The organism is Flavobacterium jumunjinense (genome assembly GCF_021650975.2).
GTDB lineage: Bacteria > Bacteroidota > Bacteroidia > Flavobacteriales > Flavobacteriaceae > Flavobacterium > Flavobacterium jumunjinense.
The window spans coordinates 4,265,676-4,381,018 of the sequence record NZ_CP091285.1; the positions used below are offsets into that span (position 1 = coordinate 4,265,676).

The 115,343-nt window shown below is 30.4% G+C and carries 117 protein-coding genes (2 of these 117 cut by a window edge); 55 read left to right on the forward strand and 62 right to left on the reverse strand.

Annotated features, from left to right (window positions below; genetic code table 11):
• Positions 1-456, reverse strand: partial view of a DUF6923 family protein gene (locus L2Z92_RS19310; protein WP_236456347.1) — the 5' end (the start) only. 2,139 nt of this gene lie to the left of the window's left edge; only the first 456 of its 2,595 coding nucleotides appear in the window; it begins with the start codon at positions 454-456; the stop codon falls past the left edge of the window.
• Positions 457-889: 433 nt separating this feature from the next.
• Here L2Z92_RS19310 and L2Z92_RS19315 point away from each other — a divergent pair, with 433 nt between their 5' ends.
• Complete coding sequence (locus tag L2Z92_RS19315; protein WP_236456348.1) at positions 890-3,910, forward strand: amidohydrolase family protein; 3,021 nt, start codon at positions 890-892, stop codon at positions 3,908-3,910.
• Between the two features lie 18 nt (positions 3,911-3,928).
• Positions 3,929-5,218, forward strand: coding sequence for an amidohydrolase family protein (locus tag L2Z92_RS19320; RefSeq protein WP_236456349.1), 1,290 nt, complete (start codon positions 3,929-3,931; stop codon positions 5,216-5,218).
• Between the two features lie 75 nt (positions 5,219-5,293).
• Here the strand turns inward: L2Z92_RS19320 and L2Z92_RS19325 are convergent, their stop codons facing one another.
• Positions 5,294-5,503 carry a hypothetical protein gene (locus L2Z92_RS19325; RefSeq protein WP_236456350.1) on the reverse strand — a complete coding sequence of 70 codons (210 nt, stop codon included), beginning with the start codon at positions 5,501-5,503 and terminating at the stop codon, positions 5,294-5,296.
• A 240-nt stretch (positions 5,504-5,743) separates the two neighbouring features.
• Here L2Z92_RS19325 and L2Z92_RS19330 point away from each other — a divergent pair, with 240 nt between their 5' ends.
• Positions 5,744-6,532 carry a TrmH family RNA methyltransferase gene (locus L2Z92_RS19330; RefSeq protein ID WP_236456351.1) on the forward strand — a complete coding sequence of 263 codons (789 nt, stop codon included), beginning with the start codon at positions 5,744-5,746 and terminating at the stop codon, positions 6,530-6,532.
• Between the two features lie 79 nt (positions 6,533-6,611).
• On the opposite strand, the gene L2Z92_RS19335 is transcribed toward L2Z92_RS19330, so the two are convergent.
• Positions 6,612-7,127 (reverse strand): hypothetical protein, encoded by a 516-nt coding sequence (locus L2Z92_RS19335; RefSeq protein WP_236456352.1) that lies wholly within the window; start codon positions 7,125-7,127, stop codon positions 6,612-6,614.
• 115 nt (positions 7,128-7,242) lie between these two features.
• Between L2Z92_RS19335 and L2Z92_RS19340 the strand changes: the two genes are divergently transcribed.
• From L2Z92_RS19340 to L2Z92_RS19390, 11 genes are all read left to right on the forward strand, one after another.
• On the forward strand, positions 7,243-9,462 hold the full coding sequence (locus L2Z92_RS19340; RefSeq protein ID WP_236456353.1) for a RelA/SpoT family protein: 2,220 nt from the start codon (positions 7,243-7,245) through the stop codon (positions 9,460-9,462).
• Positions 9,463-9,592: 130 nt separating this feature from the next.
• Positions 9,593-10,033: a Fur family transcriptional regulator gene (locus L2Z92_RS19345; RefSeq protein ID WP_236456354.1), complete on the forward strand. Its 441-nt coding sequence runs from the start codon at positions 9,593-9,595 to the stop codon at positions 10,031-10,033.
• A gap of 40 nt (positions 10,034-10,073) precedes the next feature.
• Positions 10,074-11,345 (forward strand): adenylosuccinate synthase, encoded by a 1,272-nt coding sequence (locus tag L2Z92_RS19350; protein ID WP_236456355.1) that lies wholly within the window; start codon positions 10,074-10,076, stop codon positions 11,343-11,345.
• Between the two features lie 106 nt (positions 11,346-11,451).
• Complete coding sequence (locus L2Z92_RS19355) at positions 11,452-13,146, forward strand: OstA-like protein (protein WP_262912994.1); 1,695 nt, start codon at positions 11,452-11,454, stop codon at positions 13,144-13,146.
• 53 nt (positions 13,147-13,199) lie between these two features.
• Positions 13,200-14,381: an aspartate aminotransferase family protein gene (locus L2Z92_RS19360; RefSeq protein ID WP_236456356.1), complete on the forward strand. Its 1,182-nt coding sequence runs from the start codon at positions 13,200-13,202 to the stop codon at positions 14,379-14,381.
• A gap of 159 nt (positions 14,382-14,540) precedes the next feature.
• Positions 14,541-15,935: a tetratricopeptide repeat protein gene (locus L2Z92_RS19365; RefSeq protein ID WP_236456357.1), complete on the forward strand. Its 1,395-nt coding sequence runs from the start codon at positions 14,541-14,543 to the stop codon at positions 15,933-15,935.
• Positions 15,936-16,003: 68 nt separating this feature from the next.
• Entirely contained in the window at positions 16,004-16,972 is a 969-nt protein-coding gene (locus L2Z92_RS19370) for a DUF368 domain-containing protein (RefSeq protein ID WP_236456359.1), read from the forward strand.
• A 5-nt stretch (positions 16,973-16,977) separates the two neighbouring features.
• Entirely contained in the window at positions 16,978-17,742 is a 765-nt protein-coding gene (locus L2Z92_RS19375; RefSeq protein WP_236456360.1) for a shikimate dehydrogenase family protein, read from the forward strand.
• Positions 17,743-18,058: 316 nt separating this feature from the next.
• Positions 18,059-19,948 (forward strand): DUF349 domain-containing protein, encoded by a 1,890-nt coding sequence (locus L2Z92_RS19380; RefSeq protein ID WP_236456361.1) that lies wholly within the window; start codon positions 18,059-18,061, stop codon positions 19,946-19,948.
• A gap of 303 nt (positions 19,949-20,251) precedes the next feature.
• Entirely contained in the window at positions 20,252-20,671 is a 420-nt protein-coding gene (locus tag L2Z92_RS19385) for a hypothetical protein (protein WP_236456362.1), read from the forward strand.
• Between the two features lie 431 nt (positions 20,672-21,102).
• Positions 21,103-21,510 (forward strand): hypothetical protein, encoded by a 408-nt coding sequence (locus L2Z92_RS19390; RefSeq protein ID WP_236456363.1) that lies wholly within the window; start codon positions 21,103-21,105, stop codon positions 21,508-21,510.
• 89 nt (positions 21,511-21,599) lie between these two features.
• On the opposite strand, the gene L2Z92_RS19395 is transcribed toward L2Z92_RS19390, so the two are convergent.
• From L2Z92_RS19395 to truA, 14 genes are all read right to left on the reverse strand, one after another.
• The gene (locus L2Z92_RS19395; RefSeq protein WP_236456364.1) at positions 21,600-22,184 is read right to left on the reverse strand and encodes a hypothetical protein; all 585 of its coding nucleotides are present in this window, start codon (positions 22,182-22,184) and stop codon (positions 21,600-21,602) included.
• Positions 22,184-22,873 carry a hypothetical protein gene (locus tag L2Z92_RS19400; RefSeq protein WP_236456365.1) on the reverse strand — a complete coding sequence of 230 codons (690 nt, stop codon included), beginning with the start codon at positions 22,871-22,873 and terminating at the stop codon, positions 22,184-22,186. The genes L2Z92_RS19395 and L2Z92_RS19400 overlap by 1 nt, the downstream gene beginning before the upstream one ends.
• Positions 22,874-22,894: 21 nt before the next feature.
• Positions 22,895-23,326, reverse strand: a complete 432-nt coding sequence (locus L2Z92_RS19405; RefSeq protein ID WP_236456366.1) for a hypothetical protein — start codon at positions 23,324-23,326, stop codon at positions 22,895-22,897.
• Between the two features lie 117 nt (positions 23,327-23,443).
• On the reverse strand, positions 23,444-24,073 hold the full coding sequence (locus tag L2Z92_RS19410) for a hypothetical protein (RefSeq protein ID WP_236456367.1): 630 nt from the start codon (positions 24,071-24,073) through the stop codon (positions 23,444-23,446).
• A complete protein-coding gene (locus L2Z92_RS19415) occupies positions 24,063-24,413 on the reverse strand; it encodes a hypothetical protein (RefSeq protein ID WP_236456369.1) in 351 nt (116 codons plus the stop codon). The genes L2Z92_RS19410 and L2Z92_RS19415 overlap by 11 nt, the downstream gene beginning before the upstream one ends.
• A gap of 6 nt (positions 24,414-24,419) precedes the next feature.
• Positions 24,420-24,650: a hypothetical protein gene (locus tag L2Z92_RS19420; protein WP_236456371.1), complete on the reverse strand. Its 231-nt coding sequence runs from the start codon at positions 24,648-24,650 to the stop codon at positions 24,420-24,422.
• Positions 24,651-24,801: 151 nt separating this feature from the next.
• Entirely contained in the window at positions 24,802-25,257 is a 456-nt protein-coding gene (locus L2Z92_RS19425; protein ID WP_236456373.1) for an STM3941 family protein, read from the reverse strand.
• A 322-nt stretch (positions 25,258-25,579) separates the two neighbouring features.
• On the reverse strand, positions 25,580-26,095 hold the full coding sequence (locus L2Z92_RS19430) for a hypothetical protein (protein ID WP_236456375.1): 516 nt from the start codon (positions 26,093-26,095) through the stop codon (positions 25,580-25,582).
• Positions 26,096-26,589: 494 nt separating this feature from the next.
• Positions 26,590-26,991 carry a GFA family protein gene (locus L2Z92_RS19435; RefSeq protein WP_236456377.1) on the reverse strand — a complete coding sequence of 134 codons (402 nt, stop codon included), beginning with the start codon at positions 26,989-26,991 and terminating at the stop codon, positions 26,590-26,592.
• 355 nt (positions 26,992-27,346) lie between these two features.
• Positions 27,347-27,784, reverse strand: coding sequence for a hypothetical protein (locus L2Z92_RS19440; RefSeq protein ID WP_236456378.1), 438 nt, complete (start codon positions 27,782-27,784; stop codon positions 27,347-27,349).
• Between the two features lie 959 nt (positions 27,785-28,743).
• Complete coding sequence (gene lpdA, locus L2Z92_RS19445) at positions 28,744-30,132, reverse strand: dihydrolipoyl dehydrogenase (protein ID WP_236456379.1); 1,389 nt, start codon at positions 30,130-30,132, stop codon at positions 28,744-28,746.
• A 127-nt stretch (positions 30,133-30,259) separates the two neighbouring features.
• Complete coding sequence (locus tag L2Z92_RS19450) at positions 30,260-32,089, reverse strand: BamA/TamA family outer membrane protein (protein ID WP_236456380.1); 1,830 nt, start codon at positions 32,087-32,089, stop codon at positions 30,260-30,262.
• An 11-nt stretch (positions 32,090-32,100) separates the two neighbouring features.
• A complete protein-coding gene (locus L2Z92_RS19455; protein WP_236456381.1) occupies positions 32,101-33,846 on the reverse strand; it encodes an ABC transporter ATP-binding protein in 1,746 nt (581 codons plus the stop codon).
• 39 nt (positions 33,847-33,885) lie between these two features.
• Complete coding sequence (truA, locus tag L2Z92_RS19460; protein WP_236456382.1) at positions 33,886-34,626, reverse strand: tRNA pseudouridine(38-40) synthase TruA; 741 nt, start codon at positions 34,624-34,626, stop codon at positions 33,886-33,888.
• Positions 34,627-34,755: 129 nt separating this feature from the next.
• On the opposite strand from truA, the gene L2Z92_RS19465 reads away from it, so the two are divergent.
• Positions 34,756-35,262, forward strand: coding sequence for a metallophosphoesterase family protein (locus L2Z92_RS19465; protein ID WP_236456383.1), 507 nt, complete (start codon positions 34,756-34,758; stop codon positions 35,260-35,262).
• A 94-nt stretch (positions 35,263-35,356) separates the two neighbouring features.
• Positions 35,357-35,620: a hypothetical protein gene (locus tag L2Z92_RS19470; protein WP_236456384.1), complete on the forward strand. Its 264-nt coding sequence runs from the start codon at positions 35,357-35,359 to the stop codon at positions 35,618-35,620.
• 282 nt (positions 35,621-35,902) lie between these two features.
• Here L2Z92_RS19470 and L2Z92_RS19475 read toward each other — a convergent pair whose 3' ends face one another.
• Positions 35,903-36,316 carry a DUF4293 domain-containing protein gene (locus L2Z92_RS19475; RefSeq protein ID WP_236456385.1) on the reverse strand — a complete coding sequence of 138 codons (414 nt, stop codon included), beginning with the start codon at positions 36,314-36,316 and terminating at the stop codon, positions 35,903-35,905.
• Between the two features lie 188 nt (positions 36,317-36,504).
• Between L2Z92_RS19475 and rho the strand changes: the two genes are divergently transcribed.
• Positions 36,505-38,244 carry a transcription termination factor Rho gene (gene rho, locus L2Z92_RS19480; protein ID WP_236456386.1) on the forward strand — a complete coding sequence of 580 codons (1,740 nt, stop codon included), beginning with the start codon at positions 36,505-36,507 and terminating at the stop codon, positions 38,242-38,244.
• 72 nt (positions 38,245-38,316) lie between these two features.
• Here the strand turns inward: rho and L2Z92_RS19485 are convergent, their stop codons facing one another.
• The 9 genes from L2Z92_RS19485 to L2Z92_RS19525 form a co-directional block, all read right to left on the reverse strand.
• Positions 38,317-39,033: a GYF domain-containing protein gene (locus tag L2Z92_RS19485; RefSeq protein ID WP_236456388.1), complete on the reverse strand. Its 717-nt coding sequence runs from the start codon at positions 39,031-39,033 to the stop codon at positions 38,317-38,319.
• Between the two features lie 197 nt (positions 39,034-39,230).
• A complete protein-coding gene (locus L2Z92_RS19490; protein ID WP_236456390.1) occupies positions 39,231-40,019 on the reverse strand; it encodes a hypothetical protein in 789 nt (262 codons plus the stop codon).
• A 159-nt stretch (positions 40,020-40,178) separates the two neighbouring features.
• Positions 40,179-41,369: a hypothetical protein gene (locus L2Z92_RS19495; RefSeq protein WP_236456391.1), complete on the reverse strand. Its 1,191-nt coding sequence runs from the start codon at positions 41,367-41,369 to the stop codon at positions 40,179-40,181.
• Between the two features lie 150 nt (positions 41,370-41,519).
• Positions 41,520-42,869 carry a hypothetical protein gene (locus tag L2Z92_RS19500; protein ID WP_236456392.1) on the reverse strand — a complete coding sequence of 450 codons (1,350 nt, stop codon included), beginning with the start codon at positions 42,867-42,869 and terminating at the stop codon, positions 41,520-41,522.
• A gap of 5 nt (positions 42,870-42,874) precedes the next feature.
• A complete protein-coding gene (locus L2Z92_RS19505; protein WP_236456393.1) occupies positions 42,875-43,366 on the reverse strand; it encodes a T9SS type A sorting domain-containing protein in 492 nt (163 codons plus the stop codon).
• Positions 43,367-43,819: 453 nt separating this feature from the next.
• Positions 43,820-44,407 carry an alpha-ketoglutarate-dependent dioxygenase AlkB gene (locus L2Z92_RS19510; RefSeq protein WP_236456394.1) on the reverse strand — a complete coding sequence of 196 codons (588 nt, stop codon included), beginning with the start codon at positions 44,405-44,407 and terminating at the stop codon, positions 43,820-43,822.
• 186 nt (positions 44,408-44,593) lie between these two features.
• Positions 44,594-45,541, reverse strand: a complete 948-nt coding sequence (locus L2Z92_RS19515) for a tRNA dihydrouridine synthase (protein ID WP_236456395.1) — start codon at positions 45,539-45,541, stop codon at positions 44,594-44,596.
• 69 nt (positions 45,542-45,610) lie between these two features.
• The gene (locus L2Z92_RS19520; protein ID WP_236456396.1) at positions 45,611-45,859 is read right to left on the reverse strand and encodes a hypothetical protein; all 249 of its coding nucleotides are present in this window, start codon (positions 45,857-45,859) and stop codon (positions 45,611-45,613) included.
• 325 nt (positions 45,860-46,184) lie between these two features.
• Entirely contained in the window at positions 46,185-46,436 is a 252-nt protein-coding gene (locus L2Z92_RS19525) for an Imm17 family immunity protein (protein ID WP_236456397.1), read from the reverse strand.
• Between the two features lie 420 nt (positions 46,437-46,856).
• Between L2Z92_RS19525 and L2Z92_RS19530 the strand changes: the two genes are divergently transcribed.
• The 9 genes from L2Z92_RS19530 (at position 46,857) to L2Z92_RS19570 (ending at position 53,935) form a co-directional block, all read left to right on the forward strand.
• Positions 46,857-47,171 carry an HPF/RaiA family ribosome-associated protein gene (locus L2Z92_RS19530; RefSeq protein ID WP_236456398.1) on the forward strand — a complete coding sequence of 105 codons (315 nt, stop codon included), beginning with the start codon at positions 46,857-46,859 and terminating at the stop codon, positions 47,169-47,171.
• 160 nt (positions 47,172-47,331) lie between these two features.
• Positions 47,332-47,760, forward strand: a complete 429-nt coding sequence (locus L2Z92_RS19535) for a hypothetical protein (protein ID WP_236456399.1) — start codon at positions 47,332-47,334, stop codon at positions 47,758-47,760.
• A 124-nt stretch (positions 47,761-47,884) separates the two neighbouring features.
• Entirely contained in the window at positions 47,885-48,559 is a 675-nt protein-coding gene (locus L2Z92_RS19540) for a YggS family pyridoxal phosphate-dependent enzyme (RefSeq protein ID WP_236456400.1), read from the forward strand.
• A gap of 49 nt (positions 48,560-48,608) precedes the next feature.
• Complete coding sequence (locus L2Z92_RS19545) at positions 48,609-49,970, forward strand: exonuclease domain-containing protein (protein WP_236456401.1); 1,362 nt, start codon at positions 48,609-48,611, stop codon at positions 49,968-49,970.
• 19 nt (positions 49,971-49,989) lie between these two features.
• The gene (locus L2Z92_RS19550) at positions 49,990-50,838 is read left to right on the forward strand and encodes an ion transporter (RefSeq protein WP_236456402.1); all 849 of its coding nucleotides are present in this window, start codon (positions 49,990-49,992) and stop codon (positions 50,836-50,838) included.
• An 82-nt stretch (positions 50,839-50,920) separates the two neighbouring features.
• Entirely contained in the window at positions 50,921-51,892 is a 972-nt protein-coding gene (miaA, locus tag L2Z92_RS19555; protein WP_236456403.1) for a tRNA (adenosine(37)-N6)-dimethylallyltransferase MiaA, read from the forward strand.
• A 43-nt stretch (positions 51,893-51,935) separates the two neighbouring features.
• The gene (locus L2Z92_RS19560) at positions 51,936-52,607 is read left to right on the forward strand and encodes a hypothetical protein (protein WP_236456404.1); all 672 of its coding nucleotides are present in this window, start codon (positions 51,936-51,938) and stop codon (positions 52,605-52,607) included.
• Between the two features lie 2 nt (positions 52,608-52,609).
• Positions 52,610-53,185 (forward strand): hypothetical protein, encoded by a 576-nt coding sequence (locus L2Z92_RS19565; RefSeq protein WP_236456405.1) that lies wholly within the window; start codon positions 52,610-52,612, stop codon positions 53,183-53,185.
• 12 nt (positions 53,186-53,197) lie between these two features.
• A complete protein-coding gene (locus L2Z92_RS19570) occupies positions 53,198-53,935 on the forward strand; it encodes an acyl-[acyl-carrier-protein] thioesterase (RefSeq protein WP_236456406.1) in 738 nt (245 codons plus the stop codon).
• A 127-nt stretch (positions 53,936-54,062) separates the two neighbouring features.
• Here L2Z92_RS19570 and L2Z92_RS19575 read toward each other — a convergent pair whose 3' ends face one another.
• The 5 genes from L2Z92_RS19575 to glmM form a co-directional block, all read right to left on the reverse strand.
• Positions 54,063-54,761: a response regulator transcription factor gene (locus tag L2Z92_RS19575; RefSeq protein WP_236456407.1), complete on the reverse strand. Its 699-nt coding sequence runs from the start codon at positions 54,759-54,761 to the stop codon at positions 54,063-54,065.
• A gap of 5 nt (positions 54,762-54,766) precedes the next feature.
• Positions 54,767-56,350: a sensor histidine kinase gene (locus tag L2Z92_RS19580; RefSeq protein ID WP_236456408.1), complete on the reverse strand. Its 1,584-nt coding sequence runs from the start codon at positions 56,348-56,350 to the stop codon at positions 54,767-54,769.
• 71 nt (positions 56,351-56,421) lie between these two features.
• Positions 56,422-57,009, reverse strand: a complete 588-nt coding sequence (gene coaE, locus L2Z92_RS19585; protein ID WP_236456409.1) for a dephospho-CoA kinase — start codon at positions 57,007-57,009, stop codon at positions 56,422-56,424.
• A 1-nt stretch (position 57,010) separates the two neighbouring features.
• Entirely contained in the window at positions 57,011-58,009 is a 999-nt protein-coding gene (locus L2Z92_RS19590) for a glycosyltransferase (RefSeq protein WP_236456410.1), read from the reverse strand.
• Between the two features lie 160 nt (positions 58,010-58,169).
• Entirely contained in the window at positions 58,170-59,558 is a 1,389-nt protein-coding gene (gene glmM, locus L2Z92_RS19595; protein ID WP_236456411.1) for a phosphoglucosamine mutase, read from the reverse strand.
• Between the two features lie 151 nt (positions 59,559-59,709).
• On the opposite strand from glmM, the gene L2Z92_RS19600 reads away from it, so the two are divergent.
• From L2Z92_RS19600 to L2Z92_RS19610, 3 genes are read left to right on the forward strand one after another with little or no spacing between them, the layout of a single operon-like run.
• Entirely contained in the window at positions 59,710-60,294 is a 585-nt protein-coding gene (locus L2Z92_RS19600) for an acyl carrier protein phosphodiesterase (RefSeq protein ID WP_236456412.1), read from the forward strand.
• 48 nt (positions 60,295-60,342) lie between these two features.
• Complete coding sequence (locus tag L2Z92_RS19605) at positions 60,343-62,163, forward strand: chloride channel protein (protein WP_236456413.1); 1,821 nt, start codon at positions 60,343-60,345, stop codon at positions 62,161-62,163.
• Positions 62,164-62,208: 45 nt separating this feature from the next.
• Positions 62,209-63,189: a tetratricopeptide repeat protein gene (locus L2Z92_RS19610; protein ID WP_236456414.1), complete on the forward strand. Its 981-nt coding sequence runs from the start codon at positions 62,209-62,211 to the stop codon at positions 63,187-63,189.
• Between the two features lie 56 nt (positions 63,190-63,245).
• On the opposite strand, the gene L2Z92_RS19615 is transcribed toward L2Z92_RS19610, so the two are convergent.
• The gene (locus L2Z92_RS19615) at positions 63,246-63,767 is read right to left on the reverse strand and encodes a hypothetical protein (protein ID WP_236456415.1); all 522 of its coding nucleotides are present in this window, start codon (positions 63,765-63,767) and stop codon (positions 63,246-63,248) included.
• A gap of 55 nt (positions 63,768-63,822) precedes the next feature.
• On the opposite strand from L2Z92_RS19615, the gene L2Z92_RS19620 reads away from it, so the two are divergent.
• From L2Z92_RS19620 to L2Z92_RS19635, 4 genes are all read left to right on the forward strand, one after another.
• Entirely contained in the window at positions 63,823-64,272 is a 450-nt protein-coding gene (locus L2Z92_RS19620; protein ID WP_236456416.1) for an acyl-CoA thioesterase, read from the forward strand.
• Positions 64,273-64,409: 137 nt separating this feature from the next.
• Positions 64,410-67,247 carry an excinuclease ABC subunit UvrA gene (uvrA, locus tag L2Z92_RS19625; protein WP_236456417.1) on the forward strand — a complete coding sequence of 946 codons (2,838 nt, stop codon included), beginning with the start codon at positions 64,410-64,412 and terminating at the stop codon, positions 67,245-67,247.
• Positions 67,247-67,633, forward strand: a complete 387-nt coding sequence (locus tag L2Z92_RS19630) for a nuclear transport factor 2 family protein (protein ID WP_236456418.1) — start codon at positions 67,247-67,249, stop codon at positions 67,631-67,633. Before uvrA ends, L2Z92_RS19630 begins: the two co-directional genes overlap by 1 nt.
• Positions 67,634-67,712: 79 nt before the next feature.
• Complete coding sequence (locus L2Z92_RS19635; RefSeq protein ID WP_236456419.1) at positions 67,713-68,438, forward strand: LOG family protein; 726 nt, start codon at positions 67,713-67,715, stop codon at positions 68,436-68,438.
• Positions 68,439-68,473: 35 nt separating this feature from the next.
• On the opposite strand, the gene L2Z92_RS19640 is transcribed toward L2Z92_RS19635, so the two are convergent.
• Genes L2Z92_RS19640 through trxA form a run of 3 tightly spaced genes read right to left on the reverse strand, consistent with a single transcriptional unit; the run spans position 68,474 to position 69,461 of the window.
• A complete protein-coding gene (locus L2Z92_RS19640) occupies positions 68,474-68,683 on the reverse strand; it encodes a YgaP family membrane protein (protein ID WP_236456420.1) in 210 nt (69 codons plus the stop codon).
• A gap of 52 nt (positions 68,684-68,735) precedes the next feature.
• Entirely contained in the window at positions 68,736-69,125 is a 390-nt protein-coding gene (locus L2Z92_RS19645) for a rhodanese-like domain-containing protein (protein ID WP_236456421.1), read from the reverse strand.
• A 33-nt stretch (positions 69,126-69,158) separates the two neighbouring features.
• Positions 69,159-69,461 carry a thioredoxin gene (gene trxA, locus L2Z92_RS19650; RefSeq protein ID WP_236456422.1) on the reverse strand — a complete coding sequence of 101 codons (303 nt, stop codon included), beginning with the start codon at positions 69,459-69,461 and terminating at the stop codon, positions 69,159-69,161.
• A 120-nt stretch (positions 69,462-69,581) separates the two neighbouring features.
• Between trxA and L2Z92_RS19655 the strand changes: the two genes are divergently transcribed.
• Both L2Z92_RS19655 and L2Z92_RS19660 read left to right on the forward strand, forming a co-directional pair.
• On the forward strand, positions 69,582-70,931 hold the full coding sequence (locus L2Z92_RS19655; protein WP_236456424.1) for a DEAD/DEAH box helicase: 1,350 nt from the start codon (positions 69,582-69,584) through the stop codon (positions 70,929-70,931).
• Between the two features lie 17 nt (positions 70,932-70,948).
• The gene (locus L2Z92_RS19660; RefSeq protein ID WP_236456425.1) at positions 70,949-71,521 is read left to right on the forward strand and encodes a pentapeptide repeat-containing protein; all 573 of its coding nucleotides are present in this window, start codon (positions 70,949-70,951) and stop codon (positions 71,519-71,521) included.
• Between the two features lie 161 nt (positions 71,522-71,682).
• On the opposite strand, the gene L2Z92_RS19665 is transcribed toward L2Z92_RS19660, so the two are convergent.
• Positions 71,683-72,048 carry a winged helix-turn-helix transcriptional regulator gene (locus tag L2Z92_RS19665; RefSeq protein ID WP_236456426.1) on the reverse strand — a complete coding sequence of 122 codons (366 nt, stop codon included), beginning with the start codon at positions 72,046-72,048 and terminating at the stop codon, positions 71,683-71,685.
• 116 nt (positions 72,049-72,164) lie between these two features.
• Here L2Z92_RS19665 and L2Z92_RS19670 point away from each other — a divergent pair, with 116 nt between their 5' ends.
• The 16 genes from L2Z92_RS19670 to L2Z92_RS19745 all read left to right on the forward strand — a co-directional run bounded on the left by L2Z92_RS19670 (position 72,165) and on the right by L2Z92_RS19745 (position 88,289).
• Complete coding sequence (locus tag L2Z92_RS19670; RefSeq protein ID WP_236456427.1) at positions 72,165-72,797, forward strand: NAD(P)H-dependent oxidoreductase; 633 nt, start codon at positions 72,165-72,167, stop codon at positions 72,795-72,797.
• A gap of 119 nt (positions 72,798-72,916) precedes the next feature.
• On the forward strand, positions 72,917-73,387 hold the full coding sequence (locus L2Z92_RS19675; RefSeq protein ID WP_236456428.1) for an OsmC family protein: 471 nt from the start codon (positions 72,917-72,919) through the stop codon (positions 73,385-73,387).
• A 17-nt stretch (positions 73,388-73,404) separates the two neighbouring features.
• Positions 73,405-73,917: a hypothetical protein gene (locus L2Z92_RS19680; protein ID WP_236456429.1), complete on the forward strand. Its 513-nt coding sequence runs from the start codon at positions 73,405-73,407 to the stop codon at positions 73,915-73,917.
• 2 nt (positions 73,918-73,919) lie between these two features.
• On the forward strand, positions 73,920-74,501 hold the full coding sequence (locus L2Z92_RS19685; protein ID WP_236456430.1) for a Crp/Fnr family transcriptional regulator: 582 nt from the start codon (positions 73,920-73,922) through the stop codon (positions 74,499-74,501).
• A gap of 89 nt (positions 74,502-74,590) precedes the next feature.
• Positions 74,591-75,061 carry a YybH family protein gene (locus L2Z92_RS19690; RefSeq protein ID WP_236456431.1) on the forward strand — a complete coding sequence of 157 codons (471 nt, stop codon included), beginning with the start codon at positions 74,591-74,593 and terminating at the stop codon, positions 75,059-75,061.
• A gap of 1 nt (position 75,062) precedes the next feature.
• Positions 75,063-75,224: a hypothetical protein gene (locus L2Z92_RS19695; RefSeq protein ID WP_236456433.1), complete on the forward strand. Its 162-nt coding sequence runs from the start codon at positions 75,063-75,065 to the stop codon at positions 75,222-75,224.
• A 525-nt stretch (positions 75,225-75,749) separates the two neighbouring features.
• Positions 75,750-76,973: a DUF4272 domain-containing protein gene (locus L2Z92_RS19700; protein WP_236456434.1), complete on the forward strand. Its 1,224-nt coding sequence runs from the start codon at positions 75,750-75,752 to the stop codon at positions 76,971-76,973.
• Positions 76,974-77,484: 511 nt separating this feature from the next.
• Positions 77,485-81,417 carry a Dyp-type peroxidase gene (locus L2Z92_RS19705; protein ID WP_236456435.1) on the forward strand — a complete coding sequence of 1,311 codons (3,933 nt, stop codon included), beginning with the start codon at positions 77,485-77,487 and terminating at the stop codon, positions 81,415-81,417.
• A gap of 231 nt (positions 81,418-81,648) precedes the next feature.
• Positions 81,649-82,332, forward strand: a complete 684-nt coding sequence (locus L2Z92_RS19710) for a hypothetical protein (RefSeq protein ID WP_236456436.1) — start codon at positions 81,649-81,651, stop codon at positions 82,330-82,332.
• A 286-nt stretch (positions 82,333-82,618) separates the two neighbouring features.
• Positions 82,619-83,455 (forward strand): LytR/AlgR family response regulator transcription factor, encoded by an 837-nt coding sequence (locus L2Z92_RS19715; RefSeq protein WP_236456437.1) that lies wholly within the window; start codon positions 82,619-82,621, stop codon positions 83,453-83,455.
• A 124-nt stretch (positions 83,456-83,579) separates the two neighbouring features.
• Positions 83,580-84,242, forward strand: a complete 663-nt coding sequence (locus L2Z92_RS19720; RefSeq protein WP_236456438.1) for a CPBP family intramembrane glutamic endopeptidase — start codon at positions 83,580-83,582, stop codon at positions 84,240-84,242.
• 497 nt (positions 84,243-84,739) lie between these two features.
• A complete protein-coding gene (locus L2Z92_RS19725) occupies positions 84,740-85,570 on the forward strand; it encodes a hypothetical protein (RefSeq protein ID WP_236456439.1) in 831 nt (276 codons plus the stop codon).
• A 141-nt stretch (positions 85,571-85,711) separates the two neighbouring features.
• A complete protein-coding gene (locus tag L2Z92_RS19730) occupies positions 85,712-86,344 on the forward strand; it encodes a hypothetical protein (RefSeq protein ID WP_236456440.1) in 633 nt (210 codons plus the stop codon).
• Positions 86,345-86,935: 591 nt separating this feature from the next.
• Complete coding sequence (locus tag L2Z92_RS19735) at positions 86,936-87,433, forward strand: hypothetical protein (RefSeq protein WP_236456442.1); 498 nt, start codon at positions 86,936-86,938, stop codon at positions 87,431-87,433.
• A 56-nt stretch (positions 87,434-87,489) separates the two neighbouring features.
• On the forward strand, positions 87,490-87,906 hold the full coding sequence (locus L2Z92_RS19740; RefSeq protein ID WP_236456443.1) for a hypothetical protein: 417 nt from the start codon (positions 87,490-87,492) through the stop codon (positions 87,904-87,906).
• A 53-nt stretch (positions 87,907-87,959) separates the two neighbouring features.
• Complete coding sequence (locus tag L2Z92_RS19745) at positions 87,960-88,289, forward strand: hypothetical protein (protein WP_236453678.1); 330 nt, start codon at positions 87,960-87,962, stop codon at positions 88,287-88,289.
• A 307-nt stretch (positions 88,290-88,596) separates the two neighbouring features.
• Here the strand turns inward: L2Z92_RS19745 and L2Z92_RS19750 are convergent, their stop codons facing one another.
• The 24 genes from L2Z92_RS19750 to L2Z92_RS19865 form a co-directional block, all read right to left on the reverse strand.
• On the reverse strand, positions 88,597-89,427 hold the full coding sequence (locus L2Z92_RS19750; RefSeq protein ID WP_236456444.1) for an outer membrane protein assembly factor BamD: 831 nt from the start codon (positions 89,425-89,427) through the stop codon (positions 88,597-88,599).
• A gap of 148 nt (positions 89,428-89,575) precedes the next feature.
• Positions 89,576-90,058 carry a hypothetical protein gene (locus tag L2Z92_RS19755; RefSeq protein ID WP_236456445.1) on the reverse strand — a complete coding sequence of 161 codons (483 nt, stop codon included), beginning with the start codon at positions 90,056-90,058 and terminating at the stop codon, positions 89,576-89,578.
• Positions 90,059-90,328: 270 nt separating this feature from the next.
• On the reverse strand, positions 90,329-91,333 hold the full coding sequence (locus L2Z92_RS19760; protein WP_236456446.1) for a hypothetical protein: 1,005 nt from the start codon (positions 91,331-91,333) through the stop codon (positions 90,329-90,331).
• Between the two features lie 115 nt (positions 91,334-91,448).
• Entirely contained in the window at positions 91,449-92,486 is a 1,038-nt protein-coding gene (locus tag L2Z92_RS19765; protein WP_236456447.1) for a TlpA disulfide reductase family protein, read from the reverse strand.
• A gap of 251 nt (positions 92,487-92,737) precedes the next feature.
• Positions 92,738-93,250: an SRPBCC family protein gene (locus L2Z92_RS19770; protein WP_236456448.1), complete on the reverse strand. Its 513-nt coding sequence runs from the start codon at positions 93,248-93,250 to the stop codon at positions 92,738-92,740.
• Positions 93,251-93,325: 75 nt separating this feature from the next.
• Positions 93,326-93,892, reverse strand: a complete 567-nt coding sequence (locus L2Z92_RS19775; protein ID WP_236456449.1) for a Crp/Fnr family transcriptional regulator — start codon at positions 93,890-93,892, stop codon at positions 93,326-93,328.
• Between the two features lie 465 nt (positions 93,893-94,357).
• Positions 94,358-96,205, reverse strand: coding sequence for a carbohydrate-binding protein (locus L2Z92_RS19780; protein ID WP_236456451.1), 1,848 nt, complete (start codon positions 96,203-96,205; stop codon positions 94,358-94,360).
• 71 nt (positions 96,206-96,276) lie between these two features.
• Positions 96,277-96,408, reverse strand: a complete 132-nt coding sequence (locus L2Z92_RS19785) for a hypothetical protein (protein WP_262912999.1) — start codon at positions 96,406-96,408, stop codon at positions 96,277-96,279.
• A 107-nt stretch (positions 96,409-96,515) separates the two neighbouring features.
• A complete protein-coding gene (locus L2Z92_RS19790) occupies positions 96,516-97,565 on the reverse strand; it encodes a serine hydrolase domain-containing protein (protein ID WP_236456452.1) in 1,050 nt (349 codons plus the stop codon).
• A gap of 109 nt (positions 97,566-97,674) precedes the next feature.
• The gene (locus L2Z92_RS19795; RefSeq protein ID WP_236456453.1) at positions 97,675-98,670 is read right to left on the reverse strand and encodes an XAC2610-related protein; all 996 of its coding nucleotides are present in this window, start codon (positions 98,668-98,670) and stop codon (positions 97,675-97,677) included.
• Positions 98,663-99,280, reverse strand: a complete 618-nt coding sequence (locus L2Z92_RS19800; RefSeq protein WP_236456454.1) for an HD domain-containing protein — start codon at positions 99,278-99,280, stop codon at positions 98,663-98,665. Before L2Z92_RS19800 ends, L2Z92_RS19795 begins: the two co-directional genes overlap by 8 nt.
• A gap of 244 nt (positions 99,281-99,524) precedes the next feature.
• Positions 99,525-100,976 (reverse strand): FAD-dependent oxidoreductase, encoded by a 1,452-nt coding sequence (locus L2Z92_RS19805; RefSeq protein WP_264554457.1) that lies wholly within the window; start codon positions 100,974-100,976, stop codon positions 99,525-99,527.
• 78 nt (positions 100,977-101,054) lie between these two features.
• Complete coding sequence (locus L2Z92_RS19810; RefSeq protein WP_236456456.1) at positions 101,055-101,573, reverse strand: GNAT family N-acetyltransferase; 519 nt, start codon at positions 101,571-101,573, stop codon at positions 101,055-101,057.
• Positions 101,574-101,608: 35 nt separating this feature from the next.
• The gene (locus tag L2Z92_RS19815) at positions 101,609-102,343 is read right to left on the reverse strand and encodes a YARHG domain-containing protein (RefSeq protein ID WP_236456457.1); all 735 of its coding nucleotides are present in this window, start codon (positions 102,341-102,343) and stop codon (positions 101,609-101,611) included.
• A 302-nt stretch (positions 102,344-102,645) separates the two neighbouring features.
• Complete coding sequence (locus tag L2Z92_RS19820) at positions 102,646-103,044, reverse strand: hypothetical protein (protein ID WP_236456458.1); 399 nt, start codon at positions 103,042-103,044, stop codon at positions 102,646-102,648.
• 3 nt (positions 103,045-103,047) lie between these two features.
• Positions 103,048-103,623, reverse strand: coding sequence for a hypothetical protein (locus L2Z92_RS19825; protein ID WP_236456460.1), 576 nt, complete (start codon positions 103,621-103,623; stop codon positions 103,048-103,050).
• Positions 103,624-103,625: 2 nt separating this feature from the next.
• Entirely contained in the window at positions 103,626-103,967 is a 342-nt protein-coding gene (locus L2Z92_RS19830) for a hypothetical protein (RefSeq protein ID WP_236456461.1), read from the reverse strand.
• 3 nt (positions 103,968-103,970) lie between these two features.
• Positions 103,971-104,711: a DUF6000 family protein gene (locus L2Z92_RS19835; protein WP_236456463.1), complete on the reverse strand. Its 741-nt coding sequence runs from the start codon at positions 104,709-104,711 to the stop codon at positions 103,971-103,973.
• Positions 104,712-104,725: 14 nt separating this feature from the next.
• Complete coding sequence (locus L2Z92_RS19840) at positions 104,726-105,367, reverse strand: hypothetical protein (RefSeq protein ID WP_236456465.1); 642 nt, start codon at positions 105,365-105,367, stop codon at positions 104,726-104,728.
• Positions 105,368-105,377: 10 nt separating this feature from the next.
• Positions 105,378-106,373: an SAM-dependent methyltransferase gene (locus L2Z92_RS19845; protein WP_236456467.1), complete on the reverse strand. Its 996-nt coding sequence runs from the start codon at positions 106,371-106,373 to the stop codon at positions 105,378-105,380.
• Between the two features lie 120 nt (positions 106,374-106,493).
• Positions 106,494-107,216, reverse strand: a complete 723-nt coding sequence (locus L2Z92_RS19850; RefSeq protein ID WP_236456468.1) for a hypothetical protein — start codon at positions 107,214-107,216, stop codon at positions 106,494-106,496.
• A gap of 74 nt (positions 107,217-107,290) precedes the next feature.
• Positions 107,291-107,869, reverse strand: coding sequence for a hypothetical protein (locus L2Z92_RS19855; protein ID WP_236456469.1), 579 nt, complete (start codon positions 107,867-107,869; stop codon positions 107,291-107,293).
• Positions 107,870-107,878: 9 nt separating this feature from the next.
• A complete protein-coding gene (locus L2Z92_RS19860) occupies positions 107,879-108,370 on the reverse strand; it encodes a hypothetical protein (RefSeq protein ID WP_236456470.1) in 492 nt (163 codons plus the stop codon).
• Positions 108,357-109,541, reverse strand: coding sequence for an erythromycin esterase family protein (locus L2Z92_RS19865; RefSeq protein WP_236456471.1), 1,185 nt, complete (start codon positions 109,539-109,541; stop codon positions 108,357-108,359). The genes L2Z92_RS19860 and L2Z92_RS19865 overlap by 14 nt, the downstream gene beginning before the upstream one ends.
• 208 nt (positions 109,542-109,749) lie before the next feature.
• Between L2Z92_RS19865 and L2Z92_RS19870 the strand changes: the two genes are divergently transcribed.
• Positions 109,750-111,627, forward strand: coding sequence for a glycosyl hydrolase family 8 (locus L2Z92_RS19870; protein ID WP_236456472.1), 1,878 nt, complete (start codon positions 109,750-109,752; stop codon positions 111,625-111,627).
• 146 nt (positions 111,628-111,773) lie between these two features.
• Positions 111,774-112,826: a YheT family hydrolase gene (locus L2Z92_RS19875; RefSeq protein ID WP_236456473.1), complete on the forward strand. Its 1,053-nt coding sequence runs from the start codon at positions 111,774-111,776 to the stop codon at positions 112,824-112,826.
• Between the two features lie 383 nt (positions 112,827-113,209).
• Here the strand turns inward: L2Z92_RS19875 and L2Z92_RS19880 are convergent, their stop codons facing one another.
• The gene (locus L2Z92_RS19880) at positions 113,210-113,833 is read right to left on the reverse strand and encodes a hypothetical protein (RefSeq protein ID WP_236456474.1); all 624 of its coding nucleotides are present in this window, start codon (positions 113,831-113,833) and stop codon (positions 113,210-113,212) included.
• A gap of 647 nt (positions 113,834-114,480) precedes the next feature.
• On the opposite strand from L2Z92_RS19880, the gene L2Z92_RS19885 reads away from it, so the two are divergent.
• A complete protein-coding gene (locus tag L2Z92_RS19885) occupies positions 114,481-114,807 on the forward strand; it encodes a hypothetical protein (protein WP_236456476.1) in 327 nt (108 codons plus the stop codon).
• 162 nt (positions 114,808-114,969) lie between these two features.
• On the forward strand, positions 114,970-115,343 hold the 5' end (the start) of the coding sequence (locus tag L2Z92_RS19890) for an acyl-CoA carboxylase subunit beta (protein ID WP_236456477.1). Its footprint extends 1,270 nt past the window's final position; the window shows 374 of its 1,644 coding nt (coding positions 1-374); the start codon lies at positions 114,970-114,972; its stop codon lies beyond the right edge, outside the window.

Below are 115,343 nucleotides of genomic sequence, written 5' to 3' on the forward strand. Positions count from 1 at the left end.
ACTTTCAGTAGAAATATAAAGTCCATAATTTGGTGACGAAGGATTTAAATCCACCTTATAATAAGTAGCTCCACCAGCTTTTAAAAAATATATTCCATTACTATCAATATCGCCTACATATTTATTTCCACTTGTTAATTCGGGAATATAATAAGTTGTAGTAGCAAAGTCTTGTCCGATGCGAACAATGGTTTTATCGGGCGAATTTAAATACCCCCAAATATATCCATCTGCAGGGTTATATGCTGCAGCATTGATATTACCAGGAGTTACATCTGTAGCTACAAGATAGGAGTTTCCAGATGCTAAATCTATGGAATAAACATCATTGTATTGAAAAAGATAGGCATTATAATCACAATTAAAAGGATTGTTCTGTGCTAATATATTAGAATTAATCAATATAAAAAGACCGATTAACCATATTTTATTTAAGTAGATAGTAGTTTTCTTCATGCTATTGATTTTAATTTGTTACATAAAATTAAGAGTAAATATCTCGCCATTTTAAAAACTTCGTTTAATACAACCTAGTCATCGATTAATTGCGCTTTTCTTTCGACGAACCTTTTTTACCTTTAAAAATTATGAATGTTTTAAAATATAGACTTTACAAAGTGTATTAATAAAACAATCTTGTAAAAAATTACAAAACCATCTTATATGTCTGATTTTCAATAAAAAACAATAATTAAAGGTACAAAAAAAATGATTCGATAAAAAAGAAAATGTTATTAATTTTTAAAGCTTACAGGTAAAATCAAATCATACTTTTGTCTACTTATAAAGTACAAACGTTAAAAAAAACTAAAAATTCAAATCGCAAGCAAAACCTAAAAAGTAATTCTCACTATATTTAGAGCTTTTAACAACCAAACCAAAACTTTCTATGAGAATTTACACACTCTTGATTGTTTTTTGTATCTCATTTTTAAGTAATGCTCAAGATTACTTTCCAAAAAATGACGGTGTAAAACAATCATTTAAAAATCATGTTGCAATAACCAATGCAACGATTTATGTTTCTGCAACACAAAAAATAGACAAAGCAACACTCCTATTTAAAGAAGGAAAAATTGTAGACGTTGGTACCAACATAACACTTCCAAAAAACGCAACTATAATTGATGCTTCTGGAAAAACAATTTACCCATCCTTTATTGATCTATATAGTGAGTTTGGTATAGACAAACCAAAACCAACAATACCTAAAGGTTTCTCAAGAGAATATGACTCAAGTAGAGAGGGTTTCTACTGGAATGACCACATCAAACCAGAATACAATGCCTATGAAAACTTAAGTTATGATACAAAAACAGCTGCATCACTAAGAAACATTGGTTTTGGAACAGTAGTAAGTCATCATAATGATGGTGTTATTGCTGGAACTGGATTACTTTGGACGCTAAATGATGAGGATAATAATGCTAAACGAATTCTAAACACAAAAATATCACAACATTTCACATTTAGTAGAAGTAAATTATCTAATCAAAGTTATCCTTCTTCATTAATGGGAAGTATGGCATTAATTCGTCAGGTTTATCATGATTCTAAATGGTATGCAGCAGGAAATTCAAAAACAAAAGACTTATCTTTAGACAGTTTTATTGCTAATAAAAATTTACTCCAAATTTTCGAAGCTGGAGATATTTTAAACAAATTAAGAGCAAATAAAATTGGGAAAGAATTTGGCGTAAATTACCTAATTAAAGGAGATGGCGATGAGTTTGTGAAAATTGAAGAAATAAAAAAAACAAGGGCGACTTATATTATCCCTTTAAACTTTCCAGAAGCATATGATGTTTCAGATCCTTATTTAGCACAACAAGTTAGCCTAAGTGATATGAAGTTCTGGAATCAGGCTCCTTTCAATTTAAAAATAGTAGCAGAAAACGATGTGAATTTTGTTTTAACTGCATCAGATAATAAAGATGCTAAAGACTTTTTATCAAATTTAAGAAAAGCAGTTCTTTATGGACTTCCGAAGGAAAAAGCTTTAGCAGCACTAACGGAAATTCCTGCCAAATTATTAAACCAATCTAGCGTAATTGGCTCTCTAAACAAAGGTTCATTAGCGAACTTCATAATTGTTTCTGGTGATATTTTTGAAGAAAAAAGTACCATTCATGAAAATTGGGTTCAAGGAAATAGAAATATTATTGATAAAATGAATATTGAAGATATTCGTGGTGATTATGATTTAACTTTCAACAATGAGACATTCGAACTAAAACTTTCTGGAGAACTAGATAAGCTTGAAGCTAAAGTATCTAAAGACAGTATTGAATATGGTACAAAAACAACATATAAAGAACCATGGATTTCATTTGTTGTAAAAACAAAAGATACTGTAAACACATCCTATTATAGATTAACAGGTGTTAAAAACAAAAATACTCTAGAAGGTAAAGCTATTTTAGAGAATGGAAAAGAAACTGTTTGGACAGCAACTAAAAAAGAAATAACTGACAAGAAAGAAGATAAAAAAGAAGACAAGAAAAACGAACCAAAAGTTCCTGAAATGATTCCTGTATCGTTTCCTAATATTGCTTTCGGTAATAGCGAAAAACCAAAACAAGAACGTATTCTTTTCAAAAATGCAACAGTTTGGACAGGAGAAAAAGAAGGTAATCTTACAGACACCGATGTACTTATTGAAAATGGAAAAATCATTCAAATTGGAAAAAACATTTCAAATTCTAATGCTAAAATAATTGATGCAACAGGAAAACACCTTACTGCAGGTATTATAGATGAGCATTCTCACATTGCAGTTTCGAAAGGGGTAAATGAAGGTGGTCAAAACTCCTCTGCGGAAGTAACAATCGAAGATGTCGTAAATTCAGATGACATTAATATTTATAGAAATCTTTCAGGTGGAGTAACTTCTGCAAATCTATTGCATGGTTCCGCAAATCCAATTGGAGGACGTGCTGCATTCATCAAACTTAAATGGGGATATACACCCGATGAAATGATAATAAAAGACGCACCAAAATACATCAAATTTGCTTTAGGGGAAAACGTAAAGCAGTCTAACTGGGGAAGTGGTCGATTTCCACAAACAAGAATGGGTGTAGAACAAGTGTATGAAGATTACTTTTCTCGTGCTTTAGAATATAAAAAAGAATGGGCAAACTTCAATAACAATAAATCTAAAAACAAAGTAACACCACGTTTTGACATTGAAATGGAAGTTTTAGTACAAATATTAGACAAAAAACGCTTTATTACTTGTCATTCCTATGTACAATCTGAAATCAATATGCTAATGAAGTTAGCAGAGCGCTACAACTTCAAAATACAAACTTTTACACATATTTTAGAAGGTTACAAAGTAGCAGATAAAATGGCAGAACACGGTGTTGGTGGTTCAACATTTGCAGATTGGTGGGGTTATAAATATGAAGTAAAAGATGCAATTCCTTATAATGCAGCATTAATGAACGGGCAAGGTGTTGTTGTTTCAATTAACTCAGACGATGCGGAAATGTCTAGACGTTTAAACCAAGAAGCAGCGAAGGCTGTAAAATATGGAAATGTATCTGAAGAAACAGCTTGGAATTTTGTAACCTTAAATCCTGCTAAATTATTACAAGTAGATGACAAAGTTGGAAGTATTAAGGTTGGAAAAGATGCAGATGTAGTCCTTTGGACAGACAACCCTTTATCTATTTACGCAAAAGCAGAAAAAACAATTATTGACGGAATTATTTTCTATGATTTAGAAAAAGAAGCTGCAACTTTAGCAAGTATTCAAAAACAGCGTAGTATACTAACGAATGATTTATTAGAAGCTAAAAACAAAGGATTAAAAACACAAGCTCCTAAGAAAAAAGAAATTGGTCATTACCATTGCGATACTGTCGGAGAAAATTGTAAAGTTGCACACTCTAAGTATCAATAATTTTAAATTTAGAAAAAAATGAAAAAATATATAGTCACATTATTAATTAGTTGTGTTGCCTTTAGCCAGCAAACTCCTGCTTCAAAACAGAAGGAAAGTATTTTAATTACTGGAGGAAAAGCACACATTGGTAATGGAAAAACAATCGAAAATAGCATAATTTCTATTGTAGATGGGAAAATTGCTTCAATTACTGATGGCACAGTAGCAAAAGTTAGTAAACACGATATTACAATCGATGCCACTGGAAAAGATATTTATCCTGGAATTATTGCTCCTAATGCAACACTGGGTCTAGTAGAAATTGATGCCGTTAAAGCTTCTAATGACGAAAACGAAATGGGACAAATGAACCCTCATATTAGAAGTATCATTGCCTATAATACAGAATCAGGATTAGTTGAAGCAGCACGCCCGAGTGGTGTTTTATTAGCACAAATTGCTCCTAGAGGAGGAAGGATTTCAGGTACTTCATCTGTTGTGCAATTAGACGCTTGGAATTGGGAAGATGCAGTAATTAAAGAAAATGATGGTATTCATCTAAACTGGCCAAGAAGTTATTCACGTTCTGGATGGTGGGCAGAACCAGGAGGAATTGAGCCAAATAAAAAATACGATGACCAAATTAGAGAAATTCAAGATTTTCTTAATGATGCGAATGCCTATCTAGGCTCTAATACTACAACTAGAGATATTCCTTACGAAGCTATGAAAGGTTTAGCTACTGGTGAAAAACAACTTTTTATACATGTAGATGGTGAAAAGGAAATTGTTGATGCTATTCTTTTTAAAAAGAAAAATAATATTCAAAAAATGACACTTGTTGGTGGTTATTATGCTTACAAAAACATCAGTCTTTTAAAGGATAATAATGTTTCTGTATTATTAAGAAGAGTACATGATTTACCTTTGTTAGAGGATGAAGATGTAAACTTACCTTATAAAAATGCAAAACTACTTTCAGACGCTGGAATTCTTGTAGGATTACAAAATGCTGGTGACATGGAACGCATGCAAATTAGAAACCTACCTTTTTATGCGGGTACTTGTGTTGCTTGGGGAATGAACAAAGAAGATGCTTTAAAACTTATCACCTCTAATACAGCAAAAATTATAGGTATAGATGGGAATTATGGTACATTGGAAACTGGTAAAAGTGCTACTCTGTTTATTTCTAAAGGAGACGCTTTAGACATGAGAACAAACAATGTAACAGAAGCTTTCATAGATGGTCGTAAAATTAGTTTAGAAAGTCATCAAACAGAGCTTTATGATAGGTATTCAGAAAAGTTTAAAGCTAAGAAATAAACTTTATACTAATAAAAAAAACACTCATAGATTTAATAACCTATGAGTGTTTTTTTTTCCATATCGTTTAGAAAATTAATCCGCAGGTATCAATTGACAACAATAACATATGTTTTTTTTATCACCTACTTCACACACGAATGAATTATAAGTATCAGAATCAGGATCAGCATCATGGTAACATATCAATCCAGCTCCCCAACAACTATTCCCTCCGTTAACTGCTTTTTGTTCATTTCTTGATAACTCTTGAATCCCTTTCAAGTTTAAAATTGATTTACTCATTGTTTATTTATTGTTTAATTAAAAATAATCTCAAACATTTAGCGTCAATTGAGATTTTGACTATTCTTGCATTCCAATTTATCTTGTTACTAATTTACAGCATTAGAGTTAATTACAAATAAATCATAAGAAAATTTTAACAAAAATGTTTTTTTTAAACACTTAAAGAATAATCATACCGATTTAAACAAGAACAAAAAGAGAAACTTTTCCTAAATTTGCTTTCTGATATTTTTAAAAATGAAACAAATAACTTCAATACAAAATCCATTTATTAAATCACTTGTTCAATTACAAGAAAAAGCAAAGATTCGAAAACAAACGGGCACTTTTTTAATAGAAGGCAAGCGAGAAATTGAATTAGCGATTAAAGGAGGTTATGAAATAGCTACTCTCCTATTTTATCCAGAATTAGTTACAAAATTGGAGTTACCTATTTATACTACAACAAATACAGAGAAAATAGAAATTTCAAAAGATGTTTTTCAAAAATTAGCTTACAGAGATACTACAGAAGGTGTTTTGGCCATTGCAAAAACAAAATCTTTACAATTATCTGATTTAAATTTATCTAAAAACCCTTTAATTCTTGTTGCTGAAGCTCCAGAAAAACCTGGAAACGTTGGAGCACTACTTCGAACTGCAGATGCCGCAAATATAGATGCAGTAATCATAGCTAATCCTAAAAGTGACATGTATAATCCCAATATTGTTCGCTCTAGTGTAGGCTGTTTATTTACAAGACAAATTGCAACCGCTACATCAGAAGAAGCAATAGCATATCTGCAAGAAAACAAGATCGCAATTTATGCTGCAACACTTCAAGACTCAACTTCATATCACACGCAAAATTATACTACTCCAACTGCTATGATTGTAGGAACTGAAGCAACTGGTTTATCTGAAATTTGGAGAAAAGAGAGCAAACAAAACATTATCATACCAATGCAAGGCGAAATTGATTCTATGAATGTTTCTGTAGCTGCAGCAATACTTTTGTTTGAAGCAAAAAGACAAAGAGGCTTCTAAAAAAAACACTTGAAACTTTTCGTTACAAGTGTTTTTTAATTTTTCAGCAAAAAAATGCCTCTTATCTTTTAAAATTAATCTATTGTACTAAATTAAAATAATACCACTGACTTGTTCCATCACAACTTGGGTTGGAAGAATCACTATAAACAAATCTATAATTGAAATGTTTGTATGGAACATTAGGCAACGAAGGTGAAAAAGTTGGGTTTTGCATCGAAATTTGACCTTCATTGGTAGTCATCATTGGAATATTTTGAGTTGGAAACGAACCTAATGGTATTGGTTCAATTTGCATATACAAACTATTAGTTGCAGTAAAAACCACATTTGCATTCCAACTAAAAATAACACTGTAATCATAAACGGGAGAATCCGATACTTTATGAGTTGTGCTAAAATTAATATCAAAACAAGGTAATGGAGCCGTTACGTTTTCAACAACCGATTCAAGCTTATTAAACTCTTCGGAATTATTATACAGAACATAATTTTTGAAACCTTCAAAAGTTTCATTTGTAACTTCATTTCCTATTTCATTATCTGAAGAACAAGACAATAAAAACAGAAAAAACAAAACTGTAATTTTTTTCATGGTAAATTTAAATTTGGGGCTGCAAAGGTAGTAAAATATTTTTAAATTTCTTACCATAGAAAAGCGCTTGCACAATCCATATCTTTGTTATAACTTTATGTTGTAAAGAAAGTATATGACAGAACTTGAATTAGAAGCAGAAAACAAAGCAATTGCGCAAGAATATAAAGAATTACTTCGCATTAGCTATCAAACCCTCACAACCGAAGACAAAAAACTTATCCGTAAAGCATTTGATGTTGCTGTTGATGCTCACAAAGAGCAAAGAAGAAAATCTGGAGAAGCATATATCTTCCACCCTATTGCTGTTGCAAAAATTGTTGCTTCAGAAATTGGTCTAGGTGCTACTTCTATAGCTGCTGCATTAATGCATGATGTTGTTGAGGATACTGATATCACTGTGGATGACATTACAAAAATGTTTAATCCAAAAATTGGTCAAATTGTAGAAGGTTTAACTAAAATATCAAAAGTAAAAACAGAACAAGATGTTTCTATGCAAGCGGAAAATTTCCGTAAAATGCTACTCACATTAAATGACGATGTTCGAGTTATACTTATTAAAATTGCAGACCGATTACACAACATGCAAACAATGGGTAGCATGGCAGAATACAAACAAGCCAAAATTGCTTCCGAAACTTTATATATCTACGCACCATTAGCACATCGTTTAGGCCTATATAATATTAAAACACAATTAGAAGATTTAGGTTTAAAATATACAGAACCCGATGTTTTCAATGAAATTGTAAGCAAAATAAAAGAAACAAAGCAAGAACAAGACGAATACATCAAATCCATTTCTAGTTTAATTTCAACGTCTTTAAACAATGAAGGTATAGAATACAGCATAAAAGGTAGACCCAAATCTATTTATTCTATACGTCGAAAAATGAAAGCTCAAGGGGTAACTTTCGATGAAGTATATGATAAATTTGCACTTCGAATTATATATAAATCAGAACCAAGTGATGAAAAATTCTTAGCTTGGAAAATATATTCTGTAGTAACCGATCATTATCGCCCAAGTCCAAGTCGCCTCCGAGATTGGATTTCTTCTCCAAAATCTACTGGTTATGAAGCACTTCATATTACTGTTATGGGGCCAAAAGGAAGATGGGTAGAAATACAAGTTCGTAGTGAACGAATGGATGAAATTGCTGAAAAAGGATATGCAGCTCATCATAAGTATAAAGGAGTAGGCTCTGAAGAACACGGATTAGAAATTTGGCTAAATCAGCTGAAAGAAGCACTAGAAAGTCAAGCAGCAAATGCCGTAGATTTTGTAGAAGACTTTAAATTGAATCTATATTCTAAAGAAATCTATATTTTTACACCAAAAGGAGATATTAAATCTTTACCAAAAGGGGCTACAACTTTAGATTTTGCCTACAGCATTCATACCGATATAGGATCAAAAACAAGAGGAACAAGAGTAAACGGAAAATTAGTTCCTTTAAATTATATTTTAAACAGTGGTGATCAAGTAGAAATCATCACATCTATAAATCAAAAGCCTACAATACAGTGGCTTGATTATGTGACTACTTCAAGAGCCAAAAACAAGATTAAAAACTCATTAAATGAGAATACTAAAAAAATTGCCGAAGACGGAAAAGAAATTTTAGTTCGAAAACTTCGTCATTTAAAAATTACATTAAACGAAACAACAACGAACGAACTTGTAAATTTTTTCAAATTACAAACCAGTTTAGATTTGTTCTATCGTGTAGGAATTGGAGCTATTGAAAATCAGAAATTGAAAGATTATGCTGCGCAAAAAAGCAACACACTTGTCAATTTCCTAAAGAAACCATTCAATCGCGCTCCAAACGTAAAACCTGAACAGATTCAAAAAAATGAAATCAGTAAAAAATACGACTTATTAGTTTTTGGAATAGAACAAGACAAATTAGACTATAAGTTATCAACTTGTTGCAACCCAATACCTGGCGACGAAGTATTCGGTTTCATAACCATTAGCGAAGGTATAAAAGTGCATCGAAAAGATTGCCCTAACGCAATTAGTCTTCAATCGAACTATGCTTATCGAATAATTCCTGCAAAATGGATAGACTCTAGTCAAGAAGAATTTAGAGCAATGCTAAACATTACTGGAATGGATAGTATTGGATTAACTAATGATTTAACAAAAGTAATTTCAAACCAAATGCATGTAAACATTCAAAACATATCATTAAACGGTGATGCAGGCATTTTTAATGGAAAAATTACAGTGATTGTACCTAATAATACCATTTTAAAACGTCTTATCGATAATATTAAAAAAGTAGATGGTATAGATAAAGTAACACGTATTTACCAAAATTAATTTATATTTACACCCAATAGAAATTTGCAAAGCATTAACACAAGTAATATTAATTGTTAAAAAAAACTTCTAAGTTATAATCTCTAACCTTTAAGTTTACTTATCTTTGCACATATTCAGTTAATCCAATATGGAAGACAATAAAAATCAAGAAATTGTAAAAAACGTATTTACCAAATACCTTGAAGAAAAAGCACATCGCAAAACCCCTGAGCGTTATGCAATTCTACAAGAAATTTATAATTCAAAAGAACATTTTGATATCGAATCTTTGTACATCAAAATGAAAAACAAAAATTATCGTGTTAGTCGAGCTACCCTTTATAATACAATTGAGTTATTATTAGAGTGTGGATTAGTTCGTCGTCATCAATTTGGGCAAAATCAAGCACATTATGAAAAGTCCTATTTCGACAAACAACACGATCATATTATCCTAACAGATAGTGGCCAAGTAATTGAATTTTGTGATCCGCGTATTCAACAAATAAAAAAAACCATGGAAGAAATGTTTGAATTAGACATTCATACACATTCTTTATATTTCTATGGTACAAAAAAAGTAAAATAACACACATACTATTATTAATAATATAAACTAACTACTAAAAATGACTGTAGATTTATTACTAGGACTTCAATGGGGAGACGAAGGTAAAGGAAAAATCGTGGATGTATTAACTTCGAATTATGATATAATTGCACGTTTTCAAGGTGGACCAAATGCTGGCCATACTTTAGAATTTGACGGAATTAAGCATGTTCTTAGAACAATACCTTCTGGAATATTTCATAAAAATGCAATCAACATTATCGGTAACGGAGTCGTTATTGATCCAGTTGTTTTTCAAAAAGAATTAGAAGGATTGGAAAAATTTAAATTGGATATTAAATCCAAATTACTTATTTCTAGAAAAGCGCATCTAATCTTACCAACTCATAGACTATTAGACGCTGCTTCGGAAGCTTCTAAAGGTAAAGCTAAAATTGGTTCTACATTAAAAGGTATTGGTCCAACTTATATGGACAAGACTGGTAGAAACGGAATAAGAGTTGGAGATATTGAATTAGAAGATTTTAAATTACGCTATAGAACATTAGCAGACAAACATGAAGCTATGATCTCGTTCTATAATGTAGACTTACAATATGATTTAAAAGAAATGGAAGAAGAATTCTTTAATTCTATCGAGGACTTAAAGAAGTTAACTTTCATCGATAGTGAAGAATACTTAAACAACGCATTAAAAAACGGAAAAACAATTTTAGCAGAAGGGGCGCAAGGTTCTTTATTAGATGTTGATTTTGGGACTTATCCATTTGTTACTTCTTCAACTACAACTGCTGCTGGAGCTTGTACCGGTTTAGGAATTGCTCCTAACAAAGTAAAAGACGTATATGGAATTTTTAAAGCCTATACTACTCGTGTTGGAAGTGGACCATTTCCTACTGAACTTTTCAATGAAGAAGGCTTAACGATGGCTAAAGTTGGAAATGAATTTGGTGCTGTAACAGGCCGCCCAAGAAGATGTGGATGGCTCGACTTAGTCGCATTAAAATATGCAGTACAAGTAAACGGTGTTACACAGTTATATATGATGAAGGGCGATGTTCTTTCTGGATTTGAAACTTTAGACATTTGTACTGGTTATAAATACAAAGGTAAAGAGATTCAACATTTACCTTATAATATTGAACCAGAAAACATTGAACCTATTTTCACAACACTAAAAGGTTGGAAAGCAGATTTAACAGGAATGACAACTTACGAAGAACTTCCTGCTGAATTAAAAGAATATATAGAGTTCATCGAAAAAGAAGTAGAAGTACCAATTAAAGTTATTTCTGTTGGACCAGATAGAAAACAAACTATTACAAAATAAATTATCAAAACGCTTTCACATAGAAAGCGTTTTTTTATTATAAAAAAATCTTAATTGAGAAGTCTTATTCTACTTTTTACTTATTTTTGACACAAAATAAATTCAGTTGAAAAAAATAGCGCATTATATAATTTGCTTTTTACTGTTTGGAGCATTAACAAATGCTCAAGAAAAAGGAAAAAAGAAAGATTTAGGAACAAAAGAACAAACAAAAAAAATCATTATTGAACATTCTGATTTTATTGACATGAACCAATATGAAATTCCCGGAGCAACGGTCTTTACAGGAAATGTTAGAGTATTACATAATGGAACAAAAATCAATTGCAACAAAGCCTATTATTTTACCGATGAAAACTATGTAAAAGCTTTTGGAAATGTTCAAATTAACCAAGGAGATTCAATTACCATGAACAGCCGTTATGCTGAATATGATGGTGTAGACGAATTTGCTTTTGCAACTGGTGAAGTTTTTCTTCGTTCTCCAGAATCAACATTAACAACAGACACCATTTTCTTTGATAAAAAAAACCAAGTTGCCTACTATAATAGTCAAGGAACTATTGTAAATAAAGAAAACACATTAAAAAGTAATTCAGGACGCTATTTTATTAATTCTAAAAAATACCAATTCACATCAGCAGTAACAGTTACAAACCCGAAGAGCACAATTAAAACAAATCATTTAGATTATTATGAAAACTCTGGACATGCATATGTTTTCGGATCTTCAACAATAACAAGTAACGATAATGTAATTTATACTGAAAACGGATTCTACGACACCAAAAACGATGTTGGAAAACTCAAGAAAAACAGTAAAATAAGTTACAACAATAAAATTATTGAAGGAGACGATTTATATTACGATCAAAAAAGAAACTTTTCAAAAGGGATCAATAATGTCAAAATTACCGATACAGTGAACAACATGGTAGCAAAAGGACATTATGCTGAAATGTATCGCAACACCAAAACAAGAAAAGATTCAATTATTTTAACAAAAAGAGCCGTTGTAATTACAAAAATGGAAAACGATTCTTTATATATGCACGGAAAAAAAATACTTGTAACTGGTCCTCCAGAAGATCGAGTTATTAAAGCCTTCAATAATGTGCGTTTCTATAAAACAGACATGAGTGGAAAATGCGATTCTATCCATTCAAGTAATAAAACTGGTATAACCCAATTAATAGGAAGACCTGTTCTTTGGAACAACGACAATCAAATGACAGGAGACGTTATGCATTTAATTGGTAATAATGAAACAGAAAAACTAGATTCCTTAAAAGTATTAAACAACGCACTTATTGTTCAAAAAGACACATTAAGTAAAAACGGATACAATCAAATAAAAGGACAGTATCTTTTTGGTAAATTTAAAGACAACAAGCTAAGTGAAGTTGATGTAGTTAAAAATGCAGAAGTCATATATTATATGTATAACGACGAAAACGAACTTGTTGGAATAGATAAAAAAGTTTGTAGCAGTATGAATTTTGAATTTGAAGACAATCAAATTGTTTCACAAACTGCCTACAACCAAGTTGAAGCCAGTACCTATCCTGAATCTGAATTTCCTGAGAATGCACGGAAATTAAAAGGTTTTATTTGGAGAGGAGACGAGCGCATAAAATCTAAAGATGATATTTTTCCTGAAGAAGAGAACATTCTACATGAAAAAATTCTAATGGAAAGCAAAAAGAAATCTATTGAAGAAGATACTCCAATGGAAACTCTAAAAGAGACATTAGAATATGACAAAAAAAATCCGAAGCCAAAAGAAAATAAGAAAAAGTAACTTATAAAGAGCTATTAACAATAAATACAAACTCTATAAATCAACAATTAAAAATGATTGAAGATTTTTTCAAATACCAAGCACAAACTTCACCACATCCTTTAGCAATGGAAATTTCTCATGCTGAAGGAAATTACATATACGACACTAATGGAAAAGCCTACCTAGATTTTGTTGCAGGAGTTTCTGCTAATACATTAGGCCATCAACCCAAAAGAGTAAATAATGCCATAAAAGCACAATTAGATAAATATTCTCATGTAATGGTCTATGGTGAGTACGCACAAAAACCTTCCGTTGAATTTTGTAAATTACTCGCTTCACTCCTACCTGAAAGCCTAAGTAAAACTTATTTAGTCAACTCTGGAACAGAAGCAATTGAAGGTGCATTAAAACTGGCACGACGCGTTACAGGCAGAAGTCAATTAATTTCATGTCATAATGCCTATCATGGAAATACTATGGGAAGTATGAGTGTAATGGGGTTTGAAGAACGCAAACAAGTTTTCAGACCTTTAATACCTGATGTTGATTTTATCACATTCAATAACGAAGCAGATCTTGAAAAAATAACCACAAAAACAGCTGGAATTATTTTAGAAACTATACAAGGTGGTGCGGGTTTCATTCAGCCTGAAAACGATTTCTTACTTAAAGTACGAAAACGCTGTGATGAAGTTGGTGCACTACTGATATTAGACGAAATTCAACCTGGATTTGGAAGAACTGGAAAACTATTTGGTTTTCAAAACTATAATATGATTCCAGATGTAGTGGTTATGGGAAAAGGAATGGCCAGTGGAATGCCTGTTGGAGCGTTCTCTGCTTCTGCAAAAATGATGGATTTATTGAGTCACGATCCAAAATTAGGACACATCACAACCTTTGGAGGACATCCGGTAATCGCTGCAGCAGCTTTAGCAACTTTACAAGAAATTACAGAAACCAATTTAATAGAACAAACACTAGAAAAAGAAAAACTTTTTAGAGAATTACTACAACATCCTTTAATTTCTGAAATTCGAGGAAAAGGTTTAATGCTAGCGGTTATGACAGAAAGTCCTGAAATAACAAATCAAGTCATTTTAGAGTGTCACAAAAGAGGAGTCATTCTTTTTTGGTTATTGTTTGAAGGTAAGGCAATACGCATAACACCTCCTTTAACAATTTCAAAAGACGAAATTAAAAAAGGTTGTGGCATTATTCTTGACGTATTGGATTCAATAAAGAATTAAAAATCAAAATATTAGGCCATATCCTATAAAATTACTACCTTAACTATAGCAAAGATGTATAACTGTTAATTAAATTGTTTAAAACAATTCATACAGAAATGAGATAGTTCGGATAAAATGTTTAATTTTAATAAAGGACAAAACCATAAAATTATTGCTATGAGATTGAGTCACGATGAAGAAGAAAATAACCTATCCTTATCAAAGTTCGAGTCAATGTTAAAAACAAATAAAGTTTTTTTCTTTGATTCTGAAGAGTTTGAAGACATTATTCTTCATTATATGGATACTGGAAGAATGAATTTAGCTAAAAAAGCATTAAAGCTTAGTTTAGAGCAACATCCAAAATCTACTGGATTAAGATTAGTTCAAGTAGAAATGTTAATCTATGAAGACCGATTAGAAGTCGCTCAAAAACTACTTAATGACCTCTATGCTATAGAGCCAACGAATGAAGAAATATACATTCAACAGGCAAACATTTACTCTAAAAAAGACCAGCACGAAAAAGCTATAGAATCGCTAAAAATAGCTCTAGAATATACCGACGATTTTATAGATGTATATTCTATGATTGGAATGGAATATTTATTCATGGATAATCTCGAAAAAGCTAAAGAATTTTTCATAAAATGTCTTGATGAAGATACTATGGATTATTCTGCTCTTTATAATGTTATTTATTGTTTTGACTTTTTGGATCAAAACAATGAAGCAATAGCATATTTAGAGAAATTCATAGATAACAATCCATATAGCGAAGTTGCTTGGCATCAATTAGGGAGACAATTTTATGCGCTAAGAAACTACGAAAAAGCAGTTTGGGCTTTTGATTATGCTACAATTATCGATGAGAATTTCCTTGGTGCTTATCTCGAAAAAGCAAAAGGCTTAGAGAAATTAAAAAAGTATAAAGAAGCGATAGAATGCTATAATATCACAATGGAACTAGACGATCCAACCTCTTTTGCCCTGCTAAGAATTGGAAAATGTCATGAAAAATTAAACCAAAAAGATTTAGCAATAAAATTCTATTTAAGAACAGTACATGAAGACCCTTTATTAGACAAAGCATGGATTGCAATTACAGACTTCTACATTCGTCAGAAAAACTTCCAAAAAGCAATCTACTATGTTAACAAAGCGATAGCAATAGATGGAGACAATAGTTTATATTGGAAACGATTTGCTGCAATTAATCAAGGAATGCAGTTCTATGAAGAAGCAGAATTAGGCTATAGAAAAGCTTTTGAAGCAGGAGATATTAACCTTGATACTTTTGTTTTATGGACAAATATGCTTCAAGAATTGGGAGAATATGAAAATGCTATTGAAATATTACTTCAAGCAACAGAAGTATTCCCAGAAGAATATGAAATTGAATATCGATTAGCTGGTTTGTATTATTTAATATCAGATACTAAAAAAGGAAATTTCCATCTTAATAATGGACTACGATTGAATTTCAGAAATCATACTATGATTGAAGAAATTTTCCCTATAATGTGGAAGAAAAAAAGAGTACAAAACATCATTGAAAAATACAGAGAATAATAAAAAGTTTCTATAAATTTGTCATTCAGAATTTGATTTTAAATTCTGAATGACATTATTTTACAACCATGAGAAAACTTTTCCCCGATTATTTATTAATTACTTTAAAAGGAATCGCAATGGGAGCAGCAGATGTTGTTCCTGGAGTTTCTGGAGGAACAATTGCTTTTATCTCTGGTATTTATCAAGAACTTATAGATAGTATTAATAGTATCAATTATTCTGCTATAAAAAATGTTAGAAAAAAAGGAATAAAAGAAACTTGGAACTCCATAAATGGAAATTTCCTTATTTCGCTTGTATTGGGAATAGCATTGAGTGTTTTAACTTTTTCAAAAATAATCACACATTTATTAGAATCAAAACCCATTTTAGTTTGGTCCTTCTTTTTTGGACTTGTTCTTGCAAGTATCGCTTTCATTTGGAAAGAAATTACACAATGGAGCATTAAAACTTATATTGCATTAATAATAGGAGTTGTAATTTCATACTACATAACTATTGCAAAACCCGCTGAATCACCTGAAAGCCTTCCTTACTTGTTTCTATCTGGTTTTCTTGCAATTATTGCAATGATTTTACCTGGTGTTTCTGGAGCTTTTATTCTGTTATTAATGGGTTCCTATCAAACAGTGATTGGTACAATTAATCAATTTAGAGAAGGGCTAACTTCTCTAAATTTTGAAATTATAGGTCAAGCGATGGTGAAACTCATGACATTCGCATTAGGTGCAATTATTGGTTTAAAACTGTTCTCTAAAATACTAACTTGGATGTTTGCCAATCATAAAAACTCAACATTAGCTGTTTTAATAGGCTTCATGATTGGTTCTTTAAACAAGATTTGGCCTTGGAAAGAAGTATTAGAAACAAGAGTAAATAGTCACGGGGAAATTGTTCCTTTTTTAGAGAAAAGTATTTTACCTCAAAATTTTAATGGAGATCCTCAAATTTTAACGGCAATTATTATGTTAGTTTTCGGATTTGTATTAATTTTCGGCTTAGAAAAAATAGCCAATCGCTTAGGCAAAAACTAACAGCAATGTCAAAGAAGAAAAATAAGGAGAAAAAACAAATAAAATTTGGATTAGTAGGTAAAAACATCAGCTACTCTTTTTCTAAAAATTATTTCAACGAAAAATTTCAGACACTTCACTTTGATAATTGTGAATATGTAAATTTCGACATTGAATCTATAAAAAATTTCCCTAATATCATATTGGAAACTAAAGGTTTAAAAGGCCTAAATGTTACAATTCCCTACAAAGAAGATGTTATCCCTTATTTAGACAAGCTTTCCAAAAATGCAAAAAAGATTGGTGCAGTAAATACCATTGTAGTCTCAAAAAAGAAAAAATTAAAAGGTTACAATACCGATCATTATGGCTTTAAAAAAACATTAAAACCATTATTAGCTGACCACCATAAAAAAGCTTTAATATTAGGAACAGGTGGTGTTAGTAAAGCAATAGCATTTGCACTTAGGAGATTAAAAATAGAATTCGATTTTGTTTCTCGAAATCCAACAGAATTTGAACTTTCTTATGAAGAACTAACCCATGAAGTTTTTGAAGAATATCAAATTATCATTAATACAACTCCACTTGGAACCCATCCTAATATAGAAGAAGCTCCAAACTTAGATTATTCTTTATTTACAGACAAGCATATTGCTTATGACTTGGTTTATAATCCTGAAGAAACAACTTTCCTAAAACAAGCAAAAGCAAATGGAGCAACCATTAAAAACGGTTATGAAATGCTTCTTTTTCAAGCTGAAAAAGCATGGAATGTTTGGAATAGGTAATAAAAAACGCTATTGTATCATTAATTAGCTTTCTAACGAAATAATAAATTTCCTTATAGAGCCTAAAACTCCCCTTTTGTAAGTAATTGTTTTTAATTTATTAATCACCTTTAAGATTAAAGATAACAACTAGTTTCATTTCTTTAATTCAAGTAAGACAAACCAAAATATCATTCAGAAAGGCAACAAAAAAACCTCAAATGCTTGCTTTTTATTCAGCTTCACAATTTGCTATTTATAAAATATATAATTTTCTTTTGAATTTTAAATAGCCTTTAGTATCTTCGAGCTCAATTAGTAACCTTAAGCATTAAAAATGTTAGAAGAAAAGAATGATAACCTGCCACAAGCAGACGGACAAGAAAACCAAGAGTCTCAAGAAAATGTAATTACAATTAATCAATCTGCTTTAGATGAAATTGATAATTCAAATGCCGAAGAAAATGAAGACGACTCCATTCAGGATAAGCACATCATACCAATGTTGGATTATGATTCACTTTCAATGGAAGAACTTACTTCAGAACTAGACAAACTAGTTCACAACCACAAGGTAATGGCTATTAAAGACCATGTGGAGGAAATAAGAAAGTCTTTCATGAATCAATATCACGAATTATTAGATGAAAAACGTGATGAATTTAATAGCTCAAACACCGATGAAAATGCTACTTTTGAATATCATTTCCCTCTAAAAAACAAATTTGATGCAGCATATGATGATTATAAAACCAATAGAAATAATCATTATAACCAACTTCAGAAGAATTTAAAAAGTAACCTAGGATCTAGAAACGAGATAATTGAAGAATTGAAATTACTTGTTGACGGAACAGAAGAGAATCTTTCTATTAGCGACATGTTTAAGAGATTAAACGATATTCGCGATAAATGGAAAGCTGCTGGAGCAATTCCTAGAGATAAATATAATATTGTTTGGAATAATTTCCATTTTCATATTGAGCGTTTTTATGATTTAATGCATTTAGACAAAGAAGCTCGTGATCAAGATTTAAAAAACAATCTTGAGCTAAAACAAGCTATAATTGAAAAAGCAAAAACATTATTAGACGAAACAGATATAATGAAGGCTTTCCGTGAATTACAACTTTTACACCGGGTTTGGAAAGAAGAAATTGGACCTGTAGACAGAGAATATCGTGAAGCTATTTGGAATGAATTTAGTGAAATAACGAAACAAATTCACGACAGAAGAGAAGTATATTTCGGACAAGCAAAAGAAAGAGAAGTAGAAAATCTAACTAAAAAGAAAGAGATTATTGCTCAAATAGTTACTTTAGGAGAAGAAAAAATTCATTCTCATAACGGTTGGCAGTCACAAATTAAAAAAATGGAAGCATTACGCGAAAGTTTCTTTAAGGCTGGAAAAGTACCAGTTGAAGTTACTGAGCAAACTTGGACTGCATTTAAAACGGTTGTTAGAGCATTTAATGCAAACAAAAACGCATTCTACAAAGATATTAAGCACGAACAACAAGAAAACTTAAATAAGAAGTTAGCATTAGTAGAGAAAGCTCAGTCATTAAAAGAAAATGAAGACTTTAATGCGACAACTCCAGTAATGAAGAAAATTCAAGACGACTGGAAAAAAATCGGACACGTTCCTCGTAAATATTCTGATAAAATTTGGAAGGATTTCAAAGATGCATGTAATCATTATTTTGATAGAATGCACGAGGTGAGAAATACAGAAAATGAAGAAGAAGTGCAAGCTTTCGAAAAAAAGAAAGACTATTTAGACAACTTAAAATCATTTGAACTAGTTGGAGATCATAAAACCGATTTAGACGCTATTAAGGTACATATAGAATCTTGGAAAAGTCTTGGGAAAGTTCCTTTTAACAGAAGACATATTGAAGGGAAATTCAACAAAATACTAGATGCATTGTTTGAAAAACTTAGTTTATCTAAAAAAGATACTGAGATGATGAAATTCGATGCGAAATTAGATCAATGGGTTGCAAATGAAGATGAGCGTTCTATTGAAAAAGAGCAATTCTTCTTAAGAAAGAAAATTGACGAAGTTCAAAACGAAATATTCCAATTAGAAAATAATATTCAATTTATAAGTAGTAGTTCTAAAGGTGAAAATCCATTTATTAAAGAAGTGCAAAAAAGTATTGAAAGACACAAAGAAGAATTAAAACTTTGGAAAGAAAAACTTAGTAAACTAAGAGCTATTTAAAGTTCTATTTTTTACCTATACTAATCCCGTTATATTTTTATAACGGGATTTTTTTTATTTTAATTTCTTATTACTTACAAATTCATTTATTCTAAAAAAAGAAGGCGTTTTTCCAAAACTACGTATTTATACGTACGAAAAACAGCCAAAATTACGTATAAATACGTATTGTTTTTTATTATTTGATGTGCTAACTTTGATAAAAGATGTTAATGCAACTACATTAAAGTCTAAGAATTCATAACTATCAAACATTTGCCTTAAGGGGGGTAACCAATGTTAAATACATAAAAAATAAAGAGTATGAAAACTTTAAAAATGAGCATTAAAAGTGATGAAGGAAAAGTAATTGGTTTTAAAATTGACAGAGAAGTAATTGAAGGTTTATATATTACATTCGATATTCTTAAAGTAATAGACAATTACGCCAACTTTAAAATTAAATATGAAGATGTTGAAGATGGTGAGATTGCTACTAAAATTTGTAAAAAAAAGAACATAATTATATTAAACATAAAATTAGACAATGACAATCATGTTCAATATCTAATTGATAAGAATATGTGTATTAAAGAACTTTTCGAACTTCCAGACAATGAAATACCCTATTTCTTCAAGAATAAAATAAAAGAAAGTTTTGATATGTATAAGCAAAATATAAGTTCAAAACTGATTACATTAAATACAAAAGCAAACGACATTTACTATTCAATTAGTTCATAATTTCATTCAACTATAGAAACTACTCTCTGCAAATCGTTATACTAGCATATAGCGATTTGCTTTTTTTTTATGTTTTAAAAAACTGGATTCAACTAACTATTAAGCAATATTTTAAACCAAAAATAACTTATAAAGCCCCCTTAAGTCAATCCAAAATAGCAATTGCTTTTTATGTATTGCTACTTTTTTAATTTCAATTGTTTGTTTCCCTTCATAAAGCTCGAACTTAATCTCGTTATTATTAAAAAAAAGTAACTATAGTTGAATCTATATTAAATGACACGTATTTCTTTTAAAGTGTTAAAAAAAAAATTCAAGCATAGAAAATTGAAAAATACTTATAAAATACGATTACTTAACACAAACTTATTTTTAAGTAAAAGTAAAAATTTGTAACTTTATACTTAATAAACATATTAAATAAACAAATTATGAAAATTTTTCAAAAAGCAGTAATGCTTTCAGCATTTTGTGTTTTATTTTCTTGCGAAACAGAGGAAAATGTAACAGAAATGGAAACAAAATCAACAGTTAAAACTGAAAAAACATCTGAAGTACGTTTTGATGTATACATTCAGTTAGAAGATTGGCAAAGTGGACAATCTGTTCCAGCAAATACGCTTCCTGGTTATAGCGCTACAAATGTAGCAACTGGAGCAACTTTTTACGATTCTATGTATGAAGTTGGCCTTTTTGAAAGCCTTCCTGTTGGAACCTATCGATTTGATGCTCGTGATGGTTATTTTGATGGAGCATCTTCTGCTATTGTAGAGGTTATTCCTGCAAATGAAACTCCAGACGGTTGGATTATTGCTACTTTAAAATATTGGTCGGAATAAACCTATTCTGATTAAAAAAAGCTGTCCAGAAAAATATAGATTTTATCATTTATTACTATGACAAAAAACTATTTTTGGACAGCTTTTAATTATTTCATTTTAGCTTTTTGTTCTTCATACAAAGCGACACATTTCTTTTCAAAATTAAAATAAATAGCATCACTAAAATTTTCAATAGTAGTTTCAGTCAATACTATTTTTGCATTAATCAATGGCAATTTTATCAGTTTTTCATCAATAACAGCATAAAAGTCACCAATGTAGTTATTTGTTAAAAGATCTATAGTAGATTTTCCACTTCCTCCTTTTACTTTTTCTCCATATTTTGTCCAGCTAATATCATAATCCGTTCGAGTGATTTTTATGAGTTGCATTTTCTTTATTACTTTATTATACAAAAACTCATTAATAAACCCTGAACGATCATAATCATTCCAAAACTCAAAACCTTTCTTGGTTTCAACTAAGGTGTTACCGAAATTTAAACTTGGAATTCCTTTACTTTCCATTTTTTTAAAGTGCTGTGTAGATAATAAACACACTAATTTCTTTGTATCGCTATCAATATAAACCGTGTCTTTTATGGAATCTCCATCAAAATCTTTACTAATTCTTCGAGTAGATTGTGCTAAAATACAGTTAGATAATAGCATAAAAATTAGAATATATTTCATTATGTTTTATTTAGTTTATACATCAAGTTTGACCATCCATTCCACCCATAGGATCCTTGTATCATAATTGTATCGTTTTCCGTAAATATTTCAAAATACGCCCTACCGAAAGAACCTTTATTAGCTTTCGATTTAATTACAAAAAGTTCAGATTCAAAATTTCTAATAGCATCAATATCTTTTAATTCCAATCTCTTTTTTTGTTTTCCAATTACTTCAATGTATTGGGTTCTTTTTTTCATACTAACTTTATAATAGGAATAAAATGATGCTGGTCCTCTCCCATTCATTTTTACCTTATAGGTTTCTCCATTTATCATATTATCAATGAGTGACTCACTATATAACTTATTCTTTGGAATTGAATCATAAACAATTTTAATCTTCTTTTCTGTGTTATTCTTTAAAGTAAATTTATTAATCACTTCTTCATTAAAAATATTAAGATATTTTAATTCATAAGTACCATCCGGTAATTCATTAAATCTAAGTGTATCTTTAGATAAGAACTCTTGAAAAATATTTGTTTTAAAAAAAATAGCATCTTCATTTTTAATTTGTAAGTAGGGAAAACGAATGGAAGAAGAATCGACAATCTCTTTCTTTAAAAGTATAATTTCTAAACTATTAGCTTCTTTTTTACAACTTATAAGCAATACAAACGCAATAAAACTTAAAACAATCCTCATAAATCATGCTATTTAAAATACTCATTCTTTAACACACTTCAATTTTATATTATAAAACAACTTCCTGTCTCCTTCCGAAGAACATTCATATCTATTTAATAAAACAATGCTATTTTTCTTCATCTTGAAAAAATAACGATTCAAGAATTCGGTTTCTTTTTCTTTACCTTCTTTATTTTCATAATAACTAAATAAAAACAAGATTCCATTATCAATGTTCCAGATTCCTGTTTCCTGATAAGTAACGATTTCATGACCTACAAATTTATAACTTCTATGATATGTTTTATCTTTATAAAGCGACAAACTATCAACTTCTTGACATTTAAATTCTCCACATTTTCCTTCCTTATAAAAAGCATATTTTGAATCAATTTCTTGAGAATACAGACTTGTACCTAAAGAAAATAGTAATAATAAGATGAACTTATTCAATAATGCTAAATTGGACATATATTTTTAATTTAAGTAGTAGTAAAGTAAAATTGTTTATTTAAATTATATTAACAAAGACTATTAAAAACCTTGTTTTATAAAATATTTTGAAAGAATTATGCAACAGCTATTATTTTAATTGACTTCTATTTTTTTTTCTTCCATAAATAATTTAATCCAACTTGTATATTCATTGTTCGTAGGAATACATTCAATCAAAGATTTTCTGTTTTTATAATTTTTTAAAGATTTTTTCCCAAATTTTATTTTCATTTCATAAATTTCATCACCCCAATATCCAATCCACGCTTTTGTTTTTATTTGCTTATTTTTATTTATGTTCTTATAAAGTAAAGATTGTGTGTCTTCTGGTAAATAGTGCACACCATCACACCAAAAAGGTTTTACATAATATTTAATGTTTTCATTTTCAATATTTTCAAAATCAAGAGACCATTCTAAATGGCTGCAAAAATATAAATTGAACATTGGTTCATTTAGATTATAATTGAAAGCTGCACAATTAGGACATTCAATATATTCTCCTTCTAATTTTTTAAATTCACATTCTACACACCTACCATTTCTATTGTTTAAATGTTGAACACTATTTCTTGCCTCATCTATGTTCAAATTAAATTCTTTAACTAACTTTTCTTCAACAAGCTCTTTTAAATTATTTTGCATCAAAACATAAATATCAAGTTTTTGTTCTTCCGTAAAACTTAAATTAAGAACTTTATTTTTACATTTCTTACAATTCATTTTTACATTTCTTTTTTTTAAACTTATTAGTAATACTGTAATAGATTCCAACAAATAGAAGAAACATAATTATTTTCACTAATAAAGCAAGAAATAAATTTGAAGGATAAATTTCCAAGTCATTATACATTGTCCAGGTACTTGGTAAATAATCACGATGAAAAGATGTAATTATTATGACATATTTTTCAAAAGAAATAATGAGTAAAAAGCTAAAAATTATTCTCAAGAATACATTTTTAGCTACTCTTTTAATTCTTAATAATTGAGTAATTAAAAACCATACTATTGGTTGCAGCCAGAAACCAAACCAATATTTTCCAAACATTCTATTTAGCATACTATTTTACTCTTCTAAATTACTCTCTGCATAAAAAACTATTATTCCAATAATCCAAATTATGAAATAAATAATGCCAACAAATGATATGAACTTTTTAGCTTCCTCATCTACTTTAAAAAGGAATGGTTTCTTTAAAAAAATAGAAACAATTAAAAAAAACAATGAATACAAACCAAAGGCTGTAAAAAAATCAACAGTTATTATTTGGAGAAGTAAGATTAAATTTTCTTTCATGTTTTTCGTTTTCGACTCATAATCACTACCTAATTATTTCTAATATCATTTCAATTTACAACTAGTATAACTTTTTAGAAGCTGTTCAAAATTAGTATCATTTTTATAAGTAGGTTTATACTTGAATTAAATTTACACAGCTCGTATTAAGTCATTTACATCTTCGCTTATAATTTTTCATTAGCTTAAGTAAGTCATCTGTTTCTATAGTATGACTTGATGTAACTCTTCCATGGGTTCTAGATGAAAAAATAGAAGTTATTCTATTCCTTTTTATATATTCATTAGTATAATTAAAGGAAATACTTTCATTTCCTCGAAAACTAACCTTCCAAAAACTTTTAATATCAGACCACAAGTAGTTCTTTTTGTGAAACAGTGTTTTTTCTTCAAATCCTTCTTCATATAATTTCAAATAAGAAACATTTGTGACAAACTGTATTAAAAAAGCAGCAGCTACAAATCCGAAAAATGAAATACATAACCAACCCATAAATGGTTTTTTTTCTAGTGTGTAATAACCTCCAACAACAAAAACTAATGAAAGAAGAAAAAACATAAAGTCTTTCTCCCTATTTCTTCTAAATATTTCGAATTCGTTTTTCATAATGTGTTACAACGTCAGTTTGTCTAAAATCCTTCGTTCATATTTATTAGTAGTAAAGCAAAAATAGCTGATTTAAGTTATACAAACAAAGTCTGTTTTTGCCAAACTTTGGTTTCCAATATATTTTATAATTCAGTACATTGAAATAACTGTAGAACAGCTGTAGCTGTTAGTGTAGATTTTTTAATTCAGTTAGTTCATTAATCATTTTGGAAAAAGTAGTTGGGTCAATTTCAAATTCCACTCTTATATAATCTGAATAGTCTTTTTGATAGGTACTACTTTTTCGATTTTCAACTCAACAGATAAATGTCCGAGATTATCAATATTTCGAAATCTTAAATAAATTATATTTCTGATTATCAATTAGTCTATTTAAATATTTGGAAAATAAAATCACAAATCCTATTGCTAAAAAAAAGCTACCTGAAGTCAAAAAACTAATTAGCAAATCATCTATAAAGTATCCAGGAGAAAAATATTTTTTAATAGTATATAAACCAAAAAAATCAAAGTGACTTAAAAAAAAACTTAAAATTAAAACGATAAGACTATTCCAAACAGACCATTTTCTCTTTACAGAAATCAAAATTGAAATTATAAATACAACAATAATTGCTATTAAACTTGAAATGAAAGCTGAAGAGTTAAAATTCCACATGTCTATAATTGTTATACCGTAATCTTCAGCGTTTTTTAAAACATTTTCAACACCATTTTCAGATGTAAGTTTAAAAACTCTAATATTATAAATAGCAGCGTAAAATTGAAATGAAAATATGAAAAAACAGGTAGCAATAAAGTGTAAAATAATTTGTAAATAATTGATTCTTTTCATTTTAATTTCGTTTTTTTTGAGTACTACTGCTAACTGGTTTATAGGTCTGATTATGTCAGACTTTTTTTAATATTCAATAATAATAAATTGTAACAAATCGTCAAAAGATTTTTTTCTTCTCAGGCCCCCACTGCACAAAGTCTCCTACTTTAAGCTAAATTATAAAAAATAATTTATTTAAATACTTGATAAATGAAGACTCTTTTGTTTAGCAAATTAACTAGAAACTGTATTAATTAGACCTCAAACAAAGTTAGGAGACTTTGATGAGCTGGGGCAAAGCGGATGTATGAACTCCTTTATAAAAAACAATAAGCCGTGAATAAAACTAATAAAATAGGCTCCTAATTTCTCTGCAAATTTATATTTCCTACTCATTTTATAAAATAACAAAATTATTGAAACCTATTTAGCCTGATTTTTTTGTAGGCACTAGCAAGATGCCCGCGCTATCTGGGCAAATCTCTGTATCTCTGTATCTCTTTATCTATTTTTTATTCTGGGAATCGTCCAAATTTATTTATTTCTTCCAATGAATCATCCCAACTTGCTTTGTTTGAGATAAAAATATGTGCATTAGGTCGTTTTTCTAATTTTGTATCTAAACATCCTGCAGGAACTACTAAAAGTTTACCGTCCATTTGTAAATTGGGAAGAGCTGAACCACAATTTGTACAAAAGGCTTTCACATGATTACTCTTATGTGGTTGAAATATTTTAATTTCAGTTTCCGTTTTTATCCATTCAAGTTTAGCTGTAGTGGAAAACAAATTTGCAGCATGAGCGGACCCTGTGTCTTTCCTACAATATCTGCAATGGCATAAATAAAAACTCTCAAAGTCACCTATAACTTTAAATTTAATTCCTTTGCATAAACAAGAACCCAAGTATTCCATTTGATAAGTCCCTTTCTAAAATTATGATTTTAGTTGATTTTTTTTCTCGCTTACACTTTCCAATCTTTTCTTTAAGCAGCTAGCATCTCTCAGTTAAATTAAGCACAACTCGTTTATATGTATTATGAGTGCTCTATTTCATATGTTTTCAAATATATAAAATTTTGTTTACAAATCGTTAAAGAATATTTTTCTACTTAGACGCACTGCGTTTAGCATCAAAAGAGTGTTTTTCTTCCCAGACGCTCCCCGCTGCGCAAAGTCTCCTAACTTTGCGCTAAATTATAAAAAATCATTGACTTAAATACTTGATAAATGAAGACTCTTTTGTTTAGCAAATTAGCTAAAAACTGTATTAATTAGACCTCAAAGTCAGGAGGAGCTGGTTGGTAATAGTATTTTTCATTATTATTTCGTTCAGTTTTTGTGTGTCAGATTCTTCTATTTCATTTAAGTCAAACGTAATTTTGTTTCCGTTCGTTTTTGTTATTATTATTTTTTTTTCAATCAGTTCGGTCTTTTTGATTTGGTTAAAATTCAATGTTTTTCCAAACCTAGAGTTAATTCGGACAAGTGCTCCTTTTTTTTTTAATTGAACATAATTTTTATACCAGAAGAATCTACTGTAATAAATGAATTGAATAAAAAATCCGATTGCTCTGATTCTTTTATTCAACTTTGGATTTTCAAAATCAAAAAACTCAAATGTTCCAGTAAAAGTAAGAACAAGGGAAAAGAATCCAATCGCTATCCAAATCCAATTTCTCTTATTTTCGAAGTGTATCCTTTTCATTTCGTTATCATTTTTTTCGTTGTCTGAGATATTATTGCCAACTCTCTTATATGTATCACTCTGTCATACATATTATATGTACTAAAATGGTTGTATATCTATGAAAAGTGCTCTATTTTATATGTTTTCAAATATATAAAATTTTGTTTACAAATCGTTAAAGAATGTTTTTCGTCTCAGACGCACTGCGTTTAGCGTCAAAAGAATACTTTTCATCTTAGACGCGCTGCGTTTGGCGTCAAAAGAATGTTTTTCTTCTCAGACGCACTGCGTTTAGCGTCAAAAGAATGTTTTTCACCTCAGACGCACTGCGTTTGGCATCAAAAGAATATTTTTCACCTCAGACGCACTGCGTTTAGCACCAAAAGTGTTTTTTTTACCTCAGACGCACTGCGTTTGGCTCCAAAAGAATGTTTTTCGTCTTAGACGCACTGCGTTTGGCGTCAAAAGAATACTTTTCTTCTCAGACGCACTGCGTTTGGCTCCAAAAAAATATTTTTCATCTCAGATACTGAGTATCCAGCATCAAAAGATTACTTTTCTCCTCAGATACTGAGTATCCAGCATCAAAAGATTACTTTTCTCCTCAGATACTGAGTATCCAGCACCAAAAGATTACTTTTCTCCTCAGATACCGAGTATCCAGCACCAAAATATTACTTTTCACCTCAGATACCGAGTATCCAGCACTAAAAAATTACTTTTTACCTCAGCTACTGGGTATTTAGGCACATTATTACTTTGAAAACGATTATATGTTTTTTGGGTTGCGTGAAGGATGGTAGCGGCATCCTTTTATGTAGCGCTAGCGGAATAAAAGATAGAGCGGACAGCCTGACCTTGAGGAGGAACGACGATGGGGCACGCCCAAATGAAAAGTCCGACTTGCTTGCACAAATCGGACTTTATTGTTTTGTTTAATGTCGCAAATTTTACTTTTACATCAAACTCTTGTTATTTTATAGGTGAATTACTTCTCCGTATGCATCTGCAACAGCTTCCATCACTGCTTCACTCATGGTTGGGTGTGGATGTACTGCTTTCAAGATTTCGTGTCCTGTAGTTTCTAGTTTACGGGCTACAACTGCTTCTGCAATCATGTCGGTTACTCCTGCTCCAATCATGTGGCAACCTAACCATTCTCCGTATTTTGCATCGAAGATTACTTTTACGAATCCGTCTGGTGTTCCAGCTGCTTTCGCTTTTCCTGATGCTGAGAAAGGGAATTTACCTACTTTTATTTCGTATCCTTTTTCTAATGCTGCTTTTTCTGTCATACCAACTGAAGCAATTTCTGGTGTAGCATAGGTACATCCTGGAATGTTTCCGTAGTCTAAGGCTTCAACATGCAGTCCTGCAATTTTTTCTACACATAGAATTCCTTCTGCAGAAGCTACGTGTGCCAAAGCTTGCCCTGGTGTTATATCTCCAATAGCATAATATCCTGGAACGTTTGTTTGGTAGAAATCGTTTACTAGGATTTTATCTCTATCGGTAGCAATACCTACTTCTTCTAGACCTATGTTTTCGATATTTGTTTTAATCCCTACAGCAGAAAGAACAATGTCTGCTTCTAGAATTTCTTCTCCTTTTGCTGTTTTAACAGTTGCTTTTACACCTTCTCCTGTAGTGTCTACTTTTTCAACTGATGCGTTAGTCATGATTTTGATTCCGGCTTTTTTCAAAGAACGCTCAAATTGTTTTGAGATATCGATGTCTTCTACTGGAACTATATTTGGCATGAATTCTACAATAGTAACATCTGTTCCCATTGCATTATAAAAATGTGCAAATTCTACTCCAATGGCTCCAGAACCCACAACGATCATTTTCTTTGGTTGCTCTGCTAATGTCATTGCTTGGCGGTAACCAATTACTTTTTTACCATCTTGTGGCAAGTTTGGTAACTCACGAGAACGTGCTCCTGTTGCAATAATAATATTATCTGCTGTATATTCTGTTACTTTTCCATCGGCAGCTGTTACGGCTACTTTTTTTCCTGGTAGTACTTTTCCAAAACCGTCAATTACGTCGATTTTGTTTTTCTTCATTAAGAATTGCACTCCTTTACTCATTCCGTCTGCAACGCTTCTTGAACGTGCTACAACTGCAGAAAAATCTTTATCTACGTTATCTACTTTTAATCCGTAATCTGAAGCGTGTTTAAGGTAATCGAAAACTTGTGCAGATTTTAATAATGCTTTTGTTGGAATACATCCCCAATTTAAGCAAATACCACCTAAATTTTCTTTTTCTATAACAGCTACTTTAAAACCTAATTGTGAAGCTCTAATTGCAGTTACATATCCTCCAGGACCACTTCCTAAAACTATAATATCGTATTTCATTTCGTTATTTTTTTATCTTTTTAGTATCAGTTTGCGAATTTAAGGAAATTTTTTATAAGTTGTTACGTTTGTTTAAAGTTAACATTTTATGTTAATTATTTTTCGGCTTTTTGTTTCTGTTTTTAATTTATTGATAATTGATATACCGTGGTTTTGATAACTGAAAAGAGGGTAAATCGATCTCGGAATTATCTACAGCATTTGTCTTAAATAAATTATCGCCTTCAAATGGAATTCTTGGATAATAAGAAAAAGATATTTGAAAACGACTAAATACTAGGTAATCGTTATTTATTAATAGTCCAACGGAAAACTTAGCATAGGTTTCTTTTTTGAAAAAAGATTTAGATTCGTTAACCAATGAACCTACTGAGCAATTTAAATAGGGACTAAACCGAAATCCCATCCAAGTTTTGGGAATATAGGCTTGGGTTTGTACTGTTAGTAACCATTTTTTTGTACCAATGGTTCTCGATGTAAATTTGGGCAGACCGTACTCTCCGTCTAACGTTAATTTATCTTTATCTGATTCGTTTCGGTTATTTCCCGTAACAAAATAGGGCACAATGAATTGACGAATTTTCCAACCTCCAATATCCCAAAGTGGACTAAAATAATTTAATCCTACCTTATAAGCTAACCGTTCTGTGTTTCCTTTATTTAGAAAAGTTCCCCACTCTGCAAAGCCACTTAAATAGCCAAATTCAAATTTTTTACCATAGGAATATCTAGCTCCTAAATAATAACTATGTAAATCGTTTTTCTCTTGATACCCAAAAGTGAGGGCATAACTGTAACCGTATGGAATGTCTTCAACAATATCGTAATAATAAATATAGGAGTCTTGATAATATTTTTGAGAAGAAACACCTATGTGGGTAATGAAGTTTTTTGAATCGCTAAAAAAATAATATGGATCTAAATAATCTTCTGGTCGTTGCATATAATGTCTTCTATTATAGGTAAAACCTGCAATTATGTTTCTTGTTTTATTTTTATAGGTAGCTTTATCATTTAGTTTAAAGGCGCGTCCGTACCAAAACTCTTGAAATTCGGTCTTTATGGGGTTTGTTCTTAAACTATCATTAAAGTAAAAAGATTCGGTTAGTAATCTATTTTCAAAATAAACACCTGCTGCATTCTTTGTTAATGGTGAAAAGAAAGGTCTTGACAAGTCTACACTTCTATGACTGTCTCCGTTAAATTCATTATCATAGTTTAAATATAATGAGGTATATGTTTTTTGAATGTTATTAATTCTATAATTAAAACTCATTGCATCATCTATACTATTGATTTTCTTTTTATAGTTTCCCGATAATTGATGACCAATACCAAAAAGGTTTCTTTCTGTTAATTTTGCATTCCATTGATTTGTTGAAATGTTTCCAGTAGGAATTAGCGTCCATGAATCTATGGTTCGAACAACAATATCAATAGAATCGTTTGCTTCGTCTATTAGCTGAGGCAAAACAACTACTCTTCTTGTATAGCGTTGCCTACGTATTAATCGCTCCGATTCTACTAAAACAAGACTATCACAAATATCGTTCTTTTTAAAAAGTAGCAGGTTTCTAATTGTCCTTTTCCTTGTTTTTAGGTGTAAACTATTTCCAATCTTATCTATTTTTCTTTTTGGTTTTCGATCACTATCATCTATAGAATAGCCAAAAGGATCGGTTGTTTCGATATAAATATTTCGAATTATTTTACCATTTCCGAATTTGTATTTTTCTGTTTTTTGTTTTGGTACTTCTTCTTTTTTGACTTCTTTGGTTGCAACGGAAGAGGCTCTAAAAACGAGATTATAAATCCATTTATTGACATTGCTTCTTTTAGATAATTGGTGTGCTCTATTATATAAGGATATTGAATCTTTTTTTATAGTATCATTCGTTTGTGCAAAGCTAGAAAGCATTGAACAAACGAATAACACCATAAAATAATAAGACTTCATTATGCTATTCTTTATTTAGTTTCGAATTGCGAATCGTATAATCGTTTATAATATCCTTTTTCTAGTTTTAATAATTCATGATGTGATCCTGATTCTACTATTTGACCTTTATCCATTACAATAATTTTATCTGCATTGATAATAGTCGCCAAGCGATGTGCAATTACGATTGAAGTTCTTCCTTTTGTAATTGTTTCTGTTGCTTTTTGAATCAATTCTTCTGAATAACTGTCTATTGATGATGTTGCTTCGTCTAAAATTAATATACTTGGGTTACTTACATAGGCTCTTAAAAAGGCTATTAACTGCCTTTGTCCAGAGGAAAGCATTACACCACGTTCTTTCACATTATAATCATATCCGTTTGGCATGTTCATGATGAATTCGTGCACACCAATCTTTTTTGCAGCATTAATCACTTCTTCCCTACTGATGTCTTTGTTATAGAGCGTAATATTATTATAAACAGTGTCTGCAAACAAGAAGACATCTTGTAAAACAATTGCAATTTGTTTTCTAAGACTATCTAGTGTATAGTTTTTAATATCTTCTCCGTCGACACATATGGTTCCAGAATCGATTTCATAAAAACGATTCAATAAGTTAATTATTGTTGATTTCCCAGCTCCTGTACTTCCAACAATCGCAATGGTTTCTCCTTGTTGTACTTCTAGATTGATTCCTTTTAGCACTTCTTCATTTTCAATATAACTAAAACGCACGTTTTTAAACGAAATTGCACCTTTAAAACTAGACACTACTTTATTACCTTTGTTTTGAATTTGACTGTCTATTTCTAATACTTCAAAGACACGTTCGGCAGCAATGATTCCCATTTGCATAACATTGAACTTATCTGCAATTTGACGCAATGGATTAAACAACATGGTAATATACCAGATATAGGCAAACAATTGTCCTTCTGTAGTTAATCCTTCGTCATTAATAACACTTTTAACACCAATCCAAATCACAACTCCTAAAGTTACATTCGTAACAATATCTGCAATGGGGAAAAAGACCGAGTTGTAAAGTATATTTTTTAGCCACGCTTTGTTGTGTTTCTGATTGATTTCTTCAAATTTCTTTGCTTCAATCTTTTCTCTATTAAAAAGTTGTACGATTTTCATTCCTGTTAATCGCTCTTGGACGAAAGTATTTAGGTTTGAAATTTGATTCCTCACTTCATTAAAGGCCACTTTCATTTTCTTCTGAAAAATATTGGTAGCATAGATTAAAATTGGCATTGCCAAAAGAATAATTAGGGTCAGTTTCCAATTCATATATAGCATTATTCCTAGAATAACTATCATTTTTAGTATATCACTAACAATCATGAAAAGTCCTTGACTAAAGATACTTGCAATAGATTCAATATCCGAAACGGTTCTTGTTACTAATTTACCAACAGGTTCGTTATCGAAATATTTCATCTTGAAAGAGGTTATATGCGAAAACAATTTGTCTCGAATATCTTTAATAATGTCTTGGCCCAACCAATTGGCCCAATATGTAAAATAGAATTGAGAGGTCACTTCTAAAACAAGCACTACCGCCATCAAAACAATATAATACAACAAGCCCTGAGAGTCATAATTTTTCAGGTACTCGTCTACCGTTTGTTTTAATAAATAGGGTCTTCCTGCAGCGAAAACCGATAATAAAATAGCCCAAAAAATAACCCAATTAAATCGTTTTTTATAGGGTTTGGAATATTCTAATACTTTTTTTAATGATTTAAACTTTGGTTTACTCATTTATGTTTTTATAATTAATTTTCTATTATAATTTAATCTTTATTCTGAGATGTAAGGATAGGCCACATTTACTAAATATAATCCATGTGCTGGTACTGAAAAACCAGCTTCTTTCCTACTCTTACTTTCGATAACTTTTCTAAAATCGTCTACGGTTATTTTACCAATACCAATATTTATCATTGTACCAACAATAGCCCTAACCATATTCCTTAGAAAGCGATCTGCTTGAATTGTAAATAGTAACTGATTTCCTTTCTTTTGCCAAAATGCTTCAGTAATTGTACAATTAAAAGTATGAACATCGGTATGTACTTTAGAAAAACATTCAAAATCGATATATTCAAAAAGGATTTTACATGCTTCATTCATTTTATCTACATCTAATGCTTTGTAAAAATACCAACTACCTTCATGATTAAATGCGTCTTTAAAATTATGAATATAATATTCATAGGTTCTACTTGTAGCATCGAAACGAGCATGAGCATCATCATGAACCTTGAAAACCTTAAAAACCACAATATCTTTAGGTAAATAGGAATTTAGTTTTTTAACCCAAAAAGCAGCATCAATCTCATTTTCATAATCAAAATGAGCATACATTTGCTTGGCGTGCACACCACTATCTGTTCTTCCTGCACCAACAATATCAATAGTAGCCTTAAACAATAAGTTAATTGCGCTATTTAATGTTTCTTGAATAGAAACAGCATCAGGCTGAATTTGAAACCCAAAATAATCTTTCCCGTTATAAGCAAACTCTATGAAATACCTCAAAATCTAATATTAATATTCAAAAAAACAGTTAATAACAATTGCCTTTTTATATGGCACAAGTTGCAAATTTACAAAAATAGAAAGCAAAGACAATTTCAAATATTGATAATAAAATCCTAATTTTGTTTTATGAAGAAAATTTTATTGCTTTCAGATACTCATAGTTATATTGATGAGCAAATTATGAAATATGTACGTCTTGCAGATGAAATTTGGCATGCAGGCGATATTGGAGATTTAATTGTTACCGATACTATAAAAAAAGAAAAACCACTTCGAGCTGTTTTTGGAAATATAGACAACCATGAAGCCCGAAAAGAATTTCCGTTACACAATCGTTTTATGTGTGAAGGTGTTGATGTGTGGATTACGCATATTGGTGGTTATCCAGACAAATATAATATTGAAGTGAGAGATGAGATTAGAAAGAATCCTCCTAAAATTTTTATTTCTGGTCACTCTCATATTTTGAAAGTAATGCCCGATAAGAAATTAGGTTTACTACACATGAATCCTGGTGCTATTGGCAAACATGGGTTTCATCAAGTGAGAACCATGTTACGTTTTGAAATTGATGGCGATAAAATTCAAAATTTAGAAGTGATTGAAGTTGGGAAAAGTAATAGCAAACAATAGCGTTTTGTTAGACTGTTTTTATTGTTATTTTTTTTAACTTGATTTTTAATTATGAATTGTGAATTTTTAGTGGTAATTTAATAAAAAAATAATCATGAAAAAATTAATTTTTATTCTATTCTTATCATTTACAATCGTGAATTATTCACAAGAAAAAATAAATGTACCTCCATTTTTAAAACTAAATTTCGAAAAAGATTTTAAAGGAGCGACAGACACTAGCTGGTCAATGTTTTATAGAGGAAAATACAGGGATCAATTGCGATTTGAAGTTGAGTTTTTGAAAGGAAATTCAAAATATTTAGTTAGTTATGATAATGTAGGTGTTATGAAAGCAATTCAAAAAGCATCGCAATAAGTTCTTTAAATACTAGCATTTTAGATTATTTAAAGAACAATTACCCCACTTTAGAAATTAATGAAGCCTCAAAAATAACTAAAGAGAACGGAGATGAATTTTATAATGTTGGTATTTCAGATTCGGATGATTTTTTTATTCTAGTTTTCAATAACACAGGCTATTTTTTATACTTGACTTCCCTTGGAGAAAGGTATTAAGTTTTTTAACATCATATTAAAACAAAAAATCCGAATCATAAGATTCGGATTTTTAACGCACTAATAAACTAAGATGTTAGGTTTATCGCAATCGATCCACAGATTTTACGAGATCTTCGTCCTTTTTAATTGCTCTGTTAGCCAAAACAAGTAAAACGATAGAAATTGCAGGAAGAAAAACCCCAATACCCTTCTCAGAAACTTCCGCTTCTCCGGATAAGCTTAGTGTTCGATACACAAAAAATCCTAGTAAAATAAAGTTAAATATCATTGCCAATCTGTTTAAAACAAATTGCATTTGTCGCTTTTTAAAAATAAATACACTAATTAATGTAATCAACGAAACTAATCCGAAAAGGATCATATATAAATTCGAAGACGTGAAAAATATTGGTGTATCATTACCTACTTCTTTCCATAAGAAGAAAACAAAAGGTAATCCAGCTGTAATAGCTGCACTAAGAATCATATATAATGTTTGAATTCTTTGAATCATTTTTTACAAAATTAGCAAAGCAAAAATAGTTTTTCTTTTTATAAAAAACTATTGTTTTATTCAATTTTATTCGTATTATTGCATAGTACAACCGTAAGTACTTCATTCTACGAATTGTATAATCTCAAAAAATAATCTCAATATTTTTTTGTTAACCTATCAAAAAATAATTTATTCATTATATATCCATGTTTGATATTGAAGTATTAAAAGAGAAGAAACTCTCTGATTTGCAAGAAATTGCTAAAGAAGCAAAAGTTAAAAAGTACCGAACACTAAAAAAAGAAGAATTGATTTATCAAATCTTAGATGTTCAGGCTGCAAACCCCGATACAATTAAGACAAATGAAGCTCCGAAAGAAGAGCCAGCTGTTGAAAAACCTAAAAGGGCTAGAGTTTCAAATCCCAAAACACAAAAAAAAGCAGCTCCTCCTAAAGTTGCCCCTGTAAAGGAAGAAAAAGTTCAAATAGCAGAAACAAAAGAAGTTGAAAAACCAACTCCAACTAAAGCTATTAAGAAACCTGAAAATAAAAAGGACGAAAAAGAAAAACCTGCTTTAACTAAAGAGAAACTAGTCGTAGCGAAACCAGCTACTCCACCAGTTATTCCTAGCGAAAAAAGTAATGAAACTACACCTCCTTCTAAGGCTCCAATTGCCGAAAACAGTAGTACAGCTGCAAAATCAACTCCACTTTCAAAAAACAGCAATCACAAAGCCAATCAAAACAATCCGAATCATCCAGCTTATAAAAAGCCCGCAACTAATAGTCCTGCGTCTACTAAAAGTAATTTTAGAGAAGCAGATTATGAATTTGATGGAATTATTGAAAGTGAAGGTGTTTTAGAAATGATGCCTGATGGTTATGGTTTTCTTCGTTCTTCAGATTATAATTATTTAGCATCTCCTGATGATATTTACCTATCTACCTCTCAAATTCGTTTGTTTGGGTTAAAAACAGGTGATACTGTAAAAGGAGTAGTTAGACCCCCAAAAGAAGGTGAAAAGTATTTCCCTTTAGTAAAAGTATTAAAAATTAACGGTCATGATCCACAGGTTGTAAGAGATAGAGTTTCATTTGAACACCTTACTCCTATTTTTCCAAAAGAGAAGTTCAACCTTGCAGAAAAAGGAAGTACTTTATCTACTCGAATTATAGATTTGTTTTCTCCATTAGGAAAAGGACAAAGAGGTATGATTGTTGCTCAACCAAAAACAGGTAAAACAATGTTACTTAAAGAGGTGGCAAATGCAATTGCTGCAAACCATCCTGAAGTGTACATGATTGTTTTACTTATTGATGAAAGACCTGAAGAGGTTACTGATATGCAACGTAGTGTTAAAGGTGAAGTTGTTGCTTCAACTTTTGACAGAGAACCACAAGAACATGTTAAGATTGCTAATATCGTTTTAGAAAAAGCAAAACGTTTAGTAGAGTGTGGACATGATGTTGTAATTCTTCTAGATTCGATTACTCGTTTAGCAAGAGCTTACAATACTGTTCAACCCGCTTCTGGAAAAGTATTAAGTGGTGGTGTAGATGCAAATGCTCTGCAAAAACCAAAACGTTTCTTTGGAGCTGCTCGTAATGTAGAAAATGGTGGTTCTTTAAGTATCATTGCAACTGCATTAACTGAAACTGGTTCAAAAATGGACGAAGTTATCTTTGAAGAATTTAAAGGAACTGGTAACATGGAATTACAATTGGACAGAAGAATTTCCAACAAGCGTATTTTCCCTGCTATTGACTTAGTATCTTCTAGTACACGTAGAGATGATTTACTACTAGATGACACAACTATTCATAGAATGTGGATTTTACGTAAGTATTTAGCAGACATGAACCCTATTGAAGCAATGGAATTTATTGAAAAAAGAATTAAAACGACTCGAAATAACGAAGAGTTTTTGATTTCAATGAATGAATAAAGATATTTTAAAAAACAAAAAAAAGGCTTTCAAAACAAATTGAAAGCCTTTTTTTCGCTCTTTTTTATAGAATTAAAACGTTTCTACCTTCTTTAATTCTTTTTCTAATTGAAAAACCTTATTCGTCCAAATTTCTACTTCTTCTTTAGCAAAATTTATATCTTTAATTCTATCATTCACATTTCCATAATCTCGATTTTCATAAGCAGTCTTCAATATTTTTTTTGCTTTAGAAAGATTTTCAAGCGCTTCTAAAACTGAGTTAGAAAGTTGCATAATCTGATGTTGTTTCTTACCGATTTCTTCTTCTAATTTTTTCTCATACTCCATGAATTCATAATTTGCATTCATCTCGTTCAATCTATAAATAGAATCTTCTAAAAGCCTTATTTTATTATTGTTTTTTATTATCAATTCTTCTTTTAAAAGATTTTCTTTTTCACTTGCTTTTTGAAAATGAAAAAACAAAAAGAATGTAGTTATTACAATCACCAGAATAACAAGCACATAACTCAAGAATAGTTTCTTATTAACTTTTATGAACTCTTCAGCTTTTCTCTGATTTCCATCAACTAAGTAATCAATATTTGGAGGAATAACATCTATACTATTCATGAATGATTTGGATTGCAAGAATTCTTTTAATTCAAGAATTTCAGAAGCTGGCTGCCAATCCTCTTTACCTTCGTACCATATTAATGTTTTTTCATTTATTTCATGATCTATTAAATCAGAAAAATTTAAAGGCCCTATTTTTTTATCATCGGAAATAATATAAATCGATTTCATTTTATGCATTTGATTAATAGTATTATTTTTAGTTTTTGTCTTTTCTAAATAGTAGAATAATTGTACAAAAAATAATTAATCAAATTTAAGTCTTTGAAATTTTATTAAAACAGGTATTTTTACGTGTTTTTGATAAAATAAAAAAAACAGAGACAACTTAACGCTATCTCTGCTCACTTTTTGATGGACATTGTAATTTATTCACACCAAACTGTCAAATTAACTACTATTACTCCATCCACATTCTCTAAATTTCTAGAAAGTGTGACATTAGAAGAAGAAGTTCCACAAAAATAATCATCATAAGAATCAAAAGTATAATTCCCTGGGTTTAATGCCAAAAAACAACTACCATCTTGGCTATCTGGATAAATATATTCTCCAGTAGCTGTATTATAACAATAAAATCCAGCTGAATATACTGTTGCGTTTCCATTACTATCGATTGCTTGAATACAAACTTTATATGGCTTTACTGATTTTTTTAATCCTTCAATGATCTCAATTATAATTACAGACTTGTCATTTTGACAATTCACTATTCTTCGCAATTGCGACACATATTGTAATGCTTCTTGATTGTTATTGTTTTCAATAGCATTAAGAATAGTCGTTTTTAATATTGTAATTTCTTTATTCAAATAGACCAACTTCTTTGCAGCCTTTTCAATTTCTAAAGTAGAAAAAGAAATCGTAGTTTCATTACTTGCTAAAGCTACATAATCAATAATTTCATGTGAAAGGTTTACAATTTGATTGGTATAATCATTTATTCTTGATTCAAAAAGTGTCGCATTAGGGTTTCCAAGAATCACAATCTCTTTAGACAATTGATTCATTGCATTATTTACACTAAACACTTCTTCTTGAATATTCTCTGAAGATTGCATAGCATAATCTAGGTTTTGAGCAACATTAGATTGTGCAATAGTTACATTCATTGTAAAAACAGTAAGGACAATAGCGATAAAAGTAGATTTTTTCATGTTTGTTTATTTTAATTATTTGTTACTTCAAAAGTAGTTTCATTCTTAAAATAAACTGTTTCACTAACATTAACATATCTTTATCATCAAATGCAATTAGAAGTTATTTTTAACTTTAATGAACAATTTAATAATTTAAGATTAACTCTATTTCTGTTTTTAATTATTCATAGGACTAAAGGCTTTAAATAATACATCATTAGAATCTGATATTGATAACTGACTTCCTGAGTCTGAATCCCATGTCCAAAGTAACCATCCATCTATACCGTAAGAGTTAACGCAATCATTCCTCCAATTTAATAATTGATTCTTAGCAACATCAATATTAATTGTCTGATCTTCTACGATACCAAATTCACCCAGGATGATTAATTTTTCAGTATTTTGACTTATTTCAAAATAATCTATATACTCACTCAACGAATGCTGTTCTGGATACATGTGTAAATCGACAAAATCCAATTCAGAATTTTGTATTGCAATAACCGAAGGTTTACCTAGAGGTTCAGGTCCATAAAAACCAACCGCAACCAAAGCTTCAGCATCTACTTCTTTTATACTATTACGAACATTTGTAGACCAATAAACAAAACTTGCTTGCATCAACGCTTCTTTATCTGTAGCAATCGCCATATTATAATCTATTCCATTTGGATGATGAACAATTCCAGAAGAACTATTAAAAGGAGCATGTGAAGGATGATAGAAAAACTCGTTTCTTATTTCATAGGCTAAAATTGTCTGCAAAGAGACGTTTGCGTTTTTTAATTGAACAATCAAAGATTGCCAGAAGTTTTTTTCTAATTCAATTTCACTATTAAAAACATATTGTTTATTCCACCACCAAATATCATCTTCACTTTGCAAAACTGTTCCATACGCTGTTAACGGAATCATATCGGTCGTTATTATTACTCCAATTCCGTGCTTTTCTGCTTTGATTAAGAAATCAACAATAGCAGCAACATATGAAGTATTTAAATCCCCGTTAGCATTGGCAACCAAAAGTGGATTTATAAAAACTCTAACAGTATTATAGTTTTCGTTTTTAAGCTTTATCAGTAATGAATTACTTGCATCAGAATTATAATAATCAGGTTTAAATGTTATATGGTTTGTGATTTGAATTCCGTTCCATGTAAACTCACCTACATGTGTATAATTATAGCCTTTGGGTACAAATTTTTTATTATTTCCTTTATCATAGAATTCTTGTTTCCCAATACTATTAATACGTATTCCAATTCTACCTATCTTAGGTTTTGTATTGTTTTCAACAGTCATACTTTCATCAAGACAAGATGACACGAACAAACAAATAATAATATTTAGCACAATTGTTTTCATAATAAATAAAAAACTAAAAATACATTTTTTCTAATCAATCAGAATAGTTTTGACTAATAAATTATATAAATAGCATTTCTTTACTACAACAAAAAAAACACCTAGCATACTGAAATGCTAAGTGTTTTTAAAATTTGTATTCTTTTTTATTTATTGACCGTCTGCGTTATTTTTTCTTTTATCTACAGCAGCTGCTTCTTTCATTAATTTTTGATTTCTTACAAAAGTTTCTGATTGCTCTTTCCCAGCTCCATATAATTCTGGATGTAAATAAGTTCCTTTAAATTCTTTTTCTTTTTCAGGAACAATTCTATTTTCATTTGCAAATTTATCAGCTCTTACTGCTGTTATTTGCCAGCTTACCTCAACATTTGGAGTACTTGTTTGAATTACAAATTTATTTCCTGTAACTTTCTCTTTAACAATTGCTTGAGCAAAAGTTCCAATTGTAGTTAATTGATATCTAAAATCTTTATTTGCTGCTTCAAAATAAGAAGGTAAAGTCACTGTAACATAACCATTAGTATCAGTTTTTGCATTTCCTGAATAAATATTCATCATTTCTGGAGATTCTACAAAACTATGTACTAAGTATTGATTTTTAGGATCTAATGGGTGATCAATTTTAAAAGTACCACCACCTTTTGCGATGTTACCAGTTACGTTTAAGTCTCCTGTAATTGTTACATTACCCGTAAAATCTGAATTACCATCAACAGAAAGCTGAGTTGTTGGATTAGTATTATAATTTAATCCTAATCTTAATTGTCTCATATTAGAATATCCACTTCTGTTGAATCTTGCAATTGTATCTGGAGCAGAACATCCACCAATAAAATACAGACTATTAGCTGCACCATTATGTTGAATCTTAAGACCACACTCAGCAGCATAAGTAGCGTCTTCTACAAAATGTAACTCTCCAGAATTAACATTATTAAAACCTCCATTATTACCAATTGCAGCTTTAGGAGATGCATTAGTAGAAACTACGAAATTTATATTAGAATTTGGTACACTTGAACCAACAACAACACTACCTGCATTTGTATTTCTTATATTATTACCATTTGTATTCCATTCAGCACCAGCAACTCCTCCAGAGTTCTTAGCGAATAATGCATAAGGAACGCTCAATAATTGGCTTGCACCCGTAATTGTATATGCAGTTCCTCCTAATGGATCAATTTCAGATTTTATAAAATAAGAATCCGAAGACCAATCAATCGTTGTGAAATCTCCTGAAACTACTGTTCCACTTCCAATTTCAACACTTACTAATCCGTTTGCGTTTGTTGTTGGTGTTTGTGTTTCTACATAAACTGCCGTCCCTGTAGATGTTGTTTGAAGAATACTTATTTGCATTCCAACTGCAGTTGATACTACTAGTGCATCACTAGCGTCTCTAACTACTGCTTGATAACTCATTTTCTCTGGAGCTTGTCCAAAAACTGTAAGGGAAATTAATAGCGTTGCTAAAAGTGTGTATAATTTTTTCATAGACTTTATTTTTTAATGATTTTGAATGTTTTAACTTCTTTATTTTGATTTAATATTTTTAGGAAATAGATAGCAGAAGGCAATGAAGAAACAGCTATGTTTGTTTCATTGGTAAGAATTTTTTCATCCTTTAATACTCTTCCGTTTGCATCTAGAATTTGAAAATTTAAGACTAGGTCATTCTCATTAGTCAAATTTAATGTTAAATCATTAACTGTCGGATTTGGATATATTTTCAAATCTTTAATTAATCCCGCAAAATCTTCAGTCCCTAAAACTTCTGAGATTTCAAACGGTTGTTGTACTCCTTCTGACACACTCCCATTTGAGCCTGTATATGTCATGTATACAACTTGCCCTACTGAGTAGGAAGCTGAACCATTCGAACCTGCTAAATCTCCTCCCGACGAGTTTACAGATTCTTGTGCTAAACAATTGGCGACGCTAAACGTGAAGCAGACAACTGTTAGAAAAGATAATCTTTTGCTTTTAGTCATAAATAAAATAATTTTGATTAATACTCTTTTTTTTTAATCTCGAAACTCAATAACTTGAATTACATTTTTAATACAATAATTGTTAAAAAAACAAATTAGTGATTATTAATTATGTTAAATTTAGTTAAAAAAAAAAAAACAATAAAAATAACACAAAAAGATGTTTTTTTTTTAATACTGTAAAATTAGCACAAAGTAAACCCCATTTTATAGGTAGAATTACCTGTTTTACAAAAAAAAAGCCCAAGAAAAATCTCGAGACCTCATAACAAACATATAAACAACACTTTGAGCTTAAACAAATACTCTTTTTAAAAAATCACCAATACAGAAATAATTAGCTATCCGTTAAGTAACTGGAAATAAACCTAAAAATCCTGATTAAGAAAACTTAACCAGGATTTTTAAAATATAGTTTGAAATAATCTCTAAATGTTTTAGTAACCTTTAACTCTATTTAAAGCTTGGTTCTCTAAAAGTTATATTTATTCTTGGGTTCTTATATTTTGAGTTTTGTGGCAAACTATGCATATATCGATCTTGTGCATGATCTTTCATTATCAATAAACTCCCATTAGCTAGTTCTAAGGAATAGACCTCATCGGTTTCGTTTGATTTAAAACAAAACTCACGAACTTCTCCTAAACTAATGGAAGGCAGAATTGTTTTATACCCAGATGTTTGCTGATCAAAATGATAAGGAGCAAAGTATTCGCCATTAGGATAATAAATACACATCGCCAATTCAAACTCTTTATCTAGAAGTGTTTCTACTCGTTCCTTTATTTTTTTCATTGCTCCTGACCAAACATGTACTTTTCCATGAATATTTTCAGGATGACTGTTGATCTCGATTAATCTTTCAGATGCAAATAATATCTTAAAACTATCAGTTCTTATCAACTTCCCTCCCGCTTCAATTATTAATCTTGAATTTTCAATATTATATTCATTTATAAGTACTTCATAGAGTTCTTTTGCTTCTTCATGATTTAAAAAATCGCTTATATACTCTACAGAGCAGTTTAATGGTAATTTCAATTGTGATTTTTTTAGTTTGTGTATATTGTAAATATATGATTAAAAACTAACTGTTTTTGATGTTTAAAAAAAGGTTTACCTATCCCTATAGTAACTCATGTAAATGCATTATTACTCTAAATGTATAAAATTTAGGTAAAAAAAGACCATTTAAACGTAGCCTAAAAGAAATGATTATTTTTAAATCTATTTTTCACGTTTAAAAATCTCCTTAACTGCTTCTTGATAAGCTCTTGGACTAGATGCTTTTTTAATTTTTTTAAGTGTTTTTTGCGGATCGGAAAATGAATTTGAAAAATAGCCCCAAAAGCCTAACATTTTCATTTTTATAGGTGTTGGTCCAGAAAGAGCCGCGTCATATTCATGGTAAATCGTATCATGAAATTCGCTAAAAATTTCCCATCTGTCTTTTGGATATTCTGTAGTATCATTTTTTATCATGCTTGGTAAAAAAGGATCTGCAATTAAGCCTCTACCAATCATAAAATGATCTATTTTAGGAAAACGTAGTTTCATTTCTCTATATTTTGTTACAGAAGTAATGTCTCCGTTATAATATAGTTTATGTTTAGTATTTTCTGTACAACGTTGAAATGCCTCTAAATTGACCCCTCCATTATAAAGTTGTTTACCAATTCGAGCATGAATCGCAATATTTTTTAAAGGGTATTGATCTAGAATAGGAAAAACATCTAGAATTTCTTCTGGGTTTTCATACCCCATACGCATTTTCATAGAAACAATTACATCTGTTTCATTATGCACACGATTTAGAATATGATCAATTTTTGCTGGGTCGCAAATGAGTCCAGAACCCATACCTCGTTTAGTAACCATAGGATAAGGACAACCCAAATTCCAATTAAGCTCTTTATAACCTAGTTCTTGAATATATTTAACGACAAATAAAAATTCATCGGCATCATTTGTCATTACTTGAGGAATAACTTCAAGTGTATCGTTATTTTCTAGTTGCAAATCACGTTGATAAGCATTCTTAATAACTAGTTTTCCATCTAAACGAATATAAGGAGCGTAATAGGTATCAATACCACCAAAATATTTATGTTGTGCATTTCTAAAACGGAAATCGGTAAAGCCTTGTAAAGGAGACGAAAGTAGGGTAATACTCATATATTAAATTGAAAAGCAAAGATAGTAGAAATTTGTTTGTGCATTTTTAAAATATTAGAGCCTCTGTTTTTATTTCCTATCTCCTTCAATAGCTAAAACCAGTTCTTTCAAATACATGAATTCTTCTTCTGAAAAAAAAGAAGCTATATCATCGCATTCTTTAAAAAAACTTTGATGACAATTAGTGCTTATATTTCTGAAACAAGCACTTAATAAAAGTATTATACCAACAGAGTCGTATATTCCATCTCCTCCAAAATTTGTCCATTCTTTTAGATAATGTTCAAGTTCTTCAAATGAATTAAAAGTTTGTTTCATAATTAATTTTTAAATATTCAATTTGATATTGAGACAACCATAATAAAACTGGATATTTCGATTTAGCAGCTGGTTTTGGTATAGCTGTATCATTCTCCAAATCAACATCTGATAGATTTCTGGTTAAAAATTTCTCATTCTTAAAATCAGTAGAAACAGATTTTGTTTCATATAATTTTATACAATCCGAAACATTTACTTTTTCTCTAAATTGTTTATTTGCTCCAGAGATTGCAGCAATATCGTAAAGATAATTTGCTGAAATAATATGTCCAGTTTGTCAAATTAAGTTATGTTATTTTCATTACATATTCTTAATTTTTCTTTACGACAAATAGAAAGCCGTAAAACAAGCAATTGAACCTATTAAAAATAGTAGTCCCATAACTCTTCTAAAAGCATCGTGACCGAGTATAGAAGACCAATATCGTTGCTTGTAATCTGCTGGAGAAGTTGCCCAATTCCAATTTAAGAAGTTACCAATAGAAACTATTAGAAGAACAATTCCTGCAAGTATATATCCATACTCGGGATTTAGTTCCATAAATTCTTTTGCTTGACTTAATAATTTTTCCATTTTTATTTTTAAAATTCTCGGCTAAAGATAAACTAACCAGAACCCTTATTTATTAGGACACAATTGGTTCTTTTATCTTTAACTTAGTTATAATTACCAAATATAAAGAAGTTTTTAGTGCTATTACTTACTGGATTTAAAGCTTTTTCTAAACTTTACTTAAATTTCATTCATAATTGTGATAGCTTTAGTTTCAGTTCTTTTTAAATTTTCTCCCTAAAAAATATCATTTCACGAGCAAAAGCTGAATCAAACATAAAGGCTGCACAGTTAAAAATTTCATCTTAAAAAATGAAAATATCTGGTTTACAAGCTTTTTCAATTTTTCAAAAAAAATAGTTTTCTTAAAGTTATTATAATTGCTTTGAAAGGATTGAATTTATTGCTAACTTTATAGGAAACAATTAAAAAAAACAGAATATGCAAATTCAGATTAACACAGACAAAAACATAGATGGAAACAGTAGATTAGTAAATTTCTATACTTCAGAATTAGAAAAAGAATTAGCTCGTTTCGATGATAAAATTACTCGAATTGAAGTGCATTTTGGTGATGAAAATAGTGAGAAATTTGGTAAAAACGACAAACGTTGTCTAATTGAAGTTAGAATGGCAAAAAAAGATCCATTGGCTGTAACCGATCATGCAGATACAATTGAAAAAGCATTTCATGGAGCACTTAAAAAAGTAAAAAAAGTAATGCAATCTACTTTTGAGAAAATAAGAGAAGCATAGACGAGTTTCAATTATAACATGAATTAGATTTGAAAGGTTTTCTATAACTTTAAAAGACATAAGAGACTTTTTTAATATCTATTTGAGAAAAATTTAAAAAATTCCCAATTAATAATTATTGATTGGGAATTTTTATCTTTTAATTATCTACACTCCAAACATGAATAAATCCGATTTTTTATACTTACTTCTAGGAACAAGTTATGCTTCATTTAAATTTGCAAAACGCTATATTTCAAACGATTTAGTTCCAGAATTCAGATATGATATTGAATTAAATATTTCAAATGATGATCCCAATTTAACACAGTTTACTATTTATCCTGAAGATAATGGTAAAAAGTATTTCAATTTAGAAGATAAAGAAGTTGTAGCTATCTTATGTAGAAACAATAAAGTGCCTGTTTGGATCGATATTTCTGTTTCAAAATCAGACAACGAAAAAACAATTTTAAGCCTTCTGTGTGCTGGCAGATATACATCAGACAAAAATGAGTTATACTACAACGAAAGTGGCTCTGGTCCATTTGGAATTAAAAGTCCGAACCTTCCTTATGGCTATAAAGAAGGCATAAAATTTAAATTATAGAGAAAAAATAGTTTTATCTATGGTTAAATTATAGATTTAAGTTAGATTTGTGATAATAAAATGTAATCTAATATAGAATTATAAATACAATTATTCTATATTGAATTGTAGTAAGAATTTCAAAATGTCAATAGCAAACAATATCAACACTATAAAATCTTCACTTCCTGAACAAGTTACCCTTGTTGCAGTTTCAAAAACAAAACCAGTTAGTGATTTAATGGAAGCATACAATGCCGGACAACGTATTTTTGGAGAAAATAAAATCCAAGAAATGACGGACAAGCAAGAACAAATGCCAAAAGACATTGAATGGCACATGATTGGTCATGTTCAAACTAATAAAGTGAAATATATGGCTCCATTTGTGAGTTTAATTCACGGAGTTGATAGTTTTAAGCTTTTAAAAGAAATCGATAAGCAAGCTGCAAAAAACAATAGAGTTATTGATTGTTTATTACAAATGCATATTGCCGAAGAAGAAACAAAATTTGGTTTAGACACTACCGAATTGGACGAAATTCTAAAACACATTCAAAATGACAATAGTTTTTTGAAAAACATTAGAATTATTGGACTTATGGGAATGGCAACTTTTACAGAAAATGAAGCACAAATTAAGAAAGAATTCTTACATTTAAGTTCAATTTTTAATAAGCATAAGGAACTTAAAACCGAAAACTTTAAATTAGAAACACTTTCAATGGGAATGTCTGGCGATTATGAATTAGCCATTTCCTGCGGAAGTACAATGATTAGGATTGGAAGTAGTATTTTTGGTTCTAGAAACCATCAATAAAACTATACTGATTTTTCAATAATAAACAATAACCTACCGAAAATTAAATTTGTACGCAATACTCGACATAGAAACCACTGGAGGACAATACGATGAAGAAGGTATTACAGAAATTGCCATATATAAATATGATGGTCATGAAATAGTAGACCAATTCATTAGCCTTGTCAACCCAGAGAAACCCATTCAGCCTTTTGTTGTAAAGCTAACAGGGATAAACAATGCCATGCTTAGTTCTGCACCAAAGTTTTATGAAGTTGCCAAACGAATAATTGAAATTACAGATGGATGTGTTATTGTAGCACACAACGCCGCTTTCGATTATCGAATTTTAGGCACTGAATTTAGACGATTAGGATTTCCATTTAAAAAATCTACTCTTTGTACTATCGAATTGGCAAAAAAATTAATTCCAGAACAACCTTCTTATAGTTTAGGAAAACTCGTTCGTTCACTTGGAATTCCAATTGCAGACCGACATAGAGCAAATGGTGATGCTATGGCAACGGTTAAACTTTTTAAATTATTACTTTCTAAAGACAGTCAGAAAGAAATTGTAAAAAATTATATAAAAACCGAAGTAAAAACCGGAATGTCTCCAAAATTATTAGATATAATTGACGCGCTACCTTCTAAAACAGGTATCTATTATATTCATAATGAAAAAGGAGAAATTATCTATATTGGTAAAAGTAAGAACATCAAAAAACGCGTCAACCAACACTTTACAGGAACCAATCCTAAGAGTAAAAAAATTCAACGCTCTGTATATACTGTTACTTTTGAAGAAACAGGAAGCGAATTAATTGCTCTTTTAAAAGAAAGCGAAGAAATAAAAGTCAACAAACCTATCTACAATAGAGCACAACGAAAAACATTATTTCCTTGGGCTTTGTATGCTGAAAAAAATGCAAAAGGATATCTAAGCTTAAAAATCGCAAAATCAGATGGAAGAAAAAAAGAATTGACTTCATTTTCAACAGCCTTAGAAGGTAAAAAAACACTTTTCAAAATCACTGAAGACTTCAATTTGTGTCAAAAAATAAATGGTTTATATGACACTAAAAAAAGTTGTTTTCAATACGATGTTAAACAATGTTTTGGTGCTTGCATTGACAAAGAAGAAACTGATGAATATAATAAAAGAGTCAATCAATTTATAGATACTAATACTTTCAATAAAAACAATCTTATCATTACGGATAGAGGCAGAACACACAATGAAAGAAGTGCTGTACTAATCGAAGATGGTGTTTACAAAGGCTATTGTTTCTACGATTTAAATCATCAGATAAAAAATATTGAAATATTAAGAAAGCTAATCATTCCAATGCAAAACAATAGAGATACAAAAAACATCATTCAAAGCTATTTAAGAAAAAGAAAAGTCATGAAGGTAGACACCTTTTAAATTTTTCTAAATTTGCATTATGAACGAACAGAAATCAGCTTTTCAAAAATTTCGACAAAAAACATATATTATTATATATGGTACAAACACATTTGCAGGTAAAGCTTTTGATTTAATTCTTCTTGGCGTTATTTTTCTAAGTGTACTTTTAACCATGATGGAAACAGTGAAAAGTTTCGAATCTAAATATCATGATATAAGAATTGTACTCGAATGGGGAATTACTATTTTCTTTACAATTGAATATTTCCTACGTATTATTTCTATAAATAAACCGCTAAAATACATTTTTAGCCTATATGGAATCATCGATTTAATTGCAACATTACCAATGTATTTAGCGCAAGTTTTTGCTGGTTCTGGTGTACTTTCAATTGTTCGTTCTTTACGATTACTAAGACTTTTCAAAATATTAAAACACCCACAATTCACAGGACAATCTAAACAACTAAGAGATGCAATGTATGCCAGCAAGGGCAAAATCCTAGTTTTTATCTATTTTGTACTTATTAGTACCGTTCTAATAGGTTCGGTAATGTATGTGGTTGAAGGAAGGGAAAATGGTTTCACAAGTATACCAACAAGTATCTATTGGACAATTGTTACGCTCACAACAGTAGGTTATGGAGATATTTCACCCGTTACACCGCTAGGGCAATTTCTAGCTTCATTAGTTATGGTTTTAGGATACGGAGTAATTGCTGTTCCAACAGGAATTGTTTCTGCCGAGATAGCTAAATTAGGCTCCAATACTACTACTACTACTACTACGCTTCAAAAAAATCCATGCGCAGATTGTGGTATGGAAGATCATCAAGAAAATGCTAAATACTGCCATAATTGTGGAAATAATCTTTTAGATGATTAATTTGAAGCTATTTCCTGCTGTCCACTATATCTTTTATACTTTTGTCTCTTGACTCTGCTCGATATAACAAAAGCACAAAAGGATGCCGTTACCATCAGGGCTACTAACAATATTAAACTTTTATACACAATTGAATAATTACCTCATCACCATTATAGGACCAACTGCGATAGGAAAAACCGCATTAAGCATCAAATTAGCACAATATTTCAATTGTGATATAATTTCATGCGATAGTCGTCAGTTTTTTAAAGAAATGAAGATTGGAACAGCTGTGCCTAACGAAGACGAATTAAACGCTGCAAAACACCATTTCATTCAAAACAAATCCATCTTAGAAAACTATTCAGTTGGCGATTTTGAAGAAGAAGCCTTAAACAAACTAGACAAACTTTTTGAAGAAAAGAACATTCAAATAATGGTTGGTGGTTCTGGACTATATGTTGATGCTGTTTTAAAAGGATTTGATGAATTTCCAGATATTAATCCTTCAGTAAGAGATACGATAAATACACAATTTGAAGAGAAAGGCTTAACCTATCTTCAAGATACATTACAAAATTTAGATCCTAGTTATTATAAAACGATTGCAGCAGAAAATCCGCAAACATTTCAAAATCCACAAAGAATGAAACGTTTTGTAGAAGTTTGTATTGGCACTGGAAAACCATATTCTAGTTTTATTGGAAAACGAAAAATCAATAGAAACTTTAAACCAATTATTATTGGCCTAGAAGCAGATAGAGAAATCATGTATGATCGAATTAACCAACGTGTAGACATCATGATGAATAATGGTTTATTAAATGAAGTAACTTCTTTATACAATCAAAAACATTTGAATGCATTGCAAACGGTTGGTTATAGGGAATTATTCGACTATTTAGATGAAAAAACAACATTGCCTTTTGCTATTGAAGAAATAAAGAAAAATACAAGACGTTTTTCAAAACGACAAATTACTTGGTTTAAACGCACAGAAAATGCAAATTGGTTTGATTATTTAACACCTGTTGAAGAAATTATTAATACCATTAAAGTAACAATTTCGTAACGCAACCAAATAGTAAAAAAATCGTCTTAAAAGTAAAAAAATCATGAAAACAACCTTTTTACTTCTCATTATTACTGCATTATTCGGTCATTGCGAAGACAATCTTGAATATCATAATGGTAGAAAACTTGTCGTTGAAGGCAAGATTGTAGATAAAAATAATATTGGAATCCCAAATACAGAAATTAAAGTGGCATTTGATAAACAAACTAGATATGGCTATGATTATACTGAACCAGGATTAGGCTATACAGATGGAAATGGAAATTTTAAACTTTATACTACTTCAGCCAACAATGAAGACCAAATTATTATCATCGTCAACGAAGGAAAAATGTTTGACTATCAACAAAAAAAACTTTTAAACATAAAAGACGCAGATTTTTCAGATTACAAATTCAATATAGGAACAACTATGCTATATCCTATTGATGAATTAGTTAGTTTAAAAGTAATCTTTCAAAGATCTTCTGGCTCAAACGATATCATTTTAGAAAATGTTTCTTTTATGGGAGAGTCTAGTTTTTACGAAAACTACATAAACCCAATTGAAAATTATTCATACAGCGAGATATTTCGTTATGATGGGATATTTAAAAATCAAAATGTAAATATTCAGTACGACTTACGTAACACCTTTACAAATACAAGTACTACAGAAACACGAAACATATCTATTGAAGACTTATACAAAGAAGAAATTATTATTTATTAATTATGAAACTAAAAATTTACTTTCTATTATTATTTCCAATATTAGTTTTCGCACAAAGCAAAGTGAAATTTTTTAACGAAGTGAACATTGCATATACCGTTCCGAATCAATTAGAAAACACTTTTTTAAAAGAAGGATTTAAAAATAATTTCGGCTTTTTTTCTGAATTTGAACATGTTACTTATAAAAAATTTGGTTTTATAAATGGTTTTCAAATTAACAAATACAATGTAACCAATTCATCTGTAGCTGGTAACGCTAAAAATGCTACATTACAAACCATTCATTTAAAGCTAGTTTATCATTTAAAAGCAACTAACAAAATAAATATTGATCCTTACGTAGGTTATGGTTTTATAGAGTTTAGAAACATCAATAAAACCTATGGTAATAGTTATATATTAGGAACTAATTTTAACTATAATTTGTATAAAAAACTGTCATTATTGGTTGGTGTGCAATACAACGTAACCCAATATGACATTACTACAAACGCAGCCGAAAAACATTTTTTTAATTCTTCCAATAACTTACAGTTAAATATAGGGTTGAACTTTAGATTTAGAACACTCGATTAAAACAAAAATATAATGCCAATAGCTCCAAAATTCACATCGATACTTGAACAAGAATATGAAATTAACTTTTTACATTGTTATCCTAATGGATATTTAAAATATACCGATTTGTGTAATTTATTACAAATTACTGCTGGAAACCATGCCGATTTAGGCGGAATTAGCTTTACTGATATGCAAGCACATCATCAAGCTTGGGTTATGAGTAGAATGCGATTAGAAATTCATGAATTGCCAAAATGGAGAGATATTGTTACCATTAAAACTTGGATTAAGACATTAGAAAATTCTCGTTCTATTCGTTGTATGGAAATGCATTTAAATGGAGAAAAAATTGTGGGTTGCGAAACCTATTGGGCGGTTATTAATACCCAAACAAGAAGACCCGATGCATTAGCACTGCCACACGACCATTTTGAGAAATTTCAAATAGACGCAACAAAACAGCCTACGTTAAAAATTACAATAGATGAGAACACTAATACTATTGGACATCGAAAAGTTGTTTTATCTGATTTAGATGTAGTCAATCATGCTAATAATGTAAAGTATATGGAATGGTGTCTTGATTATGAAAACCCTAAAAAAATAATCAAACAAGAAATTAAAGCATTAGACATTAATTTCATGCGTGAATTAAACTTAAACGATGAAGCTATAATTCATCAATCTAGAAACGATACTCAAACAATATATAGTATTACAAAAGAGGATAAAAATGCGTATGCCTTGCAGATAGAATGGAAATAATACTTCATTCAAAATAATAAGAAAATATATTTCAAAATTTTCTATAGAAATAACTTCAATATAATTCATAAAAAAACTCCTTTAAAAAAGGAGTTTTTGCTATATAAAATACTAGTCTTCATATTCTTTATTTTTTCACAACTAATCTAAATCCTTCTCCATGAATATTAAGAATTTCTACATTTACATCACGTTTCATGTATTTTCTTAATTTAGCAATATAAACATCCATACTTCTAGACGTGAAATAATTATCATCTCTCCATATTTTTGTTAATGCTAATTCTCTTGGCATTAAATCATTTTCATGAAGTGCTAACATTTTTAATAACTCACACTCTTTTGGTGAAAGTTTCACTGGCTCTTCATTTTGAAAAGATAGAAAACGTAATTTAGAATTTAAATGAAAACTTCCAATTTCAAACTCAAATTTTGTGTTATCTGGTTTTACTTCACTTGCTTTTCTCTGAATAATTGCTTTAATTTTCATTAATAGCACTTCAGAATCAAAAGGTTTGTTTAGATAATCGTCTGCACCAACTTTATATCCTTTTAACACATCTTCTTTAAGCGTTTTTGCTGTTAAGAAAATAATTGGCACTTCTTGATTTTTCTCTCTAATTTCTCTAGCTAAAGTATAACCGTCTTTATATGGCATCATTACATCTAAGATACATAAATCATAAATGTCTTTTTTAAACTTTTCAAATCCTTCCATTCCGTTCTTAGCTAAGGTTACATCAAAATCGTTTATGATTAAGTAATCCTTTAATATAGCCCCGAAATTCGGGTCATCTTCAACTAATAAAATTTTTCTAGCTTCCATATATTCTAATTTATTAATGGCATTTTCAAAATAAATGCACTTCCTTTTCCTTTTTCACTTTCTACAAAAATTTGACCATTGTGATCTTCTACAATTTGCTTCACATAGGCTAATCCTAGTCCATGTCCCTTCACATTGTGTAAGTCTCCTGTGTGTTCTCTGTAAAACTTTTCAAACACTTTTTTCTGAGCAATTTTACTCATTCCTAATCCTTGGTCTTGGATTTTTATAACAATAAAATCTTTTATATTTTCAGTATAAACATCTATAATTGGTGTTCCTTCTGAATATTTTACTGCGTTATCTAAAATATTCACTAATACATTCGTAAAGTGAACATCGTTTAACAATATTGTTGTTCGAGTTGCATTAAAATGAGTTCTAATTTTTCCTTCTCTGTCTTCGATAATTAAGCTAATATGCTCAATTGCATCTTCTACAATATCCAATACATCTACTGGCTCTTTAGAAATATCCAATTCATTTTTTTCAAGTTTAGAAATACGTAAAACGTTTTCAACTTGAGCATGCATTCTCTTATTTTCATCCTTAATCATCTGAAGATAACGTTGTACTTTCTCCTTGTCGTCAATGATTTTAGGATTTTTTATAGCATCTAGCGCTAAGTTTATTGTTGCAATGGGTGTTTTAAACTCATGCGTCATATTATTTATAAAATCGGTCTTAATTTCAGAAATCTGTTTTTGTTTAATTAACTGATTTAAAGCACTTGAGTAAGTTAAAACAATTATTAACGTAAACAATAAAGAAATCATAGTTATTCCTAAAATAGATGAAAAAAAGAATTTACTTTTTTGTGGAAATGTTACCAATAATTGATATTGACTCATTCCTTCGTTATCTTTAAAAACAGGAATTCCATAGGTCGATTTTTTATCATACACAAATCTATCAGAACGTATTTTTGTTGCTAAACCATTACTATAAATACAAAATTCGAATGGCGTTTTTATTTGATACTCTTTTAATTCTTTACTTAAAATCTTCTCTAACTCATCTTTAGTAATTCTATCCTGTATTGCTCGAAGCGCAACTATATCTTTAAAAAAAACTTGAAAATTAACTTTATCTAATGCAGAAATACTTCCTGTCTTTTCTATAGTAACATCAGGTCTTCTATTTAATTCAACAGACGATTTATCTACTAAACTTCCTGCATATATCTCTGTTCTTCTATTTGTAACAAGATTACCAACATTTATAGAATCTGCATTTTTATCAAAAAAAGATCCATTAATACCAAAGTTTTCAGCAACTAAAGAACTTGTATAAATAATCGTTTCATTCGTTTTTTTATTGCGCTCTAAAAAATAAAATTCCTTTAAAGTATTCTTCTCTGGCTCTTTACCTATACTGTCCTTAATTTTTTGGTATTGTCTATAAAAAGCGACTAATTCTTTATTGTTTATATTTTCTGCTACATTTCCAATAATTTGTTGAACGTGAAGCTTAAATTCTTCCTCACTTTTCTTTAACGAGGTATTTATCCAATATAATTGAACAATAATTATCCCGACAAGAGATAAACTCATTAAGAAAACCAACAGGCGAAATCTAGTTTTATTCATCAAGACAAAATTAGTATTTTAACATTTACTCTATTAAAACATTAACCAAAGATTAACATTAACAGAATTTTTTACGATATTTTTAATATTTTAAGAATTTCATTAATCTTAACAAATGTGTCGTTTAATTCGATATTCGTTACAATAAAATCGCTTTTTTTTGCTTTTTTTTCATCTGAAAGCTGATTTTCCATTCTTTTTATTATTTCTTCTCTATTGCTCCCATCTCTACTTATTACTCTACTTATTTTAACATCTAGCGGTGCAGTAACTAATATTACTTTATCACAGTCCTTATCTCCGCCTGTTTCAAACAGTATAGCCACTTCTTTTACTATAAAAGGATGATGATTATTTTTCTTTAACCAATCTTTAAAATGTGCTTTAACCTTTGGATGAATTAATTCATTTAAAGATTTCAATTTTTCTGGATTTTTAAAAACGATTGAAGCAATCTTCTTTCGATCTAACTTTTTATTCTCATCAATAACATCTTCTTCAAATAGTAATTGCACTTCTGCTATTACTTCTTCTTCATCCATTATGTTTCTAGCTTCATCATCTGCTATATAAACAGGAACACCTTGCGCAGCAATATATTTTGCAACAGTGCTTTTACCGCTACCAATTCCTCCTGTTAAACCTATTATTTTTGTCATTTTATTTTTTAAAAAACAATTCTGGATGAGCCTTTTCTGGTTCTTTCTTAAAGATAAATAAATTTATGTAAGATTGCAAGTATCCTTTACCATATCCATAAAACTGAATCATTGTTGCTATGACAGCGTATGACGCAATTTTTACACTTTTACTTTGTAATAATGAACCTACAAAAACCATTCCAAAATAGACCGAAAAGCAGAATAAAAAGTAATAAAATCCAAAAAAACTTAATAAAACACTAAAAATCAACGTTAATAAGAACAAACTTGGAAACCAAAAAGTTAATTTTGAATATTCAGGATACCAAAAATTAAGTATTGGTCTTGCCTTTCCGAATTTATTTACTTGCTTATAAAACTTATCCCAATCAATTCTTCTTTTATGAAAAACATACGCTTGAGGAATTAAATTCGTTTTAAAATTCATCTTCCATAATCGGATTGATAAATCGGGATCTTCCCCTGGGTGAATATTTCCAAAGCCTCTTGAAGCTTCAAAAGCCTCTTTAGAAAGTCCCATATTAAAACTTCTAGGTTGAAATTTATCTAATTTTTCACTTCCTCCCCTAATTCCACCCGTTGTTATGAATGACGTCATTGTGAAATTTATAGCCTTTTGTATATCTGAAAAAGAATCCAAAGCTTTATCAGGTCCACCAAAACAGTCAACAAAATCACTAGTCAAAGAATTTGAAACAACCTTTAGGTATTGATTAGGTAAAATACAATCGGAATCTAATATTAAGAAATAGTTTCCTTTCGCTTTTTTCATTCCAAAATTTCGAGAATCTCCTGGTCCAGAATTAGGTTTAAAAAAATAGGAAATATCCAATTTATTAGTATACTTTTCAATTATATGTTTACATGTAATTGAAGAACCATCTTCAACTACAACAACTTCAAAAGCGTCTTGATACTCTAACAACACAAGGCTTTCCAGTAATTCATCTATTTCATCAGGACGATTATAAACAGGTATAATAAAAGAGAAATACATCTTTATCTATTTTTTTTAACAAAGATACTCTTTATAAAAATGTAGTGGTATAAAAAATCGATTCAAGTTTAATTTTAAACTTAAATTTAAGTTTAAATAAATTAGCCATACTATTTAAATAAAAAACTGATTTGAGTGTCAAATCAGTTTTTTATTTCCTTTATATACCTGCTATTGTTTTTATTTCACTTACGAATCGTTCTGCCAAAATATCTGCTTCCTTTTGAGTAGGAGCTTCGGTGTAAATACGAATAATCGGTTCTGTATTGGATTTTCGTAAATGCACCCATTCTGTTGGAAAATCAATTTTAACACCATCAATAGTTAAAATATCTTCATTCTTATATTTCTCAGTCATTGTTTTCAAAATTGCATCAACATCAATTTGCGGTGTCAATTCAATTTTATTTTTACTCATATAATACTGAGGATAGCTTGCTCTTAATGCTGCAACCGTAACATCTAAACTCGCTAAATGAGTTAGGAATAAAGCAACACCTACCAAACTATCTCTTCCATAATGGCTTTCTGGATAAATTATTCCTCCATTTCCTTCACCACCAATAATTGCATTCGATTCTTTCATTAAAGTAACAACATTCACTTCCCCAACAGCACTTGCTTGGTATTTACCACCATGTTTTTCTGTTATATCGCGCAATGCACGAGAAGACGACATATTAGACACTGTATTCCCTTTTGTTTTACCTAGAACGTAATCTGCACAAGCAACTAAAGTATACTCTTCTCCAAACATTTCTCCATCATTAGAAATAAAAGCTAATCTATCTACATCTGGATCAACTACAATACCAAAATCAGCTTTTTCTTCAACTACTAATTTACAAATATCTCCCAAATGCTCTTTTAAAGGTTCTGGGTTATGAGGAAATTGTCCATTTGGCTCACAGTATAACTCTACTACTTCTACTCCCATTTGTTTTAACAGCTTAGGAATAATAATTCCTCCTGAAGAATTTACGCCATCCACAACAACTTTGAATTTTCTTTTAGCAACAGCTTCTGCATCTACCAAAGGTAAATTCAAAACCTCATCAATATGAATATCCATATAAGCATCATTTTCTGTTACTTCTCCAAGTGAATCAACATCAGAAAAAAGAAATGCTTCTGCTTCTGCAATTTCTAAAATTTTTGCTCCATCATCTCCATTTAAAAACTCACCCTTTGCATTTAACAATTTTAAAGCGTTCCATTGTTTTGGATTATGTGATGCTGTCAAAATAATTCCACCATCTGCATTTTCAAGTGGCACAGCAATTTCTACAGTAGGAGTAGTAGACAATCCTAAATCGATAACATTAATACCCAAACCAACTAATGTATTTTGTACTAAATTATGAATCATTGGTCCAGAAATACGTGCATCTCTACCAATAACTACTGTTAATTTTTCTTTATTTGAGTTTTGTTTCAAGAATGTTCCATAGGCCGATGCAAATTTTACAGCATCTACAGGAGTTAGATTATCTCCAACATTTCCACCTATTGTTCCACGAATTCCTGATATTGATTTTATTAATGTCATTCTTTTTCTACTTTTAGTTTTCAGACAACTCTTTCAAAAGTCATCGCTCTATTAAAAAAACAAAGATAACAAGTTGCAGCAGAAAAAAAAACTTGTTTAATTTTACTATATTTACAAATCAAGATATTCACCAATTACCCCAAAACAAACAATGAACTTCCTAGCACACATATACCTTTCTGATGAAAATGACATGATAAAAATTGGCAACTTTATGGCCGATGGAATTCGAGGCAATGATTATATGAATTATCCAGAAGAAATTAAAAAAGGAATTCTACTTCATAGAGAAATAGATACTTTTACTGATGCACATCCAATATTTAGACAAAGTAAACATCGGCTTCACGAACGATATGGACATTATTCAGGTGTAATTATTGATATTTTTTACGATCATTTTTTAGCCAAAAACTGGGAAACTTATTCTAAAGTTCCATTAGCAGAATATGTCGCTAATTTCTACACCTTATTAGATAACAATTTCAACATTCTTACCACAAGAACCAAAAAATTACTACCTAGTATGGTCAATCAAAATTGGCTATTAAGTTATGCTACAATAGAAGGCATCGGTACAATTTTATATCAAATGGATTACAGAACAAAGTTCAAATCTAAAATGCAATATTCTGTAGAAGAATTACAAATTTTCTATCAAGAATTTGAAGAAGAATTCACACTCTATTTTGAAGAAGTTAGAAAAATGAGTTCAGAAAAACTAATGAATGATTAGTGTATTTTTTAATTAAAACCTAACTTCGCAGAAATTACAAATTTTCTAATGTCTACGAAGAAAAACAATCCAATTATCCGATTTTTAGCTAAAAGCATTAAACGTTTAGAACGATTTGTTTTTATTTTAAAATCACTCGTCACTCCTAGACAGTTCATCTACTTTTCTTGTGTTCTAGTAGGAGTTTCCTCTGCTTTAGCAGTAATAGTTTTAAAAACATTTGCACATTGGGTTTATAACTTATCTCAATATTCAGATCGTATTTTCCATTTACCTTATAGCAATAGTGTTTTACCTGTTATCGGAATTCTTTTAACGGTTCTTGTTGTTAAAAAAATATTAGACGGATCCATTCAAAAAGGAACATCTCACATTATGTATGCTGTAGCTAGAAAAGGAGGTTTTATGCCTTTCAAGCAAATGTATTCTCAAATTATAACGAGTTCATTCACTGTTGGACTTGGAGGTAGCGCTGGACTTGAATCACCAATTACCATTACTGGAGCTGCATTTGGGAGTAATTATGCTCAAAACTACAGACTTTCTCAAAAAGACAGAACATTATTATTAGCATGTGGTGTTGCTTCTGGTATTGCGGCAGCTTTTAACGCACCAATTGCTGGTGTACTTTTTGCAATTGAAGTTGTTCTAGCCGAAATTAGCATTACTGCATTTATACCTATTATGATTAGTGCTGCAACGGGTGCTTTAGTTTCTACCATCATTCTAAATGAAGATATATTATTGAGCTTCAAACAAGGAGATGCATTAGATTATCATAACATACCTCACTATGTTTTCTTAGGATTATTAGCAGGCTTTGTTTCCATCAATTACGCACGTACTTTTAGAAAAATTGAGACCTATTTTTCCAATTCTAAACTAGGTAATTATAAAAAAGCACTTTATGGAGCTTCAATATTAGCTGTTTTAATTTTCTTTTTCCCTTCTCTATTTGGTGAAGGATACGAAAGCATAAAAACAATAGCCAATGCACATCCTGAAAAACTACTTGAAAATACATTATTAGACGGCTACAAATCGAACAGCTGGGTATTACTTGGTTTTGTAGGTGTTACCATGATGGTAAAAGTATATGCTACTGGATTAACACTTGGCTCAGGTGGTAATGGTGGTAATTTTGCTCCATCCTTATTTGTAGGCTCCTATTTAGGCTTTTTTGTAGCAAAGCTTTCTAATTTAATTGGCATTACCAAACCTTTATCGGTTAGTAATTTTACATTAGTAGGAATGGCTGGTGTATTGAGTGGTCTTTTTCACGCTCCATTGACTGCTATTTTCTTAATTGCCGAAATTACTGGTGGCTACAATTTAATGGTTCCTTTAATGATTGTCTCTTCCGTTAGTTTTGCTATCTCAAAACGTTTTGAACCTTATTCTTTCGATATAAAGCATTTAGCAGACAAAGGAGAAGTCTTTACTGCCAATAAAGACAAGAACATATTAACTTGCTTGCATTTATCTAACTTCGTTTTAACAGATTACAAAATAATTAAAGAGTCCAATTCTTTAGAAGATTTAATTGAAATTATTAAACATTCAGATGATATTATATATCCTGTATTTAACGAAGAAAAAGAATTTTTAGGTTTGATTTATTTGGATGATATACGGTCTATAATTTTTTCATCTTTCAAAATAAAACATACTTCAACACATGAAGTTACTAAAGCTCCTAAGGAAATCGTTTCAAATACTGACACGATTGAAATAGTTATGGATAAATTTGAAAAAACAAACACTTATATTTTACCTGTTTTCAAAAATGATATTTTCATTGGTTTCATTAATCGAAATATGATATTAGAAAAATATAGAAATCAGTTAAGAGATATGATTATTGAGTAATTTTTTTTGTATTTTTCATTTTTTAAAAATTAAAACTATTCCCACATGAAAAAAGTAATTCTTTTTCTTTTTCTTTCATCCGTTACTACCAATCTTTTTTCTCAAGAAAAAGAAGTTGATTTTAATAAAGAACAATTCTTAAAAGAAATTAGTGAAAACGCTTGTAAATGCATTGATTCCATTGATACATTTGATAAAACAAAAGAAATAACAGCTGAAAATATTAGCCAATGTATTGACAAACAAGTTGTAGCTTACCAAATGGGATTAAAAATCGCAGATTTAAACATAAAAAAAATTGAAGAAGAAGCAAAAACTGCTAATAGTAAAAAAGAGATCAACATCAATATAAACTCAAATCCCAACTCTAAAGAATATAAAGAGTATTATTATGAATTAGAGCGCTATTTAACCGATAATTGTAACGCATTAAAAACTAAAATAAATAGTAATGATAAAGTAGGAGCCAAATCTCTTTCAACAAACGATCTTGCATTAGAATATTACAATAAAGGAATAGCAGCCTCAAAAGAAGAAAATTTTGAAGAAGCAATAAGTAATTATAAAAAAGCAGTAACAGTAGATCCAGAGTTTGCTTTTGCCTATGATAATATGGGTATTTGTTACAGAAGATTAAACAAATATGAAGAGGCAATAAAAGCTTATGAGAAATCCCTCAAAATAGATCCTAATGGTTCAATGCCCCTTCAGAATATTGCAGTAGCATATATTTACAAAAAAGAATACAAAAAAGCAGTAAAAGCTTATGAAAAACTAGGAGAATTACAACCTGACAATCCCGAAGTATTTTTCGGAATCGGATCAGTTTACACACAGTACATAAATGATATTGAAAAAGGCTTAGACAACATGTGTAAAGCTTATATTATGTATATTGCTATTAAATCTCCCTATAGAACAGATGCAGAAAAGTACATTCAAGTATTATATAGCGAATTTAAAAAACAAGATAAATTAGAAATGTTTAATGCTATTTTAGAAAAGCATAAAATTAAAACTAACTAAATCAAACTAAAAGACAAGTAGCAATTTTACTACTTGTCTTTTTCACTTATTACTATTTACTTCGTTTTCTCACCAACAAAATAATCGCTTGAGTTTTTAAACAATACATTAAAAGTAGTTAAACTACCATAAATTCGAGTAATATATTGTTGTATATCTATTTTTTCGCTTTGTTCTAAGTTACTGGAGTTAATTTTTTGTTCCATAACACGAACTCTATCTCTAACCATAACTATTTTATTAAAAAAAGTATCAATTGGTACTTCTTTGTTTTGCGTTTGTGTTCCTGGTTCTAAAATCATTTTACCACCTTTCCATTTATCTGCAATAGAAACTTTCGGACCTATATCACTATATTTTTCTAATACACTTTTAAGCATTTTTTCTACTTCAAAAAAACTGACTGTATCTACCTCGTCTTCCACAGCTTCAATAATTTCAACAACTTCATCTAATGCTATTGTCTCTACTCCATTTTCTATAAAGGTTACCCAATAATACTTTGAAGTAACATTTGTAATAACTCCTACTCCATTTTCTGGATGTTTAATTCTCGAACCTATTCCTAATAATTTCATAAGACTGCTAATTTTAAAAACCAAATATATTAAATTTGTAGTATAATTTTATAAAATGGATACTTTGGATATACAGAATTTTAAATTTTCGATGCCTTTAAACATTCGTTGGAATGACCTTGACCCTTTAAATCATGTTAATAATGTATTTTATTTTGAGTATTTCCAAATTGGACGTGGTCATTATATGATAGATGCTAGTAAACAATGGGATTGGGCAAAAAACATGTTTGTGATAGCACATATAGAATGTGATTACTATAAAGAATTAAAATTAACAACAAAAGAACCGTCTATTAAAATTAGAACAACCTCTTTAGGTTCTAAAAGTTTTGAAATTGAATACCTAATTACCAGCCTAGACAAAGAAGAAAACGAAACAATTCATGCCAAAGGAAAAAGCGTGCAAGTACTAGTTGACGCTACTATTGGAAAATCGATCGAAATCCCAGATTGGTTAAGAAATGATATTACTAATTATGAACCGAGCTTAAGTACAATTTAATTATATTCAAAAAACTAATTTTAGTACTCTAATTCAAATAATTATCATTCTATTTAATTCTAATATGTTAAATGTAATCTACTAGTTCATTAGCATTTATTCTTGTAAAATTGTATCTTTGCACTTTGCCAAAAATTATGCTAAATACAGAAGATACAATTGAAATTATAGGTGCGAGAGTACATAATCTTAAAAACATTGATGTTATAATTCCTCGTGAAAAATTAGTAGTTATTACTGGTTTATCAGGTTCCGGAAAGTCATCACTTGCGTTCGACACCATTTATGCAGAAGGACAACGTAGATATATTGAAACGTTTTCTGCATATGCAAGACAATTTTTAGGAGGCCTAGAAAGACCCGATGTTGACAAAATTGACGGACTTTCTCCTGTTATTGCTATAGAACAAAAAACAACAAGTAAAAGCCCACGTTCAACCGTAGGGACAATTACAGAAATATACGATTTCCTTCGTCTTCTATACGCTAGAGCTGCCGATGCTTTTAGTTATAATACGGGAGAAAAAATGGTTTCTTATTCTGACGATCAAATAAAAAAATTAATTCTAGATGATTTTAAAGGTAAAAGAATAAATATTCTTGCTCCTGTAATTCGATCTAGAAAAGGACATTACCGAGATTTATTTGAGCAAATTTCAAAACAAGGCTTCTTAAAAGTACGAGTAGATGGTAAAATTCGTGATTTAGAAGTTGGGATGAAAGTCGATCGTTATAAAGTGCATGATATTGAAATTGTTATTGACAGAATGGCAATTGAAGATGATGAAGACACCAACAAACGACTTAACGAAAGCATCAACACTGCCATGTATCATGGTGAAGATATTTTGATGATTATAGAACAAGAAAGCCAAGAAGTTCGTTATTTTAGTCGTACTTTAATGTGTCCTACTTCTGGTGTTTCCTATCCAAACCCAGAACCAAACAACTTCTCGTTCAACTCTCCAAAAGGAGCATGTTCTAATTGTAACGGATTAGGAACTGTGAATGAAATTAATTTAGCTAAGATTATTCCAAATCCAAAGTTATCAATCAAAAGTGGTGGTTTTGTTCCACTTGGAGATTATAAAAACTCATGGATTTTCAAACAATTAGAAATCATAGCTCAAAAATTTGATTTTAAAATTACCGACCCTATAGAAACTATTCCTAAAGAAGCTTTAGACATGATTCTTTATGGCGGAAATGAGAAATTTTCTGTGGTTTCTAAAGTAATGGGAATTACCAAAGATTATAAAATAGATTTTGAAGGAATATCAAATTTTATAAAAAATCAACATGACGAGAGTGGATCTACTTCAATAAAACGTTGGGCTAAAGAATTCATGGATGAAAATGATTGTCCAGAATGTAACGGTACGCGTTTAAGGAAAGAAGCCTTATATTTTAAGATAGATGGCAAAAACATTGGTGATTTGGTTCAAATGGATATTTCTGAATTATCAGAATGGTTTGCTACTTTACCACAACATTTATCAGAGAAACAATTAGTAATTGCTACCGAAGTAATCAAAGAAATTGCTTCACGCTTACAATTCCTATTAGATGTTGGTTTAAATTATTTATCACTAAATAGAGGCTCAAAAACACTTTCGGGTGGAGAAGCACAACGTATTCGTTTGGCAACTCAAATTGGATCGCAATTAGTTGGTGTATTATATATACTTGATGAACCTAGTATTGGTTTGCACCAACGAGATAATGAACGACTAATAAAATCTCTAGAAAGTCTTCGCGACATAGGAAACTCTGTCATTGTTGTTGAACATGACAAAGATATGATAGAAAGAGCCGATCATGTAATTGATATTGGTCCAAAAGCAGGACGTTTTGGTGGACAAATTATTAGCGAAGGAACTCCACAAGAAATACTACAACACAACACTATTACCGCTCAGTATATGAATGGTAAAATGAATATAGAAATTCCTTCAACGAGAAGAGAAGGTAATGGAAAAACATTAAAACTTTCTGGAGCAACTGGTAATAATTTAAAAAATGTAACCGTAGAATTTCCACTTGGAAAACTAATTTGTGTTACAGGAGTTTCTGGAAGTGGAAAATCTACATTAATCAACGAAACGCTTTACCCAATTTTAAATGCACACTTCTTTAATGCTGTAAAAAAACCGCAAGCCTATAAAAAAATTGAAGGTCTCGAAAATATAGATAAAGTTATTGCAATCGACCAGAGTCCAATTGGTAGAACACCAAGAAGTAATCCTGCAACATATACGGATGTATTCTCTGAAATTAGAAATCTATTCACACTAACTCCAGAAGCACAGATTAGAGGTTACAAACCTGGACGTTTCAGTTTCAATGTTAAAGGAGGTCGTTGTGAAACCTGTGAAGGTTCTGGTGTAAGAACTATTGAAATGAGTTTTTTACCTGATGTTTATGTTGAATGTGAAACGTGTCAAGGAAAACGATTCAATAGAGAAACATTAGAAATTAGATATAAAGGAAAATCAATATCAGATGTATTAAGCATGACAGTCGATGAAGCAGTCGATTTTTTTGAAATGATACCGAAAATATACCGAAAAGTAAAAACCATTCAAGATGTTGGTTTAGGATATATTACACTTGGACAACAAAGCACAACACTTTCGGGTGGAGAAGCACAACGTGTTAAACTTGCGACAGAGCTTTCTAAAAAAGATACTGGAAATACTTTCTATATTTTAGACGAACCAACAACAGGTTTACATTTTGAAGACATACGTGTTTTAATGGATGTAATCAACATTTTGGTCGATAAAGGAAATACCGTTTTAATCATAGAACACAATTTAGATGTTGTAAAACTAGCGGATTACATAATAGATATTGGATATGAAGGTGGAAAAGGTGGCGGACAACTTGTTGCCAAAGGAACGCCTGAAGAAATTATCAAAAACAAGAAAAGTTATACCGCTCAATTTTTGAAAAAAGAATTAAATAAATCATAATGAAAAACGTACTCTTTCTTTTTATACTATTAAACTTTTCTATAGGTTTCTCGCAAACTGAAAGCCCTGAAAAAATAGTTCAAATACAACTTGAAGCCTATAACAATAGAAATATAGACGCTTTTCTTGCTACTTATGATGACAACATCAAAATATATGATTTCCCTAATACATTAAGTTACGAAGGGAAAGAAAAAATGAGAAAAATATACTCTTCTCTATTTAAAGAAGTCCCTAATTTATTATGTGAAATCAAAAAACGTATCATTATTGGTAACAAAGTTATAGATGAAGAATATGTACGTGTGAATAATGAATTTGTTAGTGCTGTTGCTATATATGAAGTTAAGAATAATAAGATAATCAAAGTAACTTTTATCCATTAATTGTCTTTTAAAAATTCTATAATTATCAAAAAAGAACTATCTTAGCAAGCTTGTTTAATTTTAAAAATATGAAAAGAAGATGGCAATAGATCAATACGAAAACGAAGATCACAGAATACAAGAAAAGTTTAAACAAAAAACTTGGAACGAGATAAGAACTAACGATTCATGGGCGATTTTCAAAATCATGTCTGAATTTGTTAACGGTTATGAAGCAATGGGAAGAATTGGTCCTTGTGTTTCAATATTTGGTTCTGCTAGAACAAAACCAGAAGATAAATATTATTTATTAGCTGAAAAAATCGCATACAAAATAAGTAAAGGTGGTTATGGAGTAATTACTGGTGGTGGTCCTGGAATAATGGAAGCAGGTAACAAAGGTGCTCATTTTGGAGGAGGAACTTCTGTAGGTTTGAACATAGAATTACCCTTTGAACAACATTTCAATCCCTATATTGACAGAGATAAAAACTTAAATTTTGATTATTTCTTTGTTAGAAAAGTAATGTTTGTAAAATACTCTCAAGGTTTCGTAGTGATGCCTGGAGGTTTTGGAACATTAGATGAATTGTTTGAAGCAATTACATTAATTCAAACTAAGAAAATTGCAAAATTCCCTATAATCCTTGTTGGTACAGAATTCTGGACAGGATTGATGGATTGGGTAAAAACAGTACTTTTAGAAAAGTTCAACACAGTTAGTGCACACGATTTGGACTTATTTACTATCGTAGACAACGAAGATCAAGTATTAGATGCGTTAGATAATTTCTACAAAAAGTATAATTTATCTCCAAATTTCTAAAAACAACAAAGGCTGCCTTTTCAGACAGCCTTTTTTTATTTCTTCTTTACTTTACAGGTATTAATTCCAAAAAGGGCATAAAGTCCACAAAACTGAAGCGATGATGTAATTATCATTATCAATCCAAAACCAAGAGCAATCCATTTAATTATTCCTTCAAACGAACCCGAAAGCCCTAATATTATTGCTATTATTCCAATAATAATACGAAGAAAACGATCTCCATTTCCTACATTTTTTTTCATATGTGTAAAAGTTTTATTGTTTAATGGTTACTATTGTTTTTAAATTATTCAACTAATTCTCAACTGGCTTCCCTTCGGCTTTCCAATCGGTTATACCTCCATCTAAATCTACAATTGTTGTAAAACCCAATTCTTTAAGTTTTGTTGCAGCTCTTCCACTTCTCCCTCCCGACTTACAATATACCATTACTGGTTTTGTTTTATCTAAAGCCGCTATTTTTTGTTCAAAATCATCTAACTTTATATCAATGTTTTTTGCATTGGCTAAATGTCCAGAATTAAATTCTTCGGCCGTTCTAACATCGATTAACTGAACCCCATCATCATTAAGTTTTTGTTCAAAAGTAACAGTATTGGAAAGTGTTACTCCTTCCGTTTGCGACTTTATACAAGCAGTTGTTGCCAAAAATGCAAGACCAATAATTGCAATTCTAAATTTCATACAAGTTTATTTTTTATTAAATATACAAAAAAATTAATTCATTTGTCCTCTAATTATTGAAACCAAGTCATTTGCTCCAACAACTCCAGATTGCCTCCACAACACTTTACCTCCCTTAAACAAAATTAATGTAGGTACACCTCTAACCATAAACTCACTTGCTAAATATTGATATTGATCTACATTAATCTTTATAATCTTCACATCATCCTTTAATAATGATTTTGTTTCTTGAAGAATTGGAGACATCGTTTTACAAGGTCCACACCAATCAGCATAAAAGTCTACTAAAGTCAATTGTTCTTGTCCAATTAGTGCATTAAATTTCTCAATCATAATAATTCTATTTTATACGAAAGTACAAAAAATCAATCTTAAAAAATGTAATCTAAGTTACATAAGTCAACAACTTCAATACCAAAAAGATTCCGTACCTTTGCGCAAAATACAGCATTAATGAAAACATTTCAAGATTTCGATTTACCAAAATCGCTTCAAAAAGCAATAGACGAATTAGGATTCGTAAACCCTACACCTATTCAGGAAAAATCGTTCTCTGTAATTCTATCAGGAAGAGATATGATGGGAATTGCACAAACAGGAACTGGAAAAACATTTGCGTATTTATTACCTATTTTAAAACAATGGAAATTTCAAGATAATGAATCTCCAAGAGTACTAATACTTGTTCCAACAAGAGAATTAGTTGTTCAAGTTGTTGAAGAAGTTGAAAAACTTACAAAGTACCTATCTGTTCGTTCACTAGGGATTTTTGGAGGTGTTAACATTAATACGCAAAGAAAAAACTTAGCTGATGGTGTTGATATTTTAGTAGGAACACCAGGTCGTGTAATGGATTTATCTTTAGACGGTGTTTTACGTTTTGATAATTTACAGAAATTAGTAATTGATGAATTTGATGAAATCTTAAACCTTGGTTTCCGAGTTCAGTTAACTTCAATTTTGTCAATGATGAAAAGCAAAAGGCAAAATATTATGTTTTCTGCTACCATGACGGAAGATGTAGATGATGTATTAGATGAGTTTTTCGAATTTCCAGAAGAAGTATCTTTAGCACCAAGTGGAACTCCATTAGAGCAAATTCAACAGAAGTTATATCATATACCCAATTTCCTAACAAAAATAAACCTTATTAAGCACATTTTAAGCACAGACGAAACAACTGATCGTGTTTTAATATTTGTTAATAATAAAAAATTAGTTGATGTTGCTTTCGAATTATTGAATGAAGATTTTCCAGATCAATTTGGAGTAATTCATTCTAATAAAACGCAAAATTATCGTTTAAGTACGATGGCTAATTTTCAAAACTCAAAATTAAGAGGAATCATTACCACAGATGTAATGGCACGTGGATTGGATATTTCCGATATTAGTCACGTAATCAATCTTCAATTTGCAGATAGTCCTGAAAAATACATGCACCGTATTGGTAGAACTGGTCGTGCAGACAAAGAAGGTATTGCAATTAGTTTTGTTGCTCCTTATGAAGAGGAACAACATCTTGCTGCAGAAACCTTGATGAACAAAGAAATCGAAGTCTTCGAAATGCCAGAAAACATTGAAGTTTCTGAAAAAAGATTAGAGTTTGAGAAAGATAAGCGTAGATTCAAATCTATTGGTAAAAAAATCAATACCGATGAGAGAGGCGCTGCATTCCATGAGAAAAAAGATAAAAACAAAAAGGTTAACCTAGGGGGTCCTGGAAAAACCAAACCAAGAAAAACAGCACCAAGAAACAGAGCTGTTGAAGCAAAAAAAGCAGCGAAAAGAAAAAAGAAATAATTTTGTAATAAAAACTCATGGCGAACGATTTTCTACAAGACCAACAATTTAATGGCACAATTTTCAAAGAAGATGATATAAAATATAAAGAATTTGAAAACTGCCAGTTCGTAAATTGCGATTTTAGAAACTGCTACTTTACAAGTGTCTATTTTATAGATTGCACGTTTACCGAATGTAATTTTAACGATACAAAAATAAATTATGTTTCGCTTCGTGGTGTAGCGTTTTTTAAATGCGATTTTACCAATGTAAATTTCGCCATGACAGACCAAGTTATTTATGATTTTCATTTTACTGATTGTCTTTTGGACTACTCCAAGTTCTATGCATTAAAATTAAAAAGAATTAGCTTTTCAGGTTGTAGTTTAGTTGCTGCCGATTTCATGAAAACCGATTTAACTGAAGCCATTTTTGATCACTGCGATTTACGTAGAACAGTTTTCATAGAGACCATACTCAATAAAGCTGATTTTACAACTAGTTTCAATTATGCGTTCGATCCTGAAGTAAATAAAATAAAAAAAGCGCAATTTTCACTTGAAGGATTACAAGGCTTACTTCACAAATATGATATTGTTGTAAAATAATCTATTGTCCTTTTTACTACTTTATTTCTTGTAGCATTTTTTTATATTTTAAAAATTGCTACAACTTCTGTAGCAAAAATGCTTTTTAAAAAAATTGCTACAAAAAAGCAGACAACTTATAAACAAGAAGTAAAACGAAACCATTAAGAACAAAACACAAACTACTCTTCAATTAATCTTTTTCGATGTTCTAAACCCCATTTATATAACTCTTCAATAGCTGGATTTAGTGTTTTCCCATACTCCGTTAACGAATATTCTACAACAACAGGAACAGAATCATACACTTTTCGTTGCACCAATTGATTCATTTCTAGTTCACGAAGTTCCTTAGACAACATTCTATCTGTAATTTTAGGTATTTCTCTACCCATTTCACTAAAACGTTTATTACCATAAGACAGTGAAATAATAATGGGCAATTTCCATTTTCCACTCAAAACATAAAGCGCATCTTGAACAGGTTGTATGATCTTTGTACAAGTACACTCTTTTTTTATTTCTTTTACTTCTTCTTTAACTATCATCTTCTGTTCAAAATTTATTTCTACTATACCAAAGTATAGCACTATACTTTAATATAGTACTTACTTTTGTAAAGTAAATATACTTAAATTTGTATTATAAACGATAAAATAAAAAAATGAGCTTACTAGAAGATTTAAAATGGAGATATGCTACTAAAAAAATGAATGGTGCTATCGTTCCACAAGAAAAATTGGACTACATATTAGAAGCCGCTCGATTAGCTCCTTCATCATCAGGATTACAACCTTATAAAATTTTCGTCATTTCAAACGAAGAACTAAAAAAGAAAATTCAGCCTGTTGCATGGAATCAGAGTCAAATAGTTGATGCTTCGCATTTATTAGTTTTTGCAGCTTGGGACGATTATACACTTGATCGCATTGAAGATGTTTTCAATTATACAATGGATGAAAGAGGGTTACCACATAGCACAATGGATGAGTATAAAAAAACACTTTGGAGTTTATATGAACCATTAAGCACAGAATCACATGCACATCATGCCGCGAAACAATCCTACATTTCATTTGCTTTAGCAATTGCTGCTGCAGCAGAACAAAAAGTAGATGCAACACCAATTGAAGGTTTTGTACCTCCAAAAGTTGATGAACTATTAGAACTTGATAAACAAGGACTAAAAAGCACATTGATATTAGCTTTAGGTTATAGAGAAGAAGAAAACGATTGGTTAGTCAATATGAAAAAAGTAAGAACTCCTAAAGAAGAGTTCATTACAGAAATCAAGTAATCTTTCTCTAAATTGATATTTTTATAAAACACTCAAAAACTTCGTTTATTCTTTTAAACGAAGTTTTTTTATTGGGTTTTAATTGTAAATTTGAATACTACTAACAAATTACATCCTAAATGAAAACACACAATTACAAAATCAAAGTAGAATGGACAGGGAATTTAGGAGAAGGAACACTCGATTACAAATCGTATAATCGGAACCACAACATTGTTGCCGAAGGAAAATATACTGCAATAAATGGTTCTTCCGATCCTGCTTTTCTAGGAGATCCAACAAAATACAATCCCGAAGATTTATTTTTATCATCAATATCGTCTTGCCACATGCTTTGGTATTTGCATTTGTGTTCGGTTAATAAAATTATTGTCACTACCTATATTGACAACGCTACTGGAACAATGGAAGAAACAGCAAACGGATCAGGAAAATTTACTACCGTCACTTTACACCCAGTTGTAACTATAACCGATGAAAAAATGGCACAAAAAGCGAATGATCTTCATGAAGAAGCAAACAAATTATGTTTTATTGCTAATTCTTGTAATTTTAAAATAGCGCACAATTCGAAAATTATAGTTAAATAATTGTATCGCTATATAAAATGGAAGAACGAATTTTTAAGACAGAAGAACAAATTAAAAAACGTATTGAATTTTGGTTTTGTAAATACTATGGTAAGACAAAATCTCAATTTAATGGTTCAGAATTATTTACTTTTTTTGATTTAATAGAAAAACCAATACAGAAAAGCATATTACTTTTAATCAAGTTAAACGAAAATGAAATACCTGTTTTAGTTCTAAAATGTACAGACTCCTATATTATTAATACAACCGAAAGATTCATAAAAACAAATCAAATAGAATCAGAATTCATCTATTATTCCCACTTTAAACATCACGAAGGTTATAAAATATTAGATCAAAACAAAGTACCCTATTCTTTGGTGAAAAGTATAAAAACAGAGGACTATTTTGAAGAATTTGGAATTAAAATACAAGACGGCACAACTGTCTATTGGACAATTCCAACAGCAGAACCTGGCTTTGCATTTTGGAATATTACAAAAAAATGTAGCTTAATCGGGCGAAAGTACACAACAGTAATACAATAAAAATGAACACAAAACCAATCATAGACTATTTCTCCAAGATATTACCATTAAATACAGCAGAAAAAGCAATTGTTTCTGCTAAATTCAAAGAGCGAAAAATAAAACGCAGACAATTCATTCTTCAAGAAGGCGATGTTTGTAAAGTAAATACATTTGTAATAGAAGGCTGTTTCAGAATGTTTATGGTAGATGAAAATGGAAAAGAGCACAATTTACAATTTGCTATAGAAAATTGGTGGATTGGAGATATTGGAAGTTTTCATTCTGAAGAACCCAGTAAATTCTATATTGAGGCACTCGAAAACGCAACCATTTTACAAATCCAAAAAGAAGATCAAATACGCTTATTTGTCGATTATCCTAAATTCAATCTTATTTTTAGAGTGTTCACAGAAAACGCATTAATCAGTTGCCAAAGAAGAATTATACAAAATATTAGTTCCACCGCTGAAGAACGTTATCTTGACTTTGAAAAACGATACCCAAGTCTTTTCAACCGAATTTCCAATGTACAAATTGCTTCTTTTCTTGGCGTAACTCCTGAGTTTCTAAGTACTATTCGCAAAAGAATCGCACAATCTTAAACTACATTAAGACTTTTTCTTAAACTAGATTATAAGTAAGTTCCCTAGCCTCTTCGCATCTTTGTAATGAAATAAAAACAGACAAAGAAATGAAGAAATTATTCCTATTGCCTACAATCATTTTACTTGTAGCAAGCTGCAAAAACGAAAAATTAACGGAAACAAATACTATTATGGAAAAACAAGCAAAACTAGAAATTGAAAAGATATTAATGGATTATAAAGAGACATTAAACACCTCTAATGCAGAAAAAGCAACCGCACTCTATACAAAAAATGGCATTTTTATGCCTTCCTCTGGACCATCTGCTATAGGAAAAGAACAAATCAAAGCATCTTATGATTTTGTTTTCTCTCAAATTCAATTAAATATTGAGTTTTATATTGAAGAAATAACGATAGAGAATAATTTAGCCTTTGCTGTAACCAGCTCAAAAGGAGAAACACTAATTCATGCTACAAAAACAACAATTCCAGAAGAAAATAGAGAACTATTCATTTTTGAAAAAGAAAATGAAACTTGGAAGATAGCCCGATACATGTTTAATAAAACGAAATAATATGAATCATTCAATCCATAAAATTAGTGCGCTAGGAAGGTTTTCATTTTTTATACCCATGGTTATTTTTGGACTATTCCATTTCATGAATGCCAAAGCAATGGCGGGAATGGTTCCTATTCCAGGAGGTGTTTTCTGGATATATCAACAGGTTTTGCGCTAGAAGCTGCAGGAGTAATACCAGTTATGATTTGAATTTACTGTAAAAGAAAATGATGATTTTTTTCTTGATATAAAATAGAAAATCAAAGCATAGCATCGTTACGTTTTTATTTTATATTTTATATCGAGGAAAAAAGGGTGTTTTATTGCAGTAAATTCAAGTGATAAATGGTATAAGCATCAGTATTCAAAAATTTGATGATTGGGCAAGTTTACTCTTAGCTGTCTTATTAATATATATTTGCAATAACAATTAGCTTACCTGGTGTATTATCTGGAGGCGAAATGGTACAAATGTACACGACCAATCTATTAAAAGATATGGCTTTAGCAGGAGGAGCTTTGCTTTATTTAAATTCGTTAAATAAAAAATAAAGAGCACAAACCAACTATTTCAAAAGTAGCCTTCGTTTGTTAATTCAAATGAAGGCTACTTTTTGTTTTCATGTTATCACATTTTCTTACTATAAATTCTTATTTTTACCGTTATAGATTGACACAATAACAGAAAACACCATTATAAAAAATGACTTGCACTTTTTATTCTCATAAAATAGGCTTCAATGACCTTTTAAAAATAATAGAAAAAACGATTCCTAATGTTATAATAATAACCAAAAACGAAGAAGGTTCTTCAATTGCAGAAATTTCATCAAAAGAAGGGTTATTAAAGGCTTCTAAAAAAATAAAAATCACTTATAGAGAAAGAGAAACACCTTCATTCCAAATTCCTCAAGTTAGTGACAGTCCACTAACTGATAATTTAAAAGGACTTTATGGATATATAGATTCATTACCTACAAAAAATGAAACGATCAAAAATCTTTTCTTACAAAAAATCACAACATTAAATAGCGAATTTTCAATTGAAGAAACAAAAGGAATACTTCCAGAATTAAAATCTGCCATTGAACAATTAGCATTAGAATTTGATGCCATTCTTTTTACACAACCTAACACCATCATTAGCAAAGTAAAAACACAACATTTCTTAGATAAAAATCTAGAACTTATTATTGACACAGAAGGTAATTGTGAAATTGAAAAATTAGAAGTTTTCATTGAATCAAAATACTACGATACTCCTGAAAATGAAATTACAACCGATCAATTGGATAGAAAAGAGAAAATTGAGGCTATTTTAAAAGAGAAAAACGTAAAGATTAATAAAAATCTACCATGTGTAGAATCTGAAAAAGAAACTACAATTCGTACTCCAAAAGAAATAGCGCAAAGAGTATGTATTTTGGGTATTACAAACATGGTGGCATTTAATTCTATTTCGGGACAAGAGGCTTTCGATTATATTAAAGAACACCAGCTTGAAGAATGGGTTACTCCAAAAGAGTTTGAGTTTCTTGCAAACCCTACAGAAGAGAGCAAAATGTATGAAACATGGAAATGTGAAGGTATTTACACTTTAATGTGGGTTTTAAATTATATTGACAACCTTGCTTTCCCTAATGTATTATGCGATTTAAACGCGATTCCTTACGAAAATTATCCAGTAGGACCAGATAAAAACCCTAACGATTTTATTAATAGCATAACAACTTCTCGCTCTAAAGAAGAGATATTAGACATGGCCGATTTGTACTATCGTTTAGACTGGGCATGTGTTGATGCTCGGATCAATCAAAGAAATATAGAAGAGGTAAATCCTAGTATTGTTTACGAACGCCATTATACCTTAAATTGGTTAATTCAATTTAGAAACCAAGATTGGGACGATGTTACTTGCGATACCTAGAAAATCTACACCTGTCAGGTTTCTAAAACCTGACAGGTGTAAGCCATACATTTTACATTATTTTGAATGGGCTCCCTTCTAATTAGTCCCTCTATCATTTTTTTTCATAACACAATATGCAACACCTATCCATTTTTAAGTCAACCACTAATGAGATGCTTTCAGCATAACAACTTTGTGGATAGTTTTTTTTAAAAACACAATAAGTAATCTTACGCTCAATATTTACGCACAAACTTGTCTCCTTGTAAAGGGTCGCATTCGCTTGGTATTATAATTTCTGAGCTTTTAAAAAAATGATCTGCAAGAAAACTTCCATAACAACCACTCCCATCTGTTCGAGTGTTTTTTATGAAATGCGAACAGCAATTTCATAAAAAATGTATCGAGGACTCGTGTACTAAAAACAAAAAACGCTCAAAAAAACAGGTAGAAATACCTATATTAATTTATGTTATTAATTTTAAATTTGTTAAACAAGCATTAGCAACAACAAATAAATTAACAACATATGAAAGAACTAAACCTTAGTCAACGAATGCACGAAGTGTGGAAACACACACAACGAGGACTCGTTTATCCATCTCCACATGCTATTTATGCAACATTTTGGTTAGAAAGGACACCTTCTCGTAAGGAATTAGCTAATCTTATGGCGACTATACGTTATAAAATCAATACCGATGAAAATCTTAAAAGTAGAAATACCTCCTTAATAATGGGTGTCTCTTTTTCTAATTGGGAAAAAATTTCTAAAGAAGAAAAAATGCCGTTACCGAAAGGAATGACATTGAACTACCCCAAAGTAGACGATAAAAATACATCACGTGTTTTTGAAGAATCAAAAGGAGCTTTCCAAGATTCTAATGGTAGCTTGTGGTTTCATATTAAAAGTGATGATAAAGAAGCCTGCGAAATTGTATTGAAAGATGTTGTTGAACTACTAAAAGAAGAAACAAAATCCTATTACGCACAAGAAGCAGCTTCTAAATCTACACAGGAAGATGGAATGAATGGAAAAGTATTAGGTTGTCGCTTTTCTGAAAATTTAAACAATCCCTCCGACCCTATTTCAATTGCAAAACATAGCTTGGTAGGTGGTGAAGATATGAATCACTTTGGAGCTTCCTTTGTGTTAGCACAACGCTTCCTGATTAATTGGGATCAGATTAACATGATGACCGAAAGTCAAATTGAAGATTTAATAGGTAGAAAAACAAACGATACTATTATTCCAGACCGAGATACACGTTCTCATATTAAAAGTGCTCGATTACAAGACGAAAACGGAAACACAACACCTATCTTACGATTAGGACTCCCTTTTGGTCAGGCAAAACAATCCTCATATGGATTTAGAGTTCCAAAATCAGTGACAGCTTCCGATGAAGAAGGAATCTATTTTGCTGGTTTTAGTAAAGACGTTAAAATATTAGAAAACATATTACGCAATCAAATTGGACCAGAAGCTGGCTTCATGAATGACCGTTTGTTTAACAATTTGCATTCCGATTTGGGTGGCTTCTTCTATATTCCAAGTCTTGACGATTTAGGATTACATGAAATCAAAACTTACTCTAATGATTTTTCTTATTTTGATAAAGGAGATTGGTCGCGATTCCCAGGAGTAGATTGGAATCGATTGGATCGACATTTCAAAAAAGCTTCCGATAATGGTTTAATGTATTACAACCATAAGAACTATTTGTTCACAATGTCTACAGGAATCGGTAGAGATAACGATTATTTCAAAGTGCCAACAACACGAACGTTGAGCTTATTAGAAAACATCTTTTCCTTATGGCAAGACAACTGGTATTTTAACCGCAAACAGGAAGAGATTAAAAACGACATCCGTTATTATATACAAGAATTAAAAGCCGAAGACAAGCCAGCAGACATCATGAAAGAATCGATTATGGTTCGAAAAGGATGGGCTATTCGTTTAAGCTTAAATCTATTTACTTCCGAAGATTACGGTTTTAGAGGGAGAAGAATCAAATTAAACAACGGAGAAATAATTCCATACAACTCCTACAGAGAAAAAGAAGGTGAAGTTATTTATGGTTCTGATACCTATCGCATTTCCCCAGAAGAAATCATCGTAGGAGCCATGCCAAACCTTTCCTTGGGTGAAGGTAGATACATCATGAAATACCTATCGGAACAAGAACGTTTAGACGGATTTTTAGCCAACTTAAGTGAAGCCTCAGGTGTTGGTCACGTTATTCCTCATTATGAAAAAGCCCTAAAAATGGGTTTAACAGCAATGAAAGAAGAAGTTTTAGCCTATGAAAAGAAAGCAAAAGACAACAAAGATTTATACCGTTCTGCATGGTTAGCACTTGAAGGAATTTCAGAATATTGTTTAAATTATGCCGCATTAGCACTTAGAACAGCTAAAAAAATGGCAGAAGGACAGCAATGGGAAAAAGACAACTTGGAAGCCATTGCCAAGCGCATGACCAAATTAGCTACCGACAAACCCGATACTTTTGTTGAAGCCGTTCAATTTGTATTTACATTACACAATTGTTTGCATTTAAACGGAGAACCAACAGCCTTAGGTCGTTTAGATGAATGGCTATTACCTTTCTATGAAAAAGAAGGTATTTCATTAGAAGAAGCACAGGAAATTATTGATGCTTTCTATATCAAATTAGACGAGAAAGTGCAACAAAACAGAATCTTCATGGAAGACCATCAACCGTTTGGAAACTTAGCGATGGGTGGTAGTTCTGGACCTTATCCACAAGGGGCTTCCTTAGGACAATGGATCCAACAAATTACTGTTGGAGGAACCGTAGCCGACGGAACCATCGATTTTTCGAAAACCAAACCAGCCTATAGCGATCTTACCAAAATATTCATTCGTTCTTCTGGACGCTTGCCTTTAAACGCTCCTTGTTTATCATTAAGAACGCGAAAAGACATGCCAGACGACATTCTAGAAGATGCCGCTCATGCTGTGCTATCTGGTGGTGCGCATCCTATTTTATTAAACGATGAAAAAATTATTGAAGGTTTATATCAAAGTGGAAATAATGTAGGTGGAAAACTAGGTAGCGAAGTAAAAACATGGCAACCTGCTGTAGCCATGCGATCTGCTCAAAATTATGCTTGTGATGGATGTTATGAACCTCAATTTCCTGGTGAAAACTGGTTCTCTTTAGGTGGATTTTCAACACTGCAACCTTTAGAATGTGCCTTGAATCAAGGGCGCACCTATTCTTCTGCTGGACAAGGTTATTTGTTTGGACAAAAAGTTTCTATGGACACCAAACCAGCCGATCAAATAAAAACCTTTGACGAATTATTAGCCCTTTATTTTCAACATTTTGATTTATTAAACCGAAAAGCATTCAATGGTCAGTTAATGAGTTATGGTGCTAATACTAAATTTTGTCCCTCACCTATTTTGAATGTTTTAGTCGATGATTGCTTAGCAAAAGGACAAGATTTTTATTATGGAGGTGCAAAATATAACATTTACGGACCGTGTTATATTGCATTGAGTTCTACCATCAACTCCTTATATGCTATTAAAAAAATGGTATTCGATGAGAAAACAGCTGTAACTACATTACCTGAATTATTAGAATGTTTGTGTTGCGATTGGGGATACAAAATGACAGAACCATTCATTAGTAATTTAGCTGGAGAAACCCGTATTGGAGAAAGTTCTGATCGTTTTAAACGATTGCGAGAAGTAGCTTTAGAACAACCAAGATACGGAAGGGGCATAACCGAAATTGATGAATTAGGAAATGAAATTGTAGAACGAATTGCCAACTTATCGGTACAGAATTTCACAGAACCATGGCCACAATTCTATGAAACTTTAAAAAACATGGCGAATACCTATGGTACAGAAGAGCATCCTTTTGGAATTCAAATTCAACCAGGTGTTGGAACTTTTGAAAACCATGTAGAAATGGGAGCTTGGAATGGTGCAAGTGCAGACGGACGTAGATTAGGAACAACTGTTGCTTCCGATTTAAGTGCAGCACCAAGTATGTCCGATCTTTCAATAGAACACCAATATGCTGGTTTTGAAGAAGCCTTAGCTGGATTTGAAGGAAAAGGAACCGATTTAATGTGCGACGGAGCACCCACCGATTTTAATATTGATGAAGCTTTCCCTGCAAAACGCTTACAACAAGTTATGCGTCAATTTGCTAACGGACATTCGTCTAACATTTTAACAGTAACCGTTGCCGATCCAAATACTTTTGGAGACGCTGTAACACAACCTGAACAATACGATTTATTACGTGTTCGCACAGGAGGTTGGACAAACTTCTTTACCTCTGTTTTTCCTATCATTCAGGACCAACACAGAAGAAGACCCGTTTCTACTCCTAACAATGTAGTAAAAGAAGAAACTGCCAAAGCAGCAAAAGCAGCAGGTTGTCCGTTTCATGAAAAAATACTAGAAGGATAATCATTTCAAACTACCTTATAAATAAGTAGTTTCTAAAATAATAGACTAAAAGCAAAGAGGGATTTTTTCCCTCTTTTGTTTTTTCCATTATACTTTATAGCGAATACCATTCCTTCAATTCATACTTTATATGCAACGTTCCGAGAATTAAAAAGTATGCCTTATATTTGCTTGATTGATTTTGGATAATCTCCATTTCTAATGACTACAAACCACTGAAAACATCATAAAATGAACCATCGTTACTTCCTAAAATCGACTAAAGAACAAAGTCATATTCAGCTAAAAATCGGAATTGTTGCTTTCTTTTTTAACCTCATCATCTTAGCTGTAGCAATAGTTAGTGGTTTCTATATTTTATTCATTTTATCCATAGTAATTACACTTTCCATAATTGCACCCTTCTTTGATGTTCCAACACTTAAGAAAAACGGAAGGTTAATTTATTATTCTTCTCTTTTCATTGCCGAAAAAGAAAAAAACGGAACTATAATAGTTCATGGAGGATCTTTATTCGACTACGTTTTTGTAATAGACAAAACATTAAATGGAATACAAAGAACTAATTTTATACTCCAACACTACTTAGAAGGTCTTTTAAATTTAATAGCAACCTGTGAAAAAGACCACAATACTTCTGTAAAAATAAAAGGAACTACCTATATTCTAAATGAAAGAACAGCTAATAAAATAGGATTAAAAACAACTAAGACCGATTTCATTCAAAAGCTTATTTTAACCTATAATTATGTGAATGTTCTAGTATCGAATTCTATTGCGAAAAAAAAGCTGTCTTTTCCTAATATGAATAATATTAAAACATTCGAATGCGAGATAAATGACCTAATTGAACGAAAAGAATTCATCATCGCATTGAATAATAAATTAAAGAATATTGCTACTAATAGCTTATAAATTAATTACTACTGAAACCTACTTTCTACAATCCTTTTAATGAAACCTTTTCCAATAGTTGGTTATTCATTTAGAAACAAAAGTTACCACCAAACCACTACTCCGTCTGCTCGAGTGTTTATTATGAAATGCGAATAGCGATTTCATAATCCCGAAGCTTCGGGAGTATCGAGAACTTGTGTACTGAAATTCGATTGTATTTATCAAATTTAGATAAATTTTCTTGGCAAAAATGCTATCGAGAAATTATTCTGTACTTTTGAATCTGACAAAAAACTTCTAATTCATGGGTACTACAAAACCAACCAAGAATACAAAAAAAACAGTACGAGATTCCTATATCAGTAGTTCTGCATGGCCTTGGTTTCAGAAAATAATTGTATTTACCATTTTCTCTTTAGTAATCAATCATTTAGCATCGCGCGAAAGTTTTCCAGGTAGTGCATCGTATAGATTTCCTATAGAAGGTTTTTTGTCGTCTATTCTTTTATGTATTCTCATTGGCATCATAGCCGAACTTAATTTTAAATTTTACAAGAAAAAGTATTTCTCTAAAAAAATAGAAAAGATCACTCTCGTAAGGTTTATGGCCTCCACTCTAGGCTATATTACAATGATGTATATTCCTCTAAATATTATTTTAAATATAGTTACAGGAGGGCAAACAACGTTCTATTATTTAGTAATTGGTTTGCTAATTACCTTATTATTGAGTTTTACTTTAATAGGTATATTGTATGCAAAAGACCTCTACAATTTATATAAGCTATCCCTAAAAGATGCTGAAATTACTATTGAAAGCGGTTCGAAAATAACGAAGCTTACCTATGAAAATATTGCCTGCTTTTACAGCGAAAACAAAATTGTGTATACTGTTCGTAATGATGGCACCACCATTACCACCGATTTTACATTGAATGAGCTCGAAGAAAAAATAAACGATCAATTGTTTTTTAGAGCCAATCGGCAAATAATTATTCACAAAGAGGCTATAGACCAAATTGAAAAGATTGAAAATGGCAAATTGCATATTCGGTTAAAAGCAGCTATTGAAAACGATGTGATTGCTGCAATTAATGTAAGTCGTTACAAGCGAAAAGAATTTATAGATTGGTTTGAATAAAGGAAACCAAAAACTACCTACTATTCAGTAATAAATTGATGACCATTCAGTAAAAAAACAAGTATTTAAAAGGGTTTTCAGCCATTTTGTTCCGTATTTCGCTTTGAATTTAAAATCAATAACAATGAACAAAATCACATTACGACAGACAGTAATTCCATTAATTACCGTTGCAATCATCTGCTTTTTATGGTTTGGACCAATACGAATCAGTTACATAGAAAATATCATTATAGCTATAGTAATCATTATAGCGAATTATATAGAATACAAAGGAAAACCATTTGCCGCACTTGGCTTTCAACGTGAAAAATTCACATTCAAAAACATCTTCCTACTTGCTCCATTAGTCGCACTTGGACTCTTCGCTCTTTATGTCTTTGCTGTGGTTCCTGGAATTACAAAACTCACGGGAGTTCCTATAGATTACTCCAATTTTGAACAATTGAGAGGAAATCTTCCAGCCTGTGCCATTGCTTTATTAGTAGTATGGGCAACTGCAGGATTTGGAGAAGAAATCATCTTTCGTGGTTATTTCATGAGACAATTTGTAAAGTTTTTTGGAGAAAGTAAAATTAGTATGGTACTCAATATTGTGCTATTTGCTTGTTTTTTCGGTTTCATGCACCGTTATCAAGGCATTACAGGGCAACTTGTTACAGGGTTTGTCGGAGGACTCTTAGCGCTACTATTCTACTTGCGTAAATACGATTTGTGGTTTATTATTGCAGTACACGGTTTCTTTGACACCATTGCTTTAATTTGTATTTACTTCGGTTTGGCGTAACCTTGACAAGTACTACTCTTACCTCTTGAATTTACCCAATAGACCGTCTATTTGAGTGGTTTTTCAGGAAATTCAAACAGCAATTTCATAAAAAAAGTGCTATTCCCCACCTTTGGAGGGGTGTCCGAAGGACGGGGTGGTTAAAATCCCTCTCTGTCTGTACGAGTATTTTTGTGGAGAGCAACGGAACAAAAATATATCGAGAACTCGTGTACCGAGCACCTTTTCTAAAAAAAAATAAAAAAACTTTCCCTATTTACGTTTTCCCGCAAAAAACAGCAAAAACTTCTCTTTACATTTACAAAATGGAAACAAAAACAGGTAGAAATACCTGTATGGGTTTGTAGGTAATAGTTTAGGTTTGTATCTAGATGCAATAAAAAGGTACGCATAAACAACAAATATAGGTGAGATATGTACTCCTTTAGTAAACATATAAATAAGTTATGCTTTATTCCGCAAAATTATCAACATAATTTCCAACTTTAAAATCATTCATGATAGGATTAAATAGTATTTATAAAGACCATAAATTAGTTTATCTTGACACAAATGTTATAAGTAATATTTGCAAAAAAGGTGACTTGATTAGTAAATTTATGTTGAAATATCCTGTAGATGAAAAACATCTTCTTTGTTTTAGTACTTACACATTATATGAAATAGCAAGAAATGAAACTTTATATAAAGACTTTAAAAGATTCTATTCCATATATCCGTGTGTATTCGTGATTTCATATTTCCCTTTAGGTGCAAAAGAAATAAATTTTATAGCAGGAAATATACCTTTTGTAAATCCTATTTTGCTTTCACCTCAAGGAATTACTTTTGACGGTAGATCACTTAACCCAAATTCTCTTGACTTTTTGTTAGAAAAACCAGAAGTACAAGCTTCTTTTAAGAATGTTGACAGATATACAACGGATTATTATAATGAAGTCATATCAGTATTAGACAAACCTGAATTTAAACACATTAATAAAGACAATATCAAAAACAAGAAAGGTGATTTCGTTCGAGCATTTATGCGATATGAAATAAAATATCGATTTTTAAATGGTCAAAACGTAGAAATCGATAAGAAAAAACTAAAAAAAATGAAATCTTTAGATGTTTTAGCTCACGCTATTTTTTATAAATTCTTTTCAGACAAACAACGAAAAATAGAACAATCCGATATTATAGATATCCTAATAATGACCACAACTCCATATGTTCATACTTTTATTTCTGAAAATAATGCGATTGATATATTGAAAAAAATAAAAAAACAGACAACAGCTATTAATAAAATCAACCTACATACATTGTCCGATATTCAAAAATAAACAAAGCATAACACCGTGTACAATTAATGGCTAGTCCTAGCCTGCTTACAAAAATCCTCGCGGATTTCTATCTGTGATTTATTTACTAACTTTAGTGCTTAAACACGCAACTAATCTTATACAGAACCGTTAGCTTTAATTATGAAAAACATTTTAATATTAATTTTCCTGAATTCTTTATTTGGATTTTCTCAAAATTCAGAGCTGATAATCCTACACCAAAATGATACCCTGAAAAGTTCAGAGTTTGATTTGTTAATATCTACCAATAATGGATTCTTTAAAATAAATAACTCTAATAAAATACTTTATGAAAAGTATGAATTTCAAAATAATGAAGTAAAATCAATAAGTTTAATTCAAGAAAATGATACTTTATATTTTTTTAGAAAAAACAATCAAAAACTGACCTTTGAAAAAGATGATACAGGTTATAAATCTTTAAGTTTGTCTTTTAATGTCAATGGCAAAAGCAAGACGACTTTTGATTTTGAATTATGCAAAAAATCTAAAACAGACATTATAATTAATCTAGTCAATAATAAGTTTAAAAAAGTGTATAAAGAGCTAGTCATTGGAATTGAAAATCCTGAAGGCAAATATGACGAAGAATTCACTTCTAGATATAACATCCGAAAAACGAAAAAGAAGTTTCGAAAAAGAAAAAAAGAACTGAATAAATATTTTAAAGAAACAGAATTTCTGACTATTTCGTTCGGAAATACTATAAGTATTGGAGAAACAACTAAAGCTGACAATGTAAATAAAAAATAGCGCAAGTAGTTGCTAACCCACTGCACAAAGCCTCCTGACTTTGCGCTAAACAATAAAAAAAACATCTACTCAAACACTTAGACCTCAAAGTCATGAGACTTTGCAGAGCCGAGGTTGCTTTTTTTATAGTACTCTTTCAAGTCATGCTGTAAGCTTCTAATGCGATGCTTACAGCATGACAAGTTTATGGAGAGTCATTTTTGTGGATAGCACTTTTACAACACAATAAGCAATCTTAAACATCTTACTCACACCCAAACTTGTCTCCCTGTTAAGGGTCGCATTAGCTTGGTTTATTTGTTTTTTTGAATTCTTTTGCACTTCACTAAAACAGTGCCTAGTACTAACTAAACATGAAGCATAGACCCGATAGAAACAGCATCCTGTTATTGCGAGGAACGAAGTAATAACAGATAGAGTGGATAGCGGGACTGGTTTACTACCGAAGTGCGATTTTTGTGCTTCTAAAAACAAACGCAACTATCTCGGCAAGCACTACTCTCACTACCAATGTGTTAAATAAAAATTAAAATATATTTTCGAATACTAGAAAAGTAGTAAAATTGACACAAATTTATAAACACAACAAATATGTCAAATTTATCTGAAAACAGAATCAATGTGGTTCTTGCTGCGGCAGACGTTACCACGATTAACGAGAGTATCAACGCTATATTGAGCAAGATACCAGAAAACACTACGCTTACAGACACGCAACGCAATAGCTACACGGCTATTGATGTGAGTAACAAAGTATTTTCGGAAGATGTGCTTACCGAGGCTAGGGCTACTGGAACGGGTGTTTTGCCTCCTTATATTGACTTGGATGCGTTGCAAAATGACTTAACTATTTTTAACCAATTGGACGCTATTGAATCGGGGTTAACGAATCTTTTACAACGTGTGAAAGATGCAAAACGAATTGCTGGTCATGAAGCTTTTGGAATGGCAAACAAAGCGTACAAAAGTTACCGCGATGCTTCGGATTCGGGTATAGCCAACGCAAAATCGGGCTATGACAAATTGAAAGTCCGTTTCGAATCGCAAGGAAAAAGTGGTGGTCGAGGACTTTCTCCTGATTTACAATAAAAAGAAAAACGATAGAACTGCTAACTATAAAGGTTAGCAGTTTTTTTTTGAACAAAATGAATGCATTTATTAAACTAAATAGCACAGTTACTAAATTAAATAGCGCATTTATTAAATTAAATAGCACAATTACTAAACTAAATAGCACATTTACTAAACTAAATAGCACATTTATTAAACTAAATAGCGCATTTATTAAATTAAATAGTGTAATTATTAAACTAAATAGCGCATTTATTAAATTAAATAGCACAATTACTAAACTAAATAGCGCATTTACTAAATTAAATAGCGCATTTACTAAACTAAATAGCACATTTACTAAATTAAATAGCGCATTTATTAAACTAAATAGCGCATTTACTAAATTAAATAGCGCATTTACTAAATTAAATAGCGCATTTATTAAATTTAGTTTAAAAAAACACTTACTTTTATGTAGCTATTTAATAAATGATTCATTACTCTTTTAAATTTAGCAACCGTTATATTTAATAGTAGTGCTCTTTAATAAAACAATAAAAACATGGAGACCTTACACATAGGAGATTTAATAAAAAAACAAATCGACAGCAGAAAAATAGCTAAAAGTGCATTAGCAAGAAAAATTAAAAAAACGGATGCTACCATTTTATATTATCAAAGGCAAGCCTCCTTAAAAACAGACATTATTTTAAACCTTTCTATTGCCTTAAAGCACAACTTTTTTCAAGATCTTGCCGATTTGTTGCCTAGTACCTACTCGGCTGCTCATCCTGAAACGGAAACTAAAGATATAACTATAGCGCAATTGCAAGAGGAAATTAAAATTCTTAAAGCAGAAAAAGAGGTGTTGTTGCAGGTGTTGAAGAAATAGGTTTTTGGCTCTACACCTGTCAGGTTTTAGAAACCTGACAGGTGTAGCTCTTGATACTTTTTAACTCCGTTACGCTACGTTAAAAAACTCGAACTGACGGAGTGTTAATACAGAAATTTCTTTTCAACACAAGCTAAGTCTCTTCGAGTACGAAGCGTATTGAGAAGTTTTGGTTGTGCATCAAAATTGTATAATTATGTGGAGCGAGTGTTTATAAAATCTAACAGCTTTACAAAAGTGCCAAAAACATCATGTTAACAACGGCTTTGGTTATTTTTTATATACAATATTGTACTCAGTTTCTTTCTTAATTGTTTCCACTTGTTTGGACTTTATAATTTCCTTTTAATACTTCTTCCACATCTTTCTTTAGTTTTTCATATTCTATAGGTGAATTATATGTATAAGACCATAAAGTGCCACTTACTTCATTCGTTGCTTTTGCCAATCTCTTAGTTAAAACATAATCGGGCATTTTCTCTTCAATCTTATGAACTTTTAAAACGTGAAGTCGATATAATTCAACTTTATCTTCCCCATTCTCATCAGTGCTATAAACATAATAAACAATTTTTGAAAAACTTCCTTTAGATTCTTCATCTCCTAATTCAGCAAACCATTCATAACCCCAAATGTTTTTATCTTCCCATTTAAACATTTCGAAACTGTAATTTTGGTTTATGCCTTCGGGTAATTTCTTTTGTTTATATGCTTCGTAAAGAATATTTTGATATTCTCTTGCTTTTTGATAATTATTAGTTGCGAAGCAATTTTGAATTATGGTTTTAATTATGAAATATTTTTTCTCATCATTCCAAAAAGGTCTAATATATTCTTTCTCATCATCAATATATTTTAGAAATTCATTCAAATACTTGTTCGATTCTTCATATTTTTCTTGCTTTCTTAAATTATCTCTTTCAAAAAAATAAATCATTGCAATCTGGTCTGCTACATATTTATAATCACTTGTTTCTTTTGGGAGTTGCGATTTTATATTATTATAAACTTCTCTTGCTTTAACATAATCTTTTTCTTCAAATTTAGAATCTCCAATTGTAAAAAGACTATCTATTTTGGATTGCCCAATTGATAAAAAAGAAATTAGTATAAAAATTATTCGAATTGTTTTTTTCATTGTTTTTTAAAATTTAATACTATGTATATGTGTTTTAAGCTCCTAATCTAGCAAATTTAAACTAAATAGAAAATCTATATTTTTTTGTAAATAGCCTTGAACTAAACAATTAATGATATACTTTGTTACCATTCTGTCTTTTTTTATTCTAAAAGTGTATTTCTTTATCTACAAAGTGTATTAATTCGTTAATCGATTTAATTTCTTTTATTATTTCCATTTTTGCATTAAGGGTTTCCTTTTCTGATACTGAAAATGTTATACTATAATCATTACAACCATCGATAATTCTCTTCTTTAAGTTTTCTATTGTTTCAACTCCTATTCTATTTGAAGGATAAGAAAATTCAGTTTTAGTTTTTTTGTCATAATGTTCGTGACATAATTTATAAGTTTTTCCAAAACTATCAATAACAATTTCTAATTCATCAACATTTTTTGATAAATGCTCATTTAATGCCCAATGTCCAATTATTGCTTCTTCAATAATTTCAGTCGGTTTATTATAAACTTCAAAATCCCAAAGTACATGACAAAACAATAATATTGGATAACTCAATTCGTCATTATCTATTGATTCATAGATTTTATTCAGGTGTTCATTCCATTCTAAATTTACTTTTTCTTCCATTTTTTGGTAAAGTTTCTATTTCAAAATTCTATTTGGAATTAACTTATCTAAAATCGACAACGTTAGTATTAATACAGGTTCTCGATACTTTTTAACTCCGTTGCTCTCCGTTAAAAAACTCGAACTGACGGAGTGCTAAATACATCAATTTATTTTCAACGCAATCAATAAACACAAGCTACGTTACTTAGAGTGTGAAGCGTATCGAGAAGTTATGGTTGTGCCTCAAAATTGTATAATTAAGTGAAGCGGAGATGTTAATTTTTCGGATTAATATAGATCCGATTTTTTATTTTTCCAATTAGATAAAATTTCATTAAAATCTGTTAACATGAGTTCAAAATTATAATCCAATTTCTTCGTTTTTAATTTTTCTACCGTTTTGTTTATGGCAAATGAAAAATATTCGTATAGCTTAATTCTTTGTTCTGAATGACTTAACTCACTGAATTCTTTTTCAAAATGTATGGTTATTTTTGTGTTTCCTGTATCTTTTTTATAAGGACCAAATTCATATCTATTTCTTAAAAAATATCCGTTTTCTTCTATTTCTTTTTTTGAAAACATTTTCTGTATTTCAATATAAGCATTTTTACTGGTCATTTTTTTATCACTTTCGCTTATGATATAGTTTGCTTTACAAGCGTAATGGTCAAAATAACTGAACGAACAGTTTAGAATAATTCGATTCACTTTTCTACCGTATTTTTCTGGTTGCATTTTTTGATTTAACTCTACTTGAAGTTCTTTATTAATCGATTCAATTACTTCTTTTGAATTTTCATAACAGTTACTAATGCCTCTTTGTATCCAAATAGGGTTTTTAGGAATCCAATTTCGTTGACTTTGTAGCTTACTATCTTTTATATTCTCTTTTGTTATATAATCTGATAGAATTGTTTTTCGTTGACTGTTGTCATCGGGACTTGAATGAAAACTGGTTCTTCCTTGTTCCATTGTTATTCCGTTTTTTCTTTTAGACCAAATTGCGTCAACAAAACGAGGTTTTCCAAACTTATTAATAAAACAGGTCATTGGGTTACCATTAAAAAATATTCCTTTCAATGCTTCTAATGGCTCATGATTTCCCCAACCAACTATCGCTAAGCTTTCACAAATACGTACACATTTATTCCAATCTTCTGCATTTTTATAATCTGCATATTTTGTGAATTGCTCTAAAAGATTATTTCTTAAATCGTCTGTATTATTTTGTTTTAGCAAATAATTTTCTAATTCATCAAGGGTTTCAAGTGCAACTATTTTATTTATCATTTTAATCTTTTATCGTGTTAGGTACAGATAAACCCAACTATTGTTGTGTTTTCTTTACAAACTAAAACTTTTCTTTTTAACCTTGCAATACTTATAAATATGTAGTCAGATAGTTTTATTTCAGAAGTCGGTCAATTTCCTTTTCGATTACATTTGACCCATCTGAAAATCCAATAAACGATTTAACTACAATTCCATTTTGGTCAATTAAAAAACTATTTGGAATTGTAGTTACTGCGTATTTGTTAACATTCTCCCCTTTCATTCCTTTTAAATCAGAAATATTCAACCAATTAATTTTGTCGTCTTCACTGGATTTTCGCCAAGATTTTTCATTAGTATCAAGTGAATAACTAATAATAATAAAGTCTTCTTTATTGTATTTTTTAACTAATTCTGGAAACTCATTTTTATTTTGTAACCTACAAGGATAACAACCTGGTGCCCAAAAGTCTAATAAAATAATTTTTCCTAAATGGTCAGATAATTTGTGTTTCTCTCCATTTAAGTCTTTTCCAATAATGTCTCTAAATTTATCTCCAACTTTTATGTCAATAGTTTTTGCATAAGTAAGCAACTCTTGTCCTTTCGCTGAATTTGAGTTTATAGAATCTAATTTTTCATAAAACACTAATAAACTATCTTTTGAAATTTCTTTTTTCTTGTATAATAATTCATTCAGCGTCATTTGGTTATTGGCATTTGAAAACAGAAAATCAATTTCTTTAGAAGCTCTGTTTGCTTTATCACTATTTGTAGAGATAGAATCGTATTTTAAATATAAATTCGTTTGATAAGAACCAATCACTTTAGCATTAATGAAGTCCGAATAATCTCCAATAATTGAGATGTCTTGATTTTCTAAAAAGAAAAACTTATAAGGTTCAATCTGTTTTTTGTTTTTGTCATAAAATTCCAAATAACAAAGCGATGGCAAATCTACTTTTCCAGAAAAATTAAAACTCTGGTTTAGAACATAAGCTGAATCTATGTTCTTATCAATATCTCTATTATAGAGATAAACTTTCGTACTGTCTGGAAAATTTTTCGCAGTAACTGTTAAATTAAAAATTTCTTTTTTTGTTACTTTTTCTTTCTCCTTACAAGAAGCTATTATTAAGAGGATTGATAACACCAAAAATAGTTTTTTCATAAATGTAGTTTTTTCAATTGTATGGTAAATTGGTTATAGATCTGAAGTTATTAGACCTATACATCCAAAAAGGATAGATGAGTCTGATAATTTTTATTTACTTCTTCAAATCTAAACTATTCTTTTTAACCTTGCAATATGCATAAATGGGAGTAAAGTGAGATAGTTTGTTTTGATTTACGAATTTTGTTTTAAACAAATAATAACTTAAACTTTTTGAAAAAATGTTTCTATAGTGGCTGGAAAAATACTTATATGAATTGATTAGGGTTCATTTTCTTTGTTTCACTATTTTGTTTCACTATTTTTAGTGCATTTGTTAAATAACCATGCAAATCTTTTTTAAGAGTTAATTTAATCAAAAACTTAGCAAATACATTTTTTGGATATATGTTGTAGTTCCATTCAATTTGTGTTTGATTTGTGTTTTTCTTTGTAAATATCCAATCTCCTTCAATTTTTGTTGTTAAATATCGAAGTGTTGATGTGAAATTTTCAACTTTATAAGAGAAAAACTCGTGAGGTATAACTTTTAAAAGTGTTTCTGTAACTTGTGTATCATCCTCAAAAAAAATTGTCCGTACTAATCCTTCTTTTATCCAACTTTCAGTTAAATCTGTTCCAATAATACTTGGTAAGCTTTTATATTTTTTAAAAATATTTGATAAGTCTGATTGTATAGCTGCATTAAATGCTTCTTTTACCGATGAATTTACAATCATTATTACTTTTACTTGCTCGATTTTTTGGGAATTTGTTTTCATATCCATTCTATTTTAATTTATTGCAAATTTGGATTATTGAACTGATATAAAATTTGTCATTTGACAAAAAACGATTTAGATGTTCTTTCGTATTCGACTTAATGAAGATTGTGTTATTCCTAAATATGAAGCTATATGTGATAATGGGATTCTATTTACTAATTGAGGGAATTTTTCAAGAAATGACAGGTATTTTTTACTTGCATCTTCTGATACCATAGGACTTATTATGTTTACTTTATCTACCAAAGCTTTGGTTGTTATTTTGTTTATGATATCGTCCCAATTGATAATTGTTAATGATAATTCTTGCATATCATTATATGAAATGGTTAATATTTTACAATCTAATACTGCTTGTATGTATTGCGAAGCAGGAATTTTTGCATTATAACTATCAAGGTCTACAACAAATCTATTTTCAGAAACAAAGTATTTAGTAATTTCATCACCTTTTTTATTATAATAGCATATCCGCAATATTCCATCACTAACAAACCCTATTTCTTTTGCTACCTTTCCTGCTTCAGAAAAGTACTTATCCTTAGGTAAATGCACTTGTCTAACTTTCGAAATAATCAAATCTATTTGTTGTTGATTAAGATTTCCAAACTGTAATAAATAGTCAATTAATTTTTCCATCTAACAAAATTAAGATAATTTTCACTTCTTAAAATTGTCAAATGACAAATAATCCAATTTGTTTATTATTACTATTAATAAAGCAATTTTATTGAATAATTGTGTTAATAGTCATTTATATCCTTTATTACTTAAACCCAAATTACCCATTAGAATTCTATTACGAAAAATAGCTGCTTTATATTTACTTCTGTGCTCAGTTTTACGTCCTCAATGTAGCTAATGCAACATTTATGGATCAAAACTTCCGTACTTCGCTACTATTTTGCATCTATTTCTCTCATAACAAAGTCTAATGCGTAATCTGGGTTAAAAACTATAACTGACGATTAATAATTTAACCAATCTGTCTTATGAACTCCCGTCTAAAGAAGGGAATATTATAGCTGTATTTATATTCTCTTTCATGAACAAAAAACTGCCTTTTCAGGCAGCTTTTGTTTTGTAAATAAAATAGTGTTTTACTTATTTAATAATTAACTTTTTTTGTTCTTCATTAAAATGCACGATATAGATGCCTGCATTTAGAGCTGCTAAATCGGCTTTTTGTGAATGTCCTACTGCTATTTTTTTACCCGTAATATCATATATTGTCCAATCGTATTCTTTATCAAAATGAATATAATCTGTTGCAGGGTTTGGGTAAAAAGAACTTGAAGTTGCTTTTTCTATAACTAAGCTTTCTCTTGCGGTAGAAGCGGTAGTAAAGTTAAACCAGTTTAAATTAAATCCAGAGCGTACTACTTCTAGTTTTATTTTGTGTGTTCCTTGCGGTAAATCAATCGTACTATTATGGGTTTGCCAATTTTGCCAACCACCTGTAACAGGTAAATCAATTACTTTTTTAATTTGATTGTCTACTAGAACATTAATGCGTCCACTAGAAGCAAGACTTGCTACTCTTATATCAAAATAATAATTGCTTGTATTGGCTACTGTTACACTATACTCTAAAATGTCGTTTGCATCTAAAAAACCAACATTTTTTCCAGCACCCGCATCTGAAGTATCTTCTAGTTGGGTTCCAAAAGTATACGAATAGTTTTCTGCTTCAATCTTTCCTGGAATAACCAAACCCGAAGGATTAGAATCAACAAATTTGAACCAATTTAAATTGAACCCAGCTGTAGCAACTTGAAGCCTTATAATATGGATTCCAGAAGGTAAGTTGATATTTTTTGTAATAGTTTGCCAGTTTTGCCATCCGTTTGTTAAAGGAATGTTGATAGTTTGGTTGTACTGACCGTCGATAAAGACATTAAGGGCTCCGTTTGCTGAAGTACTAGCGATTCGCAAATCGAAATTATAATTGGATGTCGCTGCTACATTTACCTTATAGTCCATCCAATCGTCGGTTTCTAAATAGCCTACATTTTGTCCTAAACCGTTGTCGGTAGTGTTCTCTAATTCTGTTCCCACTTGGCTAGCGTATTGTTCTGCTTCAACTTTACCGGGTATGAGATGCGTTGTAGGAACTGGTGGATTATTTTGAAAAGCATATTGGATTTCAGCCACTATAGGAAAATGATCAGAAGCAACCGAAGTGTTAATTACCCAAGAATATTGGGATGTATATTTTGCATCATTAGGACAATAGATATAATCGAATTTAGTTCTAAAACCAGTATTTACATTGCCTGTTGGGTGAACATCTCTGTACGTATCTCTACATTTAATAGGATTATCAGGTCCGTTTTTCATCCACAAAGTAACAGCATCATCTTCGTTTGAATTAAAATCTCCTGTAGCAAATACTGGGTCTGATTGTATGGCTCTATTAGCCATGCGCTGCGTGAGTAGTTTCATGCTTTTAAGTCGCTCATTAGGTAAATCAGGAGTAGGAAAATGTACATTAAATACATAGAACCCTTTACCTGTAGCTTTTTCTATTAAGTGGACATACGTACAAATTCGGTTATAAGAACCTCCAAATCGCGATGGAACGTTTGGTGTATCTGACATCCAAAAATTACCAGAATTAGGGGTGTCTAAAGTGTACTTATCGCCTTTATAGAAAATCCAAGAACCTTCCCCATTGTTACCACCGTCACGCCCCGTTCCAAACCAAGCATAGCCTGTTTGTTGTTGTAAATAATCGCGCTGATAGTTAACTGCTTCTTGTGTGCCAATAACATCGGCTTGAGTGGTATTAATGATATAAGCAGCATTTGCCTTTCGGTAATCCCAATCGGTACCGTATGGCTGTTGGATATTAAAAGACATCATTTTGAGTTTCAAATTTTGTGCTTTTACAATAGTAATTTTGCAAAAGACAAATAGTAAAAGAAGTACTAGTTTTTTGTTTGTTTTCATGTTTGTTTATATAAATTGTAAGTCGTCTAAATTAATAAATTAATAGTTCTTGACCGATAAAAAACTGAACTTCAAACGAATAAATTTCGAATTCTATTTTCAATAAGCACTTCTTCTTTACTGTTAAAATCTAAAGCAATTTTACTTTCTTTGAATGCTATTTGAAACAGCAAAAGAGTGTTTTTCTTATTATTCTTTTCCATAAGGCTTATCTATTCTTTTTTTCATAATGAAAATAGAATTTTATAATGTGCTTTTTGATAAAAGGATGAGACAAATTGATAGTAATTACTTGAATTTACAACTTGCTTTACTTTCTTTTCTTGCTCTCTATTTTGACAATACGATTGTATATGATTTCCGACAAATTCCAATTGTATCCATCAAAATTAGTTGTATTCATGAATTGTACAATAACCATATCGGTTTCTTTGTGGTATTTCGCGAAGCTCTGATAACCTGGAAGCAGTCCGCCATGTTCGTAGACGTAAATAGAAGAATAGATTTCTTGTTCACCATTTTTAAACAAGGATCCATCATTTAAAGCTCTTATGAATGTTCCCACATCTTTTGCGGTCGCTATCATGGATCCTGCTGGACTTGTAAAATTATTATATTTCATATCTTCCTCATAATCTACGTAGTAACCACTCATAACGTCGTCTAAATTTACTTCGCTTTGCAAACAATATGTATTGTTTAGCCCAAGTGGCATTAGAATTTCATTCTTAATATATTGATGATGGCTATGTCCTAAAGTTGTATCGAGAATTTCTCCTATCAATAAATAATTTGTATTTGAATAACTATATTTTTTATCTGGTGCAAAATCGGCTGGTTTGTCTACTATTAAAGCGAGTGTTTCTTTATTGTTTTTGGTCGATTCTTCCCAATAACCAGGAGTGTCGGTAAAGTTGGGAATTCCACTTCTGTGTTGTACCATCATTCTCAAAGTAATTTTATCTGCGTTTTCAATTCTTCCTTTAAGTTCTGGTAGGTATTCTGCGAGGGTTTTATCTAAAGACAGTTGTTTGTTACTAACCAATTTAGTGACTGCCACAGCAACATATAATTTGGTGATACTGCCAATTTTGAATAGCGCATTCGGATCGGTTGGAATTTTCTTTTTTCTATCTTTCCAACCTGCTGTATAAAACGCTGGTGGTTGACCTGTTTTATCTACATAAACAATCATTCCGTCGAATCCGTAATCAATAGCTTCATTTACTTGCTCTTGTACTGTGTTTGGTAGTGGTAAAACCCAAGCTTTTACCAAAATCCATGGTACGAACGCCAAAGAGGATAGGCTTGCAATAATAAATACTATTCTGAATATTTGCTTTGTTTTGTTTTTTGTCATACCCTTTTTAGACTGTGTACTGTTATTGCTCTTATTCTGACTTTTTCTAGTTTACCCATTTAAGTTGCATTATTGAAAAATAACACCTCAACATGTTTTTATGTTTAGCTTATTCTATTGTGAGGTTTTTTAAAGTCAAATTAGATAAACTTGATAGAGTAGTGTTTTCTCCTACACTAACTGCTTTCATATTTATTTTCTTTTTGGCTGTGTTTACTATAATTCCATTTTTGTTTATTTGATAGGTTATATCTTTATTTGTAAAGGTTAAAGTTTCTACCTTTTTATTGTATACAAACTCGTCGGTATACATCAATTCAATTTTACTGTTTTTGTCTATAAAAATATAGAACAAATAATCTTCAAACGAAAATGCGCGATACACTACCATTTGTTTTTCGTTCTTAAATGTTAAGGAGTAAACTTCAATAATATCTGCATCGTGAGTTAAATAGCTGTGTTTTTCTTCGACCATTTTGTTTCCAACTCTATTTTTTTCAACATAGTCTTCTGTAATTCCATTCGAATTAATTCCATTTTCTACAATTCTCATTGCAATTGGTTTATTTCCTTTTACTTCGAAGGTTGAGAACTGATGCCAACAACAACCACTTTTGGTCATTGTGTTAATTGTTTTTGTTTTGTAATCAATTTGAAACATTCCGCAATATTCTTGAGCTAATCGGGTAAATTCGGCACTATGTTTTAAACCCGTATCACTTTCTAGATAGATCTGAAAAGAAGGACCATGATAACAACTATATTGACCGTCCATAATGGCCAAATCTTTTAAACCGTCAAAATTGAAGTCTTGATAAATGATTATGCTTTGTTCTCCATAGGGCAATTCTAACACATTGGTTTGTATGTTTCCGTTAGTATCTAAATCAAATGTGAACTCTTCTGAATTTATCTTTATGATGCTTTCTTTGTTGTCTTTTTTTAAAATTGAAATTTCTCCTTTTTTGAAAACTTCTTCTTCAAATCCTTTATCAATAGTTAAAACTCCTATGTACTTCTCTGAAAAGCCTTTAATCTCATATTTTGTTTGACCAAATATACTTATTGAAACTAATATTAGCATACTTATTAAATATTTATTCATTTCTTTTATAGTTTGTCAATTCTTTTTTTAAAACTCCTTTATCAACACTTTCGTTAATTAAATTCTCTGCATAATTCCAAATTAACTCTGAACCTTCTTTAATTGCCTTTTTCTTATCGTACACTTTTTCATATGGTACATCAAATTCTGTCCAAGTTCCACCATTATTTGAAACGTTTTGTAATAATGGCTCAAATCTGTCCATTGTTTTTGCAAACTTGGCTTCATCTGTACTACCTTCTTCAAACTCTTCCCAAATTGCAATAAATTCTTTAGCTTGTTCTACTGGCAAGAGTCCAAAAATTCGTTTAGCAGCAATGCGTTCTTCTTCTGTATTTACGTGATTTTTTGAAGTGTCATAAATAAATGTATCTCCTGCATCAATTTCTACAATGTCATGAATTAAAACCATTTTTAGAACCTTTAGAATATCAATCTGTTTGTCTGAATGTTCTGCTAATATGATTGCCATCATTGCCAAATGCCAACTATGCTCAGCATCATTTTCATGCCTGTCGCTATTAAACAGTTTAGTTTTTCGCTGAATGTATTTTAACTTATCAATCTCTTTTATAAAATCGATTTGTTTTAACAAATTGTCTGTATGCATTATTTGATGAGTTTTGATTGAATCAGGTTGCTAATATGATGTTTGAAAGCTCGTTGATTTTCATTCGTTTCTACAAATTTAAAACTATTCTCTTCAAACCCAAAACATATTTAAAAGTCTCCTTTACCAATTTCTAAACTATTCCTCTTTTCGTGTGCTATATGAAACATAGCGCATAAAACGATGGGTTAGAATTATTTTCGTGTGAAATGCAACTTACAAATTATCTAGTATTTGCTTCCTTTTATTTGTCTTTTTTATTTATACAACGTCCTCGTGGTTCATTTCCTTCATGGAGTACAATTTCGGAATGCAGAAATGTTGCTGCTGCTGCTGATTCTTTAACTTTGGTAGCACTGCGTTCTAACATTTCTGATTCAAAGTCTGTTAGCATACTTTTTCGTATTCCTAGTTCTCTCCATTCTGATAAAGGTTTACATCCTTTTGAGATTCCACGAGCCAATGCTAATGCATCTAACAATGCTTGATTCGCACCTTGTCCTTTAAAGGGGCTCATTGGGTGCGCGGCATCTCCAATTAATGTTACTTGTTCTCCTTTTTCTAACAATTCTGGTCTGAGTAACTCACGATCATACACAGGATATCCAGAAATTTGAGCTTCTAGGGTTGCTTTCAAAATTTGAGGAATCGGTTCATGCCATTGGGTTCTACAACAGGCTTCTTCTTTAAGGGCTTGCGTTCCTCGATTACTTAATGTTTTTGCTTCCTCTTCTGGCATTGGGAAGCTTAGTTGCCACATTATCGAATCGGAAGTATAAGGCATCATGTAGATTCGCTCATTACCATTAGCTGTTTGAAAAACTGTAGCCGAATCGAGCAAAGCATTATTCAGTCCTTCAAGAGCATCTAATGGACAAATTCCTAATATTACGATACAACCTAAGTAACGTAAAGGAGTAATATCTTCTCCAATCAACAACTTGCGCACCGAACTACGAATTCCGTCTGCACCAACCACAAGATCGGCTTTACATTGTTTTATTTCTCCGTTTACTTGGAAATTGAGAGCAACACTCTTATCGTCATTTGTTTTAAAATCGATTAACTGATATCCCCAATGTACCGCATCATGTCCTCCAAGTTGTTCTAAGAGTGCTAATCGTAATGATTGTCTTGCGATATGCACATTTGTGCGTTTTGGAGTTGTTTGTGTTTCTGACTGCATCCACTTTCGCATTCCCCATTCGCCAATTACTTTCCCCTCTGTAGTATGAACTAAATGGCGTGTTGAAATTACTCCTTCTTCTAATGAAAAAAGTCCGAAACCTTCTATAGCTTTACTCGCTTGTTGTAAAGTGAGTCCATAACCTTGAGATCGTGCATCGAAACTAGTATCGCGCTCATAAAGTGTGAAAGGAATTCCACGGTGCAAACAAGCCACAGCAAGAGCCACTCCTCCAATTCCTCCTCCAATAATTGCTACATGTGGATAGTTTTCTTTATCTGCTATAGGATGTAGTATAGCAGGAAGTAATCCAGATCCTGAACAGTTTGGACATGTATAGGGTTGACTTTTTGGAGGGATTGGAGCTACTCCTTCTCCATTTGTTTTTTCAAATTGATCGAGTGCAATTTGATACTGGAGTCGGACTTTTTTACGAATTCTCCGCTTTTTTTTTCCTTGTCCTTGACACTCCTGACAAATAGTCCAGCTTGAAACTAGATTTTTTATCATTTTCGCTTCTTCTTTGTTTGACATGATACTATTGAGACGCTATTTTTGATGAACGAGTTTTGAATTCTTCTATTCCTATTAGTTTTTCTTCAACACTTTTTCATAGGCTTTTCTAGGGCTTCCTCTAAAATATACTTCACCACAATAAACATAACCTTGTTTTTCGAAGAGATGCATCATTGCATCGTTATCGAAATTAGTATCGGCTTTTATACTGTAGATATTGTTTTCTAGCGCCAACGTTTCTATGCTTGTCATCATTATTTTAGCCAAACCCTTTCCTAAATAATCTTGTGAAATGGCTACACGATGAAACACGACAAAATCATTGTTTGTGAGCCACTTCCCTACTATTTTTTCATATTCAGGTTCGTCGTTTATTAGAATAGCAGAATAGCCCACAATAGTTTCGCTATGCACTAAAACATAGCCTTGTTCTTTTTCAATATCATTTTGTATGATTTCTGGATTAGGATAACCATCTTGCCATTGATTACTTCCGTCTTCTTTTCTTCTTTGAATGGCTTGTTGTAGTATTGTCCAAATTAAAGGAATTTCTGAAAGTTTGGCTTTTCTAAATTTATATGAGTGTTGCATTGTGTATGAGTGTGTGTTTTATATAATTAGTTCTATTAACCTGCTCCATTAAAACGATCGAAAACAATTCCGTTTTCGGTTATTTTGAAAACAAACCAAATTTGATATTCATTTTCTGACATGAAATCGGAATAGCCATCATCAAAATCCCCGAAAATTTCTGAATGACTATACATTCCTGAAGTTAAGATTAATTCATCGTATTTAAAAAGCAGCTCATATTTAGAAACATTATCTCCGTTATCGATTGTTACTTTATATAATCCGCTGTTTTTATTCCAATTTATATTTTTTAAATCGATATGGTCTAAACATACTTTTAAATCGGATTCAAGGCTTTCAAAATATTCTTCTTTTATAATTTCGTGTAAATATTTAGCAATAACTCCGTTGTTTTTATCATTAAACGCTTTCTTTAATTCGGCTAAATCTTTTAGGGCTTTATTTCGCTTTTCTAATTCTTTTTCTTCAAGCTTTTTTATTAAACTACTATTCTCATTCTCTATTGCTGTTAATACTATAGTTGCATTGGATTGGACTGGCTTATACCAATCTTGATTTTCAAAATAGCGTGCATACTTAGACGTTGAAAACACATAGCCTTTTCTAGCTGATATTTCATTACGTAGCAATGCCAATTCTTCTACACTTTTGCCTTTTAGTTGACTTTCTTTTAGTAGTTGTGTGCTACATGTGCTACAGTTTTCTATTGTTTGCGAAAATACTATTGTACTTAGCAATAGCATATAAATAGTGAGTGTTTTTATCATTGTTGTTTTTTGTTGTTTATGTATTGTTTAATAATTGAGAGTAAACTTATACTGATTGCATATATATAAAGTAGTGTGAAACCATTTTTTCTAAAATTGCGAATTATTAATACCGTTAAAAAACAAGACAACCCTACTAAAAATATAAGCATTAAATACCGAATCAGTTGCTTTTTATTTTTATAAAAATCGAATTTAATAAATAGGCAAACGTTTATGAATGATATAAAAAACAAAAAAAATAAAGCACGTACTAACAAAAAACCTATTCCAAAATCTATTCCTGTCATCTTATTATATTACTATTTTTCAATAATCTCAGATTTAAAAAACACAAACATTTTGGCTTCCTTAGCTATCTCTTCAGAATTTAATAAATCATCTGGTATTCGTTTATCTTTCTCAAAATAACCTGTCACTTTTAACAACTGTTTTCCTGGATAAAAATCTTCTAAATAATTGGTGTTTTTATCTGCTGGTTCAATATAAAAACAATGTGCAATTAAATTGTTATCACTGTATTTCTTATAGTCCTCTTTTGTTATCCAATTCGGACATTCGCAACCCCAAATGATGTACTCTAATTCTATAGTAATGTGTTTCTCGCTAGATGCTATAGCAAATTCATTATTTTTATTTTCCTTTTGGAGTGTAAAACCATTGAAAATAAATATCCAAAAAACTGATATTAAAAAATTCATAGTCTATTTATTATATTTTGTTATTTTTCCTTTTTTATTTATAAAATAACTATTCATTAAGGTATCGGTTGTGGTTACTGCTTCGATAAAATCATAGCCGTCTTTCAAATATCCGTCTTCTCCTACTAATGAATCGTGTACATATTCTGTAAATGTAATTGTTTCAATTTGAGTTGTTGTTTTAAACTCATATTCTTTCCAAGAGTGTTTAGGAATAGACAAATCATGATCACAATTTTGTCCGATTTCTAAATAATCTACTTGCTTTTTGTCCCAATAAGTCGCTAATTCATAACTCAAACACGTTGGACTTGTAATTGAAAAAACAGCATAACTCAAAGTATCGTTTATAGCGTTATATGTATCTATTTTATATTGAACGTCATACTGATTCATTTCTTTGTTTTTAATATTCGCTATAGTTATTAGCCAATTTGGATAGTGTGATTGTTCTTCAAAATTGTTTGTTTGTTCTTCGTTTTCTATAATTGCTGACAAACTTAATGCTTCATTATTTGATGATTTAGAAATAGTACAACTAATGAATTGAAATAGAACAAATATTATTAAATGTTTCATTTTTATAAATTTTTATAAAAGATATTCTTTACCACTATAAATTGAGCTATCAATAAAGGAAAAACATGTAAAAATCCCATTATTACATCATTAGTAATTAGCGCAATACTCCAAAATAACCATAGAAAAACAGAAAGAAAACTCAATATCTTTGCTGTATTTTTATATTTTATAAGAATTGATATTGTAGTTAAAACTCCACATAATAATAAGAAAAATGTATCTATTAGTTTGGTTATTCCTTGATAGCAAGAACCTCCTCCTTCATTTAGTACTTGAGGAAAACTAAAATAAGAGAATATAACAATTACTACTATTAGAAAGATTTTCTTGTTGTTGTTCATTTATTAAGGCTCAAATTCATTCAATTCTTTAAGTATTCTTATTTTTTCTTCAAACAAGGTACTATCAATATTCAAATCGACTTTCATTTCTGAAAACTCTTTCAAAAACTTTTCTTTATTAGATTCTCCTTCAATATATTGCAAACTAAATTTTGCTTGTTTCATTGATAATTCAATACCTTCATTTTGAAACTTCTCCCAAGCCAACAAATGTTTTTTAAAATTCGTTGTACCGTTTACTTTGTCCAAATAAAACAAAGCTTCTAAAGCATCATATTGATCAAAAGGTAGCTCTGGTTTTTCTAAATAATAATTTAAATAATCTTCTAAATATCGAATTGATTTTTCATTATTAAAGAAAGCTAAAACAAGAGCATAAATATGTCCCACACAACACTCTTCACTCTTCAAAAAATGAGTTCCTATAATATCAATTTGCTCGTCAAATCCTTTTACAGCAGAAAAATAGGCTCCTACTAATCTTGTTCTCCAATTAAAGTCACCTAATAGTTGTAAAGTAATTTCAGGAGTAATCTCTTTCTTTATTTTTTTTATTTCTTCAACCCATGAAAGATCATAATATCTATCTATAGTCATATAAAAAGGAACTGCCCATTTTTTTATAAAATCGTCTTCTAATTCTTTCGAATTAACATGTGAAACCAATTCATCAAAGGGTGAATGATTTATTACTGTTGCTCCAGCAGAGTGAAGTTTTAATCTTTCTTCCGTTTTTTTATCCATAACTTTTAAATGTATTAATCTATCATCATTCCTTTATTTACAAGTCTCATCGTAGTATATTCCGATTCAAAAACTACATTTTTTTTGTATTCGAAAGTAGTTATTCTTTTTTCATGTAATTTAATTTCGGTAATAATGGGTTTCTTCTCAACTGTATTCTCTAATAAAATAATGGTTGAATCATTTTTCCAAAAAGCTTCTTCAACCCATTGCGATGGTCCTTTGAAATCAATTCTATTCACTGTTTTATTCTTAATATCTACCCAATTAATTTCTTGATCTGGAGAAAACATCACGCCTTTATCATCGTCAATAGACCAATTATAACTATCAAAATCGATATAGGATTGCTTGTCTTTATTGAATACTAAAAAATCTTTATAGATTGTATCGAACTCTTTATCGAAAAGACCGTATACGTTTCCTTTGCTTAAAATTAGTGTATCTGCTCTTGAAAAAACAAATTGCTCAATTGAAAAACTAGTATCTTTAGTATTATAATAATTTACCCATTCTTTTAAGACACTATTTTCATCTAGATTTAAAGTTGTTTTTAAACTCGTCTCCGTTTTAATAGGATTACTTTCTTTTTGTTTCTTTTTTGAACATGACGAAAGTAAAATTAATAGACAAAAGATGAAGAGTGCTTTTTTCATAAATTTATAATTATGCCATACTACATTTCAATTCTATTTCTGGTGCTATGAAATAGGTGAAAATTATCTCTTTTTTGTCTAATGGTTGTTCCAATACTATTTCAAGAGGTATCGTTAATGAAGATTCATTTCTATACAACCAAATATCATCATAGACATGCACTTTGGTATCGATTATCATTTTTTCGCAATTCGTATTTAATGACGTTAAATCGACTTTCACTTCTGGTAATTGTGAAGGAATGTTTCCTGAATTTGAAAATGAGGCTACCGATTCGCGTACATCTAGAATACTATCTCCGTCATATTCTTTATAATCGGTACTATTTTCTACTTTGTCTAAAAATGACAAATGCAGTATGACATTTTCCGGAAGTAATGTTATGTTTGCATTGAACTGAGGAAGCAAATTAAATAAAATAGGCACATAGCATTCTCGATACAATAATGCATCTAAGGTTTCACTTATTAGTATATGAAAGGAATCTGAATTTGGTACTTGAAATGTGACTGCATCAGCGGTATAAAATTCATTAACATAGTTAGATAATTTTAAACCTTCAATTAATTTCTTAGCCGATTTCACTGAGTTTTTATTGATTTCTAACAATGAAAACTGTATTTCTTCTGGTTGAAACAAAGGTGCTATTAAAGTAACAAAAGGAGCATACGGTCCGCATCCTGCATAGAATATTTTTATTAATTCTCCTGGATGTGCTTTTTGTTTTTCTTTAATTGCTGATACAATTGCTTTTAAAAACTTAATCGTTCTTTTATAATCTAATAAGCATTGTGCTGCAAAGTTTAACCCTAGTGCTTTTCCTCTAGCTGTCGGAATAGCTGCCATATGCTCAATGACAAAATCGCTTCCTGTAATTTCAGTGATTTGTTGAAAATAACCATGAATTTCGTCTAGGCTTTTTACGGCTTCAACCTCATCGATTGCATTTTCAAATATAGAAGAAGTAAGTTTTTGAATTGCATTATTAATTATTTTTTCATCCATTGTTTGTTTACTCTTTTTACTTTGTATTCGTTATTTATAAATATAACTTATCTTTTTCTATAGCATTACTTTTATCGTTTAACTGTTCGTCTTTTTGATAAAATGTTACTTTTGAGCCACTTATTTCGTTCTCGTTCTCTTCTTCATTTTAAATATTCTATCGTTAAAATAAACAATTAACTCCTCTACAAAAGACATTGGGTTTTCGTAAGTGGTGAGTACTTTATAAGTATGCCGCTCTACTAATTCTTTAAGTTGTTTTTCTAAACGTGCTATTTCTTTTTTCAAATAACTATACTTATCAATAATAGGATTTAGAGTGACGGCAACATTACTTAAATTAATCGCTGTATTTCCATTAAAAATATGTGCATGAAAAGCTTGAAGCTCTTCTAAAGTTCCTGTTTTATAAATTTGAATCAGTTTTGACGTAATTTCGGTAGCAATGTCTTGCGAATCTTCTTGCATTGAAAATTTATCTGGATGCACATGTACCATTGCTTCTTTATACAGTCGTTTTTTCTCCTGTATATCTGATACACTCTCTAGTATAGTAGCTGTTTTATTTATAGTAACTAAGCCTACTGGAGCACTATAGTTCTTACCTTTTTTCTTTTGCTCTAAGCGTTTTTCTTTCTTTACCGCTTTCTGCTCTTTGTATAACTGTGTTAGCTCTCTTTCTTCTACCAACAAATCTGCTATTTTGTTTCTTAAAGATTGCTCAAAAGGGAATAATAACTGTTCTGCATTGCTTATTTTAAGTTGCAAATCAGCAATTAAAGTTTCTAAATGTGTTAGTTCTTCGTTAGAATGTTGCTCTACTACAGTTGGCTCTGATGTCATGCTACAAAAATACTTAATTTAATAAATGAAATCTTTTCAATTATCAAAATAATCTATTACTCCTCTTTTTTTTTTTAAGGTATCAACCATTTTCTCCAAAAAGGTCTATTATTTAAATACGTTTCAAAATGAGTTACAAACGAAATAAAAGTATCAGGTAATGGCACATTATTCTCTTTTGCAAAAACAATATATTTTTCTCTTGTAAATTTCTTTAGTACTTTGTTTTTTAGATTAAAACTGAAATAATCAAACTTGGAGCTTTTGGAAAAATCATGATTAATTTCTGCATAAAGCATCGTATTTACAATACTATACTTATTGACTACTATCGATGTTGCATTTTCCGAAGGTTGAAAATACGTATTTTCAAAATCTTCATTTTCTATGGTTTGTCCATAACCTATTGGAATACAATAATTATCTCCTAATCCTGTATCTTGCCAATAGGTAAATCTGAAAGAAAAAAGAAAAACAAAAAGGATTACAAATAGGCAACTCAAGAATTTCGTTTTTTGTTTCAATATCTTTTCTAACCAATTTTTACTTATAAAATAGTGCAATACATTCAAGATTAAAAAAATAAGCAAAGCATAAATAAATGCATAAATTCCTGTTTTAAGAATAACAAAAACGAGTTCTAATAGTGCCATTTGATGTTTTTAATTTGATGAATCAAAAAATTCCTTAGAATGATTATCTAACATGTTGTAAAATTCATTCAAAAATTCTTGACTTATTTCATCTGCTTCTATTCTATTTTTTATTCGAAGTAATTCAACTGTATTACTATTTATATTGCGTTTCAAATCAAAAATAGTTGTTTTTTTATTTCTAATTTCAGAGAATAAATCTACTATTTTTTCTATTCTATGTTCTTTTATATACAATTCGGTTAACATTCCAAAAGAAATAACTTCTACCTCAAAAGTTAATTTATTAATAAGAAAACCAGGTGCTCCTGCCATTTCTGGTATTTTTCCAGCACTAGAATTGGATTTAAGAATTATAAAATCAAAATAATAAGCATCACAAAACTCTTTACTAGCCTTAAAACCATACTTATAGCAAATTCGATCTATTTCATATAAATTCTCATTATTGGAATCAATATACTTTTGTGCTATTTCAATTATTTTTTTACTTATGTTCATCAATCTCTTTAATTTCAAAAGGCTTAACTTCATTTATCAAAACTAAGCCATCAATTACTTCCCAAAGATATAAAGGTGTAAAAGAATGTCCCATAAATCTCGATTCGATTATACTTTCACTAGGGTACGTTTTCTCAGTAATATACTTTGCTGTACCATCAAATTCTTGATTTATTTTATATTCAATACTGTTTTCAATCGCTTCTGGAATTGTCTTAGGCTTGCTTTTATTTAGGTAGTTATATTTCGTACCTGATAAGGAAGTATAGGCAATATAAAAATAGTCGTCTTTATATTTTTCAAACAATTGATTTGCAAATGTAATTCGGTTATTTTGATAAAAAGGAAGAGGAATTGATTTCGGAATTTTTAACAAATGAGTACTCGATCCGAAAAGTACAACTTTCTCTTCTGGATATTGCGAACGAATGAAATCGAAATTCATACACATTCCTATATCTCTTTTATCATCTCCATCATAGGGTGTATTTGGTTTATCTTCAAATAGAAAAATCATATTCTTTAAAGCTTCACAAAAGAAATAATCGTCTTTATTTTTAGGTTTAAAAGTTGCCAATATCTTCTCAGAATAATCTATAATTTTTCGTTTCACCTTTTTGTTGTTTCGAAACAAAGCACTAAGATTCGCAATATTCGCTTTTTCAATATACTTTATAAAATCGTTCTTTTCTTCTTGAGAAAGTACTGTTACTTGCTCTAAATCTTCTGCTATATTTTTAGCAAAACTAACTCCAGAAAAAGCAGGATCGAACCCTAAAAACTTTACCTCATTTCCTTTTTTATTTTGTTCATAAACAAACGAATACAACGCTTCCATTTCTTTAGCATTGAGCATTCTATACATCGCTTTTTCGTAGTTCGAAATATCGTTATCTATAACAAAACGTTGGTGTGCTTTATAAAACTCATACATATTACCTTCTATTGCGATAATTTTATATCCTTTTTCAACAACCAATTTCTTTATTAAATCGATGCGGTAGGTTGTAATAGTACTTTCTTGATGCGTAGGATCTCCTAATCCAACAATAGTAACATTTTCTGGTAGTGTTTTAAGAATAGTATCATTAATACTGTAGCTATCTTCTTGTGCTTCAATAAATGTTATGTTACCTATTAATATGCATAAAATTAAGAAAAAGTGTCTCATCTATTTTGTTTTTTTGATTGCGGGTAAATTTAGAATAAATGAAGCTATGAGCAAAAATCTTACGAAAACTTTAAGAAAATAAACTACAACATAGTAATCAATTAAAAAATTATCAACGATAACGTTTTCGTAAACAAGCATTACTTAAAATCATGGTTTTAAACACATTAAAGAGGTTATATTTGTTAGAACAAATAAACATAACAGTATGAAAAAACCAAATCTAAGGATTAAGTCTCTTTTCTTAATTCTAATGGCAACAGTGTGCCTAAACACTACTGCTCAAACGCAACCTTTTCCTGCCAACAAAATCTATTCAAATGGACTTTTACCAAATAATAGAAACAGTCAGGATGCCATCAGTAATTACAACATTTGGAAAGCCAACTTTTTAGAACCCTGTAGTAATGGTCGTTACAGAGTGAAATTTGACAATCCAAGTCAAACAGTTTCTGAGGGAATCGCTTATGGTATGCTATTAACAGCTTATGCTGGCGAACAAACTATTTTTAACGGACTGTGGAATTATTACAAAGACAATAGAGACGTAGCTGGATTGATGAACTGGAAAATTAACGGTTGTAATGGTGGAGCTGCTGGAACAGGTGGAGCTACCGATTCTGAAGTTGATGCTGCCATGGCTCTTATTGTTGCTGATTATCAATGGGGTTCATCAGGAGGTATTAATTATAATAATGATGCAAAAACCTTGATTACTGCCATTAAAGTACATGAAGTAGAAGCGGGAACATTTGTATTGAAACCTGGGGAATTTGGAGGAGAATTAATTACCAATCCTTCCTACTTTGCTCCTGCTTATTTTAGAAAATTTGCTAGCTTTATGAATGATTCATTTTGGAACAATGTAGCCGATAAATGTTATGAAATCATCAACAACAACCTTACCGTAAATAATGCTGCTGGTGGATTAGTATCTGATTGGTGTACTGCTTCTGGAAACTACTCTAGTTTGGCAAGTGGTTATGCAAATGGTGGAACAAAATATACCTATGACGCAGCTCGAACACCTTGGAGAATTGCAGTAGATTATGCTTGGTATGGAAATAATCAAGCTAAAAATTATTCTAAGAAATCGTCCGATTTTATTAGAGTAACTAAAAATGGTTCTCAAAATATTGTAGATGGTTACAATCAAAATGGTAGCAATCATGGGCAATATCATAATTCTACTTTTGTTGGTGCTTTTGCTTCAGCTGCAATTGGTGGAGATAATCAAGCTCATTTGAATAATTCCTACTCCGATTTAATTGGAATTAATGAACCTTATTCCTATTACAACCAAACACTTAAAACAATCTATTTATTTCTTTTAACAGGTAACTTCTATCTTCCTGAAGGTACAGTAATAAATCCTCCTAGTGATGGTATTATTGATGGAACAGTATATAAAATCATAGGCAAACAAAGTGGTAAAAGTGTAGATGTTACCGATGTATCAACAAATAATGGTGCGAATGTGCAGCAATGGGCTTATGGAGGTGGAAATAATCAAAAATGGAGAGCCGAAAGTGTAGATAATGGGTATTGGAAGTTAGTAAACAGTAACAGTGGTAAATGTCTAGAAGTGAGCGGTTATTCCAATGCAGACGGAGGCAATGTGCAACAATGGGATTATGCAAACCATAATTACCAACATTGGAAAATTGAAGCCAATGGTGACGGATCCTATAAAATGATTAATAGAGGAAGTGGAAAAGCAATGGACGGTGCAGGAAGTAATAATGGAGCAAATATTCAACAATGGGCCTATGGTGGTGGGAACAATCAAAAATGGATATTTTCCGATGTCAACGCTACAAACAAAGAAAATAGTGCAATAAATGAAGATGATACAACAGTAACAACTGTTTTCCCTAACCCTACCACAGGAATAGCAAATCTATCTGTTACTGCAAATGCAACCGTTACTTTATTCGATTTATTAGGAAAAGAAATTTGGAAAAAAGAAACTAAGATTGCTGAAACGATACAACTCGATTTAAGTAAATTTAATAACGGTGTATACATTATACAAGTAAACAGCAATGGAGTTACAAATTCTCAAAAAATAATAGTACAAAAGTAGTCTTCAAGACGAATACTAACTAAACCAGTTCACTTTTTGGACTGGTTTTTTTTTATGAAATAGAGCCTTTTCGAGTCTTCTTCTAATTTCATTTAAACAGCCTTCAATTTCATTAATAGAAGTTTGGTTTTAAAAATTGACTACCTTTGAAAACAGTATTGCCCAATATAGAATCATCTTTTAGATTGGAACAAAATATAGCTTTTTATTTAATACTTTTTTCAAAAACAACTATGCCATTTATCCCTCATTCCGATTATAATATTGCTGTTCCTTTTATGCATAAACACAAACATGTTTCTACCATTTATGCTGGTATGTTTAAAAACTTTAGTGTACCTAATTATAAAAGAGAAACACTAGAATTATCGGATGGAGATTTTCTGATGGTGGATTATAACTTAGAAAACACACAAAAAGCAGTAATTTTATGTCATGGCTTAGAAGGCAATTCCAGACGACCTTATATAAACAGTTGTGCTACCTATTTCTTAGCACGAAATTATGGTGTTTTTGCATGGAATAATCGCAGTTGTGGTGGTGCTATGAATCGTTTGCCTCGTTTGTATCATCATGCTGCTATTGAAGATTTAGACGCAGTGGTTCAATTTGCGCTTACAAAAGTAGAAGAAGTCTATCTTATTGGTTATTCTATGGGTGGTGCACAAGTATTGAACTATTTTGGAAGAACACAAAACATGAGTTCGAAAGTGAAAGCAGGCATTGCTGTTTCTGTACCAGTAGAAGTTCGATCGAGCGCAGAATCTTTAAAACAAGGCTTCAATAAAGTATACATGAACAACTTTACTTCTGGTTTAAGTAAGAAGCTAAAAATAAAAGCCCAACAATTTCCAGAGCTACTCGATTGGAGTAAGATTAAAGACATTAAAACCTTTGATGAACTCGATGATAATTTTACGGCTCCACTTCATGGTTTTAAAGATCGGGAAGATTATTATTTTAGTGTTTCTCCTGCTAGGAACATTGAGAATATTTCCAAACCTGTTTTAATAATTAATGCCTTAGACGATCCTTTTTTAGGCGATGATTGTTATCCAGTTGATTTGGCTACCGAACATCAGTATATTCATTTAGAAACACCCAAATATGGCGGACATTGTGCTTATCCTATGAAGAATACGTTACATTCCTATGCCGAAATTAGAGCTTTTTCTTTTATTGAGGGTTTGAAGCGGTAGATTATCATTTTACCTCACAGCTAATTAATCTTTTCTAAAAATATTTTTAATTTTATACCATACTCTTTTATGAAATGGTAGTTTAAATCCTTGAACTGAAAAAGATTGTAAATTCATTTTGAGTTGCTATAAAATCAGTTATGTCTAATTTATAAATATCATCTCAAAAGGGATTGTTTTTTTATTGATGGTGTCTTTTGGTTACCTATAGCCCATCCCTAAAGGGATTTTTAAAAATAATACAGTGTATAAAATTAATCCCAAATAACTTAAAACAGATATCCCATATACTATTGCAAAATTTTCCTGTTCATTTTTAAAAATTGTATTCATAAATTATATATTCAATAAGTAAAACATGTATTAAAGAGTAATCTAATATACTAATTAACAGAACTATCTATATATACCCAGTTATATTTAGCTCTAAAATCCTTTACCATCTTATGTATAGCATCATCAATAAATCTATCCAATTTTGTTGATACAGCTACATCATTATTCCCTACTATTTTATCAATACCTTGATAATATCTTTCAAATACTACGACTCTTTTATTCAAATCATAAACTGTAATAGTAGCTACTAAAATATTTTCCAAACTTTTATCTGGATACAATTGTAATTTAGGCAATTCCTTTTTTACTAAATTAATCTCTGTTTCAATTAGGTAATCACAATTCGTTTGTTCTTTATAAAACGATAACACATTTGTATCTTTCTTTAAAACTTCATTTAAAGTAGCCATATTATTAAAATCACTTATGCTTTTTAATGTTTTAGTATCCTTTTGTAATTCTTTTTTATAGTGCTCTATTGTAGTAGAAATAAATGATTTACTAATATTATGAACAATTGGATCGTCAACCAACCAATTCCCTTTGTCTAGTTTAACATTTACTGCAACAACTTTTGTATCAGCATAAATTGTCGAATCAGAAGTTGCACATGAATTGAACAAAACAAATAATAAAAAGAGAATAGTACATTTTATATTATTTTTCATGTTTATTTTAAAGATTATTTAATTAAGGTCTTTTTTATTTCGGCAAACAAATCTAAACAAACATTCTAAAATAATTTTAATTAGTTTTAAAATGTTGTGCAACTCAAGCAACCAAAAAAATGGCTTCATTAATCTCGTTGAAATTATATATTACTTTTTGCGCTAACCAAATTGGTTTTTATATATCATCATTAAAGGGATTCTTTCACTTATAGCTTTTTTGGGTTACCCATAGACCATACCTAAAGGAATTTTTAAAAATAATATGATGTGTAACGTTCATATCAAATAACTTAAAACAGATAATATATATACTATTACAAACTTCTTATGTTTAGTTTTAAAAATTGCATTCCTGATTTTTATCCTTAAATAATTTGTAATATCCAAAACAACCAAAATTTCAGCATATTACCAATTCTTATTTTGTTCTTTCACAAGGAAACAAAGCTCATTTCACGCTCTAAAGCTAAAAAATCATACTTTTAATTTCAATATATTTACTAAAAGTAATATATTATTTACCTTTAGTAAATATTTATATACTTAAAGTTAATTTTAATATACTAAAAGTTAATAATATGAATTTAAAAGTATTAACTTTAATACCTAAAGTATATACTTAATGTATTAAAGTAAGTAATTTTATGAAAAAAGGGAAAAACAACATTGATACAGGGACATTATTGAGTGATTTTATATCAAAAAACAAAATAAATAAGTCCGAATTAGGGAAAACGATCAATAGAGATGGTGTTTCTATCTTAAAATACACGCAGAACAGGAGTATACAAACAGGTATTTTAATAGAACTTTGTTATGCTTTGAAGCATAATTTCTTTCAAGATATAGCGAATCAATTACCCGATAATTTTTCGGTAAAAACACATAAGAAAGAAGAAATAGATGCCTTAAAAGAAGAAATTAAAGTCTTAAAAATTCAGAATGAGTTATTAATGAAATTGAAGTCTTAAATTACCGATGGAAGGAACACAGCGTAAGGGAATTTAAGATTGTGTTTCAATTTTTAATTTTCAACTTCCGACTTTATAAATTGCCATTGATTTTTGATTTATCTTTTCGTACTTTAGCGAACCAATTGAAAAACCAACTATAAAAAAGCACAAAACAACTACATGGATTTAAATTTCAACAAAAACGAAGACCACAATAAACTTTTAGTATCCGATTTAAAACAACGTTTCGCCCAAGTAAAACTAGGAGGTGGACAAAAACGTATCGATAAGCTTCATGCGGAAGGAAAAATGACAGCTCGTGAACGTATTGACTATTTGTTAGATGAAAAAGCGAAAAGTATCGAAATTGGTGCTTTCGTTGGCGATGGAATGTATGAAGAACACGGTGGTTGTCCTTCTGGTGGTGTGGTAGTAAAAATAGGTTACATTCAAGGAAAGCAATGTATCGTTGTTGCCAATGATGCTACTGTGAAAGCGGGTGCTTGGTTTCCTATTACTGGAAAAAAGAATTTAAGAGCGCAAGAAATTGCTAT

Excerpts from the sequence above, each read along its gene's own strand:
- L2Z92_RS19315 (WP_236456348.1), top strand. The coding sequence starts at position 890 with ATGAGAATTTACACACTCTTGATTGTTTTTTGTATCTCATTTTTAAGT.
- L2Z92_RS19320 (WP_236456349.1), top strand. The coding sequence starts at position 3,929 with ATGAAAAAATATATAGTCACATTATTAATTAGTTGTGTTGCCTTTAGC.
- L2Z92_RS19325 (WP_236456350.1), bottom strand. The coding sequence starts at position 5,503 with ATGAGTAAATCAATTTTAAACTTGAAAGGGATTCAAGAGTTATCAAGA.
- L2Z92_RS19330 (WP_236456351.1), top strand. The coding sequence starts at position 5,744 with ATGAAACAAATAACTTCAATACAAAATCCATTTATTAAATCACTTGTT.
- L2Z92_RS19335 (WP_236456352.1), bottom strand. The coding sequence starts at position 7,127 with ATGAAAAAAATTACAGTTTTGTTTTTTCTGTTTTTATTGTCTTGTTCT.
- L2Z92_RS19340 (WP_236456353.1), top strand. The coding sequence starts at position 7,243 with ATGACAGAACTTGAATTAGAAGCAGAAAACAAAGCAATTGCGCAAGAA.
- L2Z92_RS19345 (WP_236456354.1), top strand. The coding sequence starts at position 9,593 with ATGGAAGACAATAAAAATCAAGAAATTGTAAAAAACGTATTTACCAAA.
- L2Z92_RS19350 (WP_236456355.1), top strand. The coding sequence starts at position 10,074 with ATGACTGTAGATTTATTACTAGGACTTCAATGGGGAGACGAAGGTAAA.
- L2Z92_RS19360 (WP_236456356.1), top strand. The coding sequence starts at position 13,200 with ATGATTGAAGATTTTTTCAAATACCAAGCACAAACTTCACCACATCCT.
- L2Z92_RS19365 (WP_236456357.1), top strand. The coding sequence starts at position 14,541 with ATGAGATTGAGTCACGATGAAGAAGAAAATAACCTATCCTTATCAAAG.
- L2Z92_RS19370 (WP_236456359.1), top strand. The coding sequence starts at position 16,004 with ATGAGAAAACTTTTCCCCGATTATTTATTAATTACTTTAAAAGGAATC.
- L2Z92_RS19375 (WP_236456360.1), top strand. The coding sequence starts at position 16,978 with ATGTCAAAGAAGAAAAATAAGGAGAAAAAACAAATAAAATTTGGATTA.
- L2Z92_RS19380 (WP_236456361.1), top strand. The coding sequence starts at position 18,059 with ATGTTAGAAGAAAAGAATGATAACCTGCCACAAGCAGACGGACAAGAA.
- L2Z92_RS19385 (WP_236456362.1), top strand. The coding sequence starts at position 20,252 with ATGAAAACTTTAAAAATGAGCATTAAAAGTGATGAAGGAAAAGTAATT.
- L2Z92_RS19390 (WP_236456363.1), top strand. The coding sequence starts at position 21,103 with ATGAAAATTTTTCAAAAAGCAGTAATGCTTTCAGCATTTTGTGTTTTA.
- L2Z92_RS19395 (WP_236456364.1), bottom strand. The coding sequence starts at position 22,184 with ATGAAATATATTCTAATTTTTATGCTATTATCTAACTGTATTTTAGCA.
- L2Z92_RS19400 (WP_236456365.1), bottom strand. The coding sequence starts at position 22,873 with ATGAGGATTGTTTTAAGTTTTATTGCGTTTGTATTGCTTATAAGTTGT.
- L2Z92_RS19405 (WP_236456366.1), bottom strand. The coding sequence starts at position 23,326 with ATGTCCAATTTAGCATTATTGAATAAGTTCATCTTATTATTACTATTT.
- L2Z92_RS19410 (WP_236456367.1), bottom strand. The coding sequence starts at position 24,073 with ATGAATTGTAAGAAATGTAAAAATAAAGTTCTTAATTTAAGTTTTACG.
- L2Z92_RS19415 (WP_236456369.1), bottom strand. The coding sequence starts at position 24,413 with ATGCTAAATAGAATGTTTGGAAAATATTGGTTTGGTTTCTGGCTGCAA.
- L2Z92_RS19420 (WP_236456371.1), bottom strand. The coding sequence starts at position 24,650 with ATGAAAGAAAATTTAATCTTACTTCTCCAAATAATAACTGTTGATTTT.
- L2Z92_RS19425 (WP_236456373.1), bottom strand. The coding sequence starts at position 25,257 with ATGAAAAACGAATTCGAAATATTTAGAAGAAATAGGGAGAAAGACTTT.
- L2Z92_RS19430 (WP_236456375.1), bottom strand. The coding sequence starts at position 26,095 with ATGAAAAGAATCAATTATTTACAAATTATTTTACACTTTATTGCTACC.
- L2Z92_RS19435 (WP_236456377.1), bottom strand. The coding sequence starts at position 26,991 with ATGGAATACTTGGGTTCTTGTTTATGCAAAGGAATTAAATTTAAAGTT.
- L2Z92_RS19440 (WP_236456378.1), bottom strand. The coding sequence starts at position 27,784 with ATGAAAAGGATACACTTCGAAAATAAGAGAAATTGGATTTGGATAGCG.
- lpdA (WP_236456379.1), bottom strand. The coding sequence starts at position 30,132 with ATGAAATACGATATTATAGTTTTAGGAAGTGGTCCTGGAGGATATGTA.
- L2Z92_RS19450 (WP_236456380.1), bottom strand. The coding sequence starts at position 32,089 with ATGAAGTCTTATTATTTTATGGTGTTATTCGTTTGTTCAATGCTTTCT.
- L2Z92_RS19455 (WP_236456381.1), bottom strand. The coding sequence starts at position 33,846 with ATGAGTAAACCAAAGTTTAAATCATTAAAAAAAGTATTAGAATATTCC.
- L2Z92_RS19465 (WP_236456383.1), top strand. The coding sequence starts at position 34,756 with ATGAAGAAAATTTTATTGCTTTCAGATACTCATAGTTATATTGATGAG.
- L2Z92_RS19470 (WP_236456384.1), top strand. The coding sequence starts at position 35,357 with ATGAAAAAATTAATTTTTATTCTATTCTTATCATTTACAATCGTGAAT.
- L2Z92_RS19475 (WP_236456385.1), bottom strand. The coding sequence starts at position 36,316 with ATGATTCAAAGAATTCAAACATTATATATGATTCTTAGTGCAGCTATT.
- rho (WP_236456386.1), top strand. The coding sequence starts at position 36,505 with ATGTTTGATATTGAAGTATTAAAAGAGAAGAAACTCTCTGATTTGCAA.
- L2Z92_RS19485 (WP_236456388.1), bottom strand. The coding sequence starts at position 39,033 with ATGAAATCGATTTATATTATTTCCGATGATAAAAAAATAGGGCCTTTA.
- L2Z92_RS19490 (WP_236456390.1), bottom strand. The coding sequence starts at position 40,019 with ATGAAAAAATCTACTTTTATCGCTATTGTCCTTACTGTTTTTACAATG.
- L2Z92_RS19495 (WP_236456391.1), bottom strand. The coding sequence starts at position 41,369 with ATGAAAACAATTGTGCTAAATATTATTATTTGTTTGTTCGTGTCATCT.
- L2Z92_RS19500 (WP_236456392.1), bottom strand. The coding sequence starts at position 42,869 with ATGAAAAAATTATACACACTTTTAGCAACGCTATTAATTTCCCTTACA.
- L2Z92_RS19505 (WP_236456393.1), bottom strand. The coding sequence starts at position 43,366 with ATGACTAAAAGCAAAAGATTATCTTTTCTAACAGTTGTCTGCTTCACG.
- L2Z92_RS19515 (WP_236456395.1), bottom strand. The coding sequence starts at position 45,541 with ATGAGTATTACCCTACTTTCGTCTCCTTTACAAGGCTTTACCGATTTC.
- L2Z92_RS19520 (WP_236456396.1), bottom strand. The coding sequence starts at position 45,859 with ATGAAACAAACTTTTAATTCATTTGAAGAACTTGAACATTATCTAAAA.
- L2Z92_RS19525 (WP_236456397.1), bottom strand. The coding sequence starts at position 46,436 with ATGGAAAAATTATTAAGTCAAGCAAAAGAATTTATGGAACTAAATCCC.
- L2Z92_RS19530 (WP_236456398.1), top strand. The coding sequence starts at position 46,857 with ATGCAAATTCAGATTAACACAGACAAAAACATAGATGGAAACAGTAGA.
- L2Z92_RS19535 (WP_236456399.1), top strand. The coding sequence starts at position 47,332 with ATGAATAAATCCGATTTTTTATACTTACTTCTAGGAACAAGTTATGCT.
- L2Z92_RS19540 (WP_236456400.1), top strand. The coding sequence starts at position 47,885 with ATGTCAATAGCAAACAATATCAACACTATAAAATCTTCACTTCCTGAA.
- L2Z92_RS19550 (WP_236456402.1), top strand. The coding sequence starts at position 49,990 with ATGAACGAACAGAAATCAGCTTTTCAAAAATTTCGACAAAAAACATAT.
- miaA (WP_236456403.1), top strand. The coding sequence starts at position 50,921 with ATGCCGTTACCATCAGGGCTACTAACAATATTAAACTTTTATACACAA.
- L2Z92_RS19560 (WP_236456404.1), top strand. The coding sequence starts at position 51,936 with ATGAAAACAACCTTTTTACTTCTCATTATTACTGCATTATTCGGTCAT.
- L2Z92_RS19565 (WP_236456405.1), top strand. The coding sequence starts at position 52,610 with ATGAAACTAAAAATTTACTTTCTATTATTATTTCCAATATTAGTTTTC.
- L2Z92_RS19570 (WP_236456406.1), top strand. The coding sequence starts at position 53,198 with ATGCCAATAGCTCCAAAATTCACATCGATACTTGAACAAGAATATGAA.
- L2Z92_RS19575 (WP_236456407.1), bottom strand. The coding sequence starts at position 54,761 with ATGGAAGCTAGAAAAATTTTATTAGTTGAAGATGACCCGAATTTCGGG.
- L2Z92_RS19580 (WP_236456408.1), bottom strand. The coding sequence starts at position 56,350 with ATGAATAAAACTAGATTTCGCCTGTTGGTTTTCTTAATGAGTTTATCT.
- coaE (WP_236456409.1), bottom strand. The coding sequence starts at position 57,009 with ATGACAAAAATAATAGGTTTAACAGGAGGAATTGGTAGCGGTAAAAGC.
- L2Z92_RS19590 (WP_236456410.1), bottom strand. The coding sequence starts at position 58,009 with ATGTATTTCTCTTTTATTATACCTGTTTATAATCGTCCTGATGAAATA.
- glmM (WP_236456411.1), bottom strand. The coding sequence starts at position 59,558 with ATGACATTAATAAAATCAATATCAGGAATTCGTGGAACAATAGGTGGA.
- L2Z92_RS19600 (WP_236456412.1), top strand. The coding sequence starts at position 59,710 with ATGAACTTCCTAGCACACATATACCTTTCTGATGAAAATGACATGATA.
- L2Z92_RS19605 (WP_236456413.1), top strand. The coding sequence starts at position 60,343 with ATGTCTACGAAGAAAAACAATCCAATTATCCGATTTTTAGCTAAAAGC.
- L2Z92_RS19610 (WP_236456414.1), top strand. The coding sequence starts at position 62,209 with ATGAAAAAAGTAATTCTTTTTCTTTTTCTTTCATCCGTTACTACCAAT.
- L2Z92_RS19615 (WP_236456415.1), bottom strand. The coding sequence starts at position 63,767 with ATGAAATTATTAGGAATAGGTTCGAGAATTAAACATCCAGAAAATGGA.
- L2Z92_RS19620 (WP_236456416.1), top strand. The coding sequence starts at position 63,823 with ATGGATACTTTGGATATACAGAATTTTAAATTTTCGATGCCTTTAAAC.
- uvrA (WP_236456417.1), top strand. The coding sequence starts at position 64,410 with ATGCTAAATACAGAAGATACAATTGAAATTATAGGTGCGAGAGTACAT.
- L2Z92_RS19630 (WP_236456418.1), top strand. The coding sequence starts at position 67,247 with ATGAAAAACGTACTCTTTCTTTTTATACTATTAAACTTTTCTATAGGT.
- L2Z92_RS19635 (WP_236456419.1), top strand. The coding sequence starts at position 67,713 with ATGGCAATAGATCAATACGAAAACGAAGATCACAGAATACAAGAAAAG.
- L2Z92_RS19640 (WP_236456420.1), bottom strand. The coding sequence starts at position 68,683 with ATGAAAAAAAATGTAGGAAATGGAGATCGTTTTCTTCGTATTATTATT.
- L2Z92_RS19645 (WP_236456421.1), bottom strand. The coding sequence starts at position 69,125 with ATGAAATTTAGAATTGCAATTATTGGTCTTGCATTTTTGGCAACAACT.
- trxA (WP_236456422.1), bottom strand. The coding sequence starts at position 69,461 with ATGATTGAGAAATTTAATGCACTAATTGGACAAGAACAATTGACTTTA.
- L2Z92_RS19655 (WP_236456424.1), top strand. The coding sequence starts at position 69,582 with ATGAAAACATTTCAAGATTTCGATTTACCAAAATCGCTTCAAAAAGCA.
- L2Z92_RS19660 (WP_236456425.1), top strand. The coding sequence starts at position 70,949 with ATGGCGAACGATTTTCTACAAGACCAACAATTTAATGGCACAATTTTC.
- L2Z92_RS19665 (WP_236456426.1), bottom strand. The coding sequence starts at position 72,048 with ATGATAGTTAAAGAAGAAGTAAAAGAAATAAAAAAAGAGTGTACTTGT.
- L2Z92_RS19670 (WP_236456427.1), top strand. The coding sequence starts at position 72,165 with ATGAGCTTACTAGAAGATTTAAAATGGAGATATGCTACTAAAAAAATG.
- L2Z92_RS19675 (WP_236456428.1), top strand. The coding sequence starts at position 72,917 with ATGAAAACACACAATTACAAAATCAAAGTAGAATGGACAGGGAATTTA.
- L2Z92_RS19680 (WP_236456429.1), top strand. The coding sequence starts at position 73,405 with ATGGAAGAACGAATTTTTAAGACAGAAGAACAAATTAAAAAACGTATT.
- L2Z92_RS19685 (WP_236456430.1), top strand. The coding sequence starts at position 73,920 with ATGAACACAAAACCAATCATAGACTATTTCTCCAAGATATTACCATTA.
- L2Z92_RS19690 (WP_236456431.1), top strand. The coding sequence starts at position 74,591 with ATGAAGAAATTATTCCTATTGCCTACAATCATTTTACTTGTAGCAAGC.
- L2Z92_RS19695 (WP_236456433.1), top strand. The coding sequence starts at position 75,063 with ATGAATCATTCAATCCATAAAATTAGTGCGCTAGGAAGGTTTTCATTT.
- L2Z92_RS19700 (WP_236456434.1), top strand. The coding sequence starts at position 75,750 with ATGACTTGCACTTTTTATTCTCATAAAATAGGCTTCAATGACCTTTTA.
- L2Z92_RS19705 (WP_236456435.1), top strand. The coding sequence starts at position 77,485 with ATGAAAGAACTAAACCTTAGTCAACGAATGCACGAAGTGTGGAAACAC.
- L2Z92_RS19710 (WP_236456436.1), top strand. The coding sequence starts at position 81,649 with ATGAACCATCGTTACTTCCTAAAATCGACTAAAGAACAAAGTCATATT.
- L2Z92_RS19715 (WP_236456437.1), top strand. The coding sequence starts at position 82,619 with ATGGGTACTACAAAACCAACCAAGAATACAAAAAAAACAGTACGAGAT.
- L2Z92_RS19720 (WP_236456438.1), top strand. The coding sequence starts at position 83,580 with ATGAACAAAATCACATTACGACAGACAGTAATTCCATTAATTACCGTT.
- L2Z92_RS19725 (WP_236456439.1), top strand. The coding sequence starts at position 84,740 with ATGATAGGATTAAATAGTATTTATAAAGACCATAAATTAGTTTATCTT.
- L2Z92_RS19730 (WP_236456440.1), top strand. The coding sequence starts at position 85,712 with ATGAAAAACATTTTAATATTAATTTTCCTGAATTCTTTATTTGGATTT.
- L2Z92_RS19735 (WP_236456442.1), top strand. The coding sequence starts at position 86,936 with ATGTCAAATTTATCTGAAAACAGAATCAATGTGGTTCTTGCTGCGGCA.
- L2Z92_RS19740 (WP_236456443.1), top strand. The coding sequence starts at position 87,490 with ATGAATGCATTTATTAAACTAAATAGCACAGTTACTAAATTAAATAGC.
- L2Z92_RS19745 (WP_236453678.1), top strand. The coding sequence starts at position 87,960 with ATGGAGACCTTACACATAGGAGATTTAATAAAAAAACAAATCGACAGC.
- L2Z92_RS19750 (WP_236456444.1), bottom strand. The coding sequence starts at position 89,427 with ATGAAAAAAACAATTCGAATAATTTTTATACTAATTTCTTTTTTATCA.
- L2Z92_RS19755 (WP_236456445.1), bottom strand. The coding sequence starts at position 90,058 with ATGGAAGAAAAAGTAAATTTAGAATGGAATGAACACCTGAATAAAATC.
- L2Z92_RS19760 (WP_236456446.1), bottom strand. The coding sequence starts at position 91,333 with ATGATAAATAAAATAGTTGCACTTGAAACCCTTGATGAATTAGAAAAT.
- L2Z92_RS19765 (WP_236456447.1), bottom strand. The coding sequence starts at position 92,486 with ATGAAAAAACTATTTTTGGTGTTATCAATCCTCTTAATAATAGCTTCT.
- L2Z92_RS19770 (WP_236456448.1), bottom strand. The coding sequence starts at position 93,250 with ATGAAAACAAATTCCCAAAAAATCGAGCAAGTAAAAGTAATAATGATT.
- L2Z92_RS19775 (WP_236456449.1), bottom strand. The coding sequence starts at position 93,892 with ATGGAAAAATTAATTGACTATTTATTACAGTTTGGAAATCTTAATCAA.
- L2Z92_RS19780 (WP_236456451.1), bottom strand. The coding sequence starts at position 96,205 with ATGAAAACAAACAAAAAACTAGTACTTCTTTTACTATTTGTCTTTTGC.
- L2Z92_RS19785 (WP_262912999.1), bottom strand. The coding sequence starts at position 96,408 with ATGGAAAAGAATAATAAGAAAAACACTCTTTTGCTGTTTCAAATAGCA.
- L2Z92_RS19790 (WP_236456452.1), bottom strand. The coding sequence starts at position 97,565 with ATGACAAAAAACAAAACAAAGCAAATATTCAGAATAGTATTTATTATT.
- L2Z92_RS19795 (WP_236456453.1), bottom strand. The coding sequence starts at position 98,670 with ATGAATAAATATTTAATAAGTATGCTAATATTAGTTTCAATAAGTATA.
- L2Z92_RS19800 (WP_236456454.1), bottom strand. The coding sequence starts at position 99,280 with ATGCATACAGACAATTTGTTAAAACAAATCGATTTTATAAAAGAGATT.
- L2Z92_RS19805 (WP_264554457.1), bottom strand. The coding sequence starts at position 100,976 with ATGATAAAAAATCTAGTTTCAAGCTGGACTATTTGTCAGGAGTGTCAA.
- L2Z92_RS19810 (WP_236456456.1), bottom strand. The coding sequence starts at position 101,573 with ATGCAACACTCATATAAATTTAGAAAAGCCAAACTTTCAGAAATTCCT.
- L2Z92_RS19815 (WP_236456457.1), bottom strand. The coding sequence starts at position 102,343 with ATGATAAAAACACTCACTATTTATATGCTATTGCTAAGTACAATAGTA.
- L2Z92_RS19820 (WP_236456458.1), bottom strand. The coding sequence starts at position 103,044 with ATGAATTTTTTAATATCAGTTTTTTGGATATTTATTTTCAATGGTTTT.
- L2Z92_RS19825 (WP_236456460.1), bottom strand. The coding sequence starts at position 103,623 with ATGAAACATTTAATAATATTTGTTCTATTTCAATTCATTAGTTGTACT.
- L2Z92_RS19830 (WP_236456461.1), bottom strand. The coding sequence starts at position 103,967 with ATGAACAACAACAAGAAAATCTTTCTAATAGTAGTAATTGTTATATTC.
- L2Z92_RS19835 (WP_236456463.1), bottom strand. The coding sequence starts at position 104,711 with ATGGATAAAAAAACGGAAGAAAGATTAAAACTTCACTCTGCTGGAGCA.
- L2Z92_RS19840 (WP_236456465.1), bottom strand. The coding sequence starts at position 105,367 with ATGAAAAAAGCACTCTTCATCTTTTGTCTATTAATTTTACTTTCGTCA.
- L2Z92_RS19845 (WP_236456467.1), bottom strand. The coding sequence starts at position 106,373 with ATGGATGAAAAAATAATTAATAATGCAATTCAAAAACTTACTTCTTCT.
- L2Z92_RS19850 (WP_236456468.1), bottom strand. The coding sequence starts at position 107,216 with ATGACATCAGAGCCAACTGTAGTAGAGCAACATTCTAACGAAGAACTA.
- L2Z92_RS19855 (WP_236456469.1), bottom strand. The coding sequence starts at position 107,869 with ATGGCACTATTAGAACTCGTTTTTGTTATTCTTAAAACAGGAATTTAT.
- L2Z92_RS19860 (WP_236456470.1), bottom strand. The coding sequence starts at position 108,370 with ATGAACATAAGTAAAAAAATAATTGAAATAGCACAAAAGTATATTGAT.
- L2Z92_RS19865 (WP_236456471.1), bottom strand. The coding sequence starts at position 109,541 with ATGAGACACTTTTTCTTAATTTTATGCATATTAATAGGTAACATAACA.
- L2Z92_RS19870 (WP_236456472.1), top strand. The coding sequence starts at position 109,750 with ATGAAAAAACCAAATCTAAGGATTAAGTCTCTTTTCTTAATTCTAATG.
- L2Z92_RS19880 (WP_236456474.1), bottom strand. The coding sequence starts at position 113,833 with ATGAAAAATAATATAAAATGTACTATTCTCTTTTTATTATTTGTTTTG.
- L2Z92_RS19885 (WP_236456476.1), top strand. The coding sequence starts at position 114,481 with ATGAAAAAAGGGAAAAACAACATTGATACAGGGACATTATTGAGTGAT.